General features: G+C 59.3%; 103 protein-coding genes, 3 tRNA genes and 3 pseudogenes (2 of these 109 running past the window's edge). 68 read left to right on the forward strand and 41 right to left on the reverse strand.

The window, feature by feature from the left end; genetic code table 11:
- The 3 genes from nadB to WFP06_RS01675 form a co-directional block, all read left to right on the forward strand.
- Positions 1-1503 carry the 3' portion of an L-aspartate oxidase gene (gene nadB / locus WFP06_RS01665; RefSeq protein ID WP_336985525.1) on the forward strand. 84 nt of this gene lie to the left of the window's left edge, so only the last 1503 of its 1587 coding nucleotides appear in the window; its start codon lies off the left edge, out of view; it ends in the stop codon at positions 1501-1503.
- Positions 1504-1589: 86 nt separating this feature from the next.
- On the forward strand, positions 1590-2474 hold the full coding sequence (locus WFP06_RS01670; RefSeq protein ID WP_336985526.1) for an alpha/beta fold hydrolase: 885 nt from the start codon (positions 1590-1592) through the stop codon (positions 2472-2474).
- 153 nt (positions 2475-2627) lie between these two features.
- The gene (locus WFP06_RS01675; protein WP_336985527.1) at positions 2628-4313 is read left to right on the forward strand and encodes a serine hydrolase domain-containing protein; all 1686 of its coding nucleotides are present in this window, start codon (positions 2628-2630) and stop codon (positions 4311-4313) included.
- Positions 4314-4320: 7 nt separating this feature from the next.
- Here WFP06_RS01675 and WFP06_RS01680 read toward each other — a convergent pair whose 3' ends face one another.
- Positions 4321-4860 carry a hypothetical protein gene (locus WFP06_RS01680; RefSeq protein WP_336985528.1) on the reverse strand — a complete coding sequence of 180 codons (540 nt, stop codon included), beginning with the start codon at positions 4858-4860 and terminating at the stop codon, positions 4321-4323.
- Positions 4861-5377: 517 nt separating this feature from the next.
- Here WFP06_RS01680 and WFP06_RS01685 point away from each other — a divergent pair.
- Positions 5378-7456, forward strand: a complete 2079-nt coding sequence (locus tag WFP06_RS01685) for a ribonucleoside-diphosphate reductase subunit alpha (protein ID WP_419716209.1) — start codon at positions 5378-5380, stop codon at positions 7454-7456.
- 77 nt (positions 7457-7533) lie between these two features.
- Positions 7534-7728, forward strand: a complete 195-nt coding sequence (locus WFP06_RS01690) for a hypothetical protein (protein WP_336985529.1) — start codon at positions 7534-7536, stop codon at positions 7726-7728.
- 97 nt (positions 7729-7825) lie between these two features.
- Here WFP06_RS01690 and WFP06_RS01695 read toward each other — a convergent pair whose 3' ends face one another.
- A complete protein-coding gene (locus WFP06_RS01695; protein ID WP_336985530.1) occupies positions 7826-8050 on the reverse strand; it encodes a DUF2171 domain-containing protein in 225 nt (74 codons plus the stop codon).
- A 199-nt stretch (positions 8051-8249) separates the two neighbouring features.
- Here WFP06_RS01695 and WFP06_RS01700 point away from each other — a divergent pair, with 199 nt between their 5' ends.
- On the forward strand, positions 8250-8639 hold the full coding sequence (locus tag WFP06_RS01700) for a PepSY domain-containing protein (protein ID WP_336985531.1): 390 nt from the start codon (positions 8250-8252) through the stop codon (positions 8637-8639).
- Positions 8640-8666: 27 nt separating this feature from the next.
- On the opposite strand, the gene WFP06_RS01705 is transcribed toward WFP06_RS01700, so the two are convergent.
- Entirely contained in the window at positions 8667-8951 is a 285-nt protein-coding gene (locus tag WFP06_RS01705; protein ID WP_336985532.1) for a hypothetical protein, read from the reverse strand.
- Between the two features lie 334 nt (positions 8952-9285).
- On the opposite strand from WFP06_RS01705, the gene WFP06_RS01710 reads away from it, so the two are divergent.
- From WFP06_RS01710 to WFP06_RS01720, 3 genes are read left to right on the forward strand one after another with little or no spacing between them, the layout of a single operon-like run.
- Positions 9286-10347 (forward strand): ribonucleotide-diphosphate reductase subunit beta, encoded by a 1062-nt coding sequence (locus WFP06_RS01710; protein ID WP_336985533.1) that lies wholly within the window; start codon positions 9286-9288, stop codon positions 10345-10347.
- A gap of 53 nt (positions 10348-10400) precedes the next feature.
- The gene (locus WFP06_RS01715; protein WP_336985534.1) at positions 10401-11363 is read left to right on the forward strand and encodes a DNA cytosine methyltransferase; all 963 of its coding nucleotides are present in this window, start codon (positions 10401-10403) and stop codon (positions 11361-11363) included.
- The gene (locus WFP06_RS01720) at positions 11360-12253 is read left to right on the forward strand and encodes a NaeI family type II restriction endonuclease (protein ID WP_336985535.1); all 894 of its coding nucleotides are present in this window, start codon (positions 11360-11362) and stop codon (positions 12251-12253) included. Before WFP06_RS01715 ends, WFP06_RS01720 begins: the two co-directional genes overlap by 4 nt.
- Here WFP06_RS01720 and WFP06_RS01725 read toward each other — a convergent pair.
- Positions 12250-12834 (reverse strand): thermonuclease family protein, encoded by a 585-nt coding sequence (locus tag WFP06_RS01725; RefSeq protein WP_336985536.1) that lies wholly within the window; start codon positions 12832-12834, stop codon positions 12250-12252. The two genes, WFP06_RS01720 and WFP06_RS01725, sit on opposite strands and share 4 nt — an antisense overlap.
- A gap of 479 nt (positions 12835-13313) precedes the next feature.
- Positions 13314-13919 carry a thermonuclease family protein gene (locus tag WFP06_RS01730; RefSeq protein ID WP_336985537.1) on the reverse strand — a complete coding sequence of 202 codons (606 nt, stop codon included), beginning with the start codon at positions 13917-13919 and terminating at the stop codon, positions 13314-13316.
- A gap of 169 nt (positions 13920-14088) precedes the next feature.
- Here WFP06_RS01730 and WFP06_RS01735 point away from each other — a divergent pair, with 169 nt between their 5' ends.
- The 6 genes from WFP06_RS01735 to WFP06_RS01760 all read left to right on the forward strand — a co-directional run bounded on the left by WFP06_RS01735 (position 14089) and on the right by WFP06_RS01760 (position 18630).
- The gene (locus WFP06_RS01735) at positions 14089-14994 is read left to right on the forward strand and encodes a sulfotransferase domain-containing protein (protein ID WP_336985538.1); all 906 of its coding nucleotides are present in this window, start codon (positions 14089-14091) and stop codon (positions 14992-14994) included.
- 53 nt (positions 14995-15047) lie between these two features.
- On the forward strand, positions 15048-15956 hold the full coding sequence (gene argB / locus WFP06_RS01740; RefSeq protein WP_419716210.1) for an acetylglutamate kinase: 909 nt from the start codon (positions 15048-15050) through the stop codon (positions 15954-15956).
- 74 nt (positions 15957-16030) lie between these two features.
- A complete protein-coding gene (locus WFP06_RS01745; protein WP_336985539.1) occupies positions 16031-16324 on the forward strand; it encodes a YggT family protein in 294 nt (97 codons plus the stop codon).
- Positions 16321-17217, forward strand: coding sequence for a bifunctional methylenetetrahydrofolate dehydrogenase/methenyltetrahydrofolate cyclohydrolase FolD (gene folD / locus WFP06_RS01750; protein WP_336985540.1), 897 nt, complete (start codon positions 16321-16323; stop codon positions 17215-17217). Before WFP06_RS01745 ends, folD begins: the two co-directional genes overlap by 4 nt.
- The gene (locus tag WFP06_RS01755) at positions 17214-18005 is read left to right on the forward strand and encodes a hypothetical protein (RefSeq protein ID WP_336985541.1); all 792 of its coding nucleotides are present in this window, start codon (positions 17214-17216) and stop codon (positions 18003-18005) included. Before folD ends, WFP06_RS01755 begins: the two co-directional genes overlap by 4 nt.
- 1 nt (position 18006) lies before the next feature.
- A complete protein-coding gene (locus WFP06_RS01760; RefSeq protein WP_336985542.1) occupies positions 18007-18630 on the forward strand; it encodes a MarC family protein in 624 nt (207 codons plus the stop codon).
- Between the two features lie 5 nt (positions 18631-18635).
- On the opposite strand, the gene WFP06_RS01765 is transcribed toward WFP06_RS01760, so the two are convergent.
- Positions 18636-19256 carry an LON peptidase substrate-binding domain-containing protein gene (locus WFP06_RS01765; RefSeq protein WP_336985543.1) on the reverse strand — a complete coding sequence of 207 codons (621 nt, stop codon included), beginning with the start codon at positions 19254-19256 and terminating at the stop codon, positions 18636-18638.
- Positions 19253-20161, reverse strand: coding sequence for a tetratricopeptide repeat protein (locus WFP06_RS01770; protein WP_336987600.1), 909 nt, complete (start codon positions 20159-20161; stop codon positions 19253-19255). The genes WFP06_RS01765 and WFP06_RS01770 overlap by 4 nt, the downstream gene beginning before the upstream one ends.
- Before the next feature lie 208 nt (positions 20162-20369).
- Here WFP06_RS01770 and WFP06_RS01775 point away from each other — a divergent pair.
- Positions 20370-20444 (forward strand) — tRNA-Gly (locus WFP06_RS01775).
- A 204-nt stretch (positions 20445-20648) separates the two neighbouring features.
- Entirely contained in the window at positions 20649-22769 is a 2121-nt protein-coding gene (locus WFP06_RS01780; protein ID WP_336985544.1) for a TonB-dependent receptor, read from the forward strand.
- Positions 22770-22773: 4 nt separating this feature from the next.
- Here WFP06_RS01780 and WFP06_RS01785 read toward each other — a convergent pair whose 3' ends face one another.
- The 5 genes from WFP06_RS01785 to WFP06_RS01805 all read right to left on the reverse strand — a co-directional run bounded on the left by WFP06_RS01785 (position 22774) and on the right by WFP06_RS01805 (position 29712).
- On the reverse strand, positions 22774-23955 hold the full coding sequence (locus WFP06_RS01785; protein WP_336985545.1) for a saccharopine dehydrogenase family protein: 1182 nt from the start codon (positions 23953-23955) through the stop codon (positions 22774-22776).
- 90 nt (positions 23956-24045) lie between these two features.
- Entirely contained in the window at positions 24046-24600 is a 555-nt protein-coding gene (gene dcd, locus WFP06_RS01790; RefSeq protein WP_336985546.1) for a dCTP deaminase, read from the reverse strand.
- A gap of 75 nt (positions 24601-24675) precedes the next feature.
- Positions 24676-25203: a hypothetical protein gene (locus tag WFP06_RS01795; protein ID WP_336985547.1), complete on the reverse strand. Its 528-nt coding sequence runs from the start codon at positions 25201-25203 to the stop codon at positions 24676-24678.
- A 43-nt stretch (positions 25204-25246) separates the two neighbouring features.
- Positions 25247-28372, reverse strand: a complete 3126-nt coding sequence (gene putA / locus WFP06_RS01800; protein ID WP_336985548.1) for a bifunctional proline dehydrogenase/L-glutamate gamma-semialdehyde dehydrogenase PutA — start codon at positions 28370-28372, stop codon at positions 25247-25249.
- 86 nt (positions 28373-28458) lie between these two features.
- Positions 28459-29712: an acetyl-CoA C-acetyltransferase gene (locus WFP06_RS01805; protein ID WP_336985549.1), complete on the reverse strand. Its 1254-nt coding sequence runs from the start codon at positions 29710-29712 to the stop codon at positions 28459-28461.
- Positions 29713-29815: 103 nt separating this feature from the next.
- On the opposite strand from WFP06_RS01805, the gene WFP06_RS01810 reads away from it, so the two are divergent.
- From WFP06_RS01810 to WFP06_RS01820, 3 genes are read left to right on the forward strand one after another with little or no spacing between them, the layout of a single operon-like run.
- Positions 29816-30577 (forward strand): crotonase/enoyl-CoA hydratase family protein, encoded by a 762-nt coding sequence (locus WFP06_RS01810; RefSeq protein WP_336985550.1) that lies wholly within the window; start codon positions 29816-29818, stop codon positions 30575-30577.
- Positions 30578-30581: 4 nt separating this feature from the next.
- Complete coding sequence (locus WFP06_RS01815; RefSeq protein WP_336985551.1) at positions 30582-31733, forward strand: CaiB/BaiF CoA transferase family protein; 1152 nt, start codon at positions 30582-30584, stop codon at positions 31731-31733.
- Between the two features lie 26 nt (positions 31734-31759).
- The gene (locus WFP06_RS01820) at positions 31760-32902 is read left to right on the forward strand and encodes an acyl-CoA dehydrogenase family protein (RefSeq protein WP_336987601.1); all 1143 of its coding nucleotides are present in this window, start codon (positions 31760-31762) and stop codon (positions 32900-32902) included.
- A gap of 13 nt (positions 32903-32915) precedes the next feature.
- Here the strand turns inward: WFP06_RS01820 and WFP06_RS01825 are convergent, their stop codons facing one another.
- On the reverse strand, positions 32916-33788 hold the full coding sequence (locus tag WFP06_RS01825; RefSeq protein ID WP_336985552.1) for an alpha/beta fold hydrolase: 873 nt from the start codon (positions 33786-33788) through the stop codon (positions 32916-32918).
- 105 nt (positions 33789-33893) lie between these two features.
- Here WFP06_RS01825 and WFP06_RS01830 point away from each other — a divergent pair, with 105 nt between their 5' ends.
- From WFP06_RS01830 to WFP06_RS01870, 9 genes are all read left to right on the forward strand, one after another.
- Positions 33894-35057, forward strand: coding sequence for an acyl-CoA dehydrogenase family protein (locus tag WFP06_RS01830; protein ID WP_336985553.1), 1164 nt, complete (start codon positions 33894-33896; stop codon positions 35055-35057).
- Between the two features lie 48 nt (positions 35058-35105).
- On the forward strand, positions 35106-35843 hold the full coding sequence (locus WFP06_RS01835; protein WP_336985554.1) for an SDR family NAD(P)-dependent oxidoreductase: 738 nt from the start codon (positions 35106-35108) through the stop codon (positions 35841-35843).
- A 180-nt stretch (positions 35844-36023) separates the two neighbouring features.
- The gene (locus WFP06_RS01840) at positions 36024-38393 is read left to right on the forward strand and encodes a chemotaxis protein CheA (protein ID WP_336985555.1); all 2370 of its coding nucleotides are present in this window, start codon (positions 36024-36026) and stop codon (positions 38391-38393) included.
- The gene (locus WFP06_RS01845; protein WP_336985556.1) at positions 38390-38836 is read left to right on the forward strand and encodes a chemotaxis protein CheW; all 447 of its coding nucleotides are present in this window, start codon (positions 38390-38392) and stop codon (positions 38834-38836) included. The genes WFP06_RS01840 and WFP06_RS01845 overlap by 4 nt, the downstream gene beginning before the upstream one ends.
- 50 nt (positions 38837-38886) lie before the next feature.
- Positions 38887-39255 carry a response regulator gene (locus WFP06_RS01850; protein ID WP_336985557.1) on the forward strand — a complete coding sequence of 123 codons (369 nt, stop codon included), beginning with the start codon at positions 38887-38889 and terminating at the stop codon, positions 39253-39255.
- A gap of 9 nt (positions 39256-39264) precedes the next feature.
- On the forward strand, positions 39265-40395 hold the full coding sequence (gene cheB / locus WFP06_RS01855) for a chemotaxis-specific protein-glutamate methyltransferase CheB (protein WP_336985558.1): 1131 nt from the start codon (positions 39265-39267) through the stop codon (positions 40393-40395).
- Positions 40386-41237: a CheR family methyltransferase gene (locus tag WFP06_RS01860; protein ID WP_336985559.1), complete on the forward strand. Its 852-nt coding sequence runs from the start codon at positions 40386-40388 to the stop codon at positions 41235-41237. The genes cheB and WFP06_RS01860 overlap by 10 nt, the downstream gene beginning before the upstream one ends.
- 157 nt (positions 41238-41394) lie before the next feature.
- Positions 41395-42873 (forward strand): putative bifunctional diguanylate cyclase/phosphodiesterase, encoded by a 1479-nt coding sequence (locus WFP06_RS01865; protein WP_336985560.1) that lies wholly within the window; start codon positions 41395-41397, stop codon positions 42871-42873.
- An 11-nt stretch (positions 42874-42884) separates the two neighbouring features.
- Positions 42885-44351, forward strand: a complete 1467-nt coding sequence (locus WFP06_RS01870; RefSeq protein ID WP_336985561.1) for a methyl-accepting chemotaxis protein — start codon at positions 42885-42887, stop codon at positions 44349-44351.
- Positions 44352-44541: 190 nt separating this feature from the next.
- Here WFP06_RS01870 and WFP06_RS01875 read toward each other — a convergent pair whose 3' ends face one another.
- Positions 44542-45954: a methyl-accepting chemotaxis protein gene (locus tag WFP06_RS01875; protein WP_336985562.1), complete on the reverse strand. Its 1413-nt coding sequence runs from the start codon at positions 45952-45954 to the stop codon at positions 44542-44544.
- Between the two features lie 345 nt (positions 45955-46299).
- Here WFP06_RS01875 and WFP06_RS01880 point away from each other — a divergent pair, with 345 nt between their 5' ends.
- From WFP06_RS01880 to WFP06_RS01890, 3 genes are read left to right on the forward strand one after another with little or no spacing between them, the layout of a single operon-like run.
- Positions 46300-46914 (forward strand): recA-like protein, encoded by a 615-nt coding sequence (locus tag WFP06_RS01880; protein ID WP_336985563.1) that lies wholly within the window; start codon positions 46300-46302, stop codon positions 46912-46914.
- Positions 46820-48421, forward strand: a complete 1602-nt coding sequence (locus WFP06_RS01885; RefSeq protein ID WP_336985564.1) for a Y-family DNA polymerase — start codon at positions 46820-46822, stop codon at positions 48419-48421. Before WFP06_RS01880 ends, WFP06_RS01885 begins: the two co-directional genes overlap by 95 nt.
- A 17-nt stretch (positions 48422-48438) precedes the next feature.
- Positions 48439-51756, forward strand: a complete 3318-nt coding sequence (locus WFP06_RS01890) for an error-prone DNA polymerase (protein ID WP_336985565.1) — start codon at positions 48439-48441, stop codon at positions 51754-51756.
- A 421-nt stretch (positions 51757-52177) separates the two neighbouring features.
- Here the strand turns inward: WFP06_RS01890 and WFP06_RS01895 are convergent, their stop codons facing one another.
- The 4 genes from WFP06_RS01895 to WFP06_RS01910 all read right to left on the reverse strand — a co-directional run bounded on the left by WFP06_RS01895 (position 52178) and on the right by WFP06_RS01910 (position 59441).
- The gene (locus WFP06_RS01895) at positions 52178-54127 is read right to left on the reverse strand and encodes a hypothetical protein (protein ID WP_336985566.1); all 1950 of its coding nucleotides are present in this window, start codon (positions 54125-54127) and stop codon (positions 52178-52180) included.
- A 93-nt stretch (positions 54128-54220) separates the two neighbouring features.
- Positions 54221-55717, reverse strand: a complete 1497-nt coding sequence (locus WFP06_RS01900) for a hypothetical protein (protein WP_336985567.1) — start codon at positions 55715-55717, stop codon at positions 54221-54223.
- Entirely contained in the window at positions 55714-58077 is a 2364-nt protein-coding gene (locus WFP06_RS01905; RefSeq protein ID WP_336985568.1) for a hypothetical protein, read from the reverse strand. Before WFP06_RS01905 ends, WFP06_RS01900 begins: the two co-directional genes overlap by 4 nt.
- Positions 58074-59441 carry a serpin family protein gene (locus WFP06_RS01910; protein ID WP_336985569.1) on the reverse strand — a complete coding sequence of 456 codons (1368 nt, stop codon included), beginning with the start codon at positions 59439-59441 and terminating at the stop codon, positions 58074-58076. The genes WFP06_RS01905 and WFP06_RS01910 overlap by 4 nt, the downstream gene beginning before the upstream one ends.
- Positions 59442-60514: 1073 nt before the next feature.
- Between WFP06_RS01910 and WFP06_RS01915 the strand changes: the two genes are divergently transcribed.
- Positions 60515-61141, forward strand: coding sequence for a hypothetical protein (locus tag WFP06_RS01915; RefSeq protein ID WP_336985570.1), 627 nt, complete (start codon positions 60515-60517; stop codon positions 61139-61141).
- Positions 61142-61154: 13 nt separating this feature from the next.
- On the opposite strand, the gene WFP06_RS01920 is transcribed toward WFP06_RS01915, so the two are convergent.
- From WFP06_RS01920 to WFP06_RS01930, 3 genes are all read right to left on the reverse strand, one after another.
- Positions 61155-62159, reverse strand: coding sequence for a nuclease-related domain-containing protein (locus tag WFP06_RS01920; RefSeq protein WP_336985571.1), 1005 nt, complete (start codon positions 62157-62159; stop codon positions 61155-61157).
- A gap of 125 nt (positions 62160-62284) precedes the next feature.
- A complete protein-coding gene (locus WFP06_RS01925; protein WP_336985572.1) occupies positions 62285-62947 on the reverse strand; it encodes a thermonuclease family protein in 663 nt (220 codons plus the stop codon).
- A gap of 251 nt (positions 62948-63198) precedes the next feature.
- Complete coding sequence (locus tag WFP06_RS01930) at positions 63199-64560, reverse strand: Y-family DNA polymerase (RefSeq protein ID WP_336985573.1); 1362 nt, start codon at positions 64558-64560, stop codon at positions 63199-63201.
- A 187-nt stretch (positions 64561-64747) separates the two neighbouring features.
- Between WFP06_RS01930 and WFP06_RS01935 the strand changes: the two genes are divergently transcribed.
- The 9 genes and pseudogenes from WFP06_RS01935 (at position 64748) to gntA (ending at position 69770) form a co-directional block, all read left to right on the forward strand.
- The gene (locus WFP06_RS01935; RefSeq protein WP_336985574.1) at positions 64748-64942 is read left to right on the forward strand and encodes a hypothetical protein; all 195 of its coding nucleotides are present in this window, start codon (positions 64748-64750) and stop codon (positions 64940-64942) included.
- A 138-nt stretch (positions 64943-65080) separates the two neighbouring features.
- A complete protein-coding gene (locus tag WFP06_RS01940) occupies positions 65081-65533 on the forward strand; it encodes a hypothetical protein (protein WP_336985575.1) in 453 nt (150 codons plus the stop codon).
- Between the two features lie 84 nt (positions 65534-65617).
- Positions 65618-66262 carry a hypothetical protein gene (locus WFP06_RS01945; protein WP_336985576.1) on the forward strand — a complete coding sequence of 215 codons (645 nt, stop codon included), beginning with the start codon at positions 65618-65620 and terminating at the stop codon, positions 66260-66262.
- A gap of 144 nt (positions 66263-66406) precedes the next feature.
- The gene (locus WFP06_RS01950) at positions 66407-66634 is read left to right on the forward strand and encodes a hypothetical protein (RefSeq protein WP_336985577.1); all 228 of its coding nucleotides are present in this window, start codon (positions 66407-66409) and stop codon (positions 66632-66634) included.
- Positions 66631-67371, forward strand: a complete 741-nt coding sequence (locus tag WFP06_RS01955) for a Crp/Fnr family transcriptional regulator (RefSeq protein ID WP_336985578.1) — start codon at positions 66631-66633, stop codon at positions 67369-67371. The genes WFP06_RS01950 and WFP06_RS01955 overlap by 4 nt, the downstream gene beginning before the upstream one ends.
- Positions 67372-67503: 132 nt before the next feature.
- Entirely contained in the window at positions 67504-67752 is a 249-nt protein-coding gene (locus WFP06_RS01960; protein WP_336985579.1) for a hypothetical protein, read from the forward strand.
- Positions 67753-67820: 68 nt separating this feature from the next.
- Positions 67821-68612: pseudogene (locus WFP06_RS01965) on the forward strand (DUF2391 family protein).
- A gap of 179 nt (positions 68613-68791) precedes the next feature.
- Positions 68792-69031: a hypothetical protein gene (locus tag WFP06_RS01970; RefSeq protein ID WP_336985580.1), complete on the forward strand. Its 240-nt coding sequence runs from the start codon at positions 68792-68794 to the stop codon at positions 69029-69031.
- Entirely contained in the window at positions 69018-69770 is a 753-nt protein-coding gene (gene gntA, locus WFP06_RS01975; RefSeq protein ID WP_336985581.1) for a guanitoxin biosynthesis heme-dependent pre-guanitoxin N-hydroxylase GntA, read from the forward strand. The genes WFP06_RS01970 and gntA overlap by 14 nt, the downstream gene beginning before the upstream one ends.
- Positions 69771-69854: 84 nt before the next feature.
- Here the strand turns inward: gntA and WFP06_RS01980 are convergent, their stop codons facing one another.
- The 3 genes from WFP06_RS01980 to WFP06_RS01990 form a co-directional block, all read right to left on the reverse strand.
- Positions 69855-70352 (reverse strand): DUF892 family protein, encoded by a 498-nt coding sequence (locus WFP06_RS01980; RefSeq protein ID WP_336985582.1) that lies wholly within the window; start codon positions 70350-70352, stop codon positions 69855-69857.
- Between the two features lie 111 nt (positions 70353-70463).
- On the reverse strand, positions 70464-70967 hold the full coding sequence (locus WFP06_RS01985; protein WP_336985583.1) for a DUF421 domain-containing protein: 504 nt from the start codon (positions 70965-70967) through the stop codon (positions 70464-70466).
- A gap of 72 nt (positions 70968-71039) precedes the next feature.
- Positions 71040-71303, reverse strand: a complete 264-nt coding sequence (locus WFP06_RS01990; protein WP_336985584.1) for a hypothetical protein — start codon at positions 71301-71303, stop codon at positions 71040-71042.
- A gap of 133 nt (positions 71304-71436) precedes the next feature.
- Here WFP06_RS01990 and WFP06_RS01995 point away from each other — a divergent pair, with 133 nt between their 5' ends.
- The gene (locus WFP06_RS01995) at positions 71437-71910 is read left to right on the forward strand and encodes an MgtC/SapB family protein (RefSeq protein ID WP_336985585.1); all 474 of its coding nucleotides are present in this window, start codon (positions 71437-71439) and stop codon (positions 71908-71910) included.
- Positions 71911-72216: 306 nt separating this feature from the next.
- On the opposite strand, the pseudogene WFP06_RS02000 reads toward WFP06_RS01995, so the two are convergent.
- Positions 72217-72657, reverse strand: a pseudogene (locus WFP06_RS02000) (phosphomethylpyrimidine synthase ThiC); the annotation flags it as partial.
- A 155-nt stretch (positions 72658-72812) separates the two neighbouring features.
- On the opposite strand from WFP06_RS02000, the gene WFP06_RS02005 reads away from it, so the two are divergent.
- The 3 genes from WFP06_RS02005 to WFP06_RS02015 all read left to right on the forward strand — a co-directional run bounded on the left by WFP06_RS02005 (position 72813) and on the right by WFP06_RS02015 (position 79419).
- Positions 72813-74069, forward strand: coding sequence for an MFS transporter (locus tag WFP06_RS02005; RefSeq protein WP_336985586.1), 1257 nt, complete (start codon positions 72813-72815; stop codon positions 74067-74069).
- Complete coding sequence (locus WFP06_RS02010; RefSeq protein ID WP_336985587.1) at positions 74059-75105, forward strand: helix-turn-helix domain-containing protein; 1047 nt, start codon at positions 74059-74061, stop codon at positions 75103-75105. Before WFP06_RS02005 ends, WFP06_RS02010 begins: the two co-directional genes overlap by 11 nt.
- A 222-nt stretch (positions 75106-75327) precedes the next feature.
- Entirely contained in the window at positions 75328-79419 is a 4092-nt protein-coding gene (locus tag WFP06_RS02015; protein WP_336985588.1) for a beta strand repeat-containing protein, read from the forward strand.
- Between the two features lie 415 nt (positions 79420-79834).
- Here the strand turns inward: WFP06_RS02015 and WFP06_RS02020 are convergent.
- Positions 79835-79921, reverse strand: a tRNA-Leu gene (locus tag WFP06_RS02020).
- Between the two features lie 199 nt (positions 79922-80120).
- Between WFP06_RS02020 and WFP06_RS02025 the strand changes: the two genes are divergently transcribed.
- Complete coding sequence (locus tag WFP06_RS02025) at positions 80121-80324, forward strand: hypothetical protein (RefSeq protein ID WP_336985589.1); 204 nt, start codon at positions 80121-80123, stop codon at positions 80322-80324.
- Between the two features lie 38 nt (positions 80325-80362).
- Here the strand turns inward: WFP06_RS02025 and WFP06_RS02030 are convergent, their stop codons facing one another.
- The gene (locus WFP06_RS02030; RefSeq protein WP_336985590.1) at positions 80363-81208 is read right to left on the reverse strand and encodes an MJ0042-type zinc finger domain-containing protein; all 846 of its coding nucleotides are present in this window, start codon (positions 81206-81208) and stop codon (positions 80363-80365) included.
- A gap of 156 nt (positions 81209-81364) precedes the next feature.
- Here WFP06_RS02030 and ftsE point away from each other — a divergent pair, with 156 nt between their 5' ends.
- The 4 genes from ftsE to WFP06_RS02050 are packed head-to-tail and all read left to right on the forward strand — an operon-like array spanning position 81365 to position 84328.
- Positions 81365-82174, forward strand: coding sequence for a cell division ATP-binding protein FtsE (gene ftsE / locus WFP06_RS02035; protein ID WP_336985591.1), 810 nt, complete (start codon positions 81365-81367; stop codon positions 82172-82174).
- A complete protein-coding gene (locus WFP06_RS02040; RefSeq protein WP_336985592.1) occupies positions 82171-83103 on the forward strand; it encodes a cell division protein FtsX in 933 nt (310 codons plus the stop codon). Before ftsE ends, WFP06_RS02040 begins: the two co-directional genes overlap by 4 nt.
- Complete coding sequence (locus WFP06_RS02045) at positions 83103-83630, forward strand: YdcF family protein (RefSeq protein WP_336985593.1); 528 nt, start codon at positions 83103-83105, stop codon at positions 83628-83630. Before WFP06_RS02040 ends, WFP06_RS02045 begins: the two co-directional genes overlap by 1 nt.
- 17 nt (positions 83631-83647) lie before the next feature.
- Positions 83648-84328 (forward strand): lysophospholipid acyltransferase family protein, encoded by a 681-nt coding sequence (locus tag WFP06_RS02050; RefSeq protein WP_336985594.1) that lies wholly within the window; start codon positions 83648-83650, stop codon positions 84326-84328.
- A gap of 5 nt (positions 84329-84333) precedes the next feature.
- On the opposite strand, the gene WFP06_RS02055 is transcribed toward WFP06_RS02050, so the two are convergent.
- Both WFP06_RS02055 and WFP06_RS02060 read right to left on the reverse strand, forming a co-directional pair.
- Entirely contained in the window at positions 84334-85236 is a 903-nt protein-coding gene (locus tag WFP06_RS02055) for a prephenate/arogenate dehydrogenase family protein (RefSeq protein WP_336985595.1), read from the reverse strand.
- On the reverse strand, positions 85233-86333 hold the full coding sequence (locus tag WFP06_RS02060; RefSeq protein WP_336985596.1) for a pyridoxal phosphate-dependent aminotransferase: 1101 nt from the start codon (positions 86331-86333) through the stop codon (positions 85233-85235). The genes WFP06_RS02055 and WFP06_RS02060 overlap by 4 nt, the downstream gene beginning before the upstream one ends.
- Before the next feature lie 73 nt (positions 86334-86406).
- On the opposite strand from WFP06_RS02060, the gene metX reads away from it, so the two are divergent.
- The 3 genes from metX (at position 86407) to WFP06_RS02075 (ending at position 89277) form a co-directional block, all read left to right on the forward strand.
- Entirely contained in the window at positions 86407-87534 is a 1128-nt protein-coding gene (gene metX / locus WFP06_RS02065; RefSeq protein WP_336987602.1) for a homoserine O-acetyltransferase MetX, read from the forward strand.
- Complete coding sequence (metW, locus tag WFP06_RS02070; protein ID WP_336985597.1) at positions 87531-88178, forward strand: methionine biosynthesis protein MetW; 648 nt, start codon at positions 87531-87533, stop codon at positions 88176-88178. Before metX ends, metW begins: the two co-directional genes overlap by 4 nt.
- A 217-nt stretch (positions 88179-88395) precedes the next feature.
- Complete coding sequence (locus tag WFP06_RS02075; protein WP_336985598.1) at positions 88396-89277, forward strand: alpha/beta hydrolase; 882 nt, start codon at positions 88396-88398, stop codon at positions 89275-89277.
- A 64-nt stretch (positions 89278-89341) separates the two neighbouring features.
- Here WFP06_RS02075 and WFP06_RS02080 read toward each other — a convergent pair.
- From WFP06_RS02080 to WFP06_RS02100, 5 genes and pseudogenes are all read right to left on the reverse strand, one after another.
- Positions 89342-89641 (reverse strand): annotated as a pseudogene (locus WFP06_RS02080) (alpha/beta hydrolase-fold protein); the annotation flags it as partial.
- A gap of 105 nt (positions 89642-89746) precedes the next feature.
- On the reverse strand, positions 89747-90556 hold the full coding sequence (locus WFP06_RS02085; protein WP_336985599.1) for an alpha/beta fold hydrolase: 810 nt from the start codon (positions 90554-90556) through the stop codon (positions 89747-89749).
- A 210-nt stretch (positions 90557-90766) separates the two neighbouring features.
- Positions 90767-91606: an S-formylglutathione hydrolase gene (gene fghA / locus WFP06_RS02090; RefSeq protein ID WP_336987603.1), complete on the reverse strand. Its 840-nt coding sequence runs from the start codon at positions 91604-91606 to the stop codon at positions 90767-90769.
- A 9-nt stretch (positions 91607-91615) separates the two neighbouring features.
- The gene (locus WFP06_RS02095) at positions 91616-91996 is read right to left on the reverse strand and encodes a VOC family protein (RefSeq protein WP_336985600.1); all 381 of its coding nucleotides are present in this window, start codon (positions 91994-91996) and stop codon (positions 91616-91618) included.
- A 31-nt stretch (positions 91997-92027) separates the two neighbouring features.
- Positions 92028-93134 carry an S-(hydroxymethyl)glutathione dehydrogenase/class III alcohol dehydrogenase gene (locus WFP06_RS02100; protein WP_336985601.1) on the reverse strand — a complete coding sequence of 369 codons (1107 nt, stop codon included), beginning with the start codon at positions 93132-93134 and terminating at the stop codon, positions 92028-92030.
- Between WFP06_RS02100 and WFP06_RS02105 the strand changes: the two genes are divergently transcribed.
- The 4 genes from WFP06_RS02105 (at position 93133) to WFP06_RS02120 (ending at position 97225) form a co-directional block, all read left to right on the forward strand.
- Positions 93133-93729, forward strand: coding sequence for a hypothetical protein (locus WFP06_RS02105; RefSeq protein ID WP_336985602.1), 597 nt, complete (start codon positions 93133-93135; stop codon positions 93727-93729). The genes WFP06_RS02100 and WFP06_RS02105 overlap by 2 nt on opposite strands.
- A gap of 42 nt (positions 93730-93771) precedes the next feature.
- A complete protein-coding gene (locus WFP06_RS02110; protein ID WP_336987604.1) occupies positions 93772-94443 on the forward strand; it encodes a glutathione S-transferase family protein in 672 nt (223 codons plus the stop codon).
- Positions 94444-94488: 45 nt separating this feature from the next.
- Positions 94489-94902 (forward strand): peptide-methionine (R)-S-oxide reductase MsrB, encoded by a 414-nt coding sequence (gene msrB, locus WFP06_RS02115; protein WP_336985603.1) that lies wholly within the window; start codon positions 94489-94491, stop codon positions 94900-94902.
- Positions 94903-94984: 82 nt separating this feature from the next.
- Positions 94985-97225: a transglycosylase domain-containing protein gene (locus tag WFP06_RS02120; protein WP_336985604.1), complete on the forward strand. Its 2241-nt coding sequence runs from the start codon at positions 94985-94987 to the stop codon at positions 97223-97225.
- Positions 97226-97342: 117 nt separating this feature from the next.
- Here the strand turns inward: WFP06_RS02120 and WFP06_RS02125 are convergent, their stop codons facing one another.
- The 3 genes from WFP06_RS02125 to hflK all read right to left on the reverse strand — a co-directional run bounded on the left by WFP06_RS02125 (position 97343) and on the right by hflK (position 100989).
- Complete coding sequence (locus WFP06_RS02125; RefSeq protein ID WP_336985605.1) at positions 97343-98857, reverse strand: Do family serine endopeptidase; 1515 nt, start codon at positions 98855-98857, stop codon at positions 97343-97345.
- 144 nt (positions 98858-99001) lie between these two features.
- Complete coding sequence (gene hflC, locus WFP06_RS02130; protein WP_336985606.1) at positions 99002-99853, reverse strand: protease modulator HflC; 852 nt, start codon at positions 99851-99853, stop codon at positions 99002-99004.
- Positions 99854-99855: 2 nt separating this feature from the next.
- Positions 99856-100989, reverse strand: coding sequence for a protease modulator HflK (gene hflK, locus WFP06_RS02135; protein WP_336985607.1), 1134 nt, complete (start codon positions 100987-100989; stop codon positions 99856-99858).
- A gap of 73 nt (positions 100990-101062) precedes the next feature.
- On the opposite strand from hflK, the gene WFP06_RS02140 reads away from it, so the two are divergent.
- Genes WFP06_RS02140 through WFP06_RS02155 form a run of 4 tightly spaced genes read left to right on the forward strand, consistent with a single transcriptional unit; the run spans position 101063 to position 106809 of the window.
- Positions 101063-102037: an Mrp/NBP35 family ATP-binding protein gene (locus WFP06_RS02140; protein ID WP_336985608.1), complete on the forward strand. Its 975-nt coding sequence runs from the start codon at positions 101063-101065 to the stop codon at positions 102035-102037.
- A gap of 2 nt (positions 102038-102039) precedes the next feature.
- On the forward strand, positions 102040-104331 hold the full coding sequence (locus WFP06_RS02145) for a xanthine dehydrogenase family protein molybdopterin-binding subunit (protein WP_336985609.1): 2292 nt from the start codon (positions 102040-102042) through the stop codon (positions 104329-104331).
- Complete coding sequence (hemH, locus tag WFP06_RS02150; protein WP_336985610.1) at positions 104328-105350, forward strand: ferrochelatase; 1023 nt, start codon at positions 104328-104330, stop codon at positions 105348-105350. The genes WFP06_RS02145 and hemH overlap by 4 nt, the downstream gene beginning before the upstream one ends.
- Positions 105351-105390: 40 nt before the next feature.
- On the forward strand, positions 105391-106809 hold the full coding sequence (locus WFP06_RS02155) for a cytochrome P450 (RefSeq protein ID WP_336985611.1): 1419 nt from the start codon (positions 105391-105393) through the stop codon (positions 106807-106809).
- A gap of 3 nt (positions 106810-106812) precedes the next feature.
- Here the strand turns inward: WFP06_RS02155 and WFP06_RS02160 are convergent, their stop codons facing one another.
- Positions 106813-106995: a DUF1674 domain-containing protein gene (locus WFP06_RS02160; RefSeq protein ID WP_336985612.1), complete on the reverse strand. Its 183-nt coding sequence runs from the start codon at positions 106993-106995 to the stop codon at positions 106813-106815.
- Positions 106996-107108: 113 nt separating this feature from the next.
- Between WFP06_RS02160 and WFP06_RS02165 the strand changes: the two genes are divergently transcribed.
- A complete protein-coding gene (locus tag WFP06_RS02165; RefSeq protein WP_336985613.1) occupies positions 107109-108341 on the forward strand; it encodes an RsmB/NOP family class I SAM-dependent RNA methyltransferase in 1233 nt (410 codons plus the stop codon).
- A gap of 29 nt (positions 108342-108370) precedes the next feature.
- Here the strand turns inward: WFP06_RS02165 and msrA are convergent, their stop codons facing one another.
- Positions 108371-108910 (reverse strand): peptide-methionine (S)-S-oxide reductase MsrA, encoded by a 540-nt coding sequence (msrA, locus tag WFP06_RS02170; RefSeq protein WP_336985614.1) that lies wholly within the window; start codon positions 108908-108910, stop codon positions 108371-108373.
- Between the two features lie 123 nt (positions 108911-109033).
- Between msrA and WFP06_RS02175 the strand changes: the two genes are divergently transcribed.
- From WFP06_RS02175 to WFP06_RS02195, 5 genes are all read left to right on the forward strand, one after another.
- A complete protein-coding gene (locus tag WFP06_RS02175) occupies positions 109034-109852 on the forward strand; it encodes a class I SAM-dependent methyltransferase (RefSeq protein WP_336985615.1) in 819 nt (272 codons plus the stop codon).
- Positions 109853-109939: 87 nt separating this feature from the next.
- Positions 109940-110680, forward strand: coding sequence for an SIMPL domain-containing protein (locus tag WFP06_RS02180; protein ID WP_336985616.1), 741 nt, complete (start codon positions 109940-109942; stop codon positions 110678-110680).
- 9 nt (positions 110681-110689) lie between these two features.
- On the forward strand, positions 110690-111553 hold the full coding sequence (aguB, locus tag WFP06_RS02185) for an N-carbamoylputrescine amidase (RefSeq protein WP_336985617.1): 864 nt from the start codon (positions 110690-110692) through the stop codon (positions 111551-111553).
- On the forward strand, positions 111528-112136 hold the full coding sequence (gene folK / locus WFP06_RS02190; protein ID WP_336987605.1) for a 2-amino-4-hydroxy-6-hydroxymethyldihydropteridine diphosphokinase: 609 nt from the start codon (positions 111528-111530) through the stop codon (positions 112134-112136). The genes aguB and folK overlap by 26 nt, the downstream gene beginning before the upstream one ends.
- Positions 112099-112174: transfer RNA gene (locus WFP06_RS02195), tRNA-Lys, on the forward strand. Before folK ends, WFP06_RS02195 begins: the two co-directional genes overlap by 38 nt.
- A 97-nt stretch (positions 112175-112271) precedes the next feature.
- Here WFP06_RS02195 and WFP06_RS02200 read toward each other — a convergent pair.
- Complete coding sequence (locus tag WFP06_RS02200) at positions 112272-113774, reverse strand: hypothetical protein (RefSeq protein WP_336985618.1); 1503 nt, start codon at positions 113772-113774, stop codon at positions 112272-112274.
- On the reverse strand, positions 113771-115343 hold the 3' portion of the coding sequence (locus WFP06_RS02205; protein WP_336987606.1) for a DNA cytosine methyltransferase. 653 nt of this gene lie beyond the right edge of the window; the window shows 1573 of its 2226 coding nt (coding positions 654-2226); the start codon falls outside the window, past its right edge; its stop codon occupies positions 113771-113773. Before WFP06_RS02205 ends, WFP06_RS02200 begins: the two co-directional genes overlap by 4 nt.

The raw sequence follows: 115343 nt of genomic DNA on the forward strand, positions 1-115343 counted from the left end.
AAAGTTCTGGTGCTGGCGAAGGGCTCGCTCACCGGCGGCAGCACCGCGTGGGCGCAGGGCGGCATCGCGGCGGTGCTGGATGCGGGCGATACATTCGACAACCATATCCGCGATACGATGGTGGCGGGCGCGGGACTGAACCGGCTGGAAACGGTCGAGTTTGTGATCGAACGCGCACCGCGCAGTATCGACCGGCTGGTTGAACTGGGCGTGCCGTTCAACAAGCAGTCCGATGATCTTCATCTGACGCGCGAAGGCGGTCACTCGCACCGCCGGATCGTCCATGTCAATGATGCAACGGGGTGGGCGGTGCAGGAAGCCTTGCTGAACGCCGCCGATGCCAATCCCAACATCACGATGCTGGCGGGCCGCACCTGTGTCGATTTGATCACCGGCCGTAACGCCGAAAAATACTCCGGCTCGGGCCGCGTCTGGGGCGCTTATGCGCTTGATACCGAGACCGGAAAGGTCGAATCCCATGTCGCCAAGGCGACCGTGCTGGCGGCTGGCGGCGCTGGGCGCTGCTATCTGTTTTCCACTGCGCCGCGCGGCGCAACGGGTGACGGGATCGCTATGGCATGGCGCGCGGGGGCACGGGTTTCGAACATGGAATTCATGCAGTTTCACCCGACCTGTCTGTATAATGTCGATGTCAAAAACTTCCTCATCACCGAGGCTGTTCGCGGCGAGGGCGGGCATTTGCTGCATCCCGAAACGGGCCACCGCTTCATGAGCGATTACGATCCCGAACGCATGGAACTGGCCCCGCGCGACGTGGTTGCCCGCGCTATCGACGACCAGATCAAACGCTACGGCCTCGACTTCGTGCATCTGGATATCAGCCATCAGCCGCCCGAATTCGTGAAGGAACATTTCCCCACGATCCACGAAAAACTGATGGGGCTGGGCATCGATATGACGGAACAGCCGATTCCGGTGGTGCCCGCGCAGCATTATACTTGCGGCGGGGTGCTGATCGATCTGGAAGGCCGGACAGATCTGCCGGGCCTGTATGCAGCGGGCGAAGTCACCGAAAGCGGCCTCCACGGGGCGAACCGGCTGGCATCGAACAGCCTGCTCGAATGTTTCGTTTTCGGCGAAGCATCGGCGGCCAGCATCCTTGAGAATTGGGACAGCTTCGACGCGCCGCCCGCAATCCGCCCATGGGATGAAAGCCGCGTGACCGATTCCGACGAAGAGGTCGTGATCAAACAGAACTGGACCGAAATCCGCCGCTTCATGTGGAACTATGTCGGGATCGTGCGGACGACCAAACGGCTCGAACGGGCCAGCAACCGGATCGATCTGCTGCGCAAGGAAGTGGAAGATTACTACGGCAGCTTCCGCGTGACGACCGACCTCATCGAATTGCGCAATTTGCTGCAAGCCGCCGAACTGATCGTCGCCTCGGCCCTGCGCCGCCACGAAAGCCGCGGTTTGCATTACACGCTGGATTATCCCGAAACCGATTCCAAAGCGCGCGATACGGTGTTGGTGCCTTGATTACACCGCGCTGCACCCTGTTTGCCCGCTCTGGACATTCGGGACCAATGCGGTGATCTAGCATTCAAGTCTCGCAAGGAAACCTGATGCCCCAGATTACCGCCAACAATATCGCCCTCGAATACGAAGAATATGGCGACAAAACAGCGCCGCCGATGTTGCTGGTCATGGGACTGGGCGCTCAATTAACCTTGTGGCCGATGGAGCTGGTCGAGGCATTGGTCGAGCGCGGTTACCGCGTGATCCGTTATGACAATCGCGACATCGGGCTGAGCCAGAAGATGGAAGATGCGGGCAATCCGTCGATCCCCTGGACGGTGATCAAGGCGCGCTTCGGGATCAAGCCCAAGGTGCCTTACACTTTGTCCGACATGGCAGCCGATGCGGTCGGCCTGCTTGATGCGCTTGATATCGACAAGGCGCATATCGTCGGCGCGTCGATGGGCGGAATGATTTCGCAGCTGATCGCGGCGGAATATCCCGATCGTGTGCTGTCGCTGACATCCGTCATGTCCACCACCGGACACCGCAAGCTGCCGCCCGCCAGGAAAGAGGCGTTCAAGGCGCTGACCACGCGGCCCGCCAACACCGATGTCAAAACCATGATCGAGCACGGGCTGTATATCTCCCGCTCCATCGGCAGTCCCGGCTATCCGGCGGACGAAGCGCGTCTGCGCGAAAGGGCCGAGATCAATTTCAAACGCAGCTATTATCCAGCCGGGATGGCGCGCCAGATGGCCGCGATTATCGCTGACGGTGACCGCCGCGAAAGGCTGGCCAAAGTCACCGCGCCCACGCTGGTGGTTCACGGCGAAGCTGACCCGCTGGTAACTGTCGAAGGGGGCCATGATACCGCCAGGTACATCCCCGGCGCGAAGCTGAAAACCTTCCCCGGCATGGGCCATGATCTGCCGCTGGAGCTGGTCGAACCCATGGCCGACGCAATCGCGGAACACGCATCGGCGGCCTGAACGCGCTGAACCCGCTGACCCCGGCCTGATCCCGCTGATCCCGGCCTGAAAATTTGATGTCATTCGGCGAACGTCATCCGCGCTTCGTCGCGGGGGCGCTTGCTCTGTAAAATGAGTGTGTTAGTTTTATAGGGCAGTCATAGGGGAATTCAGATGTTTTCGCGAAAAACGGTCATTATCGGCGCCGCAATGATCGGCGCGAGCTTGCTGCCAACCGCCGCTTTTGCCGCAGATGATGATATTGCCGCGCAGGTCGCGGCATTGCTCGAAAAATCCTATCCGGCAGAAGGGCCCGGTGCAGCGATCATCGTTACCGATAATGGCGACGTGGTGTATTCTGGCGGGCAAGGCCTTGCCAATGTCGAAGCGGGTACGCCGATTTCACCCGACACCGTGTTCCGCCTCGCTTCAATTTCCAAACAATTTGCCGCTGCAACCGTTTTGCGATTGGCAGAACAGGGCAAACTTTCGCTCGGCGACCCGCTATCGAAATTCCTGCCCGATTATCCTGCGCCGGGGGCTGATGTCACCGTACGCCAGTTGCTGAACCATACGTCGGGCATCCAATCCTATACCGGGATCGCCGGCTGGATGACAGAAGCCAACACCAGTCAGGTCATGACGACTAACGAACTGATTGCCGAGTTCAGCGACCTGCCTGCCAATTTCCCCGCCGGTCAGGCGTTCCTGTATAATAACAGCGGCTATGTCCTGCTTGGCGCAATCATCGAGAAGGTTACCGGAAACACGTGGCACGGCGCCATTGTCGATCAGATTGCCAGGCCGCTCGGGCTTGGCTCGATTGCCGGTTTCCATGATGAATCCGCGCTGCCCGGGATGGCAACCGGCTACTCGGTCGATAACAATGGCGCCGTTGTCGTCGCGCAAAAAATCCATGCCGATGTGCCGCATGCCGCCGGTGGCCTGCGCGGGACAGTGCGCGATCTGGCGAAATGGGCTGCCGCGCTCCATGGCGGCAAAGTGATCGGTGATGCGTCTTACAAGATGATGATTGCGCCGACAGTTCTGCCTGACGGCAAAACCGAAAATTATGGCTTCGGCATCGCGCCATCCAAATTGCGCGGGGCAGACGCCATCGGGCATAGCGGCGGCATTTTCGGTTTTACGACCGACAGTATCTATCTGCCCGAAGAAGACGTGTTCGTGGCTGTTTTCGTCAATAGCGATGCGCCGCCGGTTGGCGCGGGCACCTTGATGACCCGCGCAGCAGCAATTGCGATCGGCAGGCCGTTTGCAGAATTCACTGCCGTCGATCCCGATCTGGCAGAGCTGGCTGACAAATTCGGCGTGTACCGGATCAATGAAACGGACACCCGCACATTTTATGAGCGCGGCGGCAAGCTGTTCACGATGCGCAGCGGCAATTCCGCAAGCGAGATATTCGCCACAGATGACGGCACATTTTTCTATGGCCCCGATAGCCTGACGTGGTTTCGCATAAGCACCGACAAGGCCGGCCAGCAGGTTATGGAAATGCACCAGAACGGCGCAGATGAGGCAGAGCTTGCCGTATATGAAGGCCCGATTGTCGAGGATGAACTGGCGATTGTGCCGCGCGCGATTCTGGAAACCTATGTCGGCACATATACGACAATTGCCGGGCCAATGGTGGTCACGTTGTCCGATGCCGATGTGCTGTCGGGCAAGCTGGGCGGACAGTCGCCCATTCCGCTCGCTCCACTCAGCGATACCAAATTCAAAGTCACGGCCGTCGATGCGACAGTCACTTTCACTTCGGAAGGTGGTGCGGTGACCGGATTGGTCATCGAACAAGGCGGCCAGCAAATTCCCGGCGAACGTGTATCCGAAGCAGACTAACGCCAGATCACGACTGCCGCTTGCAGCGCCTCGTTTCCGCACCGGAAGCGGGGCGCGTCCAGATGATCTCCAGGACAGGTATTCCGGGTATTGTTCCGCCAGTCGCGATAGCCTCGGGCTGATCGATCGCGAACAAACAATTGCGCGTTTGGGCCAGCCGCCTGATCGCAGACAATGCATTGCCGTAACTGTCATGTCCTGCTGGCAATGATACGAAGCTGCCAGCGGTCCCGCCTGACGGAGGATAGAAAGCGTCATCGGCAAACAATGTGCTGTCGGGCAGATATACCGTATATCTACCGCGCATGATCCATCCGGTCATACTCTTCGAGGGCGTAATCGCTTCCAAGCGTGCGTCAGCCCGGAGCAGAAGCATGGATGTACGGGTCAGAGCCATGATCTCCGGATCGCGGCTTGGATAATTATCGACATAGGTGATCTGCTGGCTGCGACGTTTTATCCAATCCAGGTCCGCACCGCACAGCACGATGATCAGACAAACCAGTGCCAACCGCTTGTTGGTGTTGAACCGGAAGGACGGTTTCAAGAATCGTTACCCTGCATTTGGTGATCAACGGAACAAGCGCCGCGAACGATCCCGAGCAGTAATATTTCACACCCTGATTCGAATGATTCAAAACCCGCCGCGAACACTTTTCCGCAAAAATTTTTTTACCGGATTCATTTCACCCCTTGCGCGATTCAAGACCCTAGGCTTTCCGGCGCGTCGCGGCGTTGCAACAATGTAATACACCCGCGCGCCGTAAGGTTAATGCCGATTTACCCTCTTGCATCGCGATTCCACTTTGAGCACTATGGCTATGGGCCAGACGTTGGGGGACCTACTAGATACTGTTACCGAGTGTGATGCGCCAGATTCGCGTCCTCGGGCAGATTCGGGTGGTCAAACCCCATCATTGCACCCGACCGGGGAAAGAAAGGGGATAAGTTTTTCCCCTCTGCAGGGCCGGCTCATGGTAGGCAGGACAACAGTCCGCCGAATCGAACGAAAGCGGAACAGCGGTGCGGGCAAGCGCGTTGTTCGAACAGGACGGGACGAGTTGATGGAATTCAGAACTGGGGACGATGCGGCGATGGGGCTGGATCAGGAAAACGACACTGCGGTTACAGACAGCCAGGCTGCCAGGACAGTTTCCGGCAGCGCGTCCGATAAAACGCCCAAGGGCAAGAAAGCACAAGCGGCAATGACGATGGATAGAGACGACATGGGTAGCGACGGGCTTGTGGCAGAAAAGGCTGGCGAGGCACTGGCCGGCGCCATGAAACAAGCGGTCAAGGTCGAGGATGACAGCAAGCGCGTAAACGCGCGCCGTTTTGCTGTCGTGACCGATGAAACGCGCGATGCCTTGCTGACCGAATTCGGCAAGGAAACGCTGATCGACCGCTATCTGCTTCCGGGCGAGAATTTTCAGGATCTGTTCGCCCGTGTGGCCGATGCCTATGCCGATGATCAGGAGCATGCCCAGCGGCTGTATGATTATATTTCGCGTTTGTGGTTCATGCCCGCAACGCCCGTGCTGTCCAATGGCGGCACCGGGCGCGGCCTGCCGATCTCGTGCTATCTGAACTCCGTTTCAGACAGCCTCGACGGCATTGTGAACACCTGGAACGAAAATGTCTGGCTTGCTTCCAAGGGTGGCGGCATCGGTACCTATTGGGGCAATGTCCGCGGGATTGGCGAGCCGGTTGGTCTGAACGGCAAGACCAGCGGTATCATCCCGTTCGTGCGCGTGATGGACAGTCTGACGCTGGCAATTTCGCAAGGTTCGCTGCGCCGCGGATCGGCAGCGTGCTATCTCGACGTATCGCACCCTGAAATCGAGGAATTCCTCGAAATCCGCAAGGCATCGGGCGACTTCAACCGCAAGGCGCTGAACCTGCACCACGGCGTGTTGCTGACCGACAAGTTCATGGAAGCGGTCCGCGCGGGCGAGAAGTTTGACCTGCTGTCGCCCAAAACGGGCGAAGTGCGCGCCACCGTCGATGCGCGGGCCCTGTTCCAGAAACTGGTCGAAACCCGTCTGGCAACGGGTGAACCCTATATCGTGTTCAGTGACACGGTGAACCGCATGATGCCCAAGCATCACCGCGAGCTCGGCCTCAAGGTTTCGACCTCCAACCTCTGCAGCGAAATCACGTTGCCGACGGGCATCGACCATCTCGGTAATGACCGTACGGCGGTATGCTGCCTGTCTTCGCTCAATCTCGAGAAATGGGATGAGTGGAACGAGGACAAGACCTTTATCGAAGATGTCATGCGGATGCTCGACAATGTCCTGCAGGATTACATCGACCGTGCGCCGGCCGAAATGGCCCGTGCGAAATATTCCGCCATGCGCGAACGCAGCGTGGGCCTGGGCGTCATGGGGTTCCACTCCTTCCTCCAGTCCAAAAACATTACGCTAGAAGGATCCATGGCGAAGGTCTGGAACCTGAAGATGTTCAAACACATCAGCGGCAAGGCCGAAGAAGCCTCGCTGATCCTGGCCAAGGAACGCGGCCCCTGTCCCGACGCGGAAGAAACCGGCGCGATGGAACGGTTCAGCTGTAAAATGGCGATCGCACCGACCGCATCGATCAGCATCATTTGCGGCGGCACCAGCGCGTGTATCGAACCAATTCCGGCGAATATCTATACGCACAAGACGCTGTCAGGCAGCTTCGTAGTAAAGAACCCCTATCTGGAAAAACTGCTGCGCGATAAATCGAAGGATTCGACCAACGTGTGGAATTCGATTCTCGAAAATGGCGGCTCGGTCGCGCATCTCGATTTCCTGAGCGACGAAGAAAAGGCCACCTTCAAAACCAGTTTCGAAGTCGATCAGCGATATTTGCTCGAATACGCCGCCGACCGCGCGCCATTCATCGATCAGGCACAAAGCCTCAACCTGTTTATCCCGGCCGATGTGGACAAGTGGGATCTGGCAATGCTGCATTTCCAGGCATGGGAAAAAGGCATCAAGTCGCTTTATTACCTACGCTCGAAATCGATCCAGCGCGCCGGTTTCGCCGGCGGTTCGGGGGGCGGTGTGGAAGCCGATAACACTGCCGAAGCCGCAAGGATCGAGCTTGCGGCGGTAGCACCGCAGACCGATTACGAAGAATGCCTCAGCTGCCAATGATGTGGCTTGGCATCTTCGGGCCGCGATGCGGTTACCGGTCAGGCTCGAAAAACCGCGGGAAGTAACCCTGTGCCGATATGGCCACGCTGACATTCTATATCTTCGCGATTATCCTGCTTGCCATCCTCGGCTTCGTGATGTGGAGCGGTGTAGGCGCCAAGCGGAAAACGCTGGGGCGCGGGTTTGGTCTGATGGCATTTGTCGCCGCGGCATGGCTGGCGATGGAGCTATACGACATCCTCACCTTAACCGGATTTGGAGATAAGGCATAAATTCGAACCCCCGACCTCACGTTCCTGTTTCCAGGTCAGTGAGGCCGGGGGCCCTATTGCTACTGTCCTTGCGGAGGAGTAGAAACCGGTCGGGTGCTTAGGCCTTTACGCCCGGCGGGATCGTCGCGTCCGCCTTCATATAAATGCGATTATCGTCGATCTTCTCGATGTCGTCGATTTTGAGGAAGTGATGTGCATTGTCATCGCTGTCCGATTTGGTCAGCTTGATCGCATCATCCTTAACATGATCGACAGTGCCGATATGCTGACCCTTGCAATCGGTAACTTCCATGTGTTCCTTGATTCGTAGCTTCTCGAACATAATTTCCTCTTTCGTTTTCAATTACCTATGCCTAATCAATGGTTGGGGCGTTCAGTCGTTCCGCAGTTCATCGCGGATGATGCACGGCTGGTTTCGGCAACGCCGGACCCCGCAAAAAATCGCGCGTGCAATCCCCTCTTGCCCCAAATATTCTTTACTCTATGGGCTCTGGCAAACGGTTCGTACCTAAGGATTTCTCTTGCGCAAATGGCACCGCTGGCTGTCGGTCTTTTTCGGCATTTTCCTGTTTTTCATCGCAACGACCGGCTTGCTTAGCCAGGCCGCTGATCTGTGGCCGCAGCCTGAATTGACTGCGGCGCAGCTTGCGACGCAGGAACCGCCAGCCGGCTTCGTATGTCCCGGGGGCTGGAACTGCCGCCCGCCAACAACCGATACCGGCATCGCATCATGGAAGGGATTTTTCCACCACATCCATTCGGGCGAGGAGTTTGGACCTGTCGGCATCGCGATCTCGATCCTGTCAGGCGTCGCGCTGCTTTTTTTCAGCTTCAGCGGGCTGTGGATGTATGTGCGTATGTGGTCTGCGCGCAAAACCGGCGGCGGCAATGGCGGGATGTTCTGGAAGTAGCGCCGGGGAAGGCGCCATGCTGCCGCGCTACTTTTTTTCGGGTTTTTCGGGATTGGCGACCGGCTGCGTTTTCTTCGATGGCAGCTTCGGCGCGTCTTCCGCCTTCTTGTTCATCGAATCGGGTGTGTTGACCTCATATTGGTCATAGGCCTCGCCGCTGCGCCCATCGGACTGGTACTGCTGCCCGGGGGAGGCAAAATCGCCTCCGTCGCGCGCACTCAATTCTCCTCGTTCGGTACGCTGCAAATCGCCGATGTCGATACCGTATTGCTGGCATTCGGTGCCGGGCTGGTTCAGATCATATTGCGCCATAGCTGCACTCCCACTTGCGATTGTCGGGCAGTGATTTGCCCGGTTAACCGGCTTCACCCTCTGTCCAATCCAACGGCTATGCGGGCCGATAAGTTCCCCGTCCGCCTGTTTCACGGCGCGCGATATCGCGGGTTAAGGCCCTTATCCCCAGAACGCGTGCGGCAAATGTTTAGCCATCACCCGCAACTGCTCTAGGTTCGAACCTCGAATCGGGGGATGCCCGCCAGATCACTGGCGCGCTGGCAATTTTTTGCAAAATTCCCATATAAAAGATTCACAAATGCAATTCAGGATGGCACTACAGATAGCTGTCCACCACTCGCGGAGATACCAGATGTCGTTGCTCGAAGCCCGGAAGACCTACAAGCCCTTCGAATATCCCTGGGCTTATGACTTCTGGAAACGCCAGCAACAGATCCACTGGATGCCCGAAGAAGTTCCGCTGGGCGAAGACTGCCGCGACTGGGCGCAGAACCTCAGCGATCACGAGCGTAACCTGCTCACGCAAATCTTCCGCTTCTTCACCCAGGCCGATATCGAGGTGCAGGATTGCTACCACGAAAAATACGGCCGCGTGTTCAAACCCACCGAAATCAAAATGATGCTCGCCGCGTTTTCCAATATGGAAACGGTGCACATCGCGGCCTATTCTCATCTGCTCGACACGATCGGCATGCCCGAAAGCGAATATGCCATGTTCCTCGAATATGAGGAAATGAAGGCCAAGCACGATTATCTGCAGGAATTCGGCGTCGATACGGACGAGGATATTGCCCGCACGCTGGCGATGTTCGGCGGCTTCACCGAAGGGCTGCAACTGTTCGCCAGCTTCGCGATGCTGATGAACTTCCCGCGCTTCAACAAGATGAAGGGCATGGGCCAGATCGTCAGCTGGAGCGTGCGCGACGAAAGCCTGCACTGCGAAGGCATCATCAAGATGTTCCATGCTTTCTGCGAGGAACGCCAGTGCCTGACCAAATCGGTCAAGGAAGACATTATGGATGCCTGTCAGAAAACTGTGCGTCTGGAAGACAACTTCATCGATCTGGCGTTCAGCGATGGCCCCGTGCCCGGCATGACCGCGAAAGAAATCAAGAAATACATCCGCTACATCGCCGACTGGCGCCTGCAGCAGCTGGGTCTGCCCGCGATTTACATGGTGGAAGACCACCCGCTACCATGGCTCGCCCCGCTATTGAACGGTGTGGAACACGCCAACTTCTTCGAAACCCGCGCAACCGAATATTCAAAGGGCGCAACCAAGGGCAACTGGCAAGACGTCTGGTCCAGCTTCGACAACCGCAAAAAAGCAAAAGCGGGCGACGAGGCTAATGACGAAGTGGTTGATGACGGACCGGGCCTGTTTGAGGATAGCGGGACGGTGGCTGCGGAGTAGTTCTTGACGAGAACGAAGTAAGAACATAGCAATGCGATCAGAGGGAGTATCGCATGCATTCGATTGAATTTTGTGCTGGCGCTGGCGGACAGGCGCTCGGTCTTGAACAGGCCGGGTTCCGTCATGAGGCTTTGGTCGAGATCGAGCCTGAATTTGCGAAAACTCTGAGGCTAAACCGTCCAGAATGGGATGTACGCGCAACGGACATGGCCGAATTTGATGGCCGTCCTTTCAAAGGCGTTGAACTTTTAACAGCGGGCTTGCCTTGCCCCCCTTTCTCGGTTGCCGGGAAGCAACTTGGTGAGAAAGACGAACGCAACCTCTTCCCTGCCGCGCTGCGACTAATTGATGAAATTAGGCCGAAGGCGGTAATGATCGAGAATGTGCGTGGCTTTCTCTCGGCAGTTTTTGAGGACTACAGAAAACAACTCCGCACCCAACTCTCTAAGCTTGGATATAAAACGGAATGGAGATTGCTCAATGCGTCAGATTTTGGCGTGTCGCAGCTACGTCCACGGGTTGTCATTGTAGCGATCCGAAATGACTTGGTTGATGCCTTTGAATGGCCTGAGGTCCAGCCGCACAATCCACCTTCGGTCGGGCAGCTTCTTCACGACCTTATGAAAGAGGATGGCTGGCGCGGAGCGGATAAGTGGGCAGCACAGGCCAGCGATATCGCGCCAACCCTTGTTGGTGGTTCCAAAAAACATGGTGGACCTGACCTTGGGCCGACCCGAGCACGCAAGGCATGGGCATCGCTGGGTGTTGAAGGCAAGAGTTTGGCCAATGCTCCGCCTGAACGCGATTTCGTAGGGATGCCGCGACTGACTCTTCGAATGGCTGCACGGGTCCAGGGGTTTCCGGACGATTGGCAGTTCTCGGGCGGTAAGACTGTGAGCTATCGACAAATCGGCAATGCATTTCCGCCACCAGTTGCAAGGGCTGTTGCCAAGAATTTACGGATAGCTCTTGGCGTCAACCGAACAATTTCTGCCGCTAATTTTAAAGCCGCATGACCCATTTGGGAGGCATTCAGCGGTTTCCCGTCGCGGCTGAACATCAAGACTTTGATCATCTACAAAAGTTAGAGTCAGACTTGTTGGAGGCTGTGGGCGGATGGCAGGCTTTTGAAGAAAAGCTGCGCGGATTTTTCAGGTCAGCAATTGATGAGGTGATTGATACGGCCCGTACCGGACGATTCTTTTTCTCGGATCTGGAAAAGACGGAGAAGACTTATCTGGGTACCAAATTTGAGATCATTCTCCGCGATTGGTTGGGCGTTCCGAAAGGAGTAAAGCTTGATCTGCTGATCGGCGGTGAGGAAGTCGATGTAAAAACGTCTACATCCGCTGCGAGAGGCGGTTGGATGATTCCACCAGAGGCATTTGAGCAATTATGCATTCTAATCAAAGTGAACGAGCTCAAAGCACGATGTGATTTTGGCCTTGTCCGCGCGCGATCTGATTATCTGCGGAGCAGTAGTAACCGGGACTCGAAGACTGGGTTGTCGGCTTCCGGAATGGCAAATATTTGGTGGATGGCTAAAGATTTTGGATACACGCCGAACTTTTGGAGTTTGACAACTGCAGACGACCGTACAGCTATTATGACGGGCGGCGGTAAGCGTCGGCTCGCGACACTGTTTGAAAGGTTCCAAGGCGTAGGGATCTCTCGCATCCAGATTGAAGCAGTGGCCTCGCAGGACGACTTCATGAAACGTCTTCGGAAGAATGGGGGCGCTCGTGATCTTCTCTCTCCGAAAAATATCGCGGTTCTTTATTCTGAGATAGATGCGCCCGTGATGAGAGAATTGGGCATCGCCTTTGGATCGCGTGAATTTGTTTCTTATCAGGCGAAAACGTCAGCTGAAATTGCTCTCCTGAAAAGTGCGGGCCATTTGGATTAGCCACACCAAGCAATACGCTTCCCGCCCCATTCCTCGGCCAAACCTTCATCCACCAGCACATCACCAACACTTACGCCGCCGCGTTCGGCCACTCTTAGCAGCCGGTCGTAGCGGTCGCGGTTGGGGGTGCCGGGTGGGCGGGTGAGGGTGAAGCTACCTTCATTGAGCAGCGCCTGCATCCGGTCCGTCGCCTGATCGCCGAGTGATTTCTCGCGGTCGCAGCCAGCATTGCCCACTTCGGGCGTGTCGATATCGGCGATCCTAATCTTCTCGCCGCGGTACCAAATCGTGTCGCCGTCCACAATGCAGTTGCTCCGCGATCCGAAAGCGCATTTGCTGAACTTTGCGGTGACCACTGTGCCGCCGTTCTCACTGCTTGCAATTGGTTCGCTTGCCTCGCCCGGCGGACCCGCACCCCACATAAAAACTGCAGTGAACACGCCAAGCGGCAATGCAGCGAAGAGCAGCATATTTAGAGGGGTGAGCCAGCCTATGTCCTCCTGCTTACCGGCGTGGCCATAGGCCGCTGACCCGGTCCATTTGGAGCGCGCTTGCCGGCGAAAAGGAACGATCTTGCCCATTGCGGCAGATTACCGCAGCTATGGTTTGCACTTCGTAAATGGGTGGGCGCTTGGTTCGGGCGCGAGTTAGTGGGGCAGCGCCAAGGTTCCGGGTGCTTGATTGTTGGTGTCTAACGTGAGGTGATGAGTTTTTGTTTTTTGTCCCTTCGGGACGCCTCAAGCGCCGGGCGCGGCCCATCCGGGCCGCTTGGCTACGCGCCAAAAAGGCGCGGCGGCCAGTCGGCCTATGATTGCCGTGACCACGGTTCGGGTGTTAGCCGGATAGCTTGGAATGCTCGGTTTCTGACCAAGAAACCGAAAGGCCGACCGGCCGCCCGAGCTTATGCGAGGTAGGCAAGGGATGCGGATGCATCCCGCCCGCCGCTTGAGGGCCTAAACAAAAACCCCAACATCCGGCCCAACTCACCCGCGCTATCATTCACGCGCCCCTTGCAACCCGCGCCATACCTCAAGACCAGTCACTTTGAGCCGCACCCGATCTACCTGCACCAGTAAATCCGCTCGCCGCCCCACACTTCGGCCAATCCTTCCGCCACCAGCGTATCGCCCACGCTAACGCCGCCGCGCTGGGCCACTCTTAACAATCTTTCATAGCGGTCGCGGTTGGGAGTTCCGGCGGGGCGGGTTAGCGTAAAATCACCTTCGTTGAGCAGCGCCTGCATCCGGTCGGTTGCGCGGTCGCCCATTTCTTTCTCGCGCGCACAGCCGGGTTTGCTTACCTCCGGCGTGTCGATATCGGCGATGCGGATCTTCTCTCCGCGATACCGGATCGTGTCGCCATCGATGATGCAATTGTCGCGCGCTCGGGCCGAACAGCGATGAAACTGTGCATCAACCAGGACCGTATCGTCCGCCGCGGCAAATCCGCCATCCGCCCCGCTCCGCCCGAAATTGAGCAGCGCAACTCCCAACAGAACTGCCCCAAGGAAAAACGGCAGGCCCAGAAACAGCGCGCTTCTGCGCGGCGACTTGCGACCATAATTGAACTTGGGCTGTTTGATCCGGGCGTATTTGCGCGGTGCCGGCCGGGCCCGCTTATCTGTCCGGCGCTTTTTTCGTACGTCGTATTTGTCGTTCCAGGCCATGGATTTGTGTAGCGAATTGTCCGCGCGCGTTCAAACGCCCCGTGGCAAAATATTGCTGCGCGGCAACATGGCGTTTTGCCATAACGCACCGGTGCCCGAATTGGGGGGGCATTGCGGCTGCGACCGAATTTTGCGACTGTGCGGTCGGGGCGCGTGGACGGGGGACAGGATGATGGAAAACGCAAATGGCCGGGCGCGATCGGTCGAACAGTTTATTGCGCTGCAAGGCCGGATGGCGCCTCCGGTCGGCGAGGAAACGGGCTACAAACCCTACGCCCCGCAGCCGGGCGATGTGTTCATCACCAGCTGGGCGAAAAGCGGCACCACGCTGATGCAGCAGATGTTCCACCAGCTCCGCACCGCCGATCGCGGCGGCGACATGGATTTTGACGATATCAGCCGGGTGTTGCCGTGGAATGATACGGCGGAAATGCTCGGCTTCGATATGACCGCGCCGCAGCCCGCCATGCCGCGCGGTTTCAAATCGCACAGACATTACGAAGGGCTGCCGGCAGGGATGCGCTACATCGTATCGCTGCGCGAGCCGAAGGACACGTTTGTCTCGTTCTACCGCTTCATGAACGGCTGGCATATCGAAGACGGCGCGATACCGATGGCTGAATTCCTGCCGATATGGATGAGCGGCGGGCCCGGCGGGGTCGATTATTTCACCCATTTGCTCAGCTGGTGGAACAGGCGGAATCAAACCGATACGCTGCTGACAACTTACCGCGCGGTGGTGCAGGACCGGCCTGCCGCGATCCGCGGTATGGCGCAGTTTCTTGGTCTGGAAGTCACCAGCGAGGCGCTGGCAATGATCGAACAGCGCACCAGCCGCGAATTCATGTTCGAACATAAGGACCGCTTCGACGATGCGATGGTATGCGCTATGATGGAAAGGCGGGTGGGCATCCCTGCCGCCAGCGATTCCACCAAAGTGCAAGCGCAGGGCAGCGATCCGGAAATGATCCCCGCACAAGTGGCCGACGCAATCGACGCGATGTGGGCGCAGCGGATCGCGCCGGTTACAGGTCACACCGGTTTTGCAGCGCTCGAGGCGGAACTGGCGGACTAACGTCACGCTTCCCTGACAGGCGAGGGCGCGCTAGTTGCGGCACCGCACAACAAATGAGGAACCGCGCAATGGGCGCCGCCGACGACACTATCCGCAACAAGGCCGCCGTATTGATCGAGGCGCTGCCATATTTCCAGCGCTATGCGGGACGCAGCTTTGTCGTGAAATACGGCGGTCACGCGATGGGCGATGCCGATGCGGCGCGTGATTTTGCAGAGGACATCGTGCTGCTCAAGGCAGTCGGTATCAATCCGGTGGTGGTGCACGGCGGTGGCCCACAAATCGGTGCAATGCTCAAAAAGCTGGGGGTAGAAACCAGCTTTGTGGACGGCTTGCGGGTGACCGACAAGGCCACCGCCGAAGTGGCTGAGATGGTGCTGTCCGGCGCGATCAACAAACAATTGGTCAGCTGGATTGCCAGAGCGGGCGGCAAAGCCATCGGCATTTCGGGCAAGGACGGCAACATGGTCACCGCGCGCAAGCTGCAGCGCACCACCCGCGATCCCGAGAGTAACATCGAGCGGGTGCTTGACCTGGGATTTGTGGGTGAGCCCGACCATGTTGACACGACTATTCTGGAAACAGCCAGCGCATCAGGCATGATCCCCGTCATCGCGCCGATTGCAACCGACGCGCAGGGTAACACCTACAACATCAACGCCGATACAATGGCCGGCGCTGTCGCGGCGGCACTGGGTGCTGCGCGGTTGTTTCTCCTGACCGATGTGAAAGGCGTGCTGGACAAGCAGGGCAATTTGCTGACCGATCTGAAACCGGCCGATATCCAGAAATTACGCATAGATGGCTCTATAAGCGGGGGTATGATTCCCAAACTCGAAACATGCGTCCATGCCGTCGAGGCAGGTTGTGAGGCCGCGGTTGTGCTGGATGGCCGTGTACCCCATGCCATGCTGCTGGAATTCTTTACTTCCAGCGGTGCAGGCACGCTGATCAGTGCTTGATCGGCACGAGGTGCTTTGCAAGCGTGACACACCCCGCTAATATGGTTGCAATCCCCCGTGAAAGGTAATTTTCAGTGCTGCTAATAACTTTAATCCAGATCATCGATATGCTGGTGAACGTGCTGGTCATGCTGATTATCGTGCAATTTGTGATCGGACTGCTGTTTGCGTTCAATGTGATCAATGCGAGCAACGAATTCATGGTATCGGTCTATCGGTCGATCAATTCGCTGCTGGAACCGGTGCTTGGCCCGATCCGCCGCTTGATGCCTTCGACCGGCTCGATAGATTTCTCCCCGTTGGTGCTGATTATCATTCTCAATGTACTGCTGATTATCCTCACGAATATCGCCCGATCCGCGGTATGACCGCGGAAATTATCGACGGCAAAGCGTTTGCATTGTCATTGCGTGAGCGGGTCGGGGAAATAGCAGCCACATTTGCAAAGCAGACAGGCCGCAAGGCCGGTCTGGCGGTTGTGCTGGTGGGCGAAGATCCGGCCAGTAACGTTTACGTCCGTTCCAAAGGCAAGGCGACGCTGGCTGCCAATATGAACAGTTTCGAGCATCGCCTGCCCGAAACGGCAAGCGAGGCAGAATTGCTTAATCTGGTCGAGCGGTTGAACAACGATCCTGCTGTGGACGGGATCCTGGTTCAGCTGCCGCTGCCCGGTCATCTCGATGAACAAACCGTCATAGCCGCAATATCTCCCGACAAGGATGTCGATGGGTTCCACGTGACGAATGCCGGGCGGCTGGCGGTCGGGCAGACGGGATTTGTACCTTGCACGCCGCTGGGTTGTATCATGTTGCTGACCGACAGGCTGGGCGATCTGTCAGGGCTGGACGCTGTGGTTGTGGGACGCTCCAACATCGTCGGCAAGCCGATGGCGCAATTGTTGGTCCAGCAAAACGCGACGGTAACGCTTGCGCACAGCCGGACAAAAAACCTGCCCGAGGTCGTGCGCCGCGCCGATATCGTCATCGCCGCCGTCGGCCGCGCCGAAATGGTCAAGGCTGACTGGCTAAAACCCGGAGCGACCGTAATCGATGTGGGTATCAACCGGCTTCCTGCGGCTGAGGGTGAAACCAAAGGCCGGCTGGTGGGCGATGTCGCATTCGAGGAGGCCAGCCAAGTGGCCGGCGCGATCACCCCGGTACCCGGCGGCGTGGGCCCGATGACGATTGCGGTACTGCTGCGCAACACTCTGGTGGCCGCCTATCGCAACGCAGGTTTGACGCTTGCGGATGATGCGCTGTGAAAATCGCCACCGCCACCGCCACCGCCACCGCCATCGCCGCTTGCGCTGCACTCGCTCTGGCCGGATGCGCGGGCGGGGGTAATCAGGGCAAAGCACGCGCGCAGGCAAATCAGGTGCTCGACCAGCTGAAACCCATCGCTGACCCGGGGCGGGTGGCGGCAGACGATCTGACGTTTGCCCGCGAAGCCCGCTTGGCAGGTATCGCGCGGGCCATCGATGATCATGCCGCCATCGCGGCGAAGGCGAGGATAAACGGATCTCCCTATCCAGCCGAACGCTGGATGATCCCGTCATCGGGGAAACAGACAGTCATTTGGGCTCCGCGGCTTGTGTGGTCCAGCTGCGATGGCTCGCTGGCGGTCACGACCGGCGTGTTCGCGCGTGAAGGTGCAAACTGGGGCCGCTATGCAAATGTGTGGGAACGGCAGGAAACCCGCGAATATGTGCTGACTTACAGCTTTGGCTTACCGGACGCGGATCTGACACGATTGAGGCGGGCACGGCCAGCTGACCAGACTGCGCCGGAGAACGAGATCGTGGTCGAGGGGTTGGACTTCATCGACGGAAAGGTGGCCGATTGCACGACCCCCCCGGTGGTTCAGCCAGCCGGGACGCCCGATGCAAATATTCTTGGCGCAGCAAGCGGCGCTGCGCGCGACTCGACGCTGCGCTGGTTTGTGACCTTCCTGAAAGACGGAAGCGCGCGTTTTACCAGCTATGTCTGGAACGGCTCTGCATGGGATAATGTGCAGCAATTGCCTCTTTCACCGTCCGGGAGTACCGGCTGATATGCTTGAATTGTTCATATCCGCGTTCATTACGCTGTTCGTGGTGATCGATCCGCCGGGCTGCGCACCAATCTATGCGGGACTGACAAAGGGGGCGACAGCCGCACAATCGCGCTCGATGGCTGTCCGCGCGTGCATTATTGCCGCGATAATTCTGGTGGTCTTTGCGCTTTTCGGGGAAGATCTGCTCGGCGCGCTGCATATTGAACTTGACAGTTTTCGCATCGCTGGCGGCTTGATGTTGTTCTGGATCGCATTTGAAATGGTGTTCGAGAAGCGGACCCAGCGGCGCGAAGAACGCGCCGAAAAGGTTGCCTCCACGCCGCAGGTCGAAGATGTTTCGGTATTCCCGATGGCCATGCCGATGTTGGCGGGACCGGGCGCAATCGCCGCCATAATGCTGCTGACAAACACGGCGCGGGGCACTGAAGAAACGCTGATCGTCCTGGCGGCACTGGGCGCGGTTCTGCTGCTGACGATGCTGGCATTGATCGGCGCGCGGCCGCTGATCCGTATGCTGGGCGACCGTGTGGAGGCAGTTATCACGCGCTTGCTTGGCGTATTGCTGGCAGCGCTTGCGGCGCAATACGTAATTGACGGATTAAAGGGATCGTTTGGTATCTGACGCGGTTATTGCAAGGTTACGCGGCCATCACCATCATCGCCGCGAAGTCCGAAAAACTGCATCAGCTGAACCATCAATTCACAGCGCTCGCCTAACGTATTTGCTTCCAGCAGCGCCTGTTTGGCGGCCGAATCGAAGGGGGCGATTTGCGAAACGCCGTTGATCAGTGCTGTATCGTCGAGCCGTTCGACAGAACCCCAGTCAACATCATAACCTTGCGATGCGGCAAAACGGCGTGCCTCCTGCTCGAAACCCGCGCGTTCGACCGAGCTGAGCGCTTCGTTTTCCGGATCGTCGATCAGTTCCGCTTCGACCTGGCGAAACGGGGTGGCAACGTCGAGTTCGCGGATGATACGGAACCGCTTCTCGCCCTCCAGCAGAACATTGAACCGGCCATCGTCCAGCGCTTCCACATCTCCGATCCGGCCGATACAGCCAATGTCGAACAGGGCAGGTTTCTCACCGCCGCCCTTTGGCTGGACCATCGCAATCCTGCGGTCTCTGGCCAATGCATCACTGACCAGCGCGCGATAACGCGGTTCGAAAAAATGCAGCGGCAATTGCAGCTCTGGAAACAGGATCGCTCCCGGCATCGGAAAGATGGACAGGCGGGTTTTCACGATCATCCAAACAAAATCCTCGAAAGCCGCCGGCGCGTGCCCACAACCCATTCGTCTTCCAGACCAACGGCTTCGAAAATCTGCAAGAGCTTTGCCCGCGCCGCGCTGTCATTCCACTCCCGGTCACTTTCGACCATCATCAACAGAGTGTCGGCGGCATCGTCCCGCGCGTTTGCGGCAAATGCCGCATTGGCGAAGGCAAATTGCGCATCCATATTATCAGGGTCAGAAGCCGCTGCATCACGGAGCGCCTCCAATTCGGCCTGATCGGGGACATCGCTTGCCAGATCCATGACGCTTTTGGCCTGCGTGACCGCGGGGTCGTTTTTGACAGCTTCCGGAATTGCTTCGAAAGCCGCCCTCGCCTGATCAAGCTGGCCGGCTGCAACCAGTGATCTGACCAGACCGCCATGCGACGCCGCATTATCGGGCATCATTTCGGTGATCTGTGCAAACACGGATGCCGCACGCTCAGCATCGCCGCCAATCAGCAATTCTTCACCCATCGCCAGCAGCGGTTCGATATCGGCTACCGGTTCTGCGGTCCCGGCCCCGGCCTCGACAGGCAATTGCTCGAGCAACTGGTCGATGTTTTGCCGTAGCTGCGATTCGCTGCGGGCGGCGGTGAGGTCGGCGACCGGTTGCCCCTGGAACATGGCATACACCGTCGGGATCGATTTGACCTGGAATTGCGCGGCAATGAACTGCTGCTCATCGACGTTGATCTTGGCCAGAATTACACCCTTGTCAGCGTATTCGGCAGCAACTTTTTCAAGCACCGGCGTCAGGGCCTTGCAGGGGCCGCACCATTCGGCCCAGAAATCGAGGATGACGAGCTTGGTCATCGACGGTTCGACCACTTCCGTTCGAAAGGTATCGACAGCTTTCTGCTCTTCGATGTTCAAGCCCATACTTGCCAAGTCGATTTCCTTGTTAACGCTGGTTTCGTTGCTCACTTATGTGGGCCTTCAGGGGCATTTGTGAAGGGGAGGCAGAGTCTTTGTGACCTGCCATTCGAAAAGCGGTGATTTTTGCTTGCCGGGTGTAGAGACCGATGCTAACCGCGCGCTTCCCCACCGACGCAGCCGGATTTTGGCTTGCTTCGGGGACGTCTAGTGAGCGGGCGTAGCTCAGGGGTAGAGCACAACCTTGCCAAGGTTGGGGTCGGGCGTTCGAATCGCCTCGCCCGCTCCATTTTCTCGGGACGATCTCTGATGGTTCTCGTCCTCGATGCGGCCGATGCCCAGGCACTGCCCGCGCAGGTCCGGTGCGTTTCGGCGCACCGGAACCCCCATTGGCCGAACCGCGTAACGATAACGCTTGCATAAATTGCCGTTCTGCATTTATCGGGGTGATGTGATAATATATCATTACTCTCGATCTGCCAGAACCGGCCTTATGTCCTCCGCCGCGGCGGCATCGCTGCTTGTGGGTATGCCTGCATATGCGCAGCAGCAGCCTGCGGAACCTGACGCTGAAAGTTTGCAGGACGATTTCCACGACCGCCGCGCGGCTGGTGAAATAATCGTGACGGGCGTTGGTCTGGACGAGCTGGATGTGCTTGCGGGTACTTCGGTGATGGAGGGGGTGGAACTGCAGCGTAATATGGCGGGCCAGATCGGCGATGTACTGGCCAAGCTGCCCGGTGTCTCGGCCTCCAGCTTCTCGCCGGGTGCCTCGCGACCTATCCTGCGCGGTTTTTCGGGTGAGCGGGTCAAGGTCCTCGTGGACGGAATCGGTTCGATCGATGTGTCCAACACATCGGTTGACCATGCCGTAACCGTGGACCCGCTGACAGCCGACCGGATCGAAGTGCTGCGCGGTCCTGCCGTGTTGCTATACGGAAGTCAGGCCATTGGCGGCGCGGTTAATATCATCGACAAGCGTATCCCGCCCAGACGGCCAGACGAACCCGTTCATATCGATGCCATCGCAGGCGCCGATACCGCGTATGATTTGCGCGAATTCGGCGGATCTGTCGATCTGCCGTTGGGCAACGAACTGGCGTTTCATTTCGATGCGTCATGGCGCCAGACCAATGATTTCCGGATTGCCGGTAATGCGGTAGCGCCCCAGCTGCGCGCAGACCTGCTTGCGGAAGCGCAGGCCGATGAAGCGGACGATCCGGAAGAGGCCGCGGAATTACGCGCAGCCGCCCTCCAAAGCGGTACAGTGCCCAACAGCGCTACAGAGACATTCAGCGCGGGCGCGGGCATCGCATTATTCTCTGGCGGAAACGAGCTAGGCTTCGCACTCGGCATATATGACACCGCATACGGTATCCCGGCGCGGCCAGGCGCCGGACACGCGCATGACGAAAACGCATCCGAAGCCGAGGAACCGGAGGGGGAAGAGCGCGTATCGATCGATCTGCGTCAGACCCGCGCCGATTTGCGGGGCCTGTTTCAATTGGGCGGACTGTTCGAAGAGGCACGCCTGCGCCTGGGTTACAGCGATTACACACACACTGAATTCGAAGGTGATGAAGTTGGCACCGTGTTCGATGTGTCCGGGTTTGAAGGGCGCGCAGAACTGGTTCAACAGGACCGCAACGGATGGCGCGGCACGGTTGGCGGCCAGTTCTATTATCGTGATTTCGGCGCAGAAGGCGCAGAAGCCTACGTTGCCCCCAATATCACCAGCCAATATGCCTTGTTCGCACTTCAGGAATTTGATGTCGGTCAAATCCAGCTGGAGCTGGCAGGCCGGTGGGATCGCAGCGATGTCCGATCGCAAACACTGGCCGTGTCCCGCAGTTTCGACAGCTTTTCCGGCGCATTGGGTGCGGCTTACGAAACGAATTCCGGTTTGCGTTTCGGCGTGAACGCGTCGCGCGCGGAACGTGCCCCCAGCGCCGAAGAACTGTTCAGCAATGGCCCGCATATTGCCACCCAGGCATTCGAAATCGGCGATACCGCGCTGTCAGCCGAACACGCGCTGGGTCTGGAAGGTTTTGTCCGCGGCGCGGTCGGCCCCGCCAGTGTCAGCGTTGCAGTTTTCAGCAACTGGTTTAGCGATTATATCTATCTGAGCGAGACCGGAGCCAGCGAAGACGGTCTGCCCGTTTTCCAGTACCTGCAGGGCGACGCGGACTATTACGGACTTGAAGGGGAGGTTAAACTCCCGCTTGTGAGCACCGGCAGCTGGCGATTGGACGCAGAACTGCGCGGCGACTATGTGAACGCCAAATTGAAAGACGGCACCCCGCTCCCGCGTATACCACCGGTCAGTTTGCTTGGCGCTCTGGAGGGCGGGGCCGGTGGGTTTGACGGCAGGATCGAAGTGCAATGGTCGGCGCAGCAAAAACAGACCGCCCCGTTTGAAACCCGAACCGGCAGCTTCGCTTTCGTGAATGCATCACTTGCGTGGAAACCGATCCGCGGGAAAGACAATGTCACGTTTATTCTGCAAGCGGATAATATCTTCGATATCACCGGCCGCCGGCACGCCAGCTTTACAAAGGATTTCGTGCCCTTGGCGGGACGAAACATAAAGCTGAGCGCACGGGCCAGTTTCTAGCTTTCTAGTCTTCCACCGAAAAGCTGATTTCAGCGTTTTCTTCCAATCGCTTAACCAATGTTTCGCCCAGAAATGAACCCGGCGTGCCGATCCCGCCCGCAGCATCGCTGTGCGAAAGCGCGATCGCTGTTTCGGCAATCATCCGGCTGGTTGATCCATAACCCGGGTCGTACCGGCCTTTGACGCCGTAATTCAGTTTTTCGCCATCAGTCGTTTCGCCGATGAAAACCACATCGTAAAAGCCGTTTTCACGTTCTTCCTTGCTTGGCCCTTCACCCGGCGCGGGCGGCTTGGCACCAAACGGATTGGCCATCATGCCGGCAACAGCTTTGGCCGCCTTTTCACCCATTTCGCCCGCGCTGGTGAGCATCATCTCGTCATATTTGAAGTCTTCCCCGTAAGGGTGGCCCAGCAGGAAATTGGTTCGGTGAACATTTTTGGTGTTGATCGTCGCCATGATAAACGGTGCGGCCCATTTTCCCAGGTCCTTGTCATATTCGGGGATCATGCCGGAGGGCTGCTTGGGACCTTCGAAGCCGGGCGTCAGTCCGAACGAGCTTTGTAATACGCCGATCAGCTTGGGATTTTTGGCGACTGCCTTCATGGTTTCTTTCATGCTGGCAACCGTTCCGCCCGAAGGACCGCCCTGCATGCCCCGCACACGGCCTTTTACCCGGCTGGCAGGCTTGCCAAACCGCTTCACGGATTCCTTCTGCAGCATGAGTACACCCAGGTCGAAGGGTACGGAATCGAAGCCCGACGAGAAACAGATACGCGCACCGCTGGCCTTTGCGGCATCGCTGTATTTCTCGATCATCTGGTACATCCACGTCGGTTCGCCCGAAAGATCGCAATAATCCGTGCCCGCTTGTGTGCAGGCCGCGACCAATGGCTCGCCGTAGAGGATGTAAGGGCCCACCGTCGTCAAAACCACGCGGGTCTGTTCGCACATGGCTTTCAATGTTTCGGGTTTGTCCGCATCGGCCACGACCAGCGGGGTGTCACTTGGTGCGCCGATCAGATCGCGTACTTCGGCAAGCTTTTGCGCGCTCCGCCCGGCCATGGCCCATTTGGGTGCGTCTGTGCGCCCTTTGTAATGTTCGGTCAGATATTCGGCGACAAGACGCCCGGTATATCCTGTCGATCCATAAACGATAATATCGAACGGGCGGCCGGCTTTGCTCATTGTAAACTCTCCTGTTGCGTAGCCTGAATGCGCGCAGAGCGCGGGCGTGTCAAAGCCGTTACGAAAGCGGGCGCCGGTTGAGCGGCGGTTCTAGAGTTTGGGTAAGGTAACGCCGCGCTGGCGCATATATTTTCCGGCACGGTCCGCGTAGGTTGTCTCGCAAGGTTCATTGCCTTTGAGAAACAGGAACTGGCAAGCACCTTCGTTGGCGTAGATTTTTGCCGGCAGCGGAGTGGTGTTGGAAAATTCCAGCGTGACGTGGCCTTCCCAGCCCGGCTCCAGCGGCGTGACGTTCACGATGATGCCGCAGCGCGCGTAAGTCGATTTGCCCAGACAGATGACCAGAACATCATTGGGCACACGAAAATATTCGACCGTTCTGGCCAGCGCAAAACTGTTGGGCGGAATGATGCAGACGTCGGTTTCGCGATCGACGAAACTGTCCGGGTCAAATTGTTTGGGATCAACGACACTGCTGTTTACATTGGTGAATATCTTGAACTCCGGCGAAACGCGCGCATCATAGCCGTAGGAACTGAGCCCGTACGAGATGCAACCATCGCGGCGCTGCGCTTCCACGAAGGGTTCGATCATCTTGTGATCGCGGGCCTGTTGCCGGATCCATTTATCGCTGAGAATCGCCATGCGGGCACCATCGCTGCACTTGGCCAAGCGTTCAAGGCAGCGGCTGTTTTATCCGCAACCTATCCGGCGCCGCACCTACTTGACGGGTTTTGCGCCAAGCTGGGGATTGAGCGACGCAATGTGGTTGAGCCATTGTTTTGGCCGCCGCAGCATTTTCTTGGGATACGCCACTTCAACCCCGATCATCTGGGCCATTTTACCCACGAAGTGGATGCAGTTGCGACTGTCGAGGTCGTAATATTTCCCCGGCGCATCGCGCCAGCGGACCATTTCAGCCACCAGCGCACGGTATTTGTCGTCGCTGACGGTAATCGTGAAATGGCGGTTGGTGCTGTTGACGTATTTCTGTTTCTCGGTCCCGATTTCATGCGCCACAGGGCCCGACAGGATGGCCGGCGAGACACTTTTGGCGGTGAATCCGTAATTCTCGTTCACTGCCGTTCCGTCATCCAATGTGCCTTCGAACACAACAAAGGTATGCGGGTACCGGCCGACCAGCACCGACCCGTTGAAGCTGTGAAAGGACACTTTGACATCCGCCAGCGCGGCAGGGGACCAGCACAGGGCGATCAGCGACAGGACAAATATTGTTAATCTGGACATGGCCTGCTTCCTAACCGCCAACCACCTGAACCGGAAGTGAAACTTAACCCGCAAGCAGCGAAGCGTTTCCGCCCGCCGCAGTTGTATCGATGCAGACCACACGTTCTGTTGCAAAGCGGGCAACGTAATGCGGGCCGCCGGCTTTGGGTCCGGTGCCCGACAAGCCTTCGCCGCCAAACGGCTGGCTTTCGACCACCGCGCCGATCTGGTTGCGATTGACGTAAAAGTTGCCCACTTTTGCCCGCTCTTCGACAAATCTGCGGGTGGCTTCGATCCGGCTGTGTAATCCCAGCGTCAGGCCGAACCCGGTTTCATTTATATCGCCGACTACCTGTCCGAGTTCGTCTGCCTTGAAGCGCGCAACATGGAGCACCGGACCGAAGTTTTCGCGTTTCAGGTCGAGGATAGAGCCAAGCTCGATAATCGTCGGGGCGACAAAACAGCCGTCTGTCAGGCCGCGCGGCAGCTCGCGGCGCCACACCGCGAAACCGGCTTTCTTGCGGCGCGCCACATGGCGTTCCAGTGCTGCCTTGGCATCGGGGTCGATAACCGGCCCTACGTCGGTCGCCCGGATCGCCGGGTCGCCGATATTGAGCGCTTCGAATGCCCCGCGGATCATGGCCAGCATATCGTCTGCGATGTCATCCTGCAGATAGAGCATCCGCAGGGCCGAACATCTTTGACCCGCGCTCTGGAACGCGCTGGCAATCACATCGCGCGTGACCTGTTCGGGCAATGCGGAGGAATCGACGATCATTGCGTTCTGGCCGCCGGTTTCTGCAATAAACGTGGCAATGGGTCCTTCGCGCGCGGCCAGTGACCGGTTGATTGCGCGGGCAGTATCGGTCGATCCGGTGAATGCAACGCCGGCCAGCCGCGGGTCGGAAGTGATCATCTCCCCGACATCCCCGGCGCCGGGCAGTAATTGCAGAACTTCTGCGGGAATGCCTGCTTGGTGGCACAGTTTCACTGCCAGCGCGGCGATCAGCGGCGTTTGTTCGGCAGGCTTTGCAATCACGGCATTACCGGCGGCCAGTGCAGCCGCGGCTGGCCCGATGAAGATCGCCAACGGAAAATTCCACGGGCTGATCGTGGCGAATACGCCGCGCCCCACCAGCGACAGGCGATTTTCTTCACCGGTCGGGCCGGGCAAAATGGTCGGAGCAGTGAATTGTCGCCGCGCTTCGGCCGCGTAATAACGCAGGAAATCGACTGCCTCACGCAATTCCAGAACCGCATCCGGCAGGGTTTTACCGGCCTCGCGCTGACACAGCGACAGAAACTCGTCCGTATGATCCTCGAACAGGTCAGCCGCCGTTTCCAGCAGCGCCGCCCGGCGCTCGCCGCCCAGCGCGTTCCAGCCGGGCTGGATTTCCTGCGCCAGACTGATCGCGCCGGTAACTTCTACCGGCAAGGCATCGCGCCTTGTTCCGACTTCGCTGGCAAGGTCCTGCGGCATGGTTATCGGTGCCACTTCTCCATCATCACCCGACAGGAAAGTCGGCTGCGCGCTCCAGTGCAGGCTGGTCAGCCCGGCCAGCCGCGCAGTCAGCGGCTCGAGAACCAGCGGATCGCTCAGATCCACCCCGGCGCTGTTGACCCGGTCTGCAAAGATATTGGCCGGCAGAGGTATTGCAGGGTTCCGCTTGGGCTCAAGCGCAGCAAGGTCAGCAACAGGGTCGGTGGTCAATTCTTCCGGCGGAACGTCGGCATCTGCCATCCGGTTGACGAAGGACGAGTTTGCACCGTTTTCGAGCAGGCGGCGGACCAGATAAGCCAGCAGGTCCTTATGCCCTCCGACGGGCGCATATATCCGGACGGGCGTGATGCGATTGCCCGCGCCGCGTTCCACTGCGGCAAGCTCTGCGAAAACATCTTCGCCCATGCCGTGAAGCCGCTGGAATTCAAACTCGGTATGATCACCCGCCAACGCCTTGATCGCGCCCACCGTATAGGCATTGTGCGTGGCGAAGGCGGGATAAACCGCGTCCGATGCCTCGATAAGCCGCGCAGCACAGGCGAGATACGATACATCCGTCGCAAGTTTGCGCGTAAATACGGGGAAATCCGTGAAGCCGCCAACCTGGCTCAGCTTGATTTCGGTATCCCAATAAGCGCCCTTGACCAGCCTTACCATCAGTCTGCGGCCGTTTTTCCGCGCCAATCCGGCAATCCAGTCGCACAGCGGCACGGCCCGTTTCTGGTATGCCTGCACCGCCATGCCAAAGCCGGTCCAGCCGCCAGCGAACAATTCGTCATCACCGGCCAGAGCTTCGATGATATCCATCGACAGTTCGAGCCGGTCGGCTTCTTCTGCATCGATTGTGAAGTGGATGTCCGCATCGCGCGCCTTCATGGCCAGATTTTTTACGACCGGGACAAGGTCGGCAACAACTTCCCTGGCGTGCAGGAATTCATAACGCGGGTGCAACGCTGAAAGTTTTACCGAAATGCCCGGCGAACGCACCACGCCGTCGCCCGCTTCTGCGGCCAGACGGTCAAGGGCTGTTTCATAAGACAGGCGGTAGCGTTCGGCATCTGCAAATGTCATCGCCGCTTCGCCAAGCATATCGAAGCTGTGGGTCAAACCGTCCTCGCGCTCGGGCCTTGCCCGCTTCAAAGCCTCGTCGATGGTCCGGCCAAACACAAATTGCCCGCCAAGGATCTTCATCGCCTGCAAGGTTGCCTTGCGGATCACCGGTTCGCCCAGCCGGCCGACTGTGCGCTTCAGCGTCGCGCCCATGCCGCGCTGGTGTTTCTCGGGCCGATCCAGCACTTCGCCTGTCAGCATGAGCGAGAATGTCGCGGCATTGACGAAAGTGGACGAGCTTTCACCCATATGTTCGGACCATTCGATACCGCCCAGCTTGTCGCGGATCAACGCATCGGCAGTGGCGTGATCGGGCACGCGCAGCAGCGCTTCGGCCAGACACATGAGTGCGATGCCTTCATCGGTCGCGAGGCCATATTGATGCAGAAAGGCGTCGATCCCGCTGGCCTTGCGGCGGCGTGCGCCCACGATCAGCTTGGCGGCCAGATCCGACGCTTGGCCATGAATGGCCGATGCCGGGGCAGCATGTTCCATCCGCTCTGCCGAGCAGGCATTTTCATCTTGCCGGTAGGCGAGGCGAAAGGCTGTACGATCGGGGAACGGGGACGCATGTGACATAAGGCGGCGAATCCTGTGGTGGTTTCGCCGCCTCTGCTCCCAGTTTCATCTGTAATCAAGCGGAGTGGATACCGGCGCGCGGTTTGTCAGACCCGCTCGACAATAATTGCCGGCGCCATGCCGCCTGCCGCGCACATGGTGACCAGTCCGTAGCGCTTACCCTGACGCTCCAACTCGTCCACCATGGTCCCGATCAGCATCGAGCCGGTTGCACCAATTGGATGACCCAGCGCAATCGCGCCGCCATTTACATTGACCTTCTCTATATCGAGATCGAGATCGCGGATGAATTTTGCCGCGACCACCGCGAAGGCTTCGTTAATTTCCCATAGATCGATGTCGTCTTTGGTCAGGCCGGCTTTCTCAAGGACCTTTTTCGCAGCCGGGACCGGCGCGTTCAGCATCAGCGTGGGATCATCGCCCATGTTTGCGGTGGCCACAATCCGCGCGCGCGGTTTGAGCCCATGCTTTTCGGCATAATCGCCGGAAGTGATCAGCACCGCTGCAGCGCCATCGACCACGCCCGAAGAATTGCCCGCATGATGAAAGTGCCGGATGTCCAGATCGGGGTATTTCTGGTTGATCAGCTTGCGAAAAGTGGTGCCATTCTGATCGAGCGGCATATCGGCGATCTTGGCAAAACTGGGCTGCAATTCGGCCAGTCCCTCGGCGGTGGTTTGCGGGCGGGGAAACTCCTCATGGTCGAGCAGCACTTCACCGTCGTCGCCCAGCACGGGAACCAGGCTCTTGTCGAACCGGCCTTCCTTGATCGCAATATCGGCACGCTGCTGGCTACGCAGACCGACCGCATCAAGCTCTTCGCGGGTAAAGCCTTCCATGCTGGCAATCGCATCGCCGCAAATCCCCTGATGCGACTGCGGGTGCACCTGTTGCAGGCGCTCGTTACCCGACCCCATCATCGGCGGCGCGAAGCCGGCAGCCATTTCCTTTTGCGTGATGTCCGAGGTAAAGCTCATCATCTCGGTTCCGCCAGCCACCACGCAGTCGGCCATGCCGCTCATCACCTGCGCCGCGGCAAGATTTACAGCCGTGATGCCGCCGCCGCAGAACCGGTCCAGCGTCATGCCCGAACTGGTAATGTCATAGCCCGCATCGAGCGCCGCCATGCGGCCAAGATCGCCGCCCTGTTTGCCCTTTTGCGTGGAAGTGGACCAGATAACATCATCGACATCGCCGGTATCGAGCGAGCTGCGTTCAGCCAGAGCCTTGAGCACGGTTGCGGCCAGATGCTGGGGATGGCGGTCGGCCAGCGCGCCCTTGCCGACCTTGCCGATACCGCGGGGGGTGCGGACTGCGTCGATAATATAGGCATCTGTCATGGGTTTTTCCTTATGGGGTGGACATGTTTAATCGCTCGATTAAATATGCTGCCGAACGCAGAACCGCAAGGGTGGTTTTGCAGCAATTCCGAAGGGATGAATAATGACCGAAGAAGTTCTCACCCAGATAGATGACGGCATTCTGATTATCACGATCAACCGGCCCGAGGCCAAAAACGCCATGACCAAGGCGGCATCCGAGGGAATCGCTGCGGCGCTGGACCGGCTCGATGCGGAAGACGATCTGAGGGTCGGCATCCTGACCGGCGCTGGCGGTACGTTCTGTTCGGGCATGGATCTGAAAGGTTTCCTGCGCGGTGAAAGCCCCAGTGTCGAAGGGCGCGGGTTTGGCGGGCTGACCGAAAAGAAGCCGGTCAAGCCGCTGATCGCTGCGGTCGAGGGATATGCGCTTGCCGGCGGCCTCGAACTGATGATTGCCTGCGATCTGGTTGTGGCGAACAGCGGATCGCAATTCGGCATTCCGGAGGCAAAGCGCGGACTGGCCGCTGCTGCCGGCGGACTGATGGTTTTGCCCGACCTGATCCCTCACAAAATCGCCATGGAACTGGCGTTGACGGGCGATTTCATCGGGGCGGAACGGGCGCATCAGATCGGCTTGATCAACCGCGTGACCGACGGTCCGGCGCTCGATGCCGCCAAGGAGCTTGCCCGGTCGATTACCGCCAACGGTCCGGTCGCGGTCCGTGTTTCAAAACAGATCATCGAAGAATCGCGCAGCTGGCCGATTGCAGAGCGTTACGAGAAACAGGCGGCGCTGTTGCCGCAGGTGTTCATGTCGCAGGATGCGCGTGAGGGTTCGGCTGCATTTGCTGAAAAACGCAAACCGAACTGGACGGGCAAATAGGCTGATGGCTGGCCCGCTTTCCGGTCTCAAAATTGTCGAATTTGCCGGTATCGGTCCGGGCCCGTTTTGCGGGATGATGCTGGCTGATCACGGTGCCGAAGTCATCCGGATCGACCGTCCGGCCGGCCGCGCCAGCGTTATGGGCCCTTCGGCAAAGGATATTCTGGGCCGGAGCCGCAAATCGGTTGTCGTCAATCTGAAGTCGGACGAAGGCCTTGCGGCTGTTCGCCGGATTTGCGCTGCCGCCGACGGCGTTATCGAAGGCTACCGGCCGGGCGTGATGGAGCGTTTGGGGCTTGGGCCGGATGTTTTGCTCGGGGATAATCCGAAGCTTGTTTATGGCCGGATGACGGGTTGGGGCCAGACCGGCCCCTATGCCCAGGCTGCGGGTCACGATATCAATTACATCGCATTGGCCGGCGCGCTTCATCATTTCGGGCGCGAGGGCGAAAAGCCGACTCCGCCGATCAATCTGGTGGGGGATTTTGGCGGCGGCGGGATGATGCTCGCTTTTGGTATGGTTTCCGCGCTGCTCAATGTGCAGCGCGGCGGCGCGGGCCAGGTGATCGATTGCGCCATGACTGACGGCACTGCCATTTTGATGGGCATGATCCAGGGGATGCACAATATGGGCGTGTGGGCCGACGAGCGGGGGACCAACCTTCTGGATACGGGCGCGCATTTTTACGACACGTACGAATGCGCTGATGGCAGGTACATCTCGATCGGATCGATTGAACCGCAGTTCTATGCCGAACTCAGACGGATCGCCGGTCTCGAAAATGACCAGGAATTCGACGCCCAGATGGACAAGCGGAAATGGCCTGCCCTGAAGGCGCGGCTGGAAAGCCTGTTCAAGACCAGAAGCTGTGACGAATGGTGCAGTATGATGGAGGGGACCGACGTCTGCTTCGCGCCAGTGCTGACGCTGGGTGAAGCGCCCGACCATCCGCATAACAAGGCGCGCGGAACATTCGTCGATCTGGGCGAGGGCGGGATCCAGCCTGCGCCCGCTCCGCGCTATTCCGCGACGCCCGCCGATATGCCGCGTCCAGCGGGTGCAGCGCCCGGCGGCGATACCGATACCGTGCTCCGCGATTGCGGCCTGACTGACACCGACATTTCGCAACTGCGCGCTTCGGGCGCGGTCGCCTGAACGCCTGCAAGGAACCATCCACCATGATGCTCGATACCTCTCGCCGCTTTGCCTACAATCAAGATCACGCCATGTTTCGCGACACCGTTCGCAAGGTGTTCGATCAACATATGGTCCCGTTCCTCGATAAACACGAGCAGGACGGGATTGTGGGCCGCGAGGCATGGCTGGCGCTGGGCGAGGCAGGAATGCTGTGCCCGACAGTGTCGGAGGAAAACGGCGGGCTGGGCCTCGATTTCGGTTACAATTCCATCGTCAATGAGGAGCAGGCCTACATCGGTTCTGCCGCCGGCTTCACCTTGCAAAGCGACATCACCGCCAATTATTTCGAGCGGCTGGGTACTGATGAACAGCGCGCAAAATATCTTCCCGGCATGGTGTCGGGCGAAGTCATCACCGCGATTGCCATGACAGAGCCGGGCGCCGGATCCGACCTCCAGGGAATTCGCACCACTGCCAAACGCGACGGTGACGATTTCATCATCAACGGGTCGAAAACATATATCACCAACGGCCAGAACGCCGATGTCGTGATCGTGGTTGCCAAAACCAATCCCGACGAAGGCGCAAAGGGCACGTCCTTGCTTCTGGTCGAGGCGGGTACGCCCGGATTCGAAAAGGGCCGCAATCTCGACAAGATCGGCCAGCATTCGGCCGACACGTCGGAACTGTTCTTCTCCGATGTGCGGGTGCCGAAGGAAAACCTGCTTGGCGGCGAAGGGCGCGGATTTATCCATCTGATGGAAGAATTGCCGCAGGAACGCCTGTCGATTGCGGTGGGCTGCCAGGCCGGCGCGCAGCGCGCATTCGACGAAGCGGTCGCCTTTACAAAAGACCGCAAGGCGTTTGGCAAGACGGTGTTCCAGTTCCAGAACACCAAGTTCACTCTGGCTGATCTGGCGGCTGATCTGCAGGTGGGCTGGGCGCATCTGGACTGGGCTCTGCTGCGCCATATGAAAGGCGAACTTACAACCGAGGAAGCCTCCGCCGCAAAGCTATGGCACACCGAACTGCAATGGAAATGCGTGGACACATCGCTCCAGCTGCATGGCGGCGCGGGCTATATGAACGAATATCTGATTGCCCGCCTGTGGCGCGATGCCCGCGTCAGCCGGATCTATGGCGGAACCAGCGAAATCATGAAGGAAGTGATCTCGCGCGGGATTTAATCCGTGCCGCGAACTACAGAAACGCTTTCAGCTCGGCCACGAAATCGTCAAACCGGTCATGATGCACCCAGTGCCCTGCGCGGTCGTAACTGGTCAGGCTGACATTATCGCCGAAATGCTTCATCCGGCCGTCGCCTTCCGGATTGGAAGCCCAGCTGTCATTGCCGTAAATCAGGCGTGTAGGGCAGGTGATCCGGCCCCATAATTCGTGCATCTGTTCCGGCCCGAAATCGTCTGGCGGCCAGACATGCATATGCGGGTCGAACTTCCAGCTGAAGGTGCCATCCTCGTTCCGCATCACGGCGTGCAAGGTCAGGTGGCGCGCCTGTTCGTTGGATAGATAGCTGTTCTCGCCCTGCATCCTTTTCAAGGCGTCTTCGAATGTCTCGTATCGCCGCGGCGTGCGCGAGGTGGCGTTGCGTTTGTTGTCCACCCATTCGCCCCACCGTTCGTAAAACGGGTCCTTGTCCATTTCCTCCTGCCGCTTTGGCGAGGGGCCAAGACCCTCGATTGCAACCAGCTTGCGGACTTTTTCCGGAAACATCCCGGCATAACGCAGCGCAACATTGCCGCCCATCGAATGCGCCACGATCGTCACCGGCGCCCATTCGTTCTGGTGGATCAACTGCGCCAGATCGTAAACATAGGACATCAGCGGGTAATAGCCGGTGCTGGTCCATTCGCTATCACCGTGACCGCGCAGGTCCGGGCAGACCACGTGCCAGTCGTTCCGCAATGCTTCGGCAGTCCAGTCCCAGTTCCGGCAATGGTCGCGGCCGCCATGCAGCAGGATCAGCGGCGGCGCTTCGGGATTGCCCCAGTCGGCAAAGTGCAAACGGCTGCGCTGCGAGATGTAGCTTTGCGATGTCGGTCCGATCAGTTCCATGGCTCGTCCTATAAACAGCAGATCAGTCTGCGCAATCTGTTGCCCCAGGCGAAGCTCGTGTTACAAGCAATTTAATCGACCGATTAAATATGAAGGATTCGCATCATGGCTGTCATCGACGTTCCCGAACCCGAATTTATGGCTGACGAGGAAATTTCGATTTTCGCCGATGCAGTCGGTAAATTCTACGCCCGGCACGCACCTGAAAAGCGCGTGCTGAAATGGCGCGAAGACGGTCAGGTCGAACGCGAGTTCTGGAACGAGGCTGGCGAAGCGGGCCTGCTCGGCAGTTCGGTACCCGAAGAATATGGCGGCCATGGCGGCGATTTCAGACATGAAATGGTGGTGATCGACCAGCAGGGAAAACACGCCGTCGAAGGGTTTGCTGCCAGCCTGCACAACACCGTGATCCTGCCCTATCTCGTGCGCCACGGCACACAGGAACAGAAGAAGAAATATCTCCCCAAACTGGTATCGGGCGAGCTGGTGAGCGCGATCGCCATGACCGAGCCGGGTGTCGGTTCCGATCTTCAAAGCATCACCACGACCGCGCTCAAGGATGGCAACGGTTACCGTCTGAACGGTGCCAAGACCTATATATCCAACGGGCAGATCGCCGATTTCATTATTGTCGCGGCCAAAACCGACCCGAACGAACGGGCCAAGGGCATTTCACTGATGCTGCTGGAAACCGACGGCGCCGAGGGTTTCAAACGGGGCAAGAAACTCGACAAGATCGGGCTTGACGCACAGGACACTTCCGAATTGTTTTTCGATGACGTGTTCATTCCGGGCGACAATATTCTTGGCGGGGAGCCCGGCAAGGGTTTCTACCAGCTGATGGGCGAACTTCCGCAGGAACGGCTGATTATCGCCATGGGCGGGATGAACGTGATCGAGCGTGCCTTGGACGAAACGGTCAAATTCACCAAAGAGCGAAAAGCATTCGGCAAGACGATCTGGGACTTTCAGAACACCCAATTCATCATGGCCGATCTGAAAGCACGGGGCACCGCGGCCAAAATCTTCGTCAATGACTGCATTGCCAAGCATCTCGAAGGCAAGCTGGATGTTCCGACGGCTTGTATGGCGAAATACTGGATTACCGAACTGCAGGGCGAAGTCGTTGACAAATGTCTTCAGCTTCACGGCGGATCGGGCTACATCAATGATTATCCGATTGCGCGGATGTACCGTGACAGCAGGGTCAGCCGCATCTTTGGCGGATCGAACGAGATCATGAAAATGGTCATCGCCCGTTCGATGTAAAAACCCGTCAGGCAAACTCCCAGATTACACCACTCAAGGAACCCGACCATGACCGATCCACTCGATTTCTCCGGTAAAACTGTGCTGGTTGTAGGCGGTTCAAGCGGGATCGGTAACGGCATCGCCCGCAATTTCCTTGCCCGGGGCGCCGATGTGCACATCACCGGCACGCGCGCCGGCGCTGGCGACTATGACGGTGTGGAAGGCTCCGATCTGGACGGGCTGCAATACGCGCAGCTCGATGTAACCGATCGCGCGGCGCTCGATGCCTATGCGGTTCCGTCGGACAAACTTGACGTTGTCATCCTGAGCCAGGGCATCGTGCTATATGATCAGCGCGAATATGCCCGTGAAGGCTGGGATGATGTGATCGCGGTCAATATCACATCGGTGATGGACTGCGCGCGCCGGTTTCACCCGGCATTGCGCGAGGCCAAAGGCGCTTTGGTGATCCTGAATTCCATTGCCAGCTATAATGCGATGGTCGGTAATCCGGCCTATGCTGCGTCCAAGGCAGGCTCTGCCAGCCTTACCAAGACGCTGGCGCAGGCATGGGCGCGTGACGGAATTCGCGTGAACGGTATCGCGCCGGGATTTGTCGAAACCAAAATGACCACAGTCGTCACCAAGGATGAAAAACGCAGCGCCGGCGCGCTGCGGATGATCCCGCTTCACCGCTATGGCACGCCCGACGAAATGGCCGGTGTCGCCATGTTCCTGGCCTCGCCCATGTCCGCTTATGTGGTTGGTCAGACAATCATCGCCGATGGCGGGATGACTCTCTAGCTTCTCCGAACAATTCGCCGAAATCTGCCCGGCTTGCGAAAGCCGGGCATAACCTGCCGTGCATCTCTCCCAGAAAATGGCGATCGCAGACAGAATGCGTAGCCCTGCCGGCGCAGCGAAAATTAACGCTCCATCAACCAACTTTGCCCATAGCGGCATAAAGGATGCGGGGCCGAGACGATGGACGAATTGCTTCAGGAATTTATTGCGGAAACGCGCGAGATGCTCGAAGCGATGCAAGGCGAACTGGTCACCTGGGAAGCTGATCCGGCGGACCGCGAGCGCCTCGACACCATTTTCCGCTTCGTTCACACGGTAAAGGGCAATTGCGGGTTCTTCGATCTGCCCCGCATCGAGGCGCTGGCTCATGCGGCAGAAAGTACCCTTGCCGATCTGCGTGCGGAAAAGCGAGCGCCTGACGAACTTCTGGTCAGTGCCATTTTGGCGATAATCGACCGCATCGTGGCCATGGTGGATGCTATCGACGCAGGCGAAGAATTTCCCGAAAGCGGTGACGAAGTCCTGATCCGTATGCTCGGCGCCGAGAACGGGCATAGCATCGATTTTACAGAGCCCGATACCGGAAAGCAGGCAGTAGCCGGCTTGGGCGAACCGTCCAGGAACGCGGTTAAACTGGCCCGTTCCATACGCTTGCCAGTTGCGTTGCTGGACCGGGTCATGGCGGGCATGTCAGACATGGTTCTTGTGCGTAACGAGCTTTCGCGCAGTATCCGTGATACTGGCGGTGACCGGGCGGCAAGCGCGATATTCGAGCGGCTATCCGGCATTGTCGATGACGTTCGCGAAGGTGTTTCGCGCATGCGGATGCAGCGCCTGGAATATCTGTTCGCAACGTTCCCGCGCATTGTCCGCGATCTTTCGTCGGAGCTCGGAAAGCGGGTCCATATCGAGACCGAGGGCGGCGACGTCGAACTCGATCGCGAAATGATCGAGCTGCTGCGCGATCCCCTGATGCATATGTTGCGCAACGCAATCGATCACGGGATCGAAAGGTCGGCAGAGCGACGTGAAGCGGGCAAGAACGAGGCCGGCGTTATCCGGATTTCCGCGCGGCAATCGGGCAACAGCATTGCTATTTCGATCATTGATGACGGCAGGGGGATCGATACCAGGCGACTGGCGGACAAAGCAGTCGCGGAGGGAATAATCACAGCGGCTGAACGCGCCGCCCTGTCCGCAGAAGATTGCATCGCGCTTATATTCCAGCCCGGTCTTTCTACCGCAGCGAAAGTGACTGCGGTGTCCGGGCGAGGCGTCGGGATGGATGTCGTGCGCGAGAATGTCGAAGGCTTCGGCGGGCGTATCAAAGTCGTCAGCGATGCGGGCAAAGGCACCAGCCAGACGATCATCCTGCCTGCCACGCTCAGCATTGTTCCGGCATTGACTGTCAAAGTCGGCGGGCAGAATTTCGGCGTCCCGCGCTCCTGTGTCGAAGAAATCGTCAGCGGCGGATCCAGCGCGCTGGAATTTGACAAGGGCGGCGATACGCAGCTGGTCAGATTTCGCGGCGAGCATTTGCGCTGTGTCTCGCTGGCGAAACTATTCGGTCTTGATGCCAATCATGACCCGTGCAGCGGCGCGGTGCTGATAATCAGGCTGACCACGGGCGAATTGTTCGGTCTGGCTGTCGAACACGTTATCGACCATCAGGAACTGGTCATCAAGAAACTGCCGCCAGCAATTTCCGGAACCGAACTTTACACCGGCAGCAGTTTGCTGGACGATGGCAGCCTGGTTCTCATGCTGTTCATAGCCGGGATCGCCCGCCGCGAAGGGCTGGTGAATGATATAGGCACACAGGCCCGCAAATCCATCACGGCACAGCGAAGCGAAGGAATCGAAAAACAGGAAACCCGCGCCTTGCTGGTCGTCGGCCTGGACGGACAGCGTCTGATCGTGCGGATGGACCAGGTTTGCCGTATCGAGGCGGTCGAAAGCTCGGCGATCCGGATGTCCGAAGATAGCGCGCGGGTTGTGATCGACGGAAAGATCTACCCGCTGGCGGGGCATTTGTCATCGCTCCCGCGATCCGGTGACATCGATTTGCTCAGGCTGAGCGATGAAACGCATCATGTCGCCTATGCCATCAGGTCGGTTATCGACACGGTCAAAATCACGAATGCAATTGTCGCCGATAAAACCAAAAGCGAGATCGAGGGCGTTACATTGCTGGACGGCGAAGCGATCGAAGTGCTCGACTGCCATTGGCTGTTTTCGCGGTATGACGATTTCGATTTCGGGCAGGCAACCAAAACCTGCCAGCTGGATGATAGCGACCCGTGGACCCGCTCGATCCTTCGGCCACTCGTCGAAGCGGCGGGTTACACGATTGTGCCATTGGGCGCCGAACACAGTGCCGATGTCGCCATCGTATCAGGGGAAAACGGGGCCACGCCCGATCAGGCTGGCCGGGTCATTACGCTGACAAGCGACCCTGCCGCCGCGACCAATAATGGCGGGATGATTTATCGCTACGATCACGAGGGGCTGTTGGCTTCGCTGGTCGCCAGCAAAAGGAAAGCGTCATGAACAGGCAGGTCTTGCTGGTACAACTTGCGGGGCAGCGCGTTGCGTTCCCCGCGATCGATGTGGATTCGGTGGTCGATCTGGAGACAATCATGCCGGTGCCCGGCGTTCCGCCTCATATTCTCGGGCTGTCGACCTTGCGCAGCCGGGCCGTGACGGTGATCGATTGCGCCCAGCTGCTGGGGCGCGAGCGCGGGAGGCTTCACGAAAGCCGGCGCGCGGCTGTGTGCGCGGTTGGCGGGCATGATTACGCCTTGCTGGTGGATGCTGTGGAAGATGTGTGCGTCACGGTTACGCAGCCTTCCCCGATTCCGGGCGGCGCGGGCGCACACTGGTCCGAAATTTCCGCCGGGCTGGTGGAGACGAAAGCGGGTTCTGCAATGCTGGTCGATCCCAAGGCGTTCGTATCGGTGCCCGGCGAAGACCCGGCGGGGGAGTTCCATTAATGCTTTAGTTAGGCCTGACCGCTAACCCACTGGAGAAGAGGGTTGAATACATGAAAAAAGCTTGCCTGATCGTCGATGATTCAAAAGTGATCCGCAAGGTTTCACGGCACATACTGGAATCGCTTGGCTTCGATGTATACGAAGCCGAAAACGGCCAGATAGGCTTGGATAAATGCAGTGAAAAATCTTACGATCTGATCCTGCTCGATTGGAATATGCCCGTGATGACGGGTATCGAATTCATCAAGGCGCTGCGAGCCCGCCCCGATGGAGCAGCGCCTAAAATTGTCTTTTGCACCACGGAAAACGACATCAGCCATATCCGTCAGGCGATGAACGAGGGTGCCGACGAATATGTCATGAAACCCTTCGACCAGCAAACGCTGCAGATCAAATTGCAACTCATCGGATTTGATTGAGAACGCCGCATGAGCGGGTACGATACCTCGCCGCGGGCTGCGCGGAACTGCGGAGATTCCGCCGGGCCGGACAGACCGGCCAGCGCGAACAAAGCCATCAGGATCATGGTGGTTGACGATTCGCTCGTCGCGCGCACAGTGCTGTGCAAAGTGGTCGAGGCGACCGAAGATTTTGTCCTTTGCGCCACAGCCAACACGGCTGAAGAGGCGCTTTCCAAGCTGGCGGATATTCGTGTCGACGTAATTCTGCTTGATCTCGAAATGCCTGGCATCGGCGGACTGGCAGCGCTGCCCGCAATTCTGGAGGCAGCCCAAGGCGCGCAAGTGATGGTGGTATCGTCGCTCACCAGCGTTGGCGCAGAAGCAACCGTGGAAGCCTTGTCGATTGGTGCGGCGGATACGATTCTCAAACCGCGCCCCGGCGAATTTTCGTCCGAATATCGCAGTGAACTTGCCGACCGGATCCGTGATATCGGAAACACCCGGGGCAGGCCTGACAGGGCGCGCACCGGCGCACCTGCGGCATCGGTCCGCTTACGCAATACCGCCGCCAAGCCCGCCCGCGTCATCGCCATCGGCGCGTCGACCGGCGGGATCCATTCAATGTGTCAGGTGCTTGGCAAACTGCCGAAAGACTTCGATCTGCCAATTCTGGTGACGCAGCATCTTCCGGCCGCCTTCTCGCCTGTGTTCGCCCGCCAGCTCGAAATTGCCTCGGGGTTCACGGCTATAATCGCCCAAACCGGCTCGCCGCTGATTGCAGGCGAAATCCTGATCGCGCCGGGCGCTGGCCATTTGGTGGTCGAACTGTCGGGGGGTGTGCCCGTAGCCCGTATCACCCGCGACAAGGTGGCTAATAATTGCTGTCCGTCGGTCGATCCCATGCTGGAATCGCTGGCCGGTGTTTATGACGGCGCCGTGCTTGCCGTGATCCTGTCGGGAATGGGACGTGACGGCGAGATCGGAGCCCGTGCAATTGTGGACCGCGGCGGAATGATTTTGGCGCAAAGCCCGGAAACTTGTGCTGTTTGGGGGATGCCCCGCGCGGTGGCCGAAGCAGGCCTGGCATCAGCAATATTACCGCCAGAAGGATTGGGTGCCCGTATCGCAAACTGCAAAAGGGGTGCGGCATGGCAATAACTTCCGGATCACAAAGAGTCATCGCCGATTTGCTGGCGGAACGAACCGGCCAGCAGTTAACCGAAGGGCGCAGCTGGCGCATCGGGACTGCGCTGGCGGGTCTTTTCAGACAGCTTGGCATCAGCAATGTCGATCAACTTGTCTGCCTGCTCGAAGAACCCGGCAGCAACGCATTATCCCAGCAAGTGGTCGAGGCTTTGCTCAACAACGAAACCTACTTTTTCCGCGATCGGGCAATGTTCGATCAACTTGGCCAGCACGTTTTCCCGCGCATCGCGAAAGAACGGGCCGGATCACGAACGCTGTCGATTTTATGCGCCGGTTGTTCGACAGGACAGGAGGCATTGTCGCTGGCGATGATGTTCCTTGATCAGGAGACGCGCTGGGCCGGTTGGAAAATCGAAATCAACGGGTTCGATATATCCCACGATGCGATTTCCAAGGCGCGCGCGGGCGTCTATTCGCAGTTTGAAATTCAACGTGGCCTGTCGGTCACGCAGATGATTACATATTTCAGTGAGACGCCCGTCGGGTGGGAGGCCAATGACAAATTGCGGGCCATGACGCAGTACCGGGTCCACAATGTGCTTGAACCCTTGCCGGTCAAAGGGCCGTTTGATGTCATCCTGTCGCGCAACATCCTGCTATATTTTGATATAGAAACCCGCAAGCGGGCCTTTGCGCAACTGCTTGAAAAACTACGGCCCGAAGGATGGGTCATGCTGGGCGCGGGCGAAACGATTGTCGGGCAAACGGACCGGCTGGTGCCGGTAAAAGGCGGGATCGGACTTTACCGGTCTTTCGCAACCGATCTGGCGACGCCTTTCACCCGGGTTGCCTGAATCCGGGCAAGGCGCCCGGCACTGCGAAGAATGGTGAAGGCAGCATTTACCGCAAATTAGTTATGTTCCCCTAGACAGTTACGAGTCAAAGCTCAGACATTCAGGGACGCGTAGATTGCTTGAGAACATACAGAAATTTTCCCGAAGTGGGTCGCGCGTGGTGTTTGCACCGCTGATCGTGCTCACACTGATTTTCGCCGCGATGGGTGTGCTGCTGGTGGTCGATGACGCGCTTTCCGTTTCCATTTACTCACCTTTGGTCATCGGCGGCCTGACACTTTATGTGCTTGCGGTTGCCGTGCTCTCCCGCATGGGGCTTGGCTACGTTCAACACCTTGAAAAGGTGAGCATGACCGACAGTCTGAGCCTGCTGCCCAACAGGCGCGCCTTGCACATCGATGTCAGGCGCCATGACGCAAAAGATGCCGAGCTGGGTATTGCGCTGATCGACCTTGACGGTTTCAAGCTGGTCAATGATCAATACGGGCACTCCATCGGTGACGAGGTGATAAAGAAGGCTGCGGAAATACTGTCGGATTTATGCGGAGACGATGCCCGCTGCTACCGGCTGGGCGGAGACGAGTTTGCAATTTCCATGTCCGGCCCGCTGGTCGGCACCATCGTCGAGGGAATTTCGCGCAGTTTTATCGATGTTCTGAAAAAACCGGTGACGATCGAAAACCGCCGTGTCACCATCGGCGCCAGTGTTGGTGTATCCTCCAGCAAGGGGCCAAACCGGTTGAGCTCGTCGGAATTGCTGCGCCGTTCAGACGTGGCGATGTATGCATCCAAACGCAACGGCAAGATGCGCTGCACATGGTACACGCCTGAATTCGATCGCAATCGTGAGGCATGGCAGCGGCTGGATGATGATATGCGCGAAGCGCTGGCCAAGGGTGAATTTTATCCGTTGTACCAGCCGTTGGTGGACGCGGCATCAGGACAAATTGTGGCGGTAGAATGCCTGCTGCGATGGGACCGGCCGACCGGCAACCCGATCGGGCCCGACCAATTCATTCCCGTCGCCGAAGAATCCGGTCTGATCAACCCGATTGGCCTGTTGGTATTGCGCCAGTCCTGCAGCGATGCCTTGCCATGGGGCGAAATAAAACTTTCGGTCAACATATCGGTCGCACAGTTGCGTGATGTCGATTTTCCGATTCAATTGGGGCAAATCCTGGAAGAAACGGGCTTCCCGCCAGAGCGGCTGGAATTGGAGATAACCGAAACCTGCCTCGTGCTCGACCCGGCGCTTGTCGAGCGGACGCTGGACGTGATCCGCGGCTTCGGCGTCAAAATTTCGCTCGACGATTTTGGTACCGGCTACGCGTCGATCGGATTTCTGCGCCAGTTCAAGTTCGAAAAACTCAAACTGGACCGGTCGCTGGTGGTTGCAGCAGGCCAGGATGACGGTTCGCGCGCAATGATGGTTTCCAGCATCAGCGTTGCCCGTGCACTGCATATGTCGGTCACTGCCGAAGGCGTCGAAACCGAAGAACAGGCTGCTCTCGTGCGTCTGGCCGGTTGCGACCAGATCCAGGGCTGGCTGTATTACAAGGCCATGCCGGCAGAACAGGTCACGCAGCATTTGCAGCGCCAGATGGCCGCCACAAATCAAGTCAAAATATCGGGATAGGATCAGATCACATGACAACTTCAGCACCTGCAGTGGAAGACATCACCACCGCCTACATCCCTGAACCGTATCAGAGCCAGACTGATAGTGACCAGAATTCCATTCTGTCGGCCTATTTTGGCTGGTCGATCAAAACCAAGCTGAATGTCTATAACATCGTCAACGCGATGCTGGGCTTGTCCCTGTTGGCAGTAGGCTGGTTTTCACTCAACCGGATCGAAACCCTGCTGATCGAAAAAGGCATCAACGAACCGCGTATAACCGGCATTGTTTCAACCGCGGAATCGGCTTTCCTCGTAATTATGGTGGTGGCTGCCTTATGGGCTGCGCTGGCAATTTACCGGATGCATGCGGATGTTTCGGGGGCAATCAAAAACCTCATTCCGGTGATGTCCACGATCCTGACCGGCGAAACCGATGTCGAAATTCCCTACGGCCACCGCAAGGACGAGATCGGCGATCTGGCGCGGGCGCTGCGCGGTATGCGCAAGGCCACGGTGCAGTTCCAGTCCTTGACCCTGCACCGCGAGGAATCGCTCGAAAAGGAACGGCTTTTCAATGAACGGCAGGATTCCTCGCGCAAGGAGCAGGCTGAAAAGCTGCGCGCAATTGCGGCAAAATTCGAATCCAACATTACCAGCGTCGTCGGCAATGTCGCGGATGCTTCAGGCCAGTTGAAGGCGACAGCCACTGCGATGGCGACTGCGGCAGAACAATCCGCAAGCCAGACCCATAATGTCGCGCAGGCAATGGAAGATGCGTCCAAAGGCGTAACCGCAGCGGCTGCTGCCAGCGACGAATTTGCCATGTCGATCGGCGAGATCAGCCGCCAGGCCGCAAGCTCTGCCGAACTTGCGCGCAAGGCCAATGATGCAGCCGAGGAGGCAGACCGGACAATCTCCACCCTGTCGATTTCGGCAGAACAGGTCGGTCAGATTGTCGAGCTGATCCAGAGCATTGCCCAGCGCACCAATCTGCTGGCTTTGAACGCGTCGATCGAGGCCGCGCGCGGCGGCGAAGCGGGCAGGGGCTTTGCCGTGGTCGCTTCGGAAGTGAAAGAACTTGCCTCCCAGACCAGCAAAGCCACGCAGGAAGTGGCCGATCAGATAGGCACGATGCAGCAATCGACCACGGCCAGCGTGGACGCGCTGCGGTCAATCGGACAACAGATCCAGCAGTTGGAAGCGACTTCGGTGTCGATTGCGGCAGCGGTGGACCAACAGGCGGTTGCAGGTCAGGACCTGGCGCGCAGCATCGATGCAACGGCGCAGGGAGCCGACGAGGTTTCGAGCAATATCGCGCAAGTTCGCGAAACATCGCTCGCCGCCGGAGCCGCCGCGAGCCAGGTCCTTGGTTCGGCAACCGATCTGGAACAACAGGCCGCCACGCTCAGCAGTCAGGTGGATGATTTCCTCGGCTATGTTAACGGCTGGGACTTCTTTCTGGATGCAAAAACGGCCGCAGCCGATATCCGGTAGATTCCCGGCAAGTAGAGGCTTTCATCCACCGCCGCATGGCAGGCCGCGGCCATGCAGGTAGGCCAGATAAAGCGTTCGTGAATAGAACTTTGCGCCCGGCGCGATACAAGCCTCGGCGCGCAGGTCGGGCGCGCGCTGCACCCCGGTCAATCATTGCCGCCGGAAGCGGATCCGGCCAAAGCCGTTACGATTACAGAGCGTAGGCAATCTCGAGATCGCCCCAACGCCGGCCGCCGAAATACAGCGGCACAAAGATGTTGCGTATCACGACATAATTCGTTCCATCACCCTCGTGCCGATAGACAACGGTGTGGAATTCACTGGTGCTGGCTTTGGCGACTTTGTCCGTTTCGCCCAGGATGATGCGGCCATTGCGGCAATATTTCGTATCATGCACAACATCGCCGGTCGGCTGACGCGACATTTCCGTCCAGTGGGTGGGTAAAAATCCGTTGATATCGGTGCAGATTGCACCGTGATGGCGCGGGTCCAGCGCTTTGACGCGGTCATATTCGGGGCGCCAGTTCGCATCTGCCCAATTCGACAGTTTCGTTCTGTATCGCCGGGGATTGGACCCTTCGATCAGCCGGTAATCATGGTCAAACAGCATATCCAGGGACAGGTCGCCGCGCTGGATTGCGGCTTCGGTGAGCTGCGTGATGTGATCGCGCTCCTTCAACGCCAGGTTTACGAAACTGGTGTCTTCCGGCGATGCCCCGCTTGAAATCAAAGCGCTGAACATATCGTTGGACATTTTTTCCATGGCGTTGATTTTGTTGCGTGTATCGCTGAGCAAAGCCTCGTTCCCGCGCACATCACCCGCAAAATCCGACAGGTCATGGCGCAGTTTCTTGCCGGTCTGATGGTTCTGCGATGAACTGAGGGAAATTTCCTCGCTTTGTGCATCCAGCTTGTCGAACGAGGAGATTGCAAATTCGAGTGTCTGGGTGATTTGCTGGAAATCGCTTTCTGCGGTTTTGCTTTGTTTTACGCCGTCGCTCACCTGCTCGACGATGCTTTCGGCTTCGCTGAACAGGCTTTCGATGGCGCGGTTGATTTCCTTGGTCGCGGTTTGGGTATCATGCGCCAGCGTTTTAACCTCGTCGGCGACAACCGCAAAGGTGCGCCCCGCATCACCCGCACGGTGCGCTTCGATTGCGGCGTTCAGTGCAAGCATGTTGGTGGTCTTGGCGATGTTGTCGATTGAAGATGACACCGTCCGCACCTGTTCCATCACCACGGCGAAGTTGGTTACGTGATTGCCCAGCTGGGTGACGAGATCGGTAACCGAGCGGAAGCGTCCGATCGCTGTATCGACCTGTTGCGCGCCTGAAACCAGTTGCTCGCGCGCGCGGGCAGAAAACTGCTTGGCTTCGCCCGTCGCATCGGCAATTTTCTGCTGATCCTGTTCGAGGTTGAGAACGACCTGTTCCAACCGTTCGAGAATCGTCAGTTGCGATGACATTTTGCTGGTTACGGTCAGAATATGTCCGCTGGCATCGGTGCATCCCACGGCGAGATGTCCACAAGAGGCAGCGGTGTTTTCTTCGATTCCCGGCCGCGATCCCGCCACGAAAGCTGATTGATCCACCTGTGCGTTCATCGCGTCGTTTACCCCTCTACGCCGCGCAAACGGCAACAATTTTCATCAATTGCGGGGTATAGGTTTGTAGTTAACAAGTTCTGAAATCCGCCCGCTTGCACGTGTTTGCCCAAGAATGCGCGCAGCCCGGCCCCGGCTCCGGCTCCGGCCCCGGCGCACACCAGGCAGAGGCGAGGGTGCACCGGGCAAAGCGGGAATGCGTTGCGGGAAGGAAAAAAATAGAACATAAGAAGAACAGGTGATTCTCTTATGGTCGATATTCTGTGCCGATTTCCTTCTGTCCTTTTATCCCCGCCGCGCGTTCCGGCAAGTGGATTCGTGCCTTCCGGGCCGACACTTCAGGAGGTGTTTACCGCGCCTGGCGATGCGGCGGGAATTGGTTTGGCGCTGTCACAATTGAATGTGCGCAATACGGCCTGCGATTCTGCTCCGCTGTTGTGGGTGCAGGACAGGAAGTCGATCCGCGAGATGGGGCGGATGTTCCTGCATGGACTGCCGGCTGCTGCGGGCCGCGATATTGTCCATGTCGCGGCGCAGGACGGGCGCGAGGCATTGTGGGCCATGGCGGAAGGGCTGAAATGCCCCTCGCTCGGTGCGGTAATCGGCGAGATACACGGCGACCCGCGCGCGCTCGATTTCACCGCCACGCGGCGGCTGGCGGTCGCGGCGGAGCGATATGGCGTGCCTGCTTTTCTGCTGCGGGTGAGCGGCAATCCCGATCTCAGCGGTGCGCGGCGGCGCTGGCGGGCGGCAAGCCGCCCCTCGCTGCCCCATCCGCACGACGAGAATGCGCCGGGTATGCCCGTCTGGTCGCTCGACCTGTTCCGCGCGCGCGATATGCCGCCGCATATTTGGGAGGCGAGCTATGACCAGGCAGCCCTCCGGGCGGAGAATCGTCTCGACATGGTTTCCCCGGCTGGCACTGGACCGGTGGAGGAAGATCAACGCCGGTTCGGCTGATCACCCCGCTGACAGCACCCCGCTCGCGCTCGTTTCGGAAGGCGCGCATGGCACGGTTATAGATGCGGTAAATGCCGCCGCGCGCGAAGCCGGTGCCAAACCGCGGCAGCGGCTGACCGATGCCCGCGCGATCTATCCGCTGCTGGAAGTTCACCAGTCAGACCATGATGGCGATGCTGTTCTGCTGGAGCGTTTGACACACTGGGCGCATCGCTGGAGCCCGTGGACCGCCATCGATGGAACAGACGGCCTGCTGCTCGACACCACCGGAGCGGCGCATTGTTTCGGCGGGGAGGCAGCGATGCTGGCCGATATGCACGCCCGCTATGCTGCGCTGGGTTTTGCCAGCCGCACCGCCATTGCACCAACTGTTGGCGGCGCCTGGGCGCTGGCACGCTTTGCCAAAGACGGGACCAATGTGGACGAACAGGGGCTTCGTACCGCGCTTGCCCCTTTGCCGGTGCAGGCCCTGAGGATCGATGCCGATACCGCGCTTTTGCTGCGCCGCGTGGGTCTGAAAACCATCGGCGCGCTGGCGGATATTCCCACGCTGGCGCTGGCCCGCCGGTTTCGCTCGCCCAGTTCTGGCAGGAGCCTTGCCAGAAGCTTCGCCAGACGCAAGGCGAATGTGCCGGCCAGCCCGCTCCACCGCTTGCAACAGGCGCTGGGGCAGATTGCCGAACCGGTTGAGCCATTGGCCCCGCGCACGCTGTATCGCGCAAGCTCGCGCGTGGCCGAACCCATCCGCCATGTCGCGGTGCTTCAGCCGGTACTGGCCGACCTTGCGCGCGATTTGTGTGATCAGCTTTTCGCGCGTCAACAGGGGCTGCGCGCGGCGCGGTTCGAAGCGTTCAGGGTCGATGGGATGATCCAGGCGCTCCACGCCCAAACCGCCGCGCCGGTGCGCGCGCCGGATCACATTGTGCGTCTGTTTGCCGAAGAACTGGGAAAGTTGGAGGCAGGCTTCGGCTTTGATGCTTTTGCGCTCACCGCCTTCCATCACGAAGATATGGCCGCGCGGCAGGCCGGGCTGGATGAAGAAGTGGTGGAAGGCACCGCGCTGCCCGAACTGATTGACCGGCTGTGCGCAAGGATCGGCGCAAACCGTGTGCTGCGCCCCGTCCCCTATGCCAGCCATATGCCCGAACGCTCGGTCGGTTGGCGGCCCGCCTTGCAGGGAGAGCTGGCGCTTGCCGACGCAGGCCCGCCAGCCGAACGCCCGCTCCGCCTGTTCGACCGGCCCGAACCCGTCACCGTGATCTACGCCACGCCGGAAGGCCCGCCGCGCCGGTTCCGCTGGCGGCGCGTGCTGCATGATGTGGTGAAGGTGGAAGGGCCCGAACGCATTGCGCCGGAATGGTGGCGCGAACGATCCACCGCGCGGCTGCGCGACTATTACAAGGTGGAGGACGAGACCGGACGGCGGTTCTGGATATATCGCGGCGGGGTGGCGGGTGATGGCCGGGGCGGCGCGCCGCAATGGTTCATGCATGGTTTGTTTGTGTGATGGGCCGGTTGGCATAGATGCCCGAAGCCCCGCTCACCCCTGCCAGGCGCGAACTTGCGCCCAAAGGCCCGATCACGCGCCGCGCACCCGCCGATTATGTCGAGTTGGGTGTGATGAGCTGTTTTTCTTTCCTGCGCGGCGCGTCGGATGCGGTGGATCTGGTCGAGACTGCCTATACCCACGGTTATGATGCGCTGGGGATCGCCGATCTCAACACGATGGCGGGCGTGGTCCGCCTCCACGCCAATGCCGGCAAAGCGCAGATCCGTCCGGTAATCGGCTGCCGGATCGAACTGGTCGATGGACACGCCTTCCTGGCCTATCCACAGGACCGCGCCGCCTATGGCCGCCTGTGTACACTGTTATCGCGGGGCAAAATGCAGACCCCGGAAGGCGCGTGGCAGGACAAGGGCGCGTGCCAGATCACGCTTGATATGCTGGCGCAACATAGCGAGGGCGTGCAGCTGATCGCTCTGCCGGGAGAAGATGTTGCGGCATTCGCGCGCACGCTGCCCCGGCTGATCGAAGCACTGCCAACTATGCGGCACATCGCCGCCGCCTGCCTCTATAGCGGCGGTGACCGCGCCCGGATCGCCTTTCTGGACACGCTTGCACGCACCAGTCACTTGTCGATCCTCGCCACCAATGATGTCCATTATGCAACGCCATCGCGCCGGCCGCTTCAGGATGTGATGACTTGCATCCGCGAGAAAACCACCATCGCCGCAGCCGGCTATCTGCTGAACCCCAATGCCGAACGTCATTTGAAAAGCCCGCAGGAAATGCAGCGCCTGTTTGCCCGGTGGCCCCATGCCATCGCCGCGACGCGGGACGTGGCCGATGCCTGCCGGTTTTCGCTTCATGAACTGCGCTATGAATATCCCGAACTGGGTGTGCCGGACGGGATGACATCAGACGAATATCTGGCGCAACTGACATGGGCAGGTGCGAAGGATCGCTATCCCGGGGGAATACCTGCGGCTATCCGGGCAACGCTGGGCAAGGAACTGGCGCTGATCGCCAAAATGGAATTTTCGCCCTATTTCCTGACTATCCGCGATATTGTCACTTATGCGCGGGGGCTGGACATCCTGTGCCAGGGGCGCGGCTCCGCCGCCAACAGCGCGGTATGCTATTGTCTGAAAATCACTTCGGTCGATCCGGCCCAGTTCGAATTGCTGTTCGAACGCTTCATTTCCGAAGAACGCAAGGAACCGCCCGATATCGATGTCGATTTCGAACATGAACGGCGCGAGGAAGTGATCCAGCATATTTATGCGGCGTATGGCCGCGACCGGGCGGGCTTGTGCGCCACAGTCATCCATTACCGGCCGCGCAGCGCAATTCGCGAAGTCGGAAAGGCAATGGGCCTGTCCGAAGATGTTACTGCAACCATCGCCAAGACGATATGGGGCAGCTGGGGCAGCGAAATGGACGCAGACCGTGTCGCAAAAGAAACCGGGCTGGATCTTGCCGATCCCTATCTCAAGCGCGCCATCGCGCTGGCCGACCAGATGATCGGGATGCCGCGCCACCTTTCGCAGCATGTCGGCGGGTTCATCGTCACTCGCGGTCCGCTGACCGAAACCATTCCGATCGGTAATGGCGCGATGCCGGAACGCAGCTTCATCGAATGGGACAAGGACGACATCGAGGAACTGGGCATCCTGAAAATCGATATTCTGGCGCTGGGAATGCTCACCTGCATCCGCAAATGCTTCGATCTGATTGCGGCGCATTGCGGCGAGGTGCACACGCTCGCCAGCGTGGAGCAGGAGGACCCGGCTGTTTACGCAATGCTGCAAAAGGGGGATTCGCTTGGCGTGTTCCAGGTAGAAAGCCGTGCGCAGATGAACATGTTGCCGCGTCTGAAACCGGCCACGTTTTACGATCTTGTCATTCAGGTTGCGATTGTGCGCCCCGGCCCGATCCAGGGTGATATGGTCCATCCCTATCTCAAACGCCGCAAGGGCAGGGAAGAGGCTGTATATCCGGAACCTTCCCCCGAACACGGGCCGCCCGATGAACTGCGCAATATCCTGAAACGCACGCTGGGCGTTCCCATCTTCCAGGAACAGGCGATGAAAATTGCCATGGTCGCTGCGCGGTTCAGCCCGGCAGAGGCAAACCAGCTGCGCAAGGCAATGGCGACCTTTCGCAGCCGGGGGCTGGTATCCAGCCACAAGGAAACAATGGTCGGGCGGATGGTAAAGCGCGGTTATGATCCCGAATTCGCCGCCCGCTGTTTCAGCCAGATCGAAGGTTTTGGCGAATATGGCTTCCCCGAAAGCCATGCCGCCAGCTTTGCGCATCTGGTGTATGTCTCCAGCTGGATAAAGTATTACCACCCGGCGATTTTCGCTGCCGGCTTGCTCAACTCGCAGCCGATGGGATTTTATGCCCCGGCCCAAATCGTGCGCGATGCCCGCGAACACGGCGTGAGGGTACTTGCCGCCGATGTGAACTATTCCGACTGGGACAATACGGTGGAATGGCAGACGGTGGGGGGGAGGCGTCAACTGGTCCTGCGGCTTGGGCTGCGCCAGATCGATGGTCTGGCAAAAGCGGATGCGGCGAAGTTGCTGGATGCGCGCGGCACCCCTTACGCCGATGTCGAGGATGTGCGGGAACGCGCCGGACTTGGCGCGGGGGCCATCAACATTCTCGCCGCCGCCGATACATTCCGCTCGGCAAACCGCGACCGGCGGGCGGCCTTGTGGGATGCCCGGGCGCTGAAAAATGCGCCGGACCTGCCGCTCTTCATTCATGCCGGGCAGCGCGATGAAGGCGGGGATGCGCCTGTATTGTTGCCCGCCATGCCGCTTAGCGAACACGTTGTCGCGGATTACCAGACCATGCGCCTGTCGCTCAAAGCGCATCCGTTCGCCTTCCTGCGCCCGGCCTATGCACAGGATGGCTTTACCCCCGCCGCGACCTTGCGCGACCAGCGGTTCAATACCCGCGTGAAAGTCGCCGGGATCGTGCTCATCCGCCAGCGTCCGGGCAGCGCCAAGGGGGTGTGTTTCATTACGCTGGAGGATGAAGGCGGGGTCGTAAATCTGGTGATCTGGCCCGATGTCATGGAACGTTACCGGACGATCATCATGGGCGCGCGACTGATGGAGGTGCATGGCCGGATGCAAAAGGACGACGATGTGATCCACGTCGTCGCCGAACAATTATTCGACGCCACACCCAAATTGCTGGCGCTGTCCGACGACCTGCTCGAAACCACCGTGGCGCGCGCCGATCACGTGGCCAGCCCGCTCCCGTCAGGCCTTGCCCGTCATCCCAGAGATGTGAAGGTCATGCCATCCTCGCGCGACTTTCATTAAACGCGCTGCATCACCGTGCGTTGCGGACCGCCCGCCGCGCGGCGCAAGGCCGGACCTTACCCGCGCCTTTTGCTTCAAATCTGGTCGCGGCGCATTCCAACGCAGAGCACGGTAGCATCAACGCCGTCCGGCATCCGCGACGACCCGGCCTGTTATCGGACCGGCCAGATACAGATCGCTGTGTTCGATATTTTCCTACAGCCAGCGCCGCTGATAAGCAGCCGGCGGCTCTTTGAAATCGTAGTCTCAAATATTCGCGCGCCTTCACCAGCAGTGTCACTCTGGCTGACTGTGCAATAAATAACTGAAATCAAAGTATTTAATGCACCGTTAGCGCGGGTGACAGGGTGTAACTAGTGTAACCCTGGCGATACCGGAATGGCGCGTGCAAAGGCTTGTCCGTACAGCAGCAGTCAGGCAATCAACGCAACATCGCACGCATCACGACATCGCCATCCGGCAGCGGGACGGTGTATTCCGGGTCAGTAGGACAAGTGCTGACACAGATGATGTCGGGGAAGTAATTTTGGTCAATCCATTGCGCCGCTTTCTGGACTGCGACTTCCGTGACCGGATCGCCATTCGGCTGGTCGCCCGGGCAGGCGACTGCGTTTGCGGAAGCCGTGCGTCTCCCTTCCGTGAATTGTATCGAAACAGGTGTGCAACCATCGAAATACCCTGTTACCCCGCCATAACCGTTGCGATTGCCCATGTTCGTGCTGCCATCATATTCGATCCACAGCCGGGTCGGGTCGGGCAACGCCCGGTCCCCGATGCGCGTGATGAAATAACGCCGAACGGTCCAGTTGCCGAAAGCATCGGCGGGGCGCGGCGGCGCGATTTGCCTCATCCGGCGATCGGCCGACCGCGCCAGTTCGCGCGCCTCATCCACGCCGGTCCCCGCAAAGCCCGCTGAACCCAGCACATTCGCGCCCTCGATCGCCTCGACCAATTTTCCCCCGACAATCCGCATCAATGGCAAAGTCATCTGCACGACGCGCGGATCGCTGGAAGATGCCATTCCTTCGCTCAGTCGTCCGGCGATGTAACCGGTTCTGCTTGCCAGCAGCAGCACCTCGGCACCTGTTTCGGGCGTGATGGCGGGCGACCGGTTCAGGTCCACCAGTGCCGGCATCCGGACGATCAAAAGATCGCCGGTTTCGCGCCTGCCCCGCCAGCTTTCGCGTACGCGGTAAAGATAATCGAGCGATAGCCCGTCGCCGCGATCAACCGGTCTGATCCCCTCCAGCACCGCCAATGCGACAATGGGCGCGCCGGCAAGATGTTGCTCCAGATTTTCATATCGCTGGTCTGCAGCAGGCAACAGCCCAGCCTTGGCGGCTTGCTCATACTGCCAGGCGTTGAGGCCCGCAAAAGCGAGCGTACGCGGATCGGCGGGAGTTTCGACACCGGGAAACCCCTCGCCGCCCAATGCTACCGCTCGCAGCGCCAGTTCAAATCGCCGGTTAAGGTCCAGCTTTGCTGATGCCGCGGCGAGCTCCTGCGCCCAAGGATACGGCGCCACCGTTTCTGCATCGCGCGCCAATTCCGGGTACCGCGCTGCGGGAACGAGCGTGGCGCGCGTCCCGCCAATCCTGACCGTCATGCGGGTTTCGACCGGCTCGGCGACAAATTCCGCGCCCATTCCGAGCTTCGCCAACCGGTCGCCCAAGGTTCGGGCGCGGCAATTTGCGTTTTCGCGGGAATACGAGCCGCCGACGCGAACCTGCCGGTCCCTGTCAGGCAGCCAGCCGTTTGTCGCAAAGCTGCAATTTGCAGCTTCGACCTGATATTCCGAGCCAAAGGTGACGCGCGTCAGTTCTCCACCACGGAACGGCCGCCCGCGCGTGTCCGCCAGCAGCCATTCGCCCCGGACGAAATCCTCGCTTGGATAAGTTCCAATGACATCGACCTTGGAAAACTGCCAAATCTCGTCGCCGCGTGCGATGCGCAGGCTCGTGCTGTCTGGCATCGTGATCGACACCTCCACTGCGTCAAATGGGGCAAGTCTCTGCCGGGACCGGCAATCCGAAGAGGGGCGGGTATAGTCTTCAACGGCGTATCGCCCGTCGCCCAGATCGCGCAGCTGACCCTGTGTCAGATCGCAGCCCGAACCCCACGAAAACATCGGGCTCCAGATGGTGAGACGACCGCTGTTTGCGTTCCGAGGACCCGAAATCTGTCGCCATTCGCCATAAAGTTCCTTCACCGCGTCGGACATTGGCGCAAGCTGGCCCGGTTGCGGAGGCGGTGGGGGGAGAGGTACGGAAGCAGAGGCCGACTGAGGCTCGTCCGTCCGGCTCTGGACGGTGCCGCATGCCGCAAGTGAAGCTACCAGTAGCAGCAGGAAAGCCGCTCTGTCAGACCGCATCGCTGGTATCCCTCCTGATCGTGTTTGACTGTTCGGACGCGCAGGAGGGGTGTTCGTCCGGGCTTTCAGACGGGTAAAAATGGGCATCGGTTTTCATGGCGCGCGGCACTGCAGTTCGTTACCATCTAACGTCAACCGGGCGCCGGCGGGGCCGATACGAAACCCGCCGATCCAATCGGCCCAGACGACCCTGACGGAGCTGGCAGGAGCCAGATCGCAGGTCAACTTTCCAGCTTGTGCCGAACATAGAACCGCATCTTCCTGACCAAAAACCGTCATTTCGTCTATCTGTCCCCGCTCGGGTAAATCTGCAAGCCTGGCAGCATCTTCCCGGCCAAAGCGCACGCAGTCGGTCAGGGCAAACGGGTCAGGCTCAGGTTCCGGCGGCTTGCGGACAGCATCCGGTATAGGAGCCGCTTCGGCCACTGCAGAGAGCCTCGCGATCAGGCTGGCCGAAGTCTCATACCAATAGGCATCATCCTGTGAGGGTCTATCGCGGGGCCCGGTCTGACCTGGATAGAGAACGCCGTTCACCAATGGACCGTCAATCACATCCACCCCGCGCGGATTGTTACGCAGCCGCGCCAGGGCCGCCGGCGTGCCGGTAACCTCCAACTCCGTGATCAAAGGTTCTGAGGTGTTGTTGCGAAACCGCGAAGCTGCTTGCGCCACAAGCCACACATGCCGGCGGATCAGCGCATCGTTATCCAGCGTTTCGGTATTGATATCGGCTAGCATATTTGCTGCCAGAATGGCGAGCGCTCCGGACGAATTGGCCGCGCGCGCATCTGACACGGCGCGATCAATCAGCGCGGCGCCGGCAAATCCGGCAGGTACGCGTGTTTCATCAACCAGATCGCCACCGGCAACTCGCACCGCAAAGGGGACCAGCCCGGTTTCACGGAGCCAGCGCCGGGCTTCGCGTCCGCTCACGGGCCTTTGGAAGCGTACAATGGTGCGATCCGCAGCGAAATCAATCTGCGGTGCTAGCGGCTCTGTTTGGAGCGGGCCGGACCATGCTAGCCAGCCTTCGCGCGTGCCCAGCCCGGCCTGCACGAGCGGGAAAGCTGCTGTGGTCAGATTGTCATACAGAGCAAAACGGCCAAGCAACCGTCCATCGGCATCGCGGAAAACAACATAGGTTTCGCCCTCGCGAACTGCGAGCCAGCCTGGGTGGCAAGAGGTCAGGGAGTAATTGCCATCCGCCTGCGGCACGAATTCTACCGGGTAAGGGAAGGGGGTCACTCGCCCTTGCTCATCAACCCAGTGCTGCGCTTCGATCTCGCGCTGGTCAGGACCCGCTGCGCCGACAAACAAGGTAAAGCGATCGGGCGAATTGCCTTTCAGCCGCTCGATCACCTGAAATGTGGTCACAGGAATGCGCCAGTTCGCATCGCTGCCAAAAGCTTCGCCAGACTGGCCAGCTACCGCGACGTCGACCGTGGATGCCGCCGCTGCCATTTTCGCGGTAAAGAAGTTTTTCGATGCCGCGCCCACCGGTTCTGGCGGTCGGGAATATTGGCAGGCACTGGCAGCTTGCGGAGCAAGCGCAGTTGCACACAGGGTTAGCGCGATCAGCGATTTCTTCATTTGGCGTAGCTACCCTTGATCCTGAATGCCTGCGCGATTGGCCGCAACCGTTGGCGCAAATCCTCGAGCCCAATCGGTTCAGGATAAACGCCGACGGGGCGGACAATACCGTCCCCGTCAATCCGCGATGGCGGCATCCACGGGGTGGAGACGAACCAGCGGCCTTCGCTGCGCGCTGCGCCTTCACCCCCCTGCACATAGGACATATGGCGATAAAGCGCATCGTTGAGATGCAGCACCCACCGCGATCCGGGTTCGAGCGAGTTGGGCAAACCGGGCAGCAGCACAGGCTCGTCCCCGCCCTGCCCGTAAACGCGCTCGCCTGCCTCGTTTTCCCGCTCGCCCGATGCGAGCCGCTGGCGCAGTTCGCTGCCGGGTGCGGCATTGCCAGTAAGTGCATCGATCACACGCCAGCGCACCGAAGAGGCAAAGCCGTCAGGGCCGTTGTCGAAAATGTCGATACCAACCGGCTCGGCAATCACGATATCCGTGGCCAGCACCGCGCGCTTCTCGACAGTTGCCCGTCCGTTCATGGCTTCCATCGCTTCGATCGGATCGAAGCCCGCACGGCGCAAATCCTCGATCCGCTCCACCGTCTGACCGTAAGCGATCATGAAGTGCGTCTGCTGGAGCGAGCCTGCTTTCGATGGCTTGCGCGCAATCATGCGGCTTTCGGTTTCGCCGGTGTGCGGCGGTTCGTGCCGTATAATCGGCGTGTTCGCGACGAGCGCACGGATTGCGGCAAAATCCGGGTGAGCTTCAAGCGGATACCAGATCGCTTCGGGATCGCTGCGGACCGCAATGTCCTGCCGGTAGATAGCTGACTGGTTGGGAAGTTCCAGCCTGACCAGCGCAGGAAACGTGACGCGGCGATCAACGCCCGCCTGCGAAAGTGCGGTGATATCGCCGGGATTAACCCCGACGAACCCTTCAATTTCGCTGATCCTGATATTGGCGGCAATGCCCGCTAGGGCGAGCTGTGCCGCAATATCATCGCGCGCTACATCAAGCGCATTTGCGCCGGCGGGAACGACCTGGCCCGTAACAAAGCCGCGCAAAACGGCGGGTACAAGGCTATCGAGCGTTACCGCCGCCGTGTGAAAGACATGCGCCGTGGCCTGCCCTTCATCGATGTAAATTTGCGCGATCACATCGCCGCGTTCCATCATCATTGCGTCGCGCCAAGCTTTGAGTTCGGCAAAACGCGCCATATCGGCGGCATAATCGGCCTCCGCCGTGACCCGGCTGCCCAATTCGCGCTCGCGGCCCGCCAATGCGGCCTCCTTGCGCTGCGCATCCCAGCTCTCGCGCGGCACAATCCCGCGCACCACGCGATAAGGGCCGGGGCACCCATCAGTGCCGATGGCGTTGGTTGGCGGTGTCTCTTTATTAGGCTGGAGGCCCATCAGTACAACGTCGCTATTCGCATAGACCTTCGCGCCGGAAAAACGGTTCATCACAGCCACACGGTCGGGATCGGTCAGATCGAGCGCTTCGCTCTGTTCCCAAATCGCGATCCTGGGTTCCTCTCCCTCGGGTTCGAGCCACAGGCACCCATTACGCAGCGCCAGCTTTGCCGGCACATCGGGCACGCCCACTAATGTGCTGGCCCCGCCATCGGTGCGGTTGGCGAATTGCGGGAAGTTGCGCACCCTCGTATCGCCTGCGGGAATTGGCGGCACAGCTATGGGAAAGGGGTTTGGCTCATTGAAGATCACATAGTCGGGCAAGCCGATTTCTCCGCGCGCGGCCGCCTCGCGTATTGGGTCGGCGCTTTGGCCAAGGCTGATCTCTACTTTGCCGGTCGTCACGTTCCCACCCGCTCCATACCAATTAATGCCAAGCCGGGTGAGGTCATTGACGATGCGGTCCTGTGCCAAGCGCAGTTCGATCAGCGACGGCCCGGCGCGCTCGACCGCGAAGAACAGCGGATCGCCGGTGTATTTGGCCAAAGTCGCCGCCGCATCGCGGGTGAAAGCGACCGCGACGCCGTAAGTCGGCTCGTGCTGAATCCACAGGCCCGCAAAGGTATCCGGTTCCTGTTCCATCAGAACGACGTTTAGACTGCCAATCGATTGATCTGGCGCGCCGGGCGCAGGCGGCGGGCCGGGTTCGCTGCGCGGGCCTGTCGAACCGCGCAGCTGGATTTCGAAACGCCTGTGCGCTTCTTCGACGCTGACGCAGTAGGAGCGGGCATAGATGGCAGTCTCGGCAAACTCGCCCTTGAAATTCTCGATTCCGTCGATCTCCCTGGCGGTGAGATTGGGACAGGCTTCGGACAGCGGTTTTTCGTCCTGTGCCGGCGCGGGCTGGGCCGAGGCAAGCGCCAACAGGCCCACGACCAGAAAATTCGACGTCATTGCGATTGCTCCACGGGGGTCGGATCGGCAATCCGGCCAAAGAATATGAGCGCGCCGCTGGCACGGTCGCGGATGGTCAGCAGAAACGGGCGATCCACGATCATCTGCGGCACGTCGGGCATCATGCGTGATCCGGTCACGACGATCTTTACTGCGGTCGCAGCCGCCGCTTCGGTGCCTTTCTCGTCCACCCGCAGGAAAGTGGCGTGAGCCACATCGTCAAGCGCGAGCGGCGCGTCCGCCATGCCGCTGAAATCGGCACAGTTGTTGTTGAACGCACACGGAATTCCGGCCGCGATCAGGACATTTTTCACGCTTGCGTCGAAACGCGCTTCGAACCGGGGCAGGCGAAGCAGGATTTTCCGTTTCGGTGCCGCGCCAAGATCGAATTTTCCGTCGCTGCCTTGCTGTCCGAGGTTGAACGAAAGCGCATCGATATCCGCTTCCCACTTCCGCAGCGTTGCCGCGTCACGGGGCAGGAAAACTTCCATCACGAAGCGCCCTTTGCCATAGGGTAACTGCACGGCTTGCCCATCGCTCGTCTCTCGGTAACGCATCGGCGCGATCCGCTCCATCATATAGATCGGTAGCATGGAGCCGTCGCCGCGGGTGAACTCGCCAAACGTTCCGTCTTCGAACGGCAGGCTCCAGTCGGCCTTGAACCACACCGCATTGGTCAAAACGGCGGCGGTGGCGTCATTGAAGCCGCTTGCTTCAACAATCTTCGTAATCCGCTCGCGCGTCTGCTCGCTCACCCAGCCATTGATGGTGTCCGCCGATCCCTGCGGATCGCCACCAAAATCGACAGCCTGAGCGGCTGCCCCAAACCCTTCACTCGCCGCGCGCAGATAATCGGGCTGGAACACAAGTTCGTCTGACAGCCACACCGCATTGGCAACTGATAATGCGACCTGCTTGTCGCCCGTATCGGTAAGGAAACGATTGTAACTACGCACCAGCAATTCGGGGCTGGTCGCGGCATCCCACCCCAGCAATTCGCGCAGTTCCGCCTCGGTTTCCCCGCGTGCTCCGGGCATGGCAAGTCCCACCCCCTCGCTTAATGAAAGCGGCGAAATAAACAGATTTTCATTCGGTTCAGCCGCTTCGGCCAACCGGGGATAGAGCCGCGCTGCAATCTGCGCTTGCCCTGCTGTCAGATCCGCCGGGATCGGCGTGACGGCCATTCCGCGGTCCTGAAAAATACCGGCAGGCGCGGCGCACCCCGGCAGAAGCGCGAGGGCCAGGGCTGCAGCCGTATTTTTCAACCAGGAAGCCGCGTTGCCCGGCGCTGCATCGCCCGATCCCGAACATGCTGCTTGGATCTTCGAAACGCGTACACCTGACCGGTTTTTCACACCTTCCATCTTATCACACCCTCCATAGCGCGGGGCAGGGTAGATAAGGTCTTGTGAACCCTGGATAAATAGAAAAAGCCTGCTGCGGGCCGATTTCCGAGACCGTTCGATCAGCACCAACCACGCCCACCTCCGCATTACCAAACGCGCGCGGTGCGGATTTGCTGCCGTTCAGGGTTACACTAGTTACACCCTGTAACTCTGGCATAACTGCGATTAAGTAACACTATTTCAGAGGTTTATGGCGCAAGTCATCGTGGGTGACATTTCGGGCGATGACGCGAAAACACTTCGCATTACGCCAAACCAGCAATGTCAAAGAACCACGAACGACATATCAGCATGAGCGGATGTAGGAAATTGCCGCGGCTATCGGCAAATAGTTCGCCGCGCCTGCAATGCAGTCGAAGCCTGCGGGAAGGTTCGGGTATGAGCCTGCAAGAAGAGCAGCGGCAATACCTGCTTGCCCCGCCACGGGGTGACTAAAGCAATCCCCTCGAAATTCTGCGGAAGTGCTGGCAACGAAGCGCCCGCAGGCGAGATTATGTCTGCTTGGCTGACTGTTTGGTGCGCGGTGCAGTCGTCAGCGAACTCGTCTCTCCACCAAGTTCCCTGTTTTACGGGAATCTAATCGAGCTAGATCGGGGTGAGGTAGGCAAAAATTGGCGGTCTAGCAGTGAGTTACGGTGTGCTGATCGATTATCGGTCACGACTTAACAGGGAAACGTAACAGGGAATTCGATCCTCCTTGGCAGGGAAAACCGTGTTCTAAGGCAGGGAACAGTGTTTTGCCGAACTAGCAGCAGGACGCGGTATTTCTGGGAAAGTTATCCACTTTGCCCCGGACTCGGTTCCGGGGCGAAATAAAATGGGATACTGGCAATCCTACACCGATGCGGATTTTGCGCGCACGCAATTCGAAAGAGCATCGGTTATGAGAAGATCAAGTAATTTGAGCCGCCCCAAGGGAAATCGTCCTCTTGGCAAGCCCAGCAAGATAGAGCCATCTGCTCACCATCACAAAGCCAACGGTATCAACGCTAGGCAAATCGTTCGCTGGCCGATTGAGGATCTGACGCCCTATGCGCCTCAGTGATGATGCATTCTTGCTCGATCTTATCGGCGATGCGGTTTGCGACCCCGGAACGCTGCAATCGGTCCGCCAGCAAGGCGATCTGACCTCGGCCCAGCTTCGCAGCGGTTCGGCAGCGACTAAGGCGGAACTGCTGGCTGCAATCCTGAGTGCGGTGAGGCTCGATGAACAAGCAATTGAAGTAGAGCTATCAGCAGCGGGCATCACTCAGGCGCTAGACCTGAAAAGCAAGGGGCCGCTGCGCGACTTGCCAGCGATTTTCATCCCAGCGGTGCGGTCTCGCTCGGGCCATCAGCTCAAGCTGGTTGTGCTTGGAGCAGGCCATGCTGAAACACCGCCAGCAAGGCATGACGGAAAACTCATCGCGCTTCTTGCAGAGGCCCTTGATGCGCGGGATCTGGTTTTCGCAATCCCCGACGTGTCGATGAACGCTCTCGCCAAGAGGGAAGGCAGGTGCCGGACAAGGCTTGCAAGGCTGGTGGGCATCTCGTGCCTAGCGCCCGAATTGATCAAACAGGTGGTGGAAGGCAAGCAAACAAACGAGCTTACTGCCGAAGTGCTGCAATCTGCCCCGCTACCAGCTGCGTGGGCCGATCAGCTATCCAAATGGGGTTAGGAGCCTCAATTCATCACTTCCGAAATTCCGAAAGCGCGATCAGAATTTCTGGGAGCTGTTCTTCTTGGATCAGCCAGTTCCTGTAGCGCGGGTTCCAGCGGGCATGGCCCTTGCAGGTGGTCCTTACGACCTCAATTAAGGCGTCGTTTTTCTCATTGCGCAGCGCAAAGCAATCTGGCGCGATTTGCGAGATGGTGATGTCGCCGTGCAGCGTCGCGATTATTTGGGGTGTATTGCTGAAGCTATCGGCCGGAGGCACTTGCTCGTCCGGCTGCGGATCGGTTTTCTTGCTCTTATCTTCGTGCGGAAGCCGCAGTGTGGCACGCCAGTCGCGTTTGAAAGGGGTGTGGGCACGAACTAGCTGCTCACCAAGACCTTCGAAATCGTCCTGCGACATCCCCTTCAGTAGATGCCTACCAACAAGACCTACGGCGCTTGCGAAGCCGATTTGCGCCGACTGCTCCTTCCACCAAGAGACGAAATTGTCAGACTTAACAACGTGGGCATCCGCAGGTAGCTTTCGGCGATCAACGCTAGATGTAGGAGAGATCAGCACGACCGGGCGAATCTCCCGAATTTTGTCTAGCCCATATGCGTCCAGCCATTGACGCAGCATCGCACATTGCCGGCGGGCCTGGTTTATCGGAGAGGCTATCGAAACTGGCCTTGAACCGGTCCAGACGGTCCAATCGCCGTGCTCGTCGCAGGTTAACCGGCCAGAGTAGTTTTTGGTCTCCAGCACCCATGCGACTGCTTGGACCCGGTGGATGACCAGATGATCGATTTGAGCATAGTCATCGTCCATTCCGATCCGAAGATCGTTTAAGATAGCCGTATTCTCGCTTTTCCCAAACTCTCTACTGATGAAGTGAGCTGCACTATTCTCGCCATTTAGGCCACAATATAGATTGTTTATTTGCTTCTGAATGACCGCGCGAAAGCGGCGGGGCGATACATCCCTCAAGCGTTTAAGCTCGGCAATGTCTTCAGAGCGATTGTCAGCATCTTTCAGAATCATTGGGCCATTTTACTTCAGTCTGTTGGTGACAGAATCAATCAAATACTTGGTGACGTCTTTGGGCAAGGTTGGCAACCTAGCGATGGTTCGCATAGGTGTTGTGATGAGGGCAGTTTCGGTTTGGGTTACCGTCTCCGGCCACGGTAAGGTTCGCAGGCAATCCCGTCATTGTCGCCGTCCATCTCCGGTCGATAGCCAGGTTGACCGCGATATATTGGGGCGGCTCCAGCCGCGCGTGCTTCTCTGCAATTCCGATAATAAACCTCGCGCCTCTCTGGCTGCCTAACTGGTGCAGGTGCAGAGCGACGCTTCGAAACTATCACTTCGCGTGGATTGGCGGCACGGTACGCTGAAGGCTTCTCAAACTGCGAACCCCAAATACCAATTTTCAAATCGCGAGCGCGCGTTTCGTATTTCACGTAGGCTGTACTGAATTGAGTAAGCGAGACGGCCATGCCGCCTTTCACCATCTCAGCACCAATATCGTATCCGCTTGTTCGGCAGGACGCGACTATGCGGTCATACTGGTCAATGTCGCGCTGTGTGCAGACAATCGAACGGTTTGAGACGAGTTGGGTCAGCACGGCTTTGGCTTCTTGACCACACTGCCACGCCTCATCACTGCGCTGGCAGGTCTGCGACAACTCTGGCGCATCGATGCCATGGATACGTATCGAAAACCCGGCGAGCTCCAAACTATCGCCGTCCACCACCTGCGCTTGACCAGTGATAATCTGCGCATTTGCGCTTGTCGAAAATAGCAAAAGAGCGAGGGTGACAACCTTCATGACCGCCGCTTTTTACCTGTCAGATAAAGCATAGTAAATCACGTGATCCATTTTTGAGCGTCCGCTCAGAAATCAGAAATCAGAAATTTGATGATCCGGCAATACTTGGCCGATACTAAAGACGGTGGCTGGCCAAAAAATTGCAGCTTTCTTCTGGAAATGGGCCGGTTTCGGACTGGCTGGTTCCCGTCATCAAAGAGCGGAAATCCGTCATTCGGCTTACGACCCAATTGCGGTCATTCAGCAGCGCTCTAGTTCGAGTAAAACTGCGTCGCACCGTCATCAGTCTGCACTTCGCTGAAATCCTGAATGTCAGGAATGCGACCGAACGCGATTTTCGCACCAAGGTAGCCACCGGGCAGCGCGACCCTGGGGCCATATGACACTGCCGACGGTCCATGTTTCGCGCGTAATTGGTCCATGACATTACTTAGGCGATCGCGCCTACCGGGATCATCGGATGCATGTCGCGGCGGATCAGCATCCGCCAGATCGGTGAACAGATCACGCTGTATTTCAGCTTCAGCCAGTAGCCCGTGAAGCATGACGCTCACGGACCTGGGCTTGAAGCCTGCCTCCGCTGCGCTTCGCTGCAAGCCTTTGGATAGTGCCTCTAATAACGCCCGGTCATTGCGAGTGGCAGCGAAGGGGATTTCGCAGCTCCAGCGCAGCTTTTTGTCCTGTCTGGATCGTGCGGGGTAGTAATTTCCGCCACGCATACTGACCGTCATTTTCGAAGCGTTCTGGTCAGTTCTCCGCAGCCGCCGCGCTGCGCTCAAGGTGAGCTGTCGGGCGCATTCACGCACTTTGTCCGGTGTCCGCCAGTCAGGGGGCAGATTTCGGCTATGGCCAAACATACGCTTGATCGTCGGCGGTCTTTCGACGTGCAGGCCGTGCAGTTCATTCCAGAACCGTTCGCCTTCAACATTCCCCCATATCGCCCGGGCCTGCTTGCGCTCGGTCGCCCACAGCGCCCCGACAGAATGAATGCCTGCCGCGTTAAGGCGCGTTTCTATCCCCTCGGACACGCCCGGTAGGTCGCGCAGCTGCAGATGGTCGATCTGACGTGGTAATTGGTCTGTGCGAAGCTGGACGAACCCATCGGGCTTGTTCATTTCTGCAGCAATCTTCGCAAGCAATTCGGTGCGGGCAATGCCGATTGAACAAGTCAGCACTTCGCTGAAGGTCTCTGCAAGCTTCCGTTTGATTGCTTGAGCAAGAGTCTCGGCAGTTGATCCTTCGGAATGAAGCAGGTGGCAAACGACTTCGTCGATAGAACGCACCGTCGCAACCGGCACGCACGCCTCGATGGCTGTCAGGATTCGCTGGTGCAACCGCACATACGCATCTGGCCGCGCAACGACGAAAATCATTGCGGGCGCGATTTCCCGGGCCGCCACAACCGTCGCGCCAGAAGGAACGCCCAATGCCTTTGCTTCCCGGCTCATGGCTATGCAGCCCGTGCCCGGCGAGTCCAAGGGTACAACACCCACCGGCTTGCCTCGCAAAGCCGGGTTAAAATGTTGCTCCGCCGACGCAAAGAAGCTGTCGAAATCTAGGTACAAACGCTGTGCGTCCGCTGCGCTTTCCACTGTTTGACGATTCGTGATCATTCCAGCAAAATAGAACAAAAATAGAACATGGACAATTGGAACCGGCGACCGATTGGGTGATTGTTGTTGATGAAGAAGTATCCGCCCGCGTCTTGGAATGCGGATGTTCTGATATCTTTAGCGCGCACGCTAGGACTTGCCGCAGCGTGCATATATGCGATCTAGTGCCGATCGCGAAAGTGTATTCATGAGCCGACTGCCGAGCGAATTTCTCAATGACGAATTGTTTGGGCGGGCGATGGCCCTGAACGATGCACCGATCGACATCGGCGGCAAATATGTCTTGGTATGGTTGCAGCAAACCTTGCGCGGTCATGACCACCCCACAATCGATGCCGGCGTCCAGATTGCCAACGAACTGGGAATACCGGCGCTCGTCTAGCACGGTTTGCGAGAGGATTATCCGCACGCCTCTGCAAGGCTTCACGGCTTCATCATTGGTGCGAGCCGCGAAATGGGCCGAACACTTCGCAAGCGCGGCATTGCCTGTGTGCAGCATGTTGAACGTCCGTCCGCGAAAGTGAAGGGCCTCGTATACAAACTGGCAGCGGACGCTGCCTGTGTGGTCACGGATTCGCACGCGACTTTCGTGGGGAACTGGCAGGCGCACCGGCTTGCCGAAAGGTCAGCGAAAGCGCTGGTGGCGGTCGATGCGACACGGCTGGTTCCGCACAAACTGTTGCCGTCAAGGTTGGGCGCGACAAAGGCATTTCGCGCTGCTCACGGTCCTCTGCGTGACCAGTGTCTGGCTGCACGCATTCAGATCGATCCCCTTGTCGAGCCTTACGACGGCCCTCTGCCCTATGAACCCGATTGTCTGGCGGATTTGGATGACGACGATGTCGCGAACCTGATAGCCGAATGCCGCATCGATCAGTCTCTTCCCGTGAGCAAGGAGCATCCGGCCACCGCTTCCGCGGTCCAGCAGAGGATTGAAGCGCTAACCGGCTCAATTATCACCCGCTACAAGTGAACCCGTAACAATCCGGCGGGGTCCGGGGCGGGAAGTCAACTCTCGCCATACCTGCATTTCGGCATGACCAGCCCATTCGAGATAATGCGCGCGATCTTCGCTGCAGATGTAAGCAAGACAGTCCGCTATAAGTTTGTGGACGAGCTGCTCACTTGGCGCGAATGGTGCCATTGGCGCGTTGCGGAAAAGCCCGAGCTTATCAGTTATCAGTCGCTTCCAACCTCGGCGAAAAAGACGCTGGAAGCGCACGCGAGCGACCCGCGCGAAACCATTTCCCTCGGTGATTTGATACATGGCCGGACGCCAGACGAAACCTGGAATGCTGCGCAGCGCCAATGGCTGGCGACAGGCTGGATGCACAACAACCTGCGTATGTATTGGGCTAAACAGATACTCAAATGGACGCAGAGCCCGCAGATGGCCTGGGCCACCGCGTGCTATCTGAACGACCGCCTCTCACTCGATGGCCGCGACCCGGCTACCTATGTGATGATGCGCTGGGCGTTTGGTGAAGCGCGACCCGGCTATAGCCAGCAGCCGATCTACGGCTGGGTCAGCACAAAGGGCGATGGTGCGTTACGCAAGCGCGCAGGCGTGCCGGAGTGGTTAAACAAAATGGCTTCATCGGAGATACCCCAAGTCGTGGTTCCCGAAATCGGCAATTGGGAATCCATGTATATTGAAGGCCTGAGCGATCACGATGAAAGAGGAGAGCAGGCGGTCGGCTAAGCTGATCGTTTTTTTGCCCTATTCGAGTTTGTGGGGGCCCCGCGGTGCATCGCTTCCGGCAAAGTCTCCTTGCTTACGGGACTTGCGGCGATAAAAAACGCGATAAGGATTAGCGCGCCGCAGTTGCGGGAGAAGAGGGGTAAAGTGGACGACATTCGCATTATCAAGCCACAATCCGGAGACGGGTTTCGCTTAGCAAAAGATCAATCGTTGGCAGTCGATGATACTTACGTCGAGCAGCCCGGCGATCGTACTCGATTTACAGCCGAGTCGGATTTGATGGTGGGGCTGGCATCGTGTTCGGCTCCGCTATCGAATATTGGCGCGTTCAAGCAGATCCATTACTCCATCAGCGACGGACCAGAAGCATGATAACTGAGCTTTTCCTCAAGGGGCGTCTGCGGCACGCGATGCGCGCAGAAGAGCAAGAAGCCGTCGAGGATGCTATCGATCACACCATACATCTAGGCGGCCGCGAAAAGCTGGTCGAGCGCGGTGAAAGGGTCGATTATAGCTATTATCTCGTCGAAGGCTCGATGATGCGGTTTATCGACGATCGACGTGGGTTTAGGCAGATCGTCGGGCTCCAGGTTCCAGGTGACTGGGTCGACCTTCATTCATTCCCGATGAAGCGGCTCGATCACGATGTCCAGGAACTCGCCCCTGCCAAGCTAGCAGTCTATAAACACGATTGCCTGCAAGAATTGATCGAGAAGCACCCCCGTCTCGCAAGGATCATGTGGTTCTCCACTCTGCTGGATGCAGCGATGCACCGCGAATGGATATTCCGGCTTGGCCGGCTCAACGCCGAGGGCCGCATCGCGCACACGATTTGCGAACTTATCGAGCGGGTGAGAATGGTGGGTTTGTATGACGAAGGCAAATTCCCATTCCCTCTCACTCAGCAGGATTTCGGAGAAATCTGCGGCATCACGACCGTCCACTCCAACCGCACCATGAGACTGCTGAGGGAACGCGAATTGCTACGCTACGACGAAGGTGCGCGCACATTAACCATCCTCGACGAGAGCGGGTTAAAGTCGGTCGGGGAATTTGACGCCGCTTACCTTTACGGCGCGGGCGAACTGCATCTTACCAATCCCTACTGACGGGCACCACTATAACAATCATTGGTGTGATTTGAGGTAACTTCGCTTCGTTAAGCGCGTATGGAACGAACACAGAACCAACGCGGCAAATTCTGCCGCGTCCTGGCGTCATCCGCTTAGCGAGTATCCCCTTTGTTTACCCAGCTCACCACTCCTTTGCCCGTCCACGTTACCGATAAGGGTCCCGGACTGGCTTTCGCGGTCATTGATTACGGCCCTGAGCACAATCTGCTCTGGATCACTGCGCTGGATGATGGTGGAGAGATCTGGTGCGCGCCCAACCCTATGGTTAGGATGCAAGCTAATTGGTCCATGGGGCGATCCAAGGGTATCGAAACAGCTATTGGCTCCGGCAGTGCCGAGAGCGAGCACGTTGGATGATTGCTGTCACCAAGTGGGATGAAATCGTCAACGATGGCGACAAGGACTGCAAAGCCGGCGAAGTCGAGATGCGCGACATCGCCCGTGGATTTGCCGGGGCGTTGTTTGTTTCACTTCCATTGCTGTTCACGATGGAGATGTGGCAGATTGCGCGCACGATGCCCGACTGGGTGCTGCTTGCTTTTCTCGCACTCGCACTCGGCCTTAGTAAGCTCTATCTCGACTTTGCTGGATTCCGCAAATGGGCCTGGCAGCGTTCACATTGGTGGGACGCGCTTGTTGCAATGGGCATCGGAGTGATCGCCAGCACGGTCACACTGTTTGTCACAGGCACGCTTCATCTGGGTCTCGATCCTTACCTGATGGCGAAACTGGTCGCACTTGAAACCGTCCCGATGAGCATCGGGGCCGCAGTCGCCATTAATCAGTTGGGTGGAGGCGACAGCAAGGGCACTGACGCGACGGGCCTTAGGCTCGACCTCAGGGTGGTACTTGGCAGCCTGCTTGGCGGTTTTCTGTTTGCATTGAACATTGCTCCAACAATGGAGCCCAAGATCATTGTGCTCCAGTAAAACTGGAGTTTGATAGGCGGAACGATGATCGTTTCCATCGCTGTATCCTATCTTACAGTCGCGATCGCCGCGTTCGAGACGCGCGATCTGCAGGATCGTGTCATCATAACCGCTGAATGGTTCGAAGCTATTGTCGCCTATATCAGCGCTTTTCTGATTAGCCTGATCTTGCTCTGGGTGTTTGGCTACGGAACGCCTCTCGATCCATTGGAAGTCTGGCTGCCTCAGGCGGTGACACTTGCCTATGTAACAACCCTTGGCGGCGCTGCCGGGAGACTCGTCCTTTAAATAACCATACCAATAGCTCGGTCCCGGCGGACGGGTCGTCAGACCCGCATGCGGAATCGTCATATGCTCCGACTATCCTGGGTTGGGCCGCGCGCATCATCAGCCTTGCGCTGGTCGCTGGCCTTGCGGGCATCATCGCGTGGCAGATATCGCAAGAAGAACGCGACATCGCGTTTTCAGTGGAAGTACAATCCAACAAAGCACGCAAGCAGGGCGCACAGTTTCTCACCCCCGTCGACATCACCAATACGGGCTCCGCCACTGCGCGGATGGTCAATCTGGAGATTTTGACCGGGGCAGAGCCGCAGGAGATCGAAATTGCGCTGATAGGACAGAATGAAACCGTCAGCTATGTCATCGCGACGGATGATCCGCTCAACCAGACAGGGCACCGGATTGTAAGTTATGAAGCGCCTTGATGACGATGCACCCGAGGGTGTAAACCGCCTTGTCATGTCTCCACGTCTTGAGACCACAGGCGCCAAGCGCGGCATCGACGCAACGACGGGCGTGGCACTTGCTACCCGCTTTCGCGAGTTTATTCAGAGCAGCGACTATCCCTGCGTCGGCGCGAAAAGCGCGCTCGGACGAAACCAGATGACAGCCTATGTCGGTAACGCCCTGACTTCTGCCTGGGATGATCTGGCTATCGTCGATGAGCTAATTGATTTTGCGCACGCCTATGCTCGCAATCCAACCATGTTTCAAACTTTCGTCGCGTTCTTCCCTCACACGCGAGAACTCGACGAAGAATTGTTCGAAAAGGCCCTGTGGGAGCGGATCACCTCGCTTCAGAGCAAGGATGAATGGTTGGGCCAGGCCTACGATGCCAAGGTGAGCAGCGACCCGGCAGCGCCGGATTTTTCGCTCAGTTTCGGCGGCATGTCATTCTTCGTTGTGGGGATGCACCCGGCTGCATCACGGCCGGCGCGCAGATTCGCTGTGCCGACTTTGGTATTCAACTTGCACGATCAGTTCGACCGACTGCGCACGGATGGTCGTTACGAGAAACTGCGCGCTGCAATTCTGAACCGCGACGTGCAGTATGCAGGCTCGGTCAACCCTATGTTGGCCAAGCACGGAGAGAAATCCGAAGCCGCCCAATACTCCGGCCGCATCGTAAGCAGCGACTGGAAGTGTCCTTGGCCGGGAAGGTAAGCATTTGGCAATTGATCGTAATTGAGAAGGGTCGGCCCCGCGCGAGGAAAATATCTCCTCGAACGGGGCCGACAGCGATATGGATCAGGATTTGGCAGCCTCATTGAGACAGCCTTCGGCGACTTTGGACATCTCTTCATCAGCCCAGTAGATTTCGCCGGTAATCTTTTCGAGTTTCTGGGCGTGGTCGGCTTTGTCCAACCCTTCGGCAAAAGCTCGGCTCGTGCCGAAACCTGCGATCCCGTAATGGCAAAGACGTTGGTATTGAGCCAAAATGACAACATCCTGCACCGCATTCAGGTGCGGGGCCTCTTCAATGGCGTGCTTCTTGGCTTCCTTGCAAAGGCCTTCCATCCCCTTGCAATGCTCCTTGCCGCTTTCGCCGCATTCTTCGAGCAGCCCTTCGATCGTTGAGGTGTGTTTCTCGATACCGTCGATCGTCTTTTTCAAATGTGACTTTAGGGCGTCGTTTGTAGCCGCCTCGTGCAATTCCTTGACGACCTTCTTCATTTGGTCGTTGGCAGACACCAGGTCTTTCAACTCGTGGGTGTAGCAATCGGACAGGTTGGATGGTGCAGACATTTTCTTCTCCTTAGACCGATCAAGTCATTAGTGATGAAGTCCGTTCCGCAACCAGAACCGGAATCGACATAACAAAAGTTGTGAATTCACCCCTCCCCGAATGCGGACAAACTATTCCTTGATTGGTCCCGTTTCGACGTTGCCCATGGTCCCTGCATCTTTCAACGCGATGTCCTTGCGCGGAATGACGGTCAACTGCCCGTCAGTTTCCAATATCACCCAGTTTGCTTCTTCGATGTTGGTCATTCCATGCTGTCGCAGCACGCTGCAAATCTCCGCTTCCGAGATACGGGTTTTGCGCATCGACTCGTCCAGCAATTCACCTTTGTGCGCGAGCATAGTCGGCGCCGCCTTGACCAAATTCTGCGCCCAGTCATAGCGCAGTACTAGCCATGTCAGTGCAAATTGCAGGAAAGCCAGCGAAATGATCGCTGCGGCCGCTCGTATCGCTGGCACGCTGTCGAGCAGGATCGCAGATGCTGCGATACTGCCCACCGTGATGTTGATGATCCAATCAAAATTATTGAGTTGCGCCGTTGATCGCTTGCCGACCATCCGGACGACCAGAACGATGAGCACGTAGAATAGCAAGGCTGACATTGCTGCATCGAACACGTCATTCCAGGACTTTATCCAGTCGGTAGAATCTAGCATCGAAATTCCTATTGCTGGCTAGAGTGATGGGGGTCAGGTCTCGCCTGGACCGGCCTCTTTGCGTTTGGGGTTGATCAGATATTGCCAGACACCCCAGCCATTGATGACCAGCAACACGGCATTCATCGCTGCGATCGGCATGGCGTTGCCGGTTACGCCGGAAATTATCCACATAACGGAAACAATGCAAAATAGCACGAAGCCAAACCCCGTAATTCTCCGATCAAGATCGAGTGCAATCATAGCAGCAGCCACAACAGCGCCGAGTGACGCCACCCATTCCAGTGCACCTTCCATCGCGTGAACCTTACTCCTGAAGAACCTTACGGCTTTCGTTACTCGCACGAGGCCTATGACACGCTAACATTTGTTGCCCAATATTACGCACGTGCGCCGTTGCTTTGCTTAGCCGGTACGCTAGCGGCCCCGCATGGCACCCAGCACATTCGAACCGTTCCACATCTCGTGGATTGAGGCGCTCCTACGTATGGGAACAGCATTCCTCCTTCCTCTGGCGATTGGCATCGAACGTTTTTATCATAAGAAGCCGATAGATTTCAGGCCGTTTGTGATCATTTCACTAGCTGCATGTTCACTATCGTTGGCCGCACTCGAAATCGTGCACAGAACATTTGAAGATCAGATCTCAATCGATCCAACTCGCGTGTTTGCGGGCGTGATCACCGGGATCGGATTTCTCGGTGCCGGGGCAATGTTCCGGGATGGCGGCTTCGTCAAAGGCGGTGGTTCCGCGGCATCGATTCTTGCTGCGGGAGCTATCGGAATTGTCTCCGGTGTGGGCCTTATCTGGCTAGCATTCATGACCTGTGTACCGATATTGGTCATGCTTATTCTTACCAGAAATATGACTGATAGGTATGACGCTGGAGATACGCCGGAGTAAGCAAATCCACCCTAGAAGAGCGCCCTTTGGTGCTGGATTCGCTAGGATATGGCTCTTGCGGTCCGAAGTCCGCTTCCCACCCCAAATGCGGACGTTCCAATCATCCTTGGACGTTACTGAAAGTGGTCGTCGGGAGCTTATCAAGTCGTAAGTCTGAAAATGGGCCGGTTGCAGACAGTCTGCTTTGGGCACACTGACCCCGTCAGTCGCCATTCCGCAAACAACTCAGTTGCCGCCGTCCGCGACAAGAAGCTCGTTCTATGACAGCTGTTGGGCAATCTGGCTGAGATCAAGGGCCACAACTGGCGTGTCGTGAATGTTGCGGCCGGTGGAGAGGTCCATCACTGAGTCCGCGCCCCAGCGGATCGACCAGACCATCTTGTCGACCTAGTTCGCCACATCGCTGGCCACGCCGGAATTGCCGATATTGGCATTGATCTTGACCAGGAAATTGCGCCTGATCGCCACCGGCTCAGTTTCGGGGTGGTTGATGTTGTTGGGAATGATCGCGCGGCCCCGGGCCATTGCGTCGTGGGCGGATTCGGGTGTGACATAATCGGGCAGCTCGGCACCCCAGTGCTGGCCCTCGCTGCGTGTTTGCGGGAGGCAGGCGTCGACCTCGATGGTGGCGGCCGGATCGGTGTAGGGGCCGGAGGTGACGTAAACGCGGACCGGCGCCTCGCCCCCTTCTCGGCGCAAGCACACTCCACGTGGATACGGCGGGTGTTGGGCAAGGGCGGAAGCCATGCAATAAGAACTTCGCCAAATAACGACCTTTCCGCCGTGCCGAGCCTATGGATAATGCCCGCAAAGCCATGCTAGCTTCGGCCTCCGCAGGAGCACGGCCCCCCATCCGACCGGATGCGCGCCTCATTTTGCGCATTCGGACGGAGAACTCTCACGTGACCGCTACGCCTGCGAAGATCCTCGCCCTGCTGTGTTTAGGTCAATTTCTGGCCTATTTCGATCGGATGAGTTTCGCCGCCCTCGCCCCGGCCATCCAGAACGATCTGGGCTTGGGCGACGCCACGCTCGGCTTTCTCCTCGGCCCCGCCTTCGGACTGACCTATGGAGCGGCGGCGGTGCTGCTGGCGCGCTTCGCCGACGGACGTTCGAGGCTGCGGCTGGCGCTGGCGGGGCTGGCGGGGTGGACGCTGGGAGCCATCCTCGGGGGTCTGGCGGACTCCGCGGTGGAGCTGGGAGCCACCCGCATGCTGATGGCGGCGGGGCAGGCGGCCTACGTCCCGGCCTCGCTGGCGATGCTGCTCGATGAGGCGCCCCGCGCCAAGCGCGCCGTCTATCTGTCCTTTTTTACATCCAGCGCCTCGCTCGGTCGCAGCACGGCTTTGTTGGGAAGCGGCCTCGTGCTGACCGCGATCGCCCTGCTGCCGATCGCCGCCAGTTTTGCCGACTGGCGGATCTTCTTTCTCCTGACGGCGATTCCCAACCTCGCGGTCTTGGCGCTGCTGGCGCGGGCTGGCCCCGCCTCCGCGCTTCCCGCACCGAAGCGCCGCCGCATTCCGGAATGGCTGCGGCGCGGCGGCAGGGCGCTCGCGCTGTATGCCGCGCTCAGCATCCTGCCGATCGTTGCGCTACAATCTTTCGCCGCCTGGCTGCCGGTACTGGTGGTGCGCGAATTCGGGCTGACGAGTGCGCAGGCTGCCATCTGGCTGGGCCTCGTTACGCTGGCCACCGCGCCGACCGGGCAATTGCTAGGCGGGTGGCTGTTCCGCCGGTTCGAATGGTGCACGCGCAATTTGCCGCTCGTGCTGGCGAGCGGCTTGACCCTGGCCCTGATCCCCGGGGCGATCCTCGTCGGCAGTTCGCAACTGGTGGTGACCCTCGCCAGCCTTGGGATCCTCAACATGGTATTCGGGGTGGTCTCCTTTGCCTCCATCCACGGCGTGCAGGAGATGACTCCGTCCGCCCAAAGGGGCGGCGTTAACGCCGTTTTCCTTGCATTCGTAACGGTTTGCGGATTAGGTACGGGTCCGGCCCTCGTCGGGGTGTTTAGCATGGCGGGCGGCGATCTGGGGTTGGCCCTACTCGGTATGCTTGCCGCTTGTGCCGGTATCGCATGCGCGTTGAGCGTGCCCATGGGGCGGCATTATCGCCGGGTAGCCTGGATGGCGCAGAGGGAAGCAAGGATTGCACGGTAAAAGCGGCGACAGTTTCGGCGATCCGGCCACCATAGAATTGTTGCAATTCGACAGCACCGACCTGCCGGAGGCGGAAGGTTTCGCTCGCTATCGCGAACTCTATTCGCGCGGCGCCGACGCGATCCAACTCGGCCCGGATTTCCGCGCCAGGATATCCGCGACGCGCCTGTTCAGCATGATGGTGTTCGACCGCGTATTGCGCGATGTGGGCCATGTCCGCGACGAAGCCAGAGTGCGGCTGGACGGCTTCGGTCATTTCGCGCTGACCTATGTGGTGGACGGGCGGTTCGAAGTCTCGACCGGCGACGGCTTCCGGCCCGTCGAACCGGGTCACGCGATCCTGCTCGACATGACGCAGCCGATGGAGAACCGCGCGCCGGACGCGCATATCGTCACCATCAGCCTCAATCGCGGGCGCATGCGCGGGCTCCGCCGCTCGCTCGGCGAGGATCACGGGCGCAGGATCGGCAGTGGCGAGACGGTGCTGCTGGCCGATTTCGCCCGCTCGTTGCTGGCCCGGTCGGGCGCAATCGGCAGTTCGCTTGCCGGGGTGGCGGCCAACACGCTGCATGGCCTGGTCGAGGGGGCCTTGCGCGCCGCCGAGGGATTGCAGGGCGATTTCGTCACCACCAGGCGCCATCTGCAGCTTTCGCTGGTGGGTCAGATCGTCGAGGCCAATCTGCACGACAGCGCGTTCGATGTGCAAAGCATGGCGCAGGCCAGCGGCCTCAGCCGCGCCAGCCTCTATCGCCTGCTCGCCGAACTGGGCGGCCCAAGCATCTATCTGCGGCGACGCCGGCTGGAGCGATTGCGCAACCGCCTGGCCGATCCGGGCGAAGACCGGCCGCTGGCCTCGCTGGCGGCGCAGCACGGCTTCGAAAGCGCGAGCCATTGCAGCCGCGTATTCCTGGAGGAATATGGCAGCCGGCCAGGCGATTATCGCGAGCGGGTCCGCAGGGCCGAAGAGGAGCGGCGGCCCGAGGAAAAGCTCCACCGCTGGACGCGCGAGATCTTCGCACCGAAGCCGGACCGGTAAACTCCGGCGAATCTCACAAATGACGTGCACAGGCATTTCTGCCCTGCGGCTGCGCTCATAATCCTGCCCCAGATCAGTTGAGGGGTGGGTCGCCATTTCACAGGCATGATCAGTTGTTTACGGGTGCGGTCCAGTGCGGAACGGTGCCGGCCGGATTCATCCGGTCGCGGCACCGGAAGTAGCGCGGCCAAATCCGTTCATTATCCTTCTAGGAGTTGCCAAATGAACACCTCACGCACCGCGCTTCGCGCCTCTTTCCTGCTCGCCACCAGCGCGGCGGCCATCGCGATGACCAGCCCGGCGCAGGCGGAAACCTGCCTGCTCGATACCAATGGTAGCGGGCGCAGCGATACCTTTGATACCGACGGCGGGGCGAGCACTTCGGCCAATGATCCGGGCGCCAACGCCGCGGACGACGAAGCACTGGCCTGCGGGGTAGCAGCGGAGGCAAGAGGCTTTCGCGCTACCGCGATCGGCGCGCTGTCTTCTGCAAATGGTGATCTCGCCACCGCTGTTGGCAGGTCTGCTACCGCCGGAGGACCTCAATCTACAGCTATTGGCGTATCAGCAATTGCAACCGGGAGCGCCGGGAGTGCTATTGGCGCATTCTCGCAGGCTTCCCATTTTAGAAGCGTCGCTTTGGGTAGCGGGTCGGCAACCGACCGCGACAACACCGTTTCTGTCGGCAACTCCGCCTTCCAGCGCCAGATAACTAATGTCGCTGCCGGCACGCAAGATTTCGACGCCGTCAACCTCGCGCAGCTCAATACCGCCATCGCGGGCGTGAGCGGCGGATCGACCTTCGCGAGTGCGCCGTATTTCGTCGCCAGTTCCACTGGTCCGGCCGCAAGCGCGACGGGGAGTGATGCAATTGCGATCGGGGGGAATGCAAATGCCGCCGGAACTGGTGCGACCGCTATCGGCGATAGTGCTTCGGCTGCCGAAGACTTCTCATATGCCATCGGAGCAGGGGCGCTAGCCACAGGCAACGCCGCATTTGCAATCGGTACTTCAGCCCAGTCATCAGGAATTTCCTCTGTAGCCATAGGCACTATCGCAAATGCTTCGGGTGACCGCTCTCTAGCGCTGGGATTCAGTTCAGAAGCTGCTGCCGCCGATTCTGTTGCTATTGGATCTGACGCTGAAACAAACAACGCATACGGCGTGGCGTTGGGCGCGTCTTCCACAACCGTCTCCGATTTTGAAGTTTCGGTGGGCCGCGCTTTCGATGACGGCGGCACGCCCGGCGATACATCGGACGATACGGCCGGATTTACCCGCCGGATCGCCAATGTCACGGTGGGCACGCTCGATACCGATGCGGTCAACCTCGCGCAGCTCAACGCTGCGCTAGCCGCGTCCGGCGGCGGGCTGGTGGTGAGCAACAACACTTCGGCGCTGCCCGCTCCATCGGCAACGGGTGCCGACTCGCTCGCTGGCGGCGATGGGGCCGTCGCGAGTGGCGATTCCAGCACGGCGTACGGTCAAGATAGCCAGGCGACCGGTGCGAACAGCACCGCAACGGGCAGGGGAGCCAGGGCAACAGCAAATAATTCGACCGCAACCGGCGCCTACAGTGCCGCTAGCAATACCAATGGCACGGCCACGGGCGTGGCAAGTAGGGCGAGCGGGGTTTCGTCGACTGCCACGGGTTCCAACGCGGTAGCAGCCGGCAATGAATCGGTCGCCACCGGCGTCTTGGCCAACGCCAGCGGAATAGAATCGATGGCAATCGGCGCACGCAGTATAGCTTCGAACCTCGGAAGCGTTGCGATCGGCCACACTGCGGTCGCAAGTAATGCCAACAGCGTAGCGTTGGGACAGCGTTCGACCACCAATCGCGATAATGTTGTTTCTGTTGGCGATGAGTCAGACGAGCGCCAGATCATCCATGTCGCTGCCGGTACCGTCGGAACCGATGCGGTGAATCTCGATCAGCTCAACGTGGTATCAACCAGCGCCAGCAACGCGCAAAACACCGCCGACACCGCGCGGACCGAGGCCGCGTCGGCACAGACTACCGCAAACAACGCGCAGGGAACTGCCGATCAGGCACGCACTGAGGCAGCCGCCGCACAGGCATCCGCCGACGCGGCTGCCGCTGCGTCGGAAGACGACGGCACGGGCACCAACAGCGCCGCTTATGGCGATGGAGCGGTTGCCAGCGAGAATGGCACGACCGCGATCGGCGACAATGCGCAGGCCACCAGCGAGCGCGCCACGGCGGTCGGCTTCGGCGCGATCGCCAGCGGATCGACCGCTGTTGGCGCGGGCGCGATGGCGACCGGCGCGGGCTCCGCCGCCTTTGGCGTCGATGCGATGGCCACGGGTACCAATTCGAGCGCGCTGGGCGAATTCTCGGTCGCTTCGAACACCAATTCAACGGCCGTCGGCAACAGCAGCCAGGCGACCGGCATCGATAGCACCGCGATCGGAACTGCCAGCCAGGCGGGCGGATTCCAGGGCACTGCAATCGGATCCGCTGCAGTGGCCAGCACCAACAACACCACGGCAGTTGGCCGGAGTGCTGCCGCCACCGGCATTAACTCTACCGCGATCGGGTCCGAGGTGCAGGCAAGCGGTGTTAACGCCGTAGCCACCGGCTATCTCGCGGAAGCAACCGGTGACTTTTCATCAGCTTACGGGCAAGCCGCACGGGCAACCGCTACGAACAGCGTCGCACTGGGTCAGGGTTCTGTCGCCGATCGCGCGAACAGCGTGTCGGTCGGTACGGCCACCGCCCAGCGCCAGATCGCTAATGTCGCCGCCGGCACGCAGAATACGGATGCCGTGAATCTCGCGCAGCTTAACGCGGTATCGATCAGCGCCACGAACGCACAAAGCACCGCCGACACTGCTAGAACGGAGGCTGCCACCGCGCAGGCGAGCGCTAACAATGCGCAAGGCACCGCCGACACTGCCAGAACGGAGGCTGCAACCGCGCAGGCGAGTGCTAACACGGCACGTTCCGAAGCCGCTGGAGCCCAGAGCACCGCCAATACGGCACGGACCGAGGCGGCTTCGGCCCAGACCACCGCCAACACCGCCCGAACCGAAGCGGCATCCGCGCAGGCGAGCGCCGATCGGGCAATCAACGACGCGGCGCAGGCCCAGTTCACCGCCAACACCGCACGCACCGAAGCAGCTACGGCGCAATCGCGCGCCAACAACGCCTTCGACAATGCCGCGCTCGCTCAGGCAACGGCCAACCAGGCCCGCGACGAAGCGGCTAACGCGCTGGCGGCGGCCGATCAGGCGGGGGCGGGCTCGGCGGCGGCGCAACAGCGCGCCGACGCTGCTTTCGCTAATGCGGATACAGCCCAGACTACGGCGGATACTGCCCGTACCGAGGCGTTCCAAGCGCAAGGTGATGCCATCAGGGCGCTGGCAAACGCTGCAACCGCTCAAGCGACGGCGAACACGGCAATAACCAATGCTGCACTTGCGCAGGCCACGGCAGATACCAATAAGGCGGAACTCGCTTATTTCGATGTAAACAGCACCGGCGCCCCGGCCAGCGCGACAGGCGTCGATGCCGTTGCCATCGGCGGTAACACCGTGGCGAGCGGTGACCAGTCTGTCGCCATGGGCTTCGGCGCACAGGCGATCAACGGAAAGTCGGTTTCGATCGGCGCCGGCAACGTCGCCTCTGGCAATGGGGCCGTCGCCATTGGCGATCCCAACCGGGCCACCGGGACCGGAGCCGTCGCGATGGGAGCGGACAACACGGCTACGGGCACCGGTGCAGTAGCGATCGGCAACAACAATTCGGCGATTGGCCGTGGTGCCGTGGCACTAGGTGACGGCGCTGTCGCCAACGGAAACGGGGCTATTGCCATTGGCCCGAATGCAGTGGCGAACCGGGACAATCTGGTGGCCTTGGGAAGCGGGAGTTCGACCTACCAAATGCGTGGCATCACCAGCGCTGCCAGTCAGGCCGCGCAATCCGGAGCCGTCAGCCTGGTAACGACCGATGTGGCGGGCAATCTGGGTACCAGCAATCTGAACATAGGTATGATCCAGGGACTTAACGGCCGTGTCGGAAATCTCGAATCGACAATGGGGTTCGTTACGCAGCGGCTTGAGCGAATCAATGGTGGCATTGCTGCGGCAGTCGCTATCGGAGGAGCTGCGATCGTACCCGACAAGGACATTTCGATGTCTTTCAACTTGTCGACCTATCAAGGCGAACGGGGGTTTTCCAGTTCGATTATCGGCAAGGTTTCAGACAACGTGTATCTCTCTGCCGGGGTTGCCACAGCGACGACAAAAGAATCTACGACCGGTCGCATGGGCGTTACATTCGGGTTCTGACACTGAATGATCTTTGGCGGCCTCGAAGCTCTTCGAGGCCGCCGCTCTGCAAGCGGTGGCCGCCGATACTGGTTAGCTGAGACTAGTGCTTTAGGCCGCCCGCTTATCCATCAAGTATGGATTGGCATCACGCGGGGTTGGTCCAGAGCGGCTGCTTTTGGTTTAAATCCTTAGGCCTAGGAATGGCCGCGATTGGGGCGCAAAGCGGTCATTAACTTCGAGCTCGGTTTGTCGATTGCAGTCAGTGACTGAGACCGCCGAGACATCTCTCGATAATCGGAGCAATTTCTCGATGGTCGAGCAGCAGTCTCCGACTGCAGTGGAATTTGCGTAACGCCCAAAGCGCCGCGGAACTGGGCGCCTCAGGGCAGCGGCCTGTCATCTAGCGATATTCTGAAGTCCACTCAGGACTGTTTGGTGCGGTCGAGAAGACTCGAACTTCCACGGCCTTTCGGCCACAACGACCTCAACGTTGCGCGTCTACCAGTTCCGCCACGACCGCACTCAAGTCAGGGAGCGAACTGCGCGTCCCTGCGGGGTAGGAGCGCGCCACTAGCAAAGGGTTCGGGGGTCCGCAAGCGTATCTGTCTTCAGGATGGCCGATTGCGATAATTAACGGATGGGGCGGGCACTTGTCCCGCTTGGGGACGGGGTTAATGCACTGCTTGAGAAACTGGTAAATGCGGCGGTAAGGATTGGGTATGAGCCTGGCTGCCGCCCTGATCCTTGCTACCGGACCGATTGTTGCTGATGACGCGCAACCCTCGCCGACTGCCGCCGCGCAGGCCCGTGTTCAAATCCTGAGAGCGGAAGCGATCCGCTTTTCCGAAGCGGGCCGGAGTCCGGGCGAACGCATCAAGGTTCGCACATCCGCCGAAGGCACGATCCTTATCGAGTTTTTGTGAATTTGTTTTGAATTGAAGCGCCGAACCGCGCGGCTTTTTCAGGACGGTTTCCAGCCGATATCCGCGAATTTGGCCGAGCGCGGTACGTCTGTAACTGCTTCGTTGATGGTGACCGTTTCGCCAGGCGCCAGGCTTGCCTGGGGCGGCGCGACTTCCCAGCTGTAAACAATCCGTTCGCGTCCGTCGCGCAAGACAATCAGGATCGAGGGAAGGTTGCGCGATTCCCTGCCGACATTGGTGACCGTCCCACTGGCTCCGAAAAATTCCGTGCCGTTTGGCAAAGTCCTGCGGTCCTGCTTGTCGCCTGGAAAATCGAGCACCAGGTCCGGGTTTTCCGCGGCGAAGGTCGGGCGGCTGATCGGCACCCAATCGGGCAGACCCCAGTAACTGACAGCCCCGATCGTTCCCAGTGCGATTGCCGCGAATATGGCTGCGGAAGCGGTCCACAGTTTGAGCGGATTGCGCCGCGCACGGAACGGCGGCGCTGCGTCGAAATGCGATACCTGGTCATCGTAGCCGTACTGCGTCGGGGTTTCCTGATAGGCGGTATCTGCTTCGGGCGGCGGCGTGACGGGGTCTGCAATCGGCGGCGCATCGGACGGTTGTTCGCCGAAGGGTGCCGGCCGGGTTTCTTCCTCGGGCTGATGTTCAGCCGGATCTGTCCCGGGATTCCGCGTCTCTGGCGGCGGGGCCCCAGCCGGACTTGGCACCGCCGGCGAAGGCTCCGCAGCCGCTACTTGCCGCTCCGGCGGCAATTCGACCGGCTCGCCATCCTGGAACCAGCTATGCCTGCATTTTGCGCAGCGCACGGTGCGCCCATCGACCCCGATGGCACTGTCGGGCACCACATAACGGGTGGTACAGGCGGGGCATGCAATAATCATATCAGAAGCGACCTTAGGCGTGTCATGGAATCGCAACAAGGTTTCACGACGGTGACCAGTGCCCCGTAATGGCTTTTTTCCACATCGCAGCGCGTCTATAGGCTGCAACCAGATGTATTATTTGCGTGCCCCCAATAAATTGGCTTGGTTGCCGGTGTGAGCAATCAAGATGACAATGTTGTCCAGTTCGACAATGTCGGGCTGCGCTATGGCTCCGGCAAGGAAATCCTTAGCGATGTGTCTTTTACATTATATCCGGGCAGTTTCTATTTCCTGACGGGTGCCAGCGGCGCTGGCAAGACATCGTTATTACGGCTGCTGTATCTCGCGCAGCGCCCGTCGCGCGGGATGATCCGGATGTTCGGTACCGAGATAATTACAATGCCGCGCACGCGCTTGCCCGGGTTCAGGCGGCGCCTCGGGGTCGTGTTTCAGGATTTCAGACTGGTGGAACATCTGTCGGCGTTCGACAATGTGGCACTGCCCTTGCGTGTTTCCGGCGTTCCCGAGGCCGACTTGCGCAAACCTGTCGCCGATATGCTCGACTGGGTGGGGCTGTCGCAGCGATCAGACGCAAGGCCGGCGACTTTGTCGGGGGGAGAACAGCAGCGCGTGGCGATCGCGCGCGCGGTGATCGGGCGGCCGGAATTGCTCGTCGCTGATGAACCGACGGGCAACGTCGATCCTGACATGGCGCTCAAATTGCTCCGCTTGTTCGAAGCGCTCAACCGGCTGGGCACTACGGTGGTGGTCGCAACCCACGATGTGCACTTGCTCAAGAAAGTGCCCGATTCGATGATAATGCGGCTTGATAAGGGGCGGCTGTCCGATCCCACCGGGATGCTCCGTTATCCGCCCAAGCGTGATAATGCCCGCCGGTCAGATAAGGGCCGGTCAGATAAGGGCCGGTCAGATCACGGCCGGTCAGATCAGGGCCGGAGCGAACAGGGCCGGGGCGAAAAATGAAGAAACCACCCGTCTTTGGCCGCGCAGTGGCCCGTGGATTGGCCGGTTTTCGGGGGAAACGTGCGTCGCAGCTTGTTCCGCAGACCCGGCTTGGCGGTCCGATGCCATGGGTTATCGCAATCATGATCGCCTTGACCGTGATGTCAGCCGCAGGCGGACTGGCGCTGAACAATCTGGCCGATGCCGCGAGAGCCGAATTGTCGGGCGGCGCCACGGTCCAGGTTCTGGAAGCGAACCGCGCCGCGCGCGACCGCCAGGCGGCGTCTGCAGTAGAAAGTTTGCTGGCGCTGGACGGTGTTGCATCAGTCCGGCTGGTGCCGGAAGCAGAGCTGAACGAATTGCTGGAACCGTGGCTGGGCGCAGGGCTGGATAATGATGCAGTGCCGGTGCCCGCGCTGATCGATGTCAGGCTGTCGGGCCCCGCGACGCCCCGGCGAATTCAACTGATCAGGGCGGCACTGGTCGAAGGTGCGCCTGCCGCAAGGGTCGATGCGCAGGCGAATTGGCTGCGGCCGGTTTTTGACGCTATCGCGTCGATGCAATGGCTGGCAGCGGGGCTGGTTGTGTTGTTGGCCCTGACCAGCGCAGCGGCGGTCTGGCTTGCATCGCGCAGCGCGTTCGGGGGCAACCGCGAGACGATAGAAATCGTCCATCTGCTTGGCGGTACGGACAAACAGATAGCGCGGATATTCCAGCGCTCGATCGCTTATGATGCGGTTATCGGCGGCGCGATTGGCCTTGGGCTTGGACTTGCGGCGATCTTGTTACTAGGCGGGCGGTTTGCGGCACTGGGTTCCGGAATGGTAGCGGGCGGAGGACTGGGATTGACAGACTGGGCGGCGATCGCGGCGATTCCGGTTGCCGGCGTCTTTCTGGCGATCCTCACGGCCCGCGTCACAGTGATGTCTGCACTGCGAGGGATGCTTTGATGCGTAGATTGATTGCCTTTCCTCTGGTTGTCTGGGTGCTTGGCTACATCTGGTTCGTGGTCGCCTTGCCAACGCCGCTGGGCAATGAAACAACCGATGCAATCGTGGTCCCGACCGGCGGACAAGGCAGGATCGCGCGCGGTCTGGATCTGGTCGAGAACAAGGTTGCCCCGGTTCTGCTCGTCACAGGTGTCGATCCGGAAGTGAAGCCCGGCGAATTCGCGGCCGAATATGATGTTTCGATGCAACGAATGGATTGCTGCGTGACGCTGGGATTTGCTGCAGTTGACACGCACACCAACGCATTGGAAGCGGCAGCCTGGCTCAATTCAAAAGATGCCAAGACCGTGCGCATTGTCACATCAGACTGGCATATGCGGCGTGCGGCGGGAGAGTTTGGCGACGCCTTGCCGGAAGGTGTCACGATGATCGAGGATGCGGTGCAGACCGAACCGTCTTTCAAAACCTTGTTCCTTGAATATAACAAATACATTGTCAGCAAGATTTCACGGTTGTGGCCAGAATGAACACCTGCGTTACTATTGTGCGTAACATTGCCTTTTACCTGATCTTTTATGCTGCCGCTGCCGTGATGGTATTGGGCGGCGCACTCGGCAGTTTCATTCATCCCGATATTGCCCGCCGGGCGGCTGATACATGGTCGGACTGGCACCGCTGGTGTTGCCGCCGGCTGCTGGGCATAAAGGTGGTGCAGGAAGGCGGCCCGGTCGAAGGCGCCGCGCTGTATGCGATCAAACACGAAAGTTTCTTCGAAGCGATCGACCTGCCCCATGTCTTTGACGGTCCGGTCCCCTTTGCCAAGGAAGAACTATACCGCATCCCCGGCTGGAGACGGGTCGCAAATGCCTATGGTTCTGTCGCAGTCGCGCGCGATCAGGGCGCCGTGATGCTTCGCCGGATGATCAAGCAGGCCAAGCGATTTGCAAGAGATGGCAGGCCGATGGTTATTTTCCCCGAAGGAACCCGCGTGCCGCATGGTGAGCGGCCCGATTTGCAGGCAGGGTTTGCCGGCCTGTACAAGATGATCGGCGTTCAGGTGATCCCGGTGGCAGTCAACAGCGGGCCGCTATATCACCGGTTTCTGAAGCGATCAGGCACGATTACCATCCGGTTCGGCAAACCCATCCAGCCCGGCCTGCCGCGTGCGGAGGCCGAGCGTATGGTGCACGAGGCGATCAATGCGCTGAACGGGCCTGATCAATAACCTTTCTAATGTTCGCGCCCGAAATCCGGGGCCGCATCATCCTGTCCCATGTCGATGATCGACCGGCGGATATCGCGCGTGCGGGTGAACAGATCGAATAATGTGTCCCCGTCGCCAGACCGGATCGCGCGTTGCAAAGCGGTCAGATCTTCCGAAAACCGTCCCAGCACCTCCAGCACTGCTTCGCGATTGGAGAGAAATACATCGCGCCACATGGTCGGATCAGACGCCGCAATCCGGGTGAAATCCCTGAACCCGCCCGCTGAATATTTAATCACTTCACCCTGCGTAACGTCTTCGAGGTCGGAGGCCGTACCGACAATCGTATAGGCGATCAGGTGCGGAATATGGCTGGTAACCGCCAACACCAGATCGTGATGCGCGGGTTCCATTATCTCGACAGTGGAGCCCAACGCTTCCCAGAAGCCGCGAAGATCTTCGACCGCGCTTTCGCAGGCATTTTCGGGGGGCGTCAAAATACACCAGCGACCGTCAAACAAGGTGGCGAACCCGGCATCGGGTCCGCTTCGTTCCGTGCCGGCCACGGGGTGCGCGGGGATGACTGTCGCGGAGGGGAGCGCTTCGGCCAGCGCCTTGGCAACCGCAGCTTTGGACGAACCAACATCGCTGATGATTGCGCCGGGCTTGATCCAGGGTCCAAGCTCTTTCGCCGCAGCCCCCATCGCGCCGACGGGCACGCACAGGATAACCAGATCGGCGCCCGTTACAGCCTCTCCGGCGGATGGCGCGACTTGCCCCACCAGTCCCAGTTCGGCGGCACGGCTGCGTACGGCGGGATCGCTGTCATAGCCGGCCGTGACCGCAGCGGGCAGACGGTCGCTGATCGCAAGTCCAAGCGAGCCGCCGAGCAAGCCAAGGCCGATGATGGCAACCCTGTCGATGGTCATTGTGCCTGTTTCGCCATTTCGCGCAGCGCGAGCGCAATTTCATCCATCTGGCCCGCGGAGCCGATGGTAATCCGCAGTCCGTTTGGCAGGCCCTGACCAGGCAGCCAGCGGGTCGCGTACCCGCGGCTCGCGAGTCCTTGCATTGCGGCCTCTGCGGTCAATCCGCCTTCGAACAGGATCAGCACGAAGTTGGCCTTGCTTGGCAAAGGACGGATGCCGTAATTGCCAAGCGCGGCAAGCGATTTTGTAAACCGCGCCAATTCGGCCGCGTTGTGTTCGCGCGATTTGCGGACAAAATCCTGATCGCCCAATGCCGCAATTGCCGCTGCCTGACCCGTCACGGTGACGTTGAACGGCCCGCGGATCCGGTTTAGCGCATCGATGATATGCGGTGCCCCGGTTGCCCAGCCGATCCGCTCCCCCGCAAGGCCGTAAATTTTGGAGAACGTGCGCGTGACCAGAACGTTGTCATGCGCGGCCGCCAGCGCCAGACCGCCATCATCCTCGTCGGCGGTGAGATATTCGGCATAGGCCTGATCGAGCACGAACAGCACATCTTCGGGCAACGCAGCGTGCAGCGCGGCAATTTCGGCCCCGTCCATATAACTGCCGGTGGGATTGTTGGGATTGGCGAGGAAGACCACGCGGGTATTGCCGGTTACCAGCGTCAGCAACGCGTCGGCATCGGTGCCATAATCACTGTCCGGCGCGACGACGGGGATCGCACCGCAGCGGCGCGCGGCAATGTCATACACAGCAAAACCATAGCGTACGTAAAGCACTTCGTCGCCCGGCCCGGCGTAGGCCTGTGCAGCCAGATTGAGCAATTCGTCCGAACCCGTTCCGCAAACTATCCGCGCGGGATCGAGGCCGTGCACTTCGCCCAGCTTTGTCCGCAGTTCGCTGGCGCCGGGATCGGGATAGGTCGCACCGCCGCGCGCCATGTTCAGCGCGCCCAGCGCGGCAGGCGAAGTTCCCAGAGGGTTTTCGTTGGCCGACAATTTCACCAGCTCGCGCCCGTCATCGGCGCGCGACTTGCCCGGTGTGTAGGCGTGGATGCCCGCTATCCAGGGCTTGATGGTTGGTTGGTCTGCCATGATCGGAGGCGCGCATACCGCGTTACCCGGGCAATTGACAGCCCGCTTGGCCTACCCCAAGTCCGCCAGCGAAATGAATGCCGCCACGCCTTTGCAAAATCTCACGCTGCCAAACCCGCTCAGGCTGGATAACGGGCGCGAGCTGGATAGGGCCGTCATCGCCTATCAAACCTACGGCGAACTGGCCGCTGACAGAAGCAATGCGGTTCTGGTTTGCCATGCGCTGACGGGTGATCAGCATATCGCCAGCGCGCATCCGGTTACGGGCAAAGCCGGCTGGTGGGAACGGATGGTCGGCCCCGGCAAGCCGATCGATACGGACAAGTTCCACGTGATTTGCGCCAATGTCATCGGCAGCTGCATGGGCAGCACCGGCCCTGCCAGTAATGCGCAGGACGGGCAGCCTTACGCGATGCGTTTCCCGGTCATCACAATCCGCGATATGGTGCGCGGGCAAGCGGCGCTGCTGGATGCGCTGGGGATTGAAAAACTTCACGCTGTGGTCGGCGGATCGATGGGCGGGATGCAGGCGCTGAGCATGGCAGCGAACTTTCCCGGCAGAGCGGAACGGGTGCTGGCAATCGCCACCACCGCGCGGCATTCGGCGCAGAATATCGCCTTCCACGAGGTCGGGCGTCAGGCGATCATGGCTGACCCTGCGTGGAATGGCGGCGACTATTATGCGACCGGCGCCGGTCCCGATGCCGGCCTGTCGGTTGCGCGGATGGCGGCGCATATCACTTATCTTTCGGAAGAAGGGCTGACCGAAAAGTTCGGCCGCCGCCTGCAAGACCGCGCCAATGGTGAAAAGGGCGCGAAAAGCTTCGGCTTCGATGCGGATTTCCAGGTCGAAAGCTATTTGCGCCATCAGGGGCTGGCCTTCACGGGCCGCTTCGATGCCAATTCCTATCTCTATATCACCCGCGCGATGGATTATTTCGATCTGGCGGAAGAGCACGCCAAGGACGGTAAGGAGGGCCTGCTGGCCGATGCCTTCGCCGGTACAAAAGCGCGCTTTTGCCTGATCAGCTTCGATACCGACTGGCTGTATCCCACCGCTGAAAGCCGCCACATCGTCCACGCGCTCAACGCTGCGGGTGCGCCGGTCAGCTTTGTCGAACTGTCCGCGCCCTTCGGCCATGACAGCTTCCTGCTCGACGTCCCTGCGCTCGACCGGGTGGTTAAGGGGTTCATCCAGTGAGCACATCCCCGACCAGTTCCCAAGCCAATTTGCGCCCCGATCTCGCGGTTATTCTGGCGCATATCGAACCCGGCAGCCGTGCGCTGGATGTCGGCTGCGGCGACGGGGCGCTGATGGCGGCGCTGCGCGATGAAAAACAGGTCGATGCGCGCGGGATCGAGATTGACCCGGTTTGCGTCGAACGCTGTGTCTCCCGCGGGCTGAGCGTGGTGCAGGGCGACGCAGGCCGCGATCTGGCTTTCTATCCCGACGGCGCGTTCGATTATGCGATCCTGAGCCAGACGCTGCAAACTGCCGAGCGGCCCGACCGGATACTGACGCAATTGCTGCGCGTTGGCCGCACGGCCTTTGTCAGTTTCCCCAATTTCGCCTATTGGCGGATGCGGGGGGCGCTGCTGATGGGCGGACGGATGCCGGTGACGCGGCACTTGCCGGTCAGTTGGTACGAAACGCAGAATATCCACAATGTCACCGTCGCGGATTTCGAAGAACTCGCGGCAGAAATGGGTATCACTATCGAACGCCGCTGGTTCTTCACCAACCAGCGCCCGGTCGGCGCCGGCGGAGCTAACTGGCGTGCCGAATATGCCGTATTCGAAATCGGCCAAAAAGCGCGCCAGGGTTACACTAGTTACACCCTGTAACCCTGAATTCGATCCGGGTTTATAGATATATTTCATAGCTTTGAGCGCAATTCCGGCAGGGTGACACTTGGGCGGGTTACGCGCAAAAACAGGCAGATCACGATTTGAAAGAGCCGCGGGCGCTGTAGCGGGTATGCGGCGTGTAGGAAAATGACTGCTTTCGGGGTGGGGAGCGAAATGTCTGGTTTGGTGGGGTAAATCCGATTAGGCTGACAGAATGACCTGCTGCCTCGCTTTGAAAATCGGCCAATTTGCAGCGCTCGGGTTGCTTGCAATAGCTTCGCCGGCAATCTCTCAAACCCATGCCAGCAACGCTGGATCGACAGAGCATCTACCCGCCCTTAGGGGTGACTATTTTGTATTGTCCTCCAAAGAAGTCGGACGCGACTACCACATCTATATTCGGCTACCTGAAGGTTATGGTGACAACACTAATCAAAGTTACCCGGTAATCTATTTGCTTGACGGCGATTCGACTTTTCCGATGCTCGCGCCACTGCATTTGTTCATGCATTATGACGATCAAATCCCCGAAGCTGTCGTTGTAGGCATCGCGTATGGCGGGTTCGAGCCCGGCATAAATATGCGGCACATAGACTTTCGCACCGTCATGGATGATGGCACTCTGGGAGGGGCGCCACAGTTTCTGTCGATGCTGGAAAACGAGCTGCTTCCTCGCATTGACGATCAGTTCAGAACCAATCCGAAAAGGCGCATCCTGGTCGGCCAGAGTCGTGGAGGCAGCGCGGTATTGCAAGCAGCATGGCTGAAGCCGGGCCTGTTTTGGGGCCATGTCGCCAGTAACCCTGGCCGTGAGCCAGATACCAAGCTCCTATTCGGAATGGATCGCCTGCCACCTGCGAAGCAGCGAAGTGGATATCTGATCGTGGCGTCAGGTTCGCGTGATCGTGACTACTTACGTGGAGCGGCGCTCGAATGGCGCGACAAAATTGCCGCCCGGGATGATTTCCCATGGGACACTAGATTTATCGATATTCCCGGTGGGACACATGCTGCCGACCTTGGAAACGCCTACCGTGCCGCAATGAATGTCATGTTCGCCCAAACAGCCGGATCTAAAACCGGGCGGCAAAACTGAACGGAAGGGGGACGACCGCTTTCAGGCAAGTCGGATGAACCGTAATAGGTATGCATTCAGGGCGTTAGCGGACACTTCGCAGCCGCTCCGCGTGCCACTTCATATGGCTCTGCATAAAGGTCGAGATAAAGTAATAGGAGTGATCATACCCCTCCTGCATTTGGATGTGTGCGGGGATGCCGGCTTTCTTGCAGGCGATGGCGAGCAGGCCGGGTTTGAGCTGTTCGTGCAAAAAATCGTCTTCAGTGCCCTGATCGACCAGCAAATGGTCTGTCCGTGCGCCGTCCTCGATCAGTGCGACAGCATCATATTCGCGCCATGTGCCGCGGTCCGGCCCAAGATAACCGCCCAGCGCTTTTTCGCCGTTTGACCACCGGAACCGGACAGTCTCCTTTTGGTCCGACAAAGGATTTTACAATGGGATAGCCCCTGCAAAAGCCCCCGATTTGCCAACCTGCCGGTTGCAGTATTATTGCGATTCCGAAATGCTCGTTGCATCCAGAATCACGCGAACGGTCTCCTCTGGCTGATCCCACATCGGGAAGTGTCCGCTATGCTCGAACCAGTGCAGCGTCGCTTCGGGGAAGGCTTTGATCGCGCGATCCGCCTGCTGCGGCAGACACAGCCGATCCTTGCGTCCCCAGCCGATGACAACGGGCGCAGCCGTGTTCGCAGGGCCCTGCTGCATTGCGCCGTTGGCGAGATCCTTCACAAGCGAATTGACAGTGCGCGTATTGGCCAATGATTTCAGTTCACGCGCGACGAATGCCGGGTCGAGCGCCCACGGCCTTGCTGAAAGCTGGGCCATGAGCGCGGTCCGGCCTGCGACATTTCCGGTAATGGCAGAAAGCGCCGGTCGCAGCGCGCGAACCATAGCAATCGACGGCATTATGGTGGCTTTGAAGAAGGTGCGTTCCCATCCCTGCCAGAAGCCGCCCGGATCCAGTGCGACAACCGCGCCCGATTGGCCGCGCCGCGCCATCTCGAGCACCAGGCGGGCACCCAGCGAGCTGCCAACCATATCAATACCTGTGAGATTCTCCGAGCCGAGCCAGCTGTCCAGACTGCGCGCCAGCCCGTCGAACGTACCGCTGTCGGCCTCTTCGGGTGACTGCCCGTGGCCGGGCAGGTCTACGGCGATTACCTCCCTGACTTCGGAAAGCGCAGGCGAGATCGTGTCCCACGAGCCGCAGGTCGCCCCCAGTCCGTGGACAAGGAGGAGGGGTTTTCCGCGCCCCGTGCGCGTGTAATGCATGGTCATGTAATCGTAACGTCTCAAACCGGCTTATGGGCCCGGGGATGTCTATATAACCGAAGGTGAGGCGCTGGTTTGGTTGGCGGCCGACGCGGCGCGTGAACACGGTGACGGTGATTTCTCCATCAAGACCGATGAGGGACGCGCCGTTGTCGGGCTGCCCGGAGTGTGAACCGCCGGAATGTCGGCTTTTCGGCATCGCTGGAAGCTGGGCAATCCTCCGCAATCAGGGCGTTAGCGGACACTTCGCAGCCGCTCCGCGTGCCACTTCACATGGCTCTGCATAAAGGTCGAGATAAAGTAATAGGAGTGGTCATACCCCTCCTGCATTCGGATGTGTGCGGGGATGCCGGCTTTCTTGCAGCCGATGGCGAGCAGGCCGGGTTTGAGCTGTTCGTGCAAAAAGTCGTCGGCGGTGCCCTGATCGACCAGCAAATGGTCTGTCCGTGCGCCGTCCTCGATCAGTGCGACAGCATCATATTCGCGCCATGTGCCGCGGTCCGGCCCCAGATAACCGCCCAGCGCTTTTTCCCCCCACGGGCAATTCAGCGGGCTGGCAATCGGCGCGAATGCGCTGACGCAGCGGAAAGTTTCGGGGTTTCTGAGCCCGATGGTAAGCGCGCCGTGGCCGCCCATGGAGTGGCCCGTAATCCCCTGCCGCGCCATATCGGCGGGGAAGTTGGCGGCAATCAGCGCGGGCAGCTCGCGCTCGATATAGCTGCGCATCCGGTAATTTTTCGCCCACGGCGCCTCGGTTGCATCGACGTAGAAACCCGCGCCTTTGCCGAAATCATAGGCGTCGTCATCGGGCACGTCGTCGCCGCGCGGAGACGTATCTGGCGCGACGAAGATAATGCCGTGTTCGGCGCAGGCGGCGCGGTATTCGCCTTTCTCCATGACATTGGCATGGTTGCAGGTGAGACCCGAGAGATACCACAGCACCGGCAGCTTCGCGCCAGCTTCGTGGTCCGGAACATAGACTGCAAAATTCATGCCGGTGCGCGTTTCGGCGGAGGCATGGGAATAAACCCCCTGCACTCCGCCAAAAGCGCGGTTTTGGGAAACGGTCTCGATCAAGCGGGCTCAGCCCATCCGTTTCATGACGCAGATCTTGTTGCCTGCCGGATCGCGCAGATAGGCCAGATACAGGCTGCCCATTTCGCTGGTGCGGATGCCGGGGGGATCTTCGATGGCGGTGCCGCCATTGGCGACGCCGGCATCGTGCCATGCCTGACCCTGCGCTTCGTCATCGACTTCGAAACCGATGGTGCCGCCGTTGGCATAGCAGGCAGGCTTGCCGTCGATCGGTTTGGAAACAAGGAACGGCTTGCCCTTGTGCAGGTAGATCAGGCGGCCCTTGGGATCGACCGATCCTTCGCGCCCGCCCAGCGCCTTGAAAGTCGCGTCGTAAAATTTCTTGGCGGCGTCGATGTCGTCGGCCCCCAGCATTACATGGCTAAACATTATGTACTCTCCCTTGGTTATTTCTGCGAAATCAGTAGATTACCACGCTGCGGATGCTTTCGCCTGCGTGCATCAGATCGAACCCCCGGTTGATTTCCTCCAGCGTCAGCGTGTGGGTAATCATCGGGTCGATCTGGATTTTGCCGTCCATGTACCAGTCAACGATTTTGGGTACATCGGTGCGGCCTTTCGCCCCGCCGAATGCGGTGCCGCGCCAGTTGCGGCCGGTCACCAGCTGGAACGGGCGGGTTTCGATGGTCTTGCCTGCCTCTGCCACGCCGATGATGATGCTGGTGCCCCAGCCTTTATGGCAGCATTCGAGCGCCTGGCGCATGACATCGGTGTTGCCGGTGCAGTCGAAACTGTAATCCGCCCCGCCATCAAGCATGTTGACCAGGTGGGCAACGATATCGGAGACATCTTTCGGATTGACGAAATCGGTCATGCCGAATTTGCGGCCCCATTCCTCGCGGTCGGGGTTGATATCCACGCCGACAATCCGGTCGGCGCCCGCCATCTTCGCGCCCTGCAGCACGTTGAGGCCGATCCCGCCAAGGCCGAACACCACCACATTGTCGCCGGGTTTGACCTGCGCCGTATTGACCACCGCGCCCACCCCGGTGGTGACACCGCAGCCGATGTAACAGCTGGTGTTGAACGGGGCGTCTTCGCGGATTTTCGCCAGCGCGATTTCGGGCAGCACGGTGAAGTTGGAAAAGGTGGAGCAGCCCATGTAGTGGAAAATCGTCTCGCCCTTGTAGCTGAAGCGCGAAGTCCCGTCGGGCATCAGCCCCTTCCCCTGCGTTTCGCGGATCGCGCTGCACAGATTGGTTTTGCCGCTGAGGCACATTTTGCACTGGCGGCATTCGGGCGTGTAAAGCGGGATCACGTGATCGCCGGGCACCAGCGAGGTTACGCCCGCGCCGATCTCGCGCACGATGCCCGCGCCTTCATGGCCCAATATGCTGGGAAACAGGCCCTCGCTGTCGAGCCCGTCCAGCGTATAGGCATCGGTATGGCAAATGCCCGTGGCCATGATTTCGACGAGCACTTCGCCCGCTTTGGGCCCTTCCAGATCCAGCTCGACAATTTCGAGCGGCTGTTTGGGGGCGAAGGCAACTGCGGCGCGTGTTTTCATGCAGCGTCCCTATCGCGCAAATACGCATCCGCGCAAGCTGCTGCATTCGCATCCGGCCTTCGTTCATCATTACGTCAGCGAAGATGAATTAGATATCGCTGCGACGTCCCCGCAGGAGGAGGATTTTATGCGAATCGTATCATTTGGCCGCGCAGCTATGGTAACCGCCGCTTTGGCCGTGTGCGCGCCGCTTCCCGCGTTGGCGCAGGATGCGCCGCCAGCCGATGCACCGCCAGCCGATGCACCGCTGGCCAATGTGACCGAGCGGCTGGCCGATCCCGCGACGCAGCAGGTTGCCGCCGTAACGCTTTCCACTCTGGTCGAGGCTTTGCTCGATTTGCCGATCGCACCGCTGGCAAACGCAGTACGCAGCGCCGATCCGGACGCATTGCCCGATATCGATGACAACACCACCGTGCGCCAGCTGGCCGGACCCGATGCCGAAGATGTGCCGGCTGTCATCCGCGCAGAACTTCCCCGCGCGATGGACATGATGGCGGGAATGGCCGCCGGGTTCGAAGCGCTGCTTCCGGCGCTGAAAGACATGGCCGAACAGTTCGAACAATCGGTTGAAGAGGCGCGCAAAGCATCCTGATCGCGCTGGACTGGCGCGGCCGCTTGCGGCATGACCGCGCCTATGTGGCAGCTGCACCAATTCCCCCTGTGTCCCTTCAGCCGCAAGGTGCGCCTTTTGCTCAGCGAGAAGGGTGTGGGGTACGAGCTTTGGCGTGAAAATCCCTGGGACCAGCGGGAAGAATTCCAGGACCTGAATCCGGCGGGTAATACGCCTGTGTTGCATAATCCGGACAAGGGCCGGACACTGATCGATAGCCGGGCAATCTGCGAATATTTCGAAGAGACCGTCGAACAGGCGCCGATGATCAACGGCACCGCAGCAAACCGCGCGGAAATCCGCCGTCTGGTGGCGCTGTTTGACGAGAATTTCTTTCGCGACGTTACCGGCCCGCTGCTTAACGAGCGGATGAAGAAGCGGATCATTTACCGCGAACCGCCCGATTCACGCGCGTTGCGCGAAGCGATGAAGCTGGCGCACGGGCATCTGGATTATATCGATTATCTGATCGATCACCGGGCTTGGCTGGCGGGCGCGCAGATGAGCCTGGCCGATCTGGCTGCTGCCGCGCAAATTTCGGTTGCCGATTATCTGGGCGGGATCGACTGGTCGGGCCACGAACAATCGCGCGGCTGGTATTCGGTGTTCAAAAGCCGGCCCAGTTTCCGGCCGCTGCTGTCGGAGCGGATGGAAGTGATCCAGCCGCCGAGCCATTATTCCGATGTGAATGCTTGAGGCTGGCGCCGCATATCCCCATATCTCCCGACAAGGAGATCCCGCATGACCGACAGCCCCCAGAAAACCGCCCTCACCGACGCCGAATGGCGCGAAAAACTGACGCCGCAGCAATATCATGTCTTGCGCGAAGCCGGCACCGAACGGGCATTTACCGGTGAGTATGACGGCAACAAGGCGGCGGGCGAGTATAAATGCGCCGGCTGCGGCACCCCGCTGTTCGAAAGTGACGACAAATTCGACAGCGGCTGCGGCTGGCCCAGTTTCGTCAGGCCCGCCGAAGATGAAAACGTGTCTGAAATCCGCGACGTATCACACGGCATGATCCGCACCGAAGTGCGCTGCGCCAATTGCGAAGGGCATCTGGGGCACGTGTTTCCCGACGGCCCGCGCGACCAGACCGGTCTGCGTTACTGTATCAACAGCGCTGCACTGGACTTCAAACCCACAGATGATTGACGAATTGCCGTTCACGCGCGGTTACAGAGCGCCTATGCACAGGCAATACCTATAAGTGGCGAAAGAGGGGCCGCGTAGCCGGATGGCAAAACGAGGCGACAGACGCCGCGCGAGTATGCGTAGCAACAGGGAACAGGCCAGACAGGAACGCGGGTTCATGTCGCGCTGGCTGCGGCGGATTTTCTTCTGGACCACGGGCGCCGCGCTGCTCGGCGCGTTGCTGCTGGTGCTCTCGGTTGCTTTTGCCGCCCGGTCGCTGCCGTCTTATTCGTCGCTCAAAGCCACCAATAACGCGCAGACCATCGTGGTGCGCGCACGCGACGGGACCGAGATCGTCTCGCTCGGGCCAAGCTACGGCAAATGGCTCGACAGCCACGAAATCCCCAATGTGATGAAAGAAGCGATGGTCGCGGTGGAAGACCGCCGTTTCCGGTCGCATTTCGGGGTCGATCCGCTGGGTCTGATGCGGGCGGTGTACAATTCCGCGACGCAGGGCCACCGGATCCGCGCAACATCCACGATTACGCAGCAGCTTGCGCGCAATCTGTTCCTCAATTCCAACCGCAGCTATGACCGCAAGCTGCGCGAGGGTGTTCTGGCCCTCGCCATAGAGAGCAAGTTTTCCAAGGAGCAGATCCTCGAATTGTATCTCAACAAGGTCTATTTTGGCGGCGGGGCTTACGGGGTCGATAGCGCCAGTCGCAAGTTTTTCAGCCATCCTGCCAATGATCTGACCGTCGCCGAAGCTGCGATTATTGCGGGGCTGGTCAAGGCTCCATCGCGCTATTCGCCAACGGCAGATGTCGATGCCGCTGTGCAGCGCGCCAATATCGTGCTGCGGCTGATGCGCGAACAGGGCCGGATCGGTCCAAGCGAGGCTGCAGTCGATCCGCAGACCGTGAAAGTGAAGAAAGACACCGGCCAGAATTCGGTGCGGTACTTTACCGACTGGGCTTTGCCGCAGCTCGATATCCTCTTGCCGGAAACATTCGAGCCGATCGAAGTCTGGACCACCATCGATGTCGGTATGCAGCGCGCAGCAACCGCAGCGGTGGAGGCCAATACGCCCAAGGGCGCGCAGGGCGCATTGGTCAGTCTGGACCGTGATGGCGCAATTCTGGCGCTGGTGGGCGGCACCGATTACGTGGAATCAAGCTATAACCGGGCAACCAATGCGGTGCGCCAGCCCGGTTCCGCGTGGAAACTGTTCGTCTATCTGGCCGCACTGGAGGCGGGTTATACGCCCGATGACCGGGTGGTGGATACGCCGGTCACCATCGATGGCTGGACACCCAAAAACTCCGGCGGAACATTCTCCGGCGAAATCGATATCCGTGCCGCTTTCGCCTATTCCAAGAACACGGTCGCAGCGCAACTGGGCAACGAAGTCGGCTTTGGCACCGTTGCCAGCATGGCGCGGCGGTTCGGGATCACGACGCCGATATCGACGTATCCCTCGATGGTGCTGGGCTCCAACGAAGTCCGCGTGATCGATATGACCCGCGCCTTTGCCGCAGTCAGCGCGGGTGGCCGATCGGTTGAACCCTATGGTATCCTGAAGGTCGAAACCGCCAGCGGCGAAACCATCTACGAACATGAAAAGGCCCGCGTATCGCAGCTTGTGCCCGATTACGTCGCGGCGGGAATTACCGATCTGCTGCAAACATCCGTGAACACCGGCACGGGCCGCGCGGCGCAAATCGGGCGGCCTGTTGCGGGCAAGACCGGAACCACCAATTCCAACAAGGACGGCTGGTTCCTGGGATTTTCCAGCGGCATCACGACAGGCGTCTGGATGGGCCGCGACGATGCCAAACGGGTCGATGGTTTGCAGGGCGGGCGGGCGCCGGCGCAGGCCTTCGCCGCCTTCATGCGTTATGCAGTCAAGGATCGTCCGGTCGAAAGGTTCGACACCGATATCAAGCTCCCCGAATGGCAGCTCGAGCCGGATGACGAGCATCTGTATGGCGATCCGGACGACTATTATTTCATCGACGAGCAAGGCAATCTGATCGAACCGGGCGGTCCCGACCCCGCGCGCGAAGTGCCGTTTGATCCCGATGGCGAGTTGCCGCGGGTGATTTATCCCGACGGCCGCGAGGGTGTGGTTGTCAGACCGTCCGCAAATCCGCCGTCCGCGCAGCCCGGCGTCACAAGACCCGGTCAGATACGGCAACAGATACCGGGCCAGAGACCCGGCCAGACGCCCGGCCAGCAGCGGCAAAATCCGCGCCAGCAGGCCTTGCCGCCGCAGCCCAAAGCGCCGCAAGCGGCCAGCGACGATTTTCTGGAGCGGGCGACGGGCAACACGGACCCGCCCTGACGGGTCATGCGCCGGATATCTCGAGCGCAAAGACCGCACCGGGACCAAAGAAAAGCCCCGGCTCCCTTCAGACAGGAGCCGGGGCTTTTTTATCGCCGGTGTTTCAACGCGGCGGTATCACCGCATCCGGACTGCAACATATTGCGCCGGTCCGCCGCGCCGTTTGATGCGCAGCAAAACGGCTTCGCGCCCTGCGCTGCGGGCAGTTGCAACCGCGCCGTCCAGATCGTCAGCCGTTTTGATGTCCTTGTTGTTGGCGGAAAGAATGATGTCGCCGCGCCGCAAACCCTTGGTGCTGGCATCCGAGGTCGGATCGACAGCACCGATCACCAGCCCTTGCGTATCGGCCTCGACACCCAGCTGGCGGGCGATACGCGGATTGATCGGCAGCACTTGCAGCCCCAGCGCATCATCCACCTTGCCATCATCGATGGTGGGTTCGTCTTCCGGTGAATTCTCGTCGCCGCCAAACATCTGCGACTGGCGCAGTTCTTCTGCCGACGGACGCTTTGCCACGCGCACGTTCAACCGTTTCAGGTCACCGTCGCGGTACAGTTCCACCGGTATCGATGTGCCCGGCGCGATATTTGCCACGATATACGACAGGGTCTGGTCCGTCGTCACTTCGCGGTTGTTGATTTTCACGACCACATCGCCGGCACGGATACCGCCCTTATCGGCGGCGCCATCAGGTTCGACCGCCGCGATAAATTCGCCGCGATCGTCATCCAGACCCAGCGCATCGGCCAGATCATCGCTGAGCGGACGGATTTGCACACCCAGGAAACCGCGTTCGATCTCGCGCCCCGCTTTCAGCTTGTCCACAATCGGGCTGGCGATATCTGCCGGGATGGCAAAACCGATGCCCACACTGCCGCCTGATGGCGAGAAGATCGCGTTGTTGATGCCGATGACGTTGCCTTGCATATCGAACATCGGACCGCCCGAATTGCCGCGATTGATGCTGGCGTCGGTCTGGATGTAGCGATCATAGGCGCCGCCGGTGCCGGTGTTGCGCAGCACCGATGATACGATGCCCGAAGTCACCGTACCGCCAAGGCCGAAGGGGTTGCCGATGGCAATCACCCAGTCACCAACCCGCGCTTCGCCCGAATTGCCGAACTTTACGAAGGGGAACGGGCTGCCGCGCTCGATCTTGAGCACTGCCAGATCGGAATCAGCGTCCGCACCGACCAGTTCGGCAGGATATTCCTTGCCATCGGGCATGGTGACAGTGATTTCCTCGACTGTCGCGCGGCCACTGGGCGCGACGACATGATTATTCGTTACCACATAGCCATCGGCGCTGATGATGAAGCCCGAACCCAGCGATTGGGCCTGCCGCGTCTGGGGCTGGTTGCCGCGATTGCCGAATAATTCGGCAAACGGTGTGCCGGCAAAGGGATTGGCGTCCACTTCGACGCGCTGGCGGGTCGAGATATTGACGACCGCCGGCTGGAGCTGCTCGGTCAGATCCGCAAAGCTGGCGGGCGCCCCGGCACGCGGGACCGCACCGGCAATGCGCATATTTTCGTTCTGGGCAACTTGCGCGCCGGCGGGGAAGCCGGTCGCCAGAGTTACAGCCGCGCCGCCGAGCAGCAGGGCTGTCGAAATTCCATAAGCATAACGCACAGGCACATATCCTCTTGATCAGATCGTCAGGGACGCGATTACGTCCGTAATTATTCCCCCGTATTCACCCCATTCGGGCTGAACATTCATTGAATAACGCAGATGTCCGGCACAACCGTCCGACCAGCCGCTGATGCAGACCGATCAGCGGCGACCGCGGAACTGGCGCATATATTCATTGTCCTGCCCGATAATTATGCTGCTTTCCCCTTTGTCCTTACCCGGGGCAAAGGTCTGGTCATAACTTTGCATGGCGCGGTAGAAATCGTAGAATTCCGGATCCTTGCCATAACTGTCGGCATAAATCCGCGCCGCTTCGGCATCCGCTTCGGCGCGGATGATCTGGGCATTTTTCTGGCCCTGCGCACGGATCGTCTGCGCCTCGCGCTGACGGTCGGTTTCCATCCGCGTAAACGCGGCAGCCAGCGGTGCGCCTTCGGGCAGATCGGTCCGTTTGATCCGCACATCGACGACCTGCGCGCCGTAATCGCGCGCCTCCTCGTCCATCTTGCGGGTGATATTGGTCATTGCAGTGCCGCGTTCGGCAGTGAGCATCGCGGCAAATGTGCGGCGGCCCAGTTCCTGCCGGACGACAGAGTTCAGAATCGGTTCGAGCTGTGCGCGCAGGCCCTTGGTCGTGCCCGCACGCTCGACCATCAGCACCGGATCGATGACGCGGAAGCGCGCATAGGCATCGACCTGCAGGCGCTGCTGGTCGCTGGAGAGAACCTGTTCGCGCTGCATATCCAGATCGAGGATCCGTTTATCGACATATTCGACCCGTTCGAGCACCGGAATCCGCCACTGGACCCCGGCACCGGTCTGCCCGAACGGAACATCAGGACGGAAGCGGTTGACCACGCGTACCGGCTCACCCGTACGGATCACCACGCCTTGCTGCGTTTCAGGAACGATAATGATGCACGACAGCGCCGCAATCAGCGCCACGCCAACCGCGATTACGGATGTCTTATGATCTCGCCAAAGATTGGTCATGATCACTGGCCCTCCGTACTGGTCGCAGATTGTTGCGCACGTTTTCTGATTTCCGGCAGCGGAAGATACGTCTGGACGCCCCCGGATTCGACGATGGTCTTGTCGGTTTGCGAAAGAACCCGCTCCATCGTCTCGTAATACAGCCTCCGCCGGGTCACTTCAGGTGCCTGGCGATACTGTTCGTACACCTTGTCGAACGCGGCGGTATCACCTTCCGCGCGGGCAAGTATCTGCTGCTCGACACCGCGCGCACGGTTGATCGCGGCATTGGCATCCTGTTCGGCCACCGAAACATCCTTGAACGCCTCGACCACTTCGGCGGGCGGATCGGTTTCTTCGATGTCGATACCCAGAACGCTTACGCCTGCCCGGTAGGCATCAAGAATGCCCTGCATCCGCACGCGGACCCGGTCCTGTATCTGTGCGCGGCCCGCGCCGCTGAACGTCGCGTCGAGCGTTTGTTCGGCAACCGATGCGCGCATCGCGGCTTCGGCCACTTCGATGACGGTTTGTTCGGGTTCTGCCAGCTGGAAACGGAACTGTTTCAAGTCCTTGATCCGGTAGCGGATCTTATATTGCAGATCGACCAGATTCTGGTCGCCGGTGAGGATGAGCTTTTCGGTACCCTCTTCCGGTATGCGGATCGACTGGACGGTTGTCACATCGTCGATATAGACCTGCTGGATCGGCGAAGGGAGCGTGATGGAAATGCCCGGACCGATGGTGCGCGAATATTTGCCGAAGGTCGTGACGATGCCTTCTTCCTCGGGTTCGACCTGATGAAAACCGGTCATGAAAACCCACAGGGCCACAAATCCGATCGCGATGACGGGAAACCAGCTCTTGCCGCCGGGGCGAGGGGGCATCTTGAAGCCGCCGCCACTGCCGCCGCCGCGGCGGCGCGGTCCTTCGGGACCACGGTTTTTGAAAATATCCTCGATATTGGCCGACCGTTTGCCTTCGCCGCCACCGGGTAGCCAGGGGTTGCGCGGGCCGGAACTTTTGCCCCTGTCCTTGCCGCTGTCGCCACCCGATCCGGAATCGTCACCCGATCCCCCTCCCGATCCCCAGGGGCTGCCTTTTTTACCAGCCATAGCTAGTGCGATCTGGTTGCGGAAACCGTCCAAAATTCTCATGACCTCTTTATAGGTACGGGTTTCACGGAAAAACAGGGTCTCCCGCACGATTTTCCTGCTACAGGCACGATCAATGACACTCGACGACATAAAAAAGCGCCTGCCCGAAGTGATTGCCGAGCGGGTGCAATCCGCAAAAGTGGTCGATGGTATCGCGGCGGTTATCCTTGATTCCGCCGGCCTGTCCGAAGAACAACGCGGCGCGGTCGAACGTGGTACGAAGCAGGCACTGGCCGCTGACGACGCCATCACGGAAGTTCGCGTGGCAATGGTTGCCAGCCGCGAAGCCGCCAAGCCGCCGCCGCGCATAATCGCGGTGGGTTCGGGCAAGGGCGGGGTGGGTAAATCCACGCTGACCGCCAATCTGGCGGTGGCGCTGGCGAAAACGGGCCGCAAGGTCGGGATTGTCGATGCCGATGTGTACGGGCCCAGCCAGCCGACATTGCTGGGCGCCAAAGCCAAACCGGTTGCCGAAAACGAGAAGCTGACCCCTGTGCCAAGTGCTGCGGGCATACCGGTGTTGTCGATGGGCCAGCTGGTCGAACCGGGCAAGGCGCTGGCATGGCGCGGTCCGATGGCCGGCAATGCGATGGGCCAGTTGATCGATGCCAATTGGGGCGACACGCAACTGCTGCTGGTCGATCTGCCGCCGGGAACGGGCGATGTTCAGTTATCACTATTGGCCAAGTTCAAGCCTGCCGGGGCGATTATCGTTTCCACGCCGCAGGATCTGGCGCTGATCGATGCGCAGCGCGCGGCACAATTGTTTGAACATAGCGAAGTGCCGATTATCGGGCTGGTTGAAAATATGTCGGGTTATGAATGTCCGCATTGCCACAAAACCAGCGATCCTTTCGGGCGGGGCGGCGTGGAAAATGCCGCTGCCGCAACCGGAATACCGTTTCTCGGGCGGATCCCGCTGACCATGGCCATCCGCGAAGCCAGCGATGCGGGATTGCCGCCTGCTGCGGGCGCGGGTGAGGCTGGCGAGCCGTTTATCGCGATCGCGCAAAAACTTTCGAACTGGCTGGACAAGGGGCAGGCCTGAGCATGGAGATCAGCAGGCGCGGATTGCTGGCAGGTGCTGCGGTGGGCGGCGGCTTGCTGCTGGCGTGGTCGTTTCAGCCGCGCAGTTTCCCCACCCCTCTGGTCCCCGGCAAGGACGAGGTCGCCTTTGATGCCTGGCTGAAAATCGCCAGGGACGGGGTTATCACTGTTGCTGTCCCGCAGGTCGAGATGGGGCAGGGCGTGACGACCGTTTTGCCGCAGATCGTGGCGATGGAACTGGGTGCGGACTGGCGCCAGATCGCGGTCGAACCGGCGCCTGTCAGCGGGGTATATGCCAATGTGCCGCTGGCGGCCAAATGGGCACCCTTGTGGATGCCATCGACCCCGGAACTGGCGAACGAGGCTGATGATTTGCTGGCGATCCGTTACGCGCAGGACAACCGCTTTGCAGTGACAGCCGACGGGATGTCGCTGGCAGCATACGAGCCTGCCTGCCGCGAAGCCGCCGCTTCCGCTCGCGCAATGCTGGCAATGGCCGCTGCCGACCGCTGGGATGCCGAATGGGAACAGTGCCAGGCGCGCAGCGGGTTCATATTCTACGGCGACAAACACGCCAGTTTTGCCGAACTGGCCGAAGAAGCGGCACAGTACAGTCCGCCCGATCCGCCGCCGGTCATGACTACGCCTCCGTCGGAGCCGGTTTCGGAACTGGGTCTGGGCGCAGCACTGGCATACCCCAGGCTCGATTTGCCCGCGAAAGTGGATGGCAGTTTCCAGTTTGCGGGTGATGTACGTTTGCCCGGCATGGTCCATGCCGCGATCCGTCACGGGCCGATAGACAAGGCGACATTGTCGCGCTTCTCGAAGGAAAAATCCGCCGGAATGCGCGGGTTGGTCGGCGTGGTCGAGGGAAAACGGTGGCTCGCGGCGGTCGCCGAAAACTGGTGGACGGCGGAACAGGCGCTGGTCGCGATGGACCCGCAATTCCGGCTTTCGTCGCCGATCAATTCATCGGATATCAGCGACCGGCTCGACACGGCACTGCGCGGCGGCGATGCCCGGCGTATCGCGACCCGCGGAGACGGTGATGCGCTGATGGTCAAGCCCGATCTGGCGCTTCGCTATGATGTGGCGCCTGCCGATCACAATACGCTGGAAACAGCCAGCGCGACTGCCCGCCTCGAAGACGGACTGCTCGAATTATGGATGGCCAGCCAGGCACCCGAAGCCGCGCGCAGGGCCGCGGCAAGTGCGCTTGGTATATCGCCGCGCAATGTGATCCTTTATCCGATGCCGGCAGGCGGCAGTTTCGATCGCCGGCTGGAATCCGATCACGCCATCGAAGCGGCGCTGATCGCGCGCGAAACGAAACGTCCGGTCCAGCTGACATGGTCGCGCTGGCAAGAACATCTGCGGACCCGCCCGCGCACGCCGGTTGCCGCCCTGCTGACCGCAGTCGTGGGCGAAGAAGGCGCTGTATCATCGATGCGTATCCGCATTGCCGCGCCGGCTTCCGCGCGCGAGTTCGGGCACCGCCTGTTTGACAATGCGACCAGTTGGGCTGCGATGGAGCGGGCTTCGGGCGAGGCCGATCCGATGGTGGCGGAAGGCGCCATGCCGCCTTACGGCATCCCCAATGTCGCGGTTGATCATGTGCCAACCGATATCGGGCTCCCCACGGGCCGGATGCGCGGTAATTCGCATGGTTACACCGCGTTTTTTGTTGAAAGTTTTATCGATGAACTGGCGGCCAGAAACCTGCGCGAGCCGCTGTCTTACCGCATCCAGATGCTTGGCGGCGATCTGCGGCTGGCGGAATGCCTCCAGCGCGCTGCGCGGCTTGGCGAATGGGACGGAGGTCTCGAAAAAAGCGGCAAGGGCCTTGCCTGTCACCTGATGGGTCCCGCCCCCGCTGATGACGAAGGAGGCACGATCGCGAGCGGCAGAATTGCCTGTATTGCCACAGCGTCACCCGGTGCGGGCGGAGTAAGGGTGGCCAAACTTGCAGCAGTGGTGGACATCGGCAGGATCGTGAATGTAGACATCGCGCGCCAGCAGATCGAAGGCGGATTGATCTTCGGGCTTGGCCTCGCGCTGGGCGAAACGGCAGAATATATTCAGGGCTTGCCCACCATTGGCCGCATCGCGCAGATGGGCCTGCCCGTGCTGGCGGATTGTCCGGAAATTGCGGTCCAGTTCGTTTCCAGCGACAAACCGCCATTCGACCCCGGCGAACTGGGCGTTGCAGTCGTCGCCCCCGCAATCGCCAATGCCCTTCATTCAGCCACCGGCGTGCGGTTCCGCAATCTGCCGCTACTTTCGGACCGTTTATGACCCATCAGCCGCAATCGCTCCCAGCCAGCCATCCATCCGTCAACAGCGGCGGTGTGGGCGTGTTGCTGGTCAATCTGGGCACGCCCGACGCACCCACGACCAAAGCGGTAAAACGCTATCTCAAGCAGTTCCTGTCCGACCGCAGGGTTGTGGAAATTCCGCCGATTGCGTGGCAGCCGATCCTGCGCGGGATCATCCTCAACACCCGGCCCAGGAAATCTGCCCACGCCTATAGCCAGGTATGGTCCGAAGACGGATCGCCTCTGGCCGCGATTACCAAGGCGCAGGCGGCTGGTCTGCAGGCCAGGCTGGGTGGCAGCATCCATGTCGATTATGCAATGCGTTACGGCCAGCCGGCCATCAGCGACAAATTGGCGCAAATGCACGAGGCAGGGTTCGAACGGATCCTGCTTGCGCCATTGTACCCGCAATATAGCGGCGCGACGACGGCCACGGTGGTGGATGCAGCGGGCGCTGCGCTCAAGGCGATGCGCTGGCAGCCCACCTTGCGGACCATGCCGCCCTATCATGACGATCCAGCCTATATAGATGCGCTTGCCGCGGATTTATCCGCCCAACTGGATGCGCTGGACTTCGCGCCCGAGGTTCTGCTGCTCAGCTTTCACGGAATGCCGCAGCGCACGCTGGAGCTGGGCGATCCCTATCATTGCCATTGCCGCAAGACCGCGCGGCTGCTGTCCGCCAAACTGGGACGCGGCGGGATGCGGATCGAAACCGCATTCCAGTCACGCTTCGGCCCCGCCAAATGGCTGGAACCTGCAACCGATGATATGCTGGAAAAAGAAGCGCGCGCGGGCACCAGGCGGATTGCGATAGCCGCGCCGGGATTTTCTGCCGATTGTCTCGAAACGCTCGAAGAACTGGCCATTCGCGGGCGCGAGCAATTCATGGAAGCGGGGGGCGAACAATTTGCTGCCCTGGCTTGTCTGAACGACCGGCAGGAAGGGATGGAAATGCTCGAACATCTGGTCAGGCGGGAACTTTCCGGCTGGATTTAACCGGACGATTAACTTACACTGGGGTAAGTAAGGAATTGTCATGGCCAGCATCGCAGAACCCACCGTCACCGCGCATCAAACGGGCGCATTTTCCCCCAAGCACTGGTCGGAGCGTATGCCCGACGAAAACATCGCCCATATTCCGGGTGATGACGGGTGGCCGATTGTCGGCAATACATTCACCATGCTGGCCGATCCGCACGGCTTCGTGAAAAAAATGATTTCCCGGCACGGTCTGGTTTTCAGGAACCGCGCATTTGGCGGCAACGTGGTCAATCTGGTCGGTGCGGACGCCAACGAACTGGTGCTGTTCGACCGGCAAAAGATATTCTCGTCAGAGCAGGGATGGGGTCCGATCCTCGACCAATTGTTCCCGCGCGGGCTGATGCTGATGGATTTCGATCATCACCGCGCCGACCGCAAGGCCTTGTCGATCGCGTTCAAGCCTGAACCGATGCGCCATTATGCCGGTGCGCTCAATCGCGGGATTGCGCAGCAGGTTGCCACCTGGGGCGCACTGGGCGAAATGGAATTCTACCCGGCGATCAAACAGCTTACGCTGGATCTGGCTGCGGACAGCTTTATCGGCATCCCGTGGGGCCCCGAAGCGGACAAGATCAACGAAGCGTTTGTCTATATGGTGCAGGCTTCGGTTGCGCCGATCCGCAAGCCCTATCCTTTCACGCTGATGCGCAAGGGGGTGAAGGGCCGCGAATATCTGGTCGATTATTTCACGAAGGAAACATTGCGCCGCCGCGAGGAAGGCGGCGGGCAGGATATGTTCAGCCAGTTCGCAACCGCTACGCACGATGATGGCAGCCTGCTATCAGTGGGCGAAGTGGTCGATCACATGAATTTCCTGATGATGGCCGCGCATGACACGATCACTTCATCGGCGACCACGCTGATCTGGCTGCTGGCCAAACATCCGCAATGGCAGGAAAAACTGCGGCAGGAAATTTTCGCGGTGACAGGCGGGCCCGATGGCGGCGGCAATCCGCGGCCGCTGGCATATGACGACATCGGCAAGCTGGATCTGACCGAAATGGCATTCAAGGAATCGCTGCGGATCATGCCGCCCGTGCCATCGACCCCGCGCCGCGCGCTCAAGGAATTCGAATATGGCGGATACACCATCCCCGCCGGAACTCCGGTCGGGATCAACACGCATTATGTCCACCACATGGAAGAATACTGGCCCGAGCCGGAAAAATTCGATCCCATGCGTTTCACGCCGGAACAGGTAAAGGCGCGCCACAAATATGCCTGGGTCCCGTTTGGCGGGGGCGCGCATATGTGCCTTGGCCTGCATTTTGCTTATATGCAGGTGAAGGTGTTGATGGCGCAGCTGCTTCAGCGTTACGAAATCAGGATTGCCGATGGTTACGAACCAGACTGGAAAGCCTGGCCGATCCCGCAACCCAAGGATGGCCTGAAAGTCACTTTCAAACCCCTGTAATTTCTAGAAATCGATCGCGATGCCGTCTTTGGTCCAGTCGCCGTAGCGGGTGGGGCTCAGCCCGTCATGATCGCCGTCTTTGGGTTCATCATGCGGCTTGGGCGCCTTGGGCTTGGGAGCAGGCTTGTCGCTCCAATGCGCAGGCTTCTGGAAATTGCCTGGTCTTCGGGTTGCGCGCTCGGTCATGGTTTCAGAATGCACAGATCGGGAGATAGTTTCAATCGGCGCGTGCGGGTTACGCTGTGCCGCGTCAGCCATGGCTTGTTTCATTTCATCCAGAATCACTCTAGGCGCCGCCGATGGATATTCCCGGTCTTCCCGCGCGCCGTGCCGCGCTGCAAATGCTCGACGCCGTGATGCGGCGCGGCGATACTCTCGACATGGCGGAAGGCGCCGCGACCAAACGCATCGCCAATTTTGCCGACCGCGCGCTGGCCCGCGCGATCGCGAGCGAAGTGCTGCGCTGGCTGGTCGATCTTGACGCGCTGATCGACAGCGCAACCCGCAACAATCTGGCCGAAGATGCCAAGGTCCGCACTGTGCTTCGGATCATGCTGGCGCAGTGGCTGCGGCTGGAGACGCCGCCGCACGCGATAATTTCGACCGCATTGCCGTTGCTGTCCGGCGGCCCGCGAAAGCTGGCGCACGGGGTTTTTTCCACTTTGACCAAGCGCGAGACGGTTTTGCCGGATAGCCCCACATTGCCCGGTTACACGGCGCAAAGATGGGGTGACCGCGCGCCGGCAATTGCTGCCGCGCTGGCCCAGCCTCCGCCGCTCGATCTGGCGCTGAAATCGCATGACCGGACTGCCGAATGGGCGGCGAAACTGGAAGGGGTGTCGTTTGCGCCCGGGCATATCAGGCTGGCGCGCGGGCGAGCCATCGAAGACCTGCCCGGTTTTGCCGAGGGCGAATGGTGGGTCCAGGATTTTGCGGCCAGCCTGCCTGTCCGCCTGCTGGGTGAAGGAAACGGGCGCGAGGTGCTGGATTGTTGCGCCGCGCCCGGCGGCAAGACCTTGCAGCTTGCCGCGGCCGGCTGGAAAGTCACCGCGCTTGATATCAGCGAAAAACGGTTGCGCCGTCTGAGCGAGAATCTCAAACGGCTGGACCTCGATGCCGAAATCGTCATCGCAGACGCGCTCAAGTGGAAATGCGAGACAAAATTCGACGCGATCCTGCTCGACGCACCATGCACCGCCACCGGAACTGCACGCCGCCATCCCGATGTGATCCACCGTATCGGCCCGCGCCAGATCGAAGCCATGTCCGATCTGCAATCCGATTTGCTGGCCAAGGCCGCCGGATGGCTCAGCCCTGCCGGGAGACTGGTTTATGCGGTCTGTTCGCTGGAGCCGGAGGAGGGCGAGGCGCAAGCGATCGAATGTAAGCTCAAGCCTTGCCCGATCACCGCCGGCGAGCTTCCCGACATCACCCCGCCCACACCGCAGGGCTGGCTCCGCACGGATCCGGGGATGATCCCCGAATCCGGCGGGATGGACGGATTCTTTGTTGCAAGATTTCAGGCAAATTGATGGTTTTACGTAGTTAAGGAAAAATTACCTCAAGCCGGCTTCACCTTTGACTGGAAGCTCTTGCGCAGCTTCATCAGCTTGGGCGGGATGACTGCCAGACAATAGGGATTGCGCTGGCCCTCGCCATCCCAATATTCCTGGTGGTAGTCCTCGGCCGGATACCACACATCGGCATGCTCGATCGTGGTGACGACCTTGCCGTCTTGATCTGCATTGGCACGGGCAATCGCTGCTTCGGCCTCGTTTGTCTGATCGCCGTCCAGCGGGAAAATCGCCGAACGATACTGGGTCCCGATATCGCCGCCCTGACGGTTCAGCTGCGTCGGATCATGCGTCCCCAGATGAATGTCGTAAATTTCGGGCAATGAAATCACATCGGGGTCGAATGTCACGCGGATACCTTCGGCATGACCGGTCGTGCCGGTGCACACTTCCTTGTAGGTCGGTTGCTTCACTTGCCCGCCGATATAGATGCTTTCCACTTCGGTTACGCCGATGACATCGCGGAACACAGCCTCTGTACACCAGAAGCAGCCGCCGGCGACGATTGCCTGTTTCGTTTCACTCATGTTCCAAAAATCTCCTTGGCCCTCCAGATAGGAAGCGCGGGCCCGCTTGTCATCGTGCCGACGGTCCGTAAAAGAAGATCACAGCAAATCTGATTCCGTTTCAAGAAACGAAGGACCTTACCCATGCGCAAATTTATCCTCGCCGCGGCCGTCATTCCCGCCATGCTGGTCGCTGCACCGCTCGCCGCTGACAATCACGGCGGGGCAAGCGAACTCGCAGCCGCTCTGGCCGCAGATGCCCGCACCGCCGACCGTGCGCGCGATGAATTCCGCAATCCGGCCGGGACGCTGAATTTTTTCAAGGTCGAACCCGGTATGACTGTGGCCGATGTCGTTCCGGGCAGCGGATGGTATTCGCGCGTGTTGATCCCCTATCTGGGCAAGGGCGGCACATATATCGGCCTCAACCCCGACATGAGCCGCGCCAACAGCCAGCAGGTCGCTGATAACTGGGGCGGCTATGCGGCGAAATTTGCGCAGGCACTGGCCGGCTGGAATGTCACCGGCGCCAACGCCATGGGCGCTAATCTGAACGAAATGGGCGATGATGCCGCAGGCACCGTGGACCGTGTGCTGATCTTCCGCGAAATGCACAATCTGCACCGGTTCGAACTGCTGCATTCCACGCTGGACGGCGCGCGCAAAGTTCTGAAGGATGACGGTATGCTGGGTATAGTCCAGCACCGCGCCAAGCCGTGGGCTCCGGCTGAATACACTGACGGCAGCAAGGGGTATATGCGCCAGCAGGACGTAATCGCCATGGTAGAGGCGCACGGGTTCGATCTGGTTGCGACCAGCGAGATCAACGCCAATCCCAAGGACACGGCGGATCACCCGCGCGGCGTGTGGGAAATGAAACCCAGCTGGGGCAGCAAGCGCCCGGAACTGGAGAATCTGGGGGAGAGCGACCGGATGACGCTGCTGTTCCGCAAGCGCCCGTAATTACAGCCGAATACAGCGACCGTTCAGGAATGAGGCGAGAATAAGGCAGCTTCGGGCCGTGCATGTGTGCGGTAACAGGAGATCGTTATGCGTAAATCCGCGATTGCCATTCTCGCCGCCATTCCCATGCTTGCTGCGTGCGGAGACAAACCCTACGACCCGCGCGGCGTTGACAGCGACGAGACGCTGTTATCTGTCAGCGCGACCGGCCAGGCCGAGGCCCGCCCGGACGAGGCACGCTTTCAGGCCGGAATGGAAAGCTTCGCCCGTAGCGCGAAAGGCGCTAGCGCGGCCAATGCGGATGCAATCAGGAAAGTTGTGACGGCGCTGCGCGAAGCGGGCGTTCCGGAAAAAGATATCCAGACACGCGCTGTGGGCATCCGTTTGGTTGATTGGGGGCCGAAGAAAGGCCAGTATCAGGCCAACAATATCGTATCGGTGACAGTTCGCGACATCGATCGCGCTGGCGAGGCGGTGACCGCTGCTAGCGAGGCGGGGGCCAATATCATGAGCGGGCCGGATCTCAGGATGTCCGACCCCGAAGCAGCCGCCAACACCGCCTATGGCAACGCTTTCAAAGCCGCAGAAGCACGCGCAAAAGCCTATGCCGATGCTGCCGGTATGGAAATCAGCCGCGTGTTGACCATCCGTGACGGCGGGGGCGCGCAAGGTGATCGCTATCTGCCCCCGGCGGCGCGTCCGGTCTCGCGGATGCCATATCCGGAAGAAGCGATGAACGATGCGGCGGAAGCATCGGGCACTGTAATGCCGGGGCAGACGACCAGTACCGTGTCGGTGCAAGTGGACTTCGCGCTCGCCGCCAAATAAACAGCGGCAATGAGAACACTTGAAGTTGCCGCGCTGCAGCTGGCGCTGGGCGCCGCTGACGAACAGACCAATATCGCCGCTGTATCCGCTCTGGTGGAGCAAGCAGCGGCAGCCGGCGCGCGGGTGATCCTGCCGCCCGAACTGTTTTCCGGCCCCTATTTCTGCCGCGAGGAGGATGAGGCGCTGTTTTCTCTCGCGCGGCCCACGGCAGAACATCCATCGGTCACCGCGATGCAGGCGCTGGCGGCGAAGCTGGGTGTTGCGATACCGACCAGCTTTTTCGAGCGTGACGGCCATCATTATTACAACACGCTCGCCATGATCGGGCCTGATGGCGCGGTGATGGGTACTTATCGCAAGAGCCATATCCCCGATGGCCCCGGCTATGAGGAAAAGTTTTATTTTCGCCCGGGGAATGACGGGTTCAAGGTGTGGGACGTGTTCGGCGCACGGATCGGCGTCGGGATCTGCTGGGACCAGTGGTATCCTGAATGCGCGCGCGCAATGGCGCTGCTGGGGGCGGAAGTGCTGCTGTATCCCACCGCCATCGGGTCAGAGCCATATGACGCGGATCTCGACACCAGCCGGATGTGGCGCCGCGCGATGCTCGGCCATGCCGTCAGCAATTGTATGCCCGTCATCGCCGCCAACCGGATCGGACATGAAGGGCCCGAAGACCGCGCGCAGAGTTTTTACGGCCACAGTTTCATAGCGGATGAATGGGGAGATTACCTGGCCGAATTCGGAGCGAGTGAAAGCGGCGTGGTCAAGGCCGTGCTCGATCTGGATCAAGCAGCCAGGCACCGCGCGGGAATGGGTTTCTTTCGCGATCGCCGACCCCAGCTTTATGGCCGGCTGTGCGAGGATATCTGATCTGGCTGATGCAAGACATCACTATCTGATCGCGCTGGGCTCAAACCGGCGGCATCGCAGCCATGGCGCCCCCGCCCAGGTGATCGGCGCCGCGATCAGGATGCTGGATGCGGACGTCGGCAAAATACTGGCCGCCTCCCCGATAATCGCCAGCGCGCCTGTCGGACCATCGATTCGCCAATATGCCAACGCGGCTGGCATATTGGAAGCAGGGTTCGCCCCGCTGCGCTTGCTCGGCAGGCTCAAATCGATCGAACGCACATTTGGCCCGCGCCGCGGCCAGCGCTGGAGTGCGCGGGTGCTCGACCTTGATATAATCTTGTGGAGCGGCGGTTTCTGGGCGACCAGCGCCCTCACAATCCCCCACCCGCTCTACCGCGAGCGCGATTTTGTGACCGGCCCGGCAGCGGCAATTGCTCCTGATTGGCGCGATCCGGTGACCGGCCTGACCAATTTACAGTTAAACACCCGCTTGACCCGGCCGCGCCCCCTGCCTAGTGGAGCGCCCGGACGTTCAACGTTCCCCCGTCACCGTGACATCTCGGGGGCCCTTAGCTCAGTCGGTAGAGCAACTGACTTTTAATCAGTAGGTCGCTGGTTCGAACCCAGCAGGGCTCACCACCTTTTTCTTTATATTTCAGCGCGTTGAGCGGCCTTCGGGCGGCTTGACCTGATGTGTCCGGCGGTTAAGTACCGAATAGACACCGGTTCCATTGAGTTAATTTAGACATTGTGAAGCCGAACTAAATTCCAAAGCCTGTTGGAATTCAGGCCAATTCACTATCGCGCCAACGCCAATCCGGTAATTTCTCTGCAAAATCCCCAAATTTCTCAGAACAGCAAACTCAGCTTGGAATGGCTCACGAGATGCTCCGCCTCTCTGGGAAACTTTTCGAATTACTTTTAGCTCGTTTTCCATCTGACCTTCTAGCCAAACGCGATAGGCTTTCTGGTCAAACAATAGGTTGCCATTCGGCTTTTTTGTAAAGGCCAGTGGGTCCTGTCCAAATGCTATTTCCGAAAGCTTGTAAATGTAATGGAGAAAGGCGCCTAATCCACCTTCTCTTAAAATGGCTGACAGAAAGATAGATCGAGGCAAACCCACGTTGGGATTTCCAGTTCGTTCACATGCATCGACAAACCGATAGCCCTGGTCTGTTAGGCGACCTGTGTTGTCAACGAAGCCTAGGTGTTCACAGCCGGAGTCAATATCTTCTCTGTAGGAATGCGCCCGGGCATGATATTTCCGCACTAATTGATCATACGCATCATCATGTGATATTGTTTTATTATTCAGCTTAGCGACAAGCTTGTTCTTTATGGAGTCAGAGCGTCCCACGAAGAATAGCTTTGCTCCAGAGCCATTGGATTTTTCTATTTTCGACGCAACCGAATTTGGGGAAAAGGTTCCATTCGCTTCGATTGCCCACCCTTCAATCGTTTGATCATTTAAAACATATCGGAACCAAAATTTACGCCATGCGATATCGGGTAGTGTGTCATTTGGGCAGTACGAAATATACTTCTCAGGATCCTTACCTGGTGCCACCCGCGCACAAGCATCAGCGAGTTGAGGTGGGAGCGTTGGCGGCGCCAAATCAATTATTTCACCACTGACCAACTTGACCATTTGCAAATATTTAAAAAACGCGTCTGGGTCACTGCTGCCTTCGCGCAGATGCGCCCATTGTGTCTCGGTTCGAGAAGGCGTGACTGTTCCCGCTAATGGAACATAGTTATTCAGATCAAGTGATCTTGAAACGGACAGTTTGCCAGCAAAGGGTGAAACCTGCGACATATCTGGCGGATCGTATCCGATCACCCCGATTGAGGAATTGTTGCTAGTGGTATCTAGAACATCTTTTAGGTATGCTCCGGTCTGGCTCAGCGTCGAATACAAGTTTGGAACCACAATCAAGGAGCCGGCATACCCTTTGTGAAGATACGCGTGAGCTTGACCGACTGCGGTGAGAATTCCGTGAATGCCTTCATTAGGTCGTTTGAATTCGACCGCTAAACTAAATTTCTTGTCATTAGGCGTTCCATCGATCGATAGCTCCAGTACTCCATCTGCATGTGGCCACGAGTTTCGGCCCTCGCGAGCGGCATACGCGCTTAGGTATTGTTGAGCCGGAGGCGTGGAAAAGCACGACGATGGATCACCAAGTATTAAGGATGCCGCTTCTGCCGCAGCATAAGATGCCTCTATGTCATGGCTCATCCTACGCTGATCTTTCTTCGGCGCTCTGTGTCCACAGCTTCTGACTGCTCTGCCTCAATCAAAGAGTAGTAGGCTGAAGGAGGGACGGTGCCCGGATACCATCCGTTTACCTCGGCTTTCTTGATACAGTTCCCAATGATTTCAGCAAGCAACGGTGGGAATGCATTTCCTACTTGGATGCACTGCTCCTGACGAGGTCCTTCGAATGTAATGTCGTCAGGAAATGTCTGTATACGAGCCGCCTCTCGAACGGTCAGTGCTCTGTTCAGCCAAGGATGAATAGGAAAAGCGTTATGCCCTGGCACCATCGTCATAGCAGGGCGGTCGCGATGTAAACGTTTAAATACATGCGAGTAATTCCGAACTTCTTTTGTTCGATAACCCGATTTAAGATGTTCAGGCAACGCCTCAACATCCAGTTTTCCACCTTCAGGAATGTATTTGTATCTTTCGACCAACAAGGGCTTGTGCTTCATCGGTACGTGACAGGATTGAACTTCTTGGGATCTGTCATGTGCCAAGTCACTTAGCACTTCGCCCACGCCTCGGTATTTATCCTGCCAGTCCTTTGGCTCCGGGAAAAACTTCTTTTTGGGCCATGGAATTATGTGGCCTGTGCGGTTGCCTATTATGATCAGCCGCTTGCGAAGCTGGGGGACACCATAATCGGCCGCGTTTAAAAGCTTAGCCTCGACAGTATCGAAGCCTATCGATCGGAATTTTTCTAGGACCCGCTCGAGAAATAGTCCTTTATCTAGATTTGCTAACCCTTGGACATTTTCCATGACGAACCATCGCGGGTTGATCTGACGAACAGTATCAATGAAAGCGTAAACAAGTTTGTTTCGATCGTCTGAACTCGGCTCGTAGCCTTTAGTGTTTACAAACCTTCGCTTCCCAAAGATTGAAAACCCTTGGCATGGAGGGCCGCCTACGACCAGTCCGATGTCCTCTCCATCTGCGCAAGCTATCACCCTGGATCGGACGTCAGGATCCGCCAGATCGCCCATCACGAAGGGCATCTGTGGATGGTTTGAGGCATGAGTTTTTGCTACGTACTTATTGTTGTCTGCGCTGGCCAAAGGACGCCACCCTGCGCGTTCCATTCCGATTGAGAAGCCGCCGGCGCCCGAAAACAGATCGATAAAGCCATCTTTTTTCGACACCTTTTTCTTAGGGAAGTTTACAGTGTTATCATGAGCAAAAGCTTGATCTGCTTTATTATCATCGCCAATGGCATCAGCCGCATTGACGTGCTTGAGTATGGCTTTGCCAAGCGCCTCAGCCAAAACGGGGGGCACTGCGTTTCCAACTAAGATGCACTGTGTCCTTCTGTCCCCCACGAAAATTCTACTATCAGGGAATGTTTGAAGCCTAGCCGCTTCTCTTGGCGTGAGGCTCCGGTCCAGGGTAGGGTGGACCGGAAAAGCGTTATTGCCTGGCACCATTGTCAACGACGGCAAATCACGATGGAGCCGCTTATAGGTATTGCCAAAATTTTTGCGTCGTAGTCTGATTGGTAGGGCTTCAGGGGGTGGGAGTTTGCCCCCCTCCTCAATCATTTTATAT

The organism is Altererythrobacter aquiaggeris (assembly GCF_037154015.1).
GTDB lineage: Bacteria > Pseudomonadota > Alphaproteobacteria > Sphingomonadales > Sphingomonadaceae > Aestuarierythrobacter > Aestuarierythrobacter aquiaggeris.

What these genes read in the sequence shown, in the direction of transcription:
- WFP06_RS01670 (WP_336985526.1), top strand. Translation starts at nt 1,590, where the DNA reads ATGCCCCAGATTACCGCCAACAATATCGCCCTCGAATACGAAGAATAT.
- WFP06_RS01675 (WP_336985527.1), top strand. Translation starts at nt 2,628, where the DNA reads ATGTTTTCGCGAAAAACGGTCATTATCGGCGCCGCAATGATCGGCGCG.
- WFP06_RS01685 (WP_419716209.1), top strand. Translation starts at nt 5,378, where the DNA reads ATGGAATTCAGAACTGGGGACGATGCGGCGATGGGGCTGGATCAGGAA.
- WFP06_RS01690 (WP_336985529.1), top strand. Translation starts at nt 7,534, where the DNA reads ATGGCCACGCTGACATTCTATATCTTCGCGATTATCCTGCTTGCCATC.
- WFP06_RS01695 (WP_336985530.1), bottom strand. Translation starts at nt 8,050, where the DNA reads ATGTTCGAGAAGCTACGAATCAAGGAACACATGGAAGTTACCGATTGC.
- WFP06_RS01705 (WP_336985532.1), bottom strand. Translation starts at nt 8,951, where the DNA reads ATGGCGCAATATGATCTGAACCAGCCCGGCACCGAATGCCAGCAATAC.
- WFP06_RS01710 (WP_336985533.1), top strand. Translation starts at nt 9,286, where the DNA reads ATGTCGTTGCTCGAAGCCCGGAAGACCTACAAGCCCTTCGAATATCCC.
- WFP06_RS01715 (WP_336985534.1), top strand. Translation starts at nt 10,401, where the DNA reads ATGCATTCGATTGAATTTTGTGCTGGCGCTGGCGGACAGGCGCTCGGT.
- WFP06_RS01720 (WP_336985535.1), top strand. Translation starts at nt 11,360, where the DNA reads ATGACCCATTTGGGAGGCATTCAGCGGTTTCCCGTCGCGGCTGAACAT.
- WFP06_RS01725 (WP_336985536.1), bottom strand. Translation starts at nt 12,834, where the DNA reads ATGGGCAAGATCGTTCCTTTTCGCCGGCAAGCGCGCTCCAAATGGACC.
- WFP06_RS01730 (WP_336985537.1), bottom strand. Translation starts at nt 13,919, where the DNA reads ATGGCCTGGAACGACAAATACGACGTACGAAAAAAGCGCCGGACAGAT.
- WFP06_RS01735 (WP_336985538.1), top strand. Translation starts at nt 14,089, where the DNA reads ATGATGGAAAACGCAAATGGCCGGGCGCGATCGGTCGAACAGTTTATT.
- argB (WP_419716210.1), top strand. Translation starts at nt 15,048, where the DNA reads ATGAGGAACCGCGCAATGGGCGCCGCCGACGACACTATCCGCAACAAG.
- folD (WP_336985540.1), top strand. Translation starts at nt 16,321, where the DNA reads ATGACCGCGGAAATTATCGACGGCAAAGCGTTTGCATTGTCATTGCGT.
- WFP06_RS01760 (WP_336985542.1), top strand. Translation starts at nt 18,007, where the DNA reads ATGCTTGAATTGTTCATATCCGCGTTCATTACGCTGTTCGTGGTGATC.
- WFP06_RS01765 (WP_336985543.1), bottom strand. Translation starts at nt 19,256, where the DNA reads ATGATCGTGAAAACCCGCCTGTCCATCTTTCCGATGCCGGGAGCGATC.
- WFP06_RS01770 (WP_336987600.1), bottom strand. Translation starts at nt 20,161, where the DNA reads ATGGGCTTGAACATCGAAGAGCAGAAAGCTGTCGATACCTTTCGAACG.
- WFP06_RS01780 (WP_336985544.1), top strand. Translation starts at nt 20,649, where the DNA reads ATGTCCTCCGCCGCGGCGGCATCGCTGCTTGTGGGTATGCCTGCATAT.
- WFP06_RS01785 (WP_336985545.1), bottom strand. Translation starts at nt 23,955, where the DNA reads ATGAGCAAAGCCGGCCGCCCGTTCGATATTATCGTTTATGGATCGACA.
- dcd (WP_336985546.1), bottom strand. Translation starts at nt 24,600, where the DNA reads ATGGCGATTCTCAGCGATAAATGGATCCGGCAACAGGCCCGCGATCAC.
- WFP06_RS01795 (WP_336985547.1), bottom strand. Translation starts at nt 25,203, where the DNA reads ATGTCCAGATTAACAATATTTGTCCTGTCGCTGATCGCCCTGTGCTGG.
- putA (WP_336985548.1), bottom strand. Translation starts at nt 28,372, where the DNA reads ATGTCACATGCGTCCCCGTTCCCCGATCGTACAGCCTTTCGCCTCGCC.
- WFP06_RS01805 (WP_336985549.1), bottom strand. Translation starts at nt 29,712, where the DNA reads ATGACAGATGCCTATATTATCGACGCAGTCCGCACCCCCCGCGGTATC.
- WFP06_RS01810 (WP_336985550.1), top strand. Translation starts at nt 29,816, where the DNA reads ATGACCGAAGAAGTTCTCACCCAGATAGATGACGGCATTCTGATTATC.
- WFP06_RS01815 (WP_336985551.1), top strand. Translation starts at nt 30,582, where the DNA reads ATGGCTGGCCCGCTTTCCGGTCTCAAAATTGTCGAATTTGCCGGTATC.
- WFP06_RS01820 (WP_336987601.1), top strand. Translation starts at nt 31,760, where the DNA reads ATGCTCGATACCTCTCGCCGCTTTGCCTACAATCAAGATCACGCCATG.
- WFP06_RS01825 (WP_336985552.1), bottom strand. Translation starts at nt 33,788, where the DNA reads ATGGAACTGATCGGACCGACATCGCAAAGCTACATCTCGCAGCGCAGC.
- WFP06_RS01830 (WP_336985553.1), top strand. Translation starts at nt 33,894, where the DNA reads ATGGCTGTCATCGACGTTCCCGAACCCGAATTTATGGCTGACGAGGAA.
- WFP06_RS01835 (WP_336985554.1), top strand. Translation starts at nt 35,106, where the DNA reads ATGACCGATCCACTCGATTTCTCCGGTAAAACTGTGCTGGTTGTAGGC.
- WFP06_RS01840 (WP_336985555.1), top strand. Translation starts at nt 36,024, where the DNA reads ATGGACGAATTGCTTCAGGAATTTATTGCGGAAACGCGCGAGATGCTC.
- WFP06_RS01845 (WP_336985556.1), top strand. Translation starts at nt 38,390, where the DNA reads ATGAACAGGCAGGTCTTGCTGGTACAACTTGCGGGGCAGCGCGTTGCG.
- WFP06_RS01850 (WP_336985557.1), top strand. Translation starts at nt 38,887, where the DNA reads ATGAAAAAAGCTTGCCTGATCGTCGATGATTCAAAAGTGATCCGCAAG.
- cheB (WP_336985558.1), top strand. Translation starts at nt 39,265, where the DNA reads ATGAGCGGGTACGATACCTCGCCGCGGGCTGCGCGGAACTGCGGAGAT.
- WFP06_RS01860 (WP_336985559.1), top strand. Translation starts at nt 40,386, where the DNA reads ATGGCAATAACTTCCGGATCACAAAGAGTCATCGCCGATTTGCTGGCG.
- WFP06_RS01870 (WP_336985561.1), top strand. Translation starts at nt 42,885, where the DNA reads ATGACAACTTCAGCACCTGCAGTGGAAGACATCACCACCGCCTACATC.
- WFP06_RS01875 (WP_336985562.1), bottom strand. Translation starts at nt 45,954, where the DNA reads ATGAACGCACAGGTGGATCAATCAGCTTTCGTGGCGGGATCGCGGCCG.
- WFP06_RS01885 (WP_336985564.1), top strand. Translation starts at nt 46,820, where the DNA reads ATGACCAGGCAGCCCTCCGGGCGGAGAATCGTCTCGACATGGTTTCCC.
- WFP06_RS01890 (WP_336985565.1), top strand. Translation starts at nt 48,439, where the DNA reads ATGCCCGAAGCCCCGCTCACCCCTGCCAGGCGCGAACTTGCGCCCAAA.
- WFP06_RS01895 (WP_336985566.1), bottom strand. Translation starts at nt 54,127, where the DNA reads ATGCGGTCTGACAGAGCGGCTTTCCTGCTGCTACTGGTAGCTTCACTT.
- WFP06_RS01900 (WP_336985567.1), bottom strand. Translation starts at nt 55,717, where the DNA reads ATGAAGAAATCGCTGATCGCGCTAACCCTGTGTGCAACTGCGCTTGCT.
- WFP06_RS01905 (WP_336985568.1), bottom strand. Translation starts at nt 58,077, where the DNA reads ATGACGTCGAATTTTCTGGTCGTGGGCCTGTTGGCGCTTGCCTCGGCC.
- WFP06_RS01910 (WP_336985569.1), bottom strand. Translation starts at nt 59,441, where the DNA reads ATGGAAGGTGTGAAAAACCGGTCAGGTGTACGCGTTTCGAAGATCCAA.
- WFP06_RS01915 (WP_336985570.1), top strand. Translation starts at nt 60,515, where the DNA reads ATGCGCCTCAGTGATGATGCATTCTTGCTCGATCTTATCGGCGATGCG.
- WFP06_RS01920 (WP_336985571.1), bottom strand. Translation starts at nt 62,159, where the DNA reads ATGATTCTGAAAGATGCTGACAATCGCTCTGAAGACATTGCCGAGCTT.
- WFP06_RS01925 (WP_336985572.1), bottom strand. Translation starts at nt 62,947, where the DNA reads ATGAAGGTTGTCACCCTCGCTCTTTTGCTATTTTCGACAAGCGCAAAT.
- WFP06_RS01930 (WP_336985573.1), bottom strand. Translation starts at nt 64,560, where the DNA reads ATGATCACGAATCGTCAAACAGTGGAAAGCGCAGCGGACGCACAGCGT.
- WFP06_RS01935 (WP_336985574.1), top strand. Translation starts at nt 64,748, where the DNA reads ATGAGCCGACTGCCGAGCGAATTTCTCAATGACGAATTGTTTGGGCGG.
- WFP06_RS01945 (WP_336985576.1), top strand. Translation starts at nt 65,618, where the DNA reads ATGCGCGCGATCTTCGCTGCAGATGTAAGCAAGACAGTCCGCTATAAG.
- WFP06_RS01955 (WP_336985578.1), top strand. Translation starts at nt 66,631, where the DNA reads ATGATAACTGAGCTTTTCCTCAAGGGGCGTCTGCGGCACGCGATGCGC.
- gntA (WP_336985581.1), top strand. Translation starts at nt 69,018, where the DNA reads ATGAAGCGCCTTGATGACGATGCACCCGAGGGTGTAAACCGCCTTGTC.
- WFP06_RS01980 (WP_336985582.1), bottom strand. Translation starts at nt 70,352, where the DNA reads ATGTCTGCACCATCCAACCTGTCCGATTGCTACACCCACGAGTTGAAA.
- WFP06_RS01990 (WP_336985584.1), bottom strand. Translation starts at nt 71,303, where the DNA reads ATGGAAGGTGCACTGGAATGGGTGGCGTCACTCGGCGCTGTTGTGGCT.
- WFP06_RS01995 (WP_336985585.1), top strand. Translation starts at nt 71,437, where the DNA reads ATGGCACCCAGCACATTCGAACCGTTCCACATCTCGTGGATTGAGGCG.
- WFP06_RS02015 (WP_336985588.1), top strand. Translation starts at nt 75,328, where the DNA reads ATGAACACCTCACGCACCGCGCTTCGCGCCTCTTTCCTGCTCGCCACC.
- WFP06_RS02025 (WP_336985589.1), top strand. Translation starts at nt 80,121, where the DNA reads ATGAGCCTGGCTGCCGCCCTGATCCTTGCTACCGGACCGATTGTTGCT.
- WFP06_RS02030 (WP_336985590.1), bottom strand. Translation starts at nt 81,208, where the DNA reads ATGATTATTGCATGCCCCGCCTGTACCACCCGTTATGTGGTGCCCGAC.
- WFP06_RS02040 (WP_336985592.1), top strand. Translation starts at nt 82,171, where the DNA reads ATGAAGAAACCACCCGTCTTTGGCCGCGCAGTGGCCCGTGGATTGGCC.
- WFP06_RS02045 (WP_336985593.1), top strand. Translation starts at nt 83,103, where the DNA reads ATGCGTAGATTGATTGCCTTTCCTCTGGTTGTCTGGGTGCTTGGCTAC.
- WFP06_RS02055 (WP_336985595.1), bottom strand. Translation starts at nt 85,236, where the DNA reads ATGACCATCGACAGGGTTGCCATCATCGGCCTTGGCTTGCTCGGCGGC.
- WFP06_RS02060 (WP_336985596.1), bottom strand. Translation starts at nt 86,333, where the DNA reads ATGGCAGACCAACCAACCATCAAGCCCTGGATAGCGGGCATCCACGCC.
- metX (WP_336987602.1), top strand. Translation starts at nt 86,407, where the DNA reads ATGAATGCCGCCACGCCTTTGCAAAATCTCACGCTGCCAAACCCGCTC.
- WFP06_RS02075 (WP_336985598.1), top strand. Translation starts at nt 88,396, where the DNA reads ATGACCTGCTGCCTCGCTTTGAAAATCGGCCAATTTGCAGCGCTCGGG.
- WFP06_RS02095 (WP_336985600.1), bottom strand. Translation starts at nt 91,996, where the DNA reads ATGTTTAGCCATGTAATGCTGGGGGCCGACGACATCGACGCCGCCAAG.
- WFP06_RS02105 (WP_336985602.1), top strand. Translation starts at nt 93,133, where the DNA reads ATGCAGCGTCCCTATCGCGCAAATACGCATCCGCGCAAGCTGCTGCAT.
- WFP06_RS02100 (WP_336985601.1), bottom strand. Translation starts at nt 93,134, where the DNA reads ATGAAAACACGCGCCGCAGTTGCCTTCGCCCCCAAACAGCCGCTCGAA.
- WFP06_RS02110 (WP_336987604.1), top strand. Translation starts at nt 93,772, where the DNA reads ATGTGGCAGCTGCACCAATTCCCCCTGTGTCCCTTCAGCCGCAAGGTG.
- msrB (WP_336985603.1), top strand. Translation starts at nt 94,489, where the DNA reads ATGACCGACAGCCCCCAGAAAACCGCCCTCACCGACGCCGAATGGCGC.
- WFP06_RS02120 (WP_336985604.1), top strand. Translation starts at nt 94,985, where the DNA reads ATGGCAAAACGAGGCGACAGACGCCGCGCGAGTATGCGTAGCAACAGG.
- hflC (WP_336985606.1), bottom strand. Translation starts at nt 99,853, where the DNA reads ATGACCAATCTTTGGCGAGATCATAAGACATCCGTAATCGCGGTTGGC.
- hflK (WP_336985607.1), bottom strand. Translation starts at nt 100,989, where the DNA reads ATGAGAATTTTGGACGGTTTCCGCAACCAGATCGCACTAGCTATGGCT.
- WFP06_RS02140 (WP_336985608.1), top strand. Translation starts at nt 101,063, where the DNA reads ATGACACTCGACGACATAAAAAAGCGCCTGCCCGAAGTGATTGCCGAG.
- WFP06_RS02145 (WP_336985609.1), top strand. Translation starts at nt 102,040, where the DNA reads ATGGAGATCAGCAGGCGCGGATTGCTGGCAGGTGCTGCGGTGGGCGGC.
- hemH (WP_336985610.1), top strand. Translation starts at nt 104,328, where the DNA reads ATGACCCATCAGCCGCAATCGCTCCCAGCCAGCCATCCATCCGTCAAC.
- WFP06_RS02155 (WP_336985611.1), top strand. Translation starts at nt 105,391, where the DNA reads ATGGCCAGCATCGCAGAACCCACCGTCACCGCGCATCAAACGGGCGCA.
- WFP06_RS02160 (WP_336985612.1), bottom strand. Translation starts at nt 106,995, where the DNA reads ATGACCGAGCGCGCAACCCGAAGACCAGGCAATTTCCAGAAGCCTGCG.
- WFP06_RS02165 (WP_336985613.1), top strand. Translation starts at nt 107,109, where the DNA reads ATGGATATTCCCGGTCTTCCCGCGCGCCGTGCCGCGCTGCAAATGCTC.
- msrA (WP_336985614.1), bottom strand. Translation starts at nt 108,910, where the DNA reads ATGAGTGAAACGAAACAGGCAATCGTCGCCGGCGGCTGCTTCTGGTGT.
- WFP06_RS02175 (WP_336985615.1), top strand. Translation starts at nt 109,034, where the DNA reads ATGCGCAAATTTATCCTCGCCGCGGCCGTCATTCCCGCCATGCTGGTC.
- WFP06_RS02180 (WP_336985616.1), top strand. Translation starts at nt 109,940, where the DNA reads ATGCGTAAATCCGCGATTGCCATTCTCGCCGCCATTCCCATGCTTGCT.
- aguB (WP_336985617.1), top strand. Translation starts at nt 110,690, where the DNA reads ATGAGAACACTTGAAGTTGCCGCGCTGCAGCTGGCGCTGGGCGCCGCT.
- folK (WP_336987605.1), top strand. Translation starts at nt 111,528, where the DNA reads ATGGCCGGCTGTGCGAGGATATCTGATCTGGCTGATGCAAGACATCAC.
- WFP06_RS02200 (WP_336985618.1), bottom strand. Translation starts at nt 113,774, where the DNA reads ATGAGCCATGACATAGAGGCATCTTATGCTGCGGCAGAAGCGGCATCC.